This is a genomic window from Moritella sp. JT01 (assembly GCF_001574435.1).
Lineage (GTDB): Bacteria > Pseudomonadota > Gammaproteobacteria > Enterobacterales > Moritellaceae > Moritella.
This window is the reverse complement of the sequence record NZ_LOCN01000007.1, coordinates 225,186-340,528: the sequence shown is the minus strand read 5'-3', so window position 1 is coordinate 340,528 and position 115,343 is coordinate 225,186. Positions and strand designations below refer to the sequence as shown.

General features: G+C 40.0%; 107 protein-coding genes and 1 riboswitch (1 of these 108 only partly in view). Of the genes, 69 read left to right on the top strand and 38 right to left on the bottom strand.

Annotated features, from left to right (window positions below):
• On the bottom strand, window positions 1-388 hold the 5' portion of the coding sequence (locus tag AKG98_RS08170) for a response regulator transcription factor (RefSeq protein WP_067044014.1). Its footprint begins 317 nt before the window's first position; only the first 388 of its 705 coding nucleotides appear in the window; it begins with the start codon at window positions 386-388; the stop codon falls past the left edge of the window.
• A gap of 232 nt (window positions 389-620) precedes the next feature.
• Between AKG98_RS08170 and AKG98_RS08165 the strand changes: the two genes are divergently transcribed.
• The 3 genes from AKG98_RS08165 (at window position 621) to pntB (ending at window position 4,786) form a co-directional block, all read left to right on the top strand.
• On the top strand, window positions 621-1,076 hold the full coding sequence (locus AKG98_RS08165; RefSeq protein ID WP_067044011.1) for a hypothetical protein: 456 nt from the start codon (window positions 621-623) through the stop codon (window positions 1,074-1,076).
• Between the two features lie 630 nt (window positions 1,077-1,706).
• Window positions 1,707-3,248 carry a Re/Si-specific NAD(P)(+) transhydrogenase subunit alpha gene (locus AKG98_RS08160; RefSeq protein ID WP_067044008.1) on the top strand — a complete coding sequence of 514 codons (1,542 nt, stop codon included), beginning with the start codon at window positions 1,707-1,709 and terminating at the stop codon, window positions 3,246-3,248.
• An 11-nt stretch (window positions 3,249-3,259) separates the two neighbouring features.
• The gene (gene pntB / locus AKG98_RS08155) at window positions 3,260-4,786 is read left to right on the top strand and encodes a Re/Si-specific NAD(P)(+) transhydrogenase subunit beta (protein ID WP_067044005.1); all 1,527 of its coding nucleotides are present in this window, start codon (window positions 3,260-3,262) and stop codon (window positions 4,784-4,786) included.
• 76 nt (window positions 4,787-4,862) lie between these two features.
• Here the strand turns inward: pntB and AKG98_RS08150 are convergent, their stop codons facing one another.
• Window positions 4,863-5,888 carry a DUF4238 domain-containing protein gene (locus AKG98_RS08150; RefSeq protein WP_067044002.1) on the bottom strand — a complete coding sequence of 342 codons (1,026 nt, stop codon included), beginning with the start codon at window positions 5,886-5,888 and terminating at the stop codon, window positions 4,863-4,865.
• Window positions 5,889-6,055: 167 nt separating this feature from the next.
• Here AKG98_RS08150 and AKG98_RS08145 point away from each other — a divergent pair, with 167 nt between their 5' ends.
• The 3 genes from AKG98_RS08145 to AKG98_RS08135 all read left to right on the top strand — a co-directional run bounded on the left by AKG98_RS08145 (window position 6,056) and on the right by AKG98_RS08135 (window position 9,526).
• On the top strand, window positions 6,056-6,466 hold the full coding sequence (locus AKG98_RS08145) for a hypothetical protein (protein WP_067043999.1): 411 nt from the start codon (window positions 6,056-6,058) through the stop codon (window positions 6,464-6,466).
• A gap of 125 nt (window positions 6,467-6,591) precedes the next feature.
• On the top strand, window positions 6,592-7,740 hold the full coding sequence (locus AKG98_RS08140) for an SIR2 family protein (RefSeq protein WP_067043996.1): 1,149 nt from the start codon (window positions 6,592-6,594) through the stop codon (window positions 7,738-7,740).
• 13 nt (window positions 7,741-7,753) lie between these two features.
• Window positions 7,754-9,526, top strand: a complete 1,773-nt coding sequence (locus AKG98_RS08135; RefSeq protein ID WP_067043993.1) for an ATP-binding protein — start codon at window positions 7,754-7,756, stop codon at window positions 9,524-9,526.
• Between the two features lie 508 nt (window positions 9,527-10,034).
• Here the strand turns inward: AKG98_RS08135 and AKG98_RS08130 are convergent.
• Complete coding sequence (locus tag AKG98_RS08130) at window positions 10,035-10,952, bottom strand: AEC family transporter (protein WP_067043990.1); 918 nt, start codon at window positions 10,950-10,952, stop codon at window positions 10,035-10,037.
• A 438-nt stretch (window positions 10,953-11,390) separates the two neighbouring features.
• Here AKG98_RS08130 and AKG98_RS08125 point away from each other — a divergent pair, with 438 nt between their 5' ends.
• From AKG98_RS08125 to AKG98_RS08115, 3 genes are all read left to right on the top strand, one after another.
• Window positions 11,391-12,581: an amino acid aminotransferase gene (locus tag AKG98_RS08125; RefSeq protein ID WP_067043987.1), complete on the top strand. Its 1,191-nt coding sequence runs from the start codon at window positions 11,391-11,393 to the stop codon at window positions 12,579-12,581.
• A 353-nt stretch (window positions 12,582-12,934) separates the two neighbouring features.
• Window positions 12,935-14,161, top strand: a complete 1,227-nt coding sequence (locus AKG98_RS08120; protein ID WP_083543915.1) for an OFA family MFS transporter — start codon at window positions 12,935-12,937, stop codon at window positions 14,159-14,161.
• 209 nt (window positions 14,162-14,370) lie between these two features.
• On the top strand, window positions 14,371-15,594 hold the full coding sequence (locus AKG98_RS08115; RefSeq protein WP_067043984.1) for an OFA family MFS transporter: 1,224 nt from the start codon (window positions 14,371-14,373) through the stop codon (window positions 15,592-15,594).
• A 61-nt stretch (window positions 15,595-15,655) separates the two neighbouring features.
• On the opposite strand, the gene AKG98_RS08110 is transcribed toward AKG98_RS08115, so the two are convergent.
• Window positions 15,656-16,144, bottom strand: coding sequence for a hypothetical protein (locus AKG98_RS08110; RefSeq protein ID WP_067043981.1), 489 nt, complete (start codon window positions 16,142-16,144; stop codon window positions 15,656-15,658).
• Between the two features lie 438 nt (window positions 16,145-16,582).
• On the opposite strand from AKG98_RS08110, the gene mrcB reads away from it, so the two are divergent.
• From mrcB to AKG98_RS08090, 4 genes are read left to right on the top strand one after another with little or no spacing between them, the layout of a single operon-like run.
• Window positions 16,583-18,862 (top strand): penicillin-binding protein 1B, encoded by a 2,280-nt coding sequence (gene mrcB / locus AKG98_RS08105; protein WP_067043978.1) that lies wholly within the window; start codon window positions 16,583-16,585, stop codon window positions 18,860-18,862.
• 36 nt (window positions 18,863-18,898) lie between these two features.
• Complete coding sequence (locus AKG98_RS08100) at window positions 18,899-19,360, top strand: tetratricopeptide repeat protein (RefSeq protein ID WP_067043977.1); 462 nt, start codon at window positions 18,899-18,901, stop codon at window positions 19,358-19,360.
• Window positions 19,361-19,371: 11 nt separating this feature from the next.
• Entirely contained in the window at window positions 19,372-21,249 is a 1,878-nt protein-coding gene (locus tag AKG98_RS08095) for a DUF294 nucleotidyltransferase-like domain-containing protein (protein ID WP_067043974.1), read from the top strand.
• A 9-nt stretch (window positions 21,250-21,258) separates the two neighbouring features.
• Window positions 21,259-21,975, top strand: coding sequence for a 3'-5' exonuclease (locus AKG98_RS08090; RefSeq protein WP_067043971.1), 717 nt, complete (start codon window positions 21,259-21,261; stop codon window positions 21,973-21,975).
• Window positions 21,976-22,073: 98 nt separating this feature from the next.
• Here AKG98_RS08090 and tenA read toward each other — a convergent pair whose 3' ends face one another.
• The 6 genes from tenA to AKG98_RS08060 form a co-directional block, all read right to left on the bottom strand.
• Window positions 22,074-22,736, bottom strand: a complete 663-nt coding sequence (gene tenA, locus AKG98_RS08085; protein WP_067043968.1) for a thiaminase II — start codon at window positions 22,734-22,736, stop codon at window positions 22,074-22,076.
• 31 nt (window positions 22,737-22,767) lie between these two features.
• Window positions 22,768-23,715 (bottom strand): ABC transporter substrate-binding protein, encoded by a 948-nt coding sequence (locus tag AKG98_RS08080; protein ID WP_067043965.1) that lies wholly within the window; start codon window positions 23,713-23,715, stop codon window positions 22,768-22,770.
• A 79-nt stretch (window positions 23,716-23,794) separates the two neighbouring features.
• Window positions 23,795-24,601: an ABC transporter permease gene (locus AKG98_RS08075; protein WP_067043962.1), complete on the bottom strand. Its 807-nt coding sequence runs from the start codon at window positions 24,599-24,601 to the stop codon at window positions 23,795-23,797.
• Window positions 24,594-25,403 carry an ABC transporter ATP-binding protein gene (locus tag AKG98_RS08070; protein WP_067043959.1) on the bottom strand — a complete coding sequence of 270 codons (810 nt, stop codon included), beginning with the start codon at window positions 25,401-25,403 and terminating at the stop codon, window positions 24,594-24,596. The genes AKG98_RS08075 and AKG98_RS08070 overlap by 8 nt, the downstream gene beginning before the upstream one ends.
• A complete protein-coding gene (thiD, locus tag AKG98_RS08065; RefSeq protein WP_067043957.1) occupies window positions 25,396-26,229 on the bottom strand; it encodes a bifunctional hydroxymethylpyrimidine kinase/phosphomethylpyrimidine kinase in 834 nt (277 codons plus the stop codon). Before thiD ends, AKG98_RS08070 begins: the two co-directional genes overlap by 8 nt.
• A 73-nt stretch (window positions 26,230-26,302) precedes the next feature.
• Window positions 26,303-26,407, bottom strand: a riboswitch (TPP riboswitch).
• 172 nt (window positions 26,408-26,579) lie between these two features.
• Entirely contained in the window at window positions 26,580-28,157 is a 1,578-nt protein-coding gene (locus AKG98_RS08060) for a BCCT family transporter (protein WP_067043952.1), read from the bottom strand.
• Window positions 28,158-28,563: 406 nt separating this feature from the next.
• Between AKG98_RS08060 and AKG98_RS08055 the strand changes: the two genes are divergently transcribed.
• The 7 genes from AKG98_RS08055 (at window position 28,564) to AKG98_RS08025 (ending at window position 36,678) form a co-directional block, all read left to right on the top strand.
• Window positions 28,564-29,025 (top strand): isoprenylcysteine carboxylmethyltransferase family protein, encoded by a 462-nt coding sequence (locus AKG98_RS08055; RefSeq protein ID WP_067043949.1) that lies wholly within the window; start codon window positions 28,564-28,566, stop codon window positions 29,023-29,025.
• Between the two features lie 91 nt (window positions 29,026-29,116).
• Window positions 29,117-29,797 (top strand): GntR family transcriptional regulator, encoded by a 681-nt coding sequence (locus tag AKG98_RS08050; protein ID WP_067043946.1) that lies wholly within the window; start codon window positions 29,117-29,119, stop codon window positions 29,795-29,797.
• 37 nt (window positions 29,798-29,834) lie between these two features.
• Window positions 29,835-30,743 (top strand): methylisocitrate lyase, encoded by a 909-nt coding sequence (gene prpB, locus AKG98_RS08045; RefSeq protein ID WP_067043944.1) that lies wholly within the window; start codon window positions 29,835-29,837, stop codon window positions 30,741-30,743.
• 266 nt (window positions 30,744-31,009) lie between these two features.
• A complete protein-coding gene (gene prpC / locus AKG98_RS08040) occupies window positions 31,010-32,134 on the top strand; it encodes a 2-methylcitrate synthase (protein ID WP_067043941.1) in 1,125 nt (374 codons plus the stop codon).
• Between the two features lie 179 nt (window positions 32,135-32,313).
• Window positions 32,314-34,917, top strand: coding sequence for a Fe/S-dependent 2-methylisocitrate dehydratase AcnD (gene acnD, locus AKG98_RS08035; protein WP_067043938.1), 2,604 nt, complete (start codon window positions 32,314-32,316; stop codon window positions 34,915-34,917).
• A 21-nt stretch (window positions 34,918-34,938) separates the two neighbouring features.
• Window positions 34,939-36,129, top strand: a complete 1,191-nt coding sequence (prpF, locus tag AKG98_RS08030; protein WP_083543914.1) for a 2-methylaconitate cis-trans isomerase PrpF — start codon at window positions 34,939-34,941, stop codon at window positions 36,127-36,129.
• A gap of 126 nt (window positions 36,130-36,255) precedes the next feature.
• A complete protein-coding gene (locus tag AKG98_RS08025; protein WP_067043932.1) occupies window positions 36,256-36,678 on the top strand; it encodes a lysozyme inhibitor LprI family protein in 423 nt (140 codons plus the stop codon).
• Here the strand turns inward: AKG98_RS08025 and AKG98_RS08020 are convergent.
• Window positions 36,675-37,889: an NAD(P)/FAD-dependent oxidoreductase gene (locus tag AKG98_RS08020; RefSeq protein ID WP_067043930.1), complete on the bottom strand. Its 1,215-nt coding sequence runs from the start codon at window positions 37,887-37,889 to the stop codon at window positions 36,675-36,677. The genes AKG98_RS08025 and AKG98_RS08020 overlap by 4 nt on opposite strands.
• Window positions 37,890-38,140: 251 nt before the next feature.
• Between AKG98_RS08020 and AKG98_RS08015 the strand changes: the two genes are divergently transcribed.
• The 15 genes from AKG98_RS08015 (at window position 38,141) to AKG98_RS07945 (ending at window position 47,532) form a co-directional block, all read left to right on the top strand.
• Window positions 38,141-38,683, top strand: coding sequence for a YqhA family protein (locus AKG98_RS08015; protein WP_067043926.1), 543 nt, complete (start codon window positions 38,141-38,143; stop codon window positions 38,681-38,683).
• 13 nt (window positions 38,684-38,696) lie between these two features.
• Window positions 38,697-39,155 carry a GNAT family N-acetyltransferase gene (locus AKG98_RS08010; protein ID WP_067045125.1) on the top strand — a complete coding sequence of 153 codons (459 nt, stop codon included), beginning with the start codon at window positions 38,697-38,699 and terminating at the stop codon, window positions 39,153-39,155.
• A gap of 4 nt (window positions 39,156-39,159) precedes the next feature.
• Entirely contained in the window at window positions 39,160-39,663 is a 504-nt protein-coding gene (locus AKG98_RS08005) for a GNAT family N-acetyltransferase (protein ID WP_067043923.1), read from the top strand.
• A gap of 145 nt (window positions 39,664-39,808) precedes the next feature.
• Window positions 39,809-40,420, top strand: a complete 612-nt coding sequence (locus AKG98_RS08000; protein WP_067043920.1) for a LysE family translocator — start codon at window positions 39,809-39,811, stop codon at window positions 40,418-40,420.
• Window positions 40,420-40,902, top strand: a complete 483-nt coding sequence (locus tag AKG98_RS07995) for a tetratricopeptide repeat protein (RefSeq protein ID WP_067043917.1) — start codon at window positions 40,420-40,422, stop codon at window positions 40,900-40,902. Before AKG98_RS08000 ends, AKG98_RS07995 begins: the two co-directional genes overlap by 1 nt.
• A 112-nt stretch (window positions 40,903-41,014) precedes the next feature.
• On the top strand, window positions 41,015-41,425 hold the full coding sequence (locus tag AKG98_RS07990; RefSeq protein WP_067043914.1) for a cytidine deaminase: 411 nt from the start codon (window positions 41,015-41,017) through the stop codon (window positions 41,423-41,425).
• A gap of 12 nt (window positions 41,426-41,437) precedes the next feature.
• Window positions 41,438-41,929 (top strand): GNAT family N-acetyltransferase, encoded by a 492-nt coding sequence (locus AKG98_RS07985; RefSeq protein ID WP_067043911.1) that lies wholly within the window; start codon window positions 41,438-41,440, stop codon window positions 41,927-41,929.
• 65 nt (window positions 41,930-41,994) lie between these two features.
• Entirely contained in the window at window positions 41,995-42,795 is an 801-nt protein-coding gene (locus AKG98_RS07980; protein WP_067043909.1) for a class I SAM-dependent methyltransferase, read from the top strand.
• A gap of 509 nt (window positions 42,796-43,304) precedes the next feature.
• On the top strand, window positions 43,305-44,138 hold the full coding sequence (panB, locus tag AKG98_RS07975; RefSeq protein ID WP_067043901.1) for a 3-methyl-2-oxobutanoate hydroxymethyltransferase: 834 nt from the start codon (window positions 43,305-43,307) through the stop codon (window positions 44,136-44,138).
• 170 nt (window positions 44,139-44,308) lie between these two features.
• On the top strand, window positions 44,309-45,034 hold the full coding sequence (locus AKG98_RS07970; protein ID WP_067043898.1) for a bifunctional 2-polyprenyl-6-hydroxyphenol methylase/3-demethylubiquinol 3-O-methyltransferase UbiG: 726 nt from the start codon (window positions 44,309-44,311) through the stop codon (window positions 45,032-45,034).
• Between the two features lie 23 nt (window positions 45,035-45,057).
• A complete protein-coding gene (locus AKG98_RS07965) occupies window positions 45,058-45,444 on the top strand; it encodes a nuclear transport factor 2 family protein (RefSeq protein ID WP_067043896.1) in 387 nt (128 codons plus the stop codon).
• Window positions 45,445-45,770: 326 nt separating this feature from the next.
• Window positions 45,771-46,094: a thioredoxin gene (gene trxA, locus AKG98_RS07960; protein ID WP_228140249.1), complete on the top strand. Its 324-nt coding sequence runs from the start codon at window positions 45,771-45,773 to the stop codon at window positions 46,092-46,094.
• Between the two features lie 80 nt (window positions 46,095-46,174).
• Window positions 46,175-46,549: a cupin domain-containing protein gene (locus AKG98_RS07955; protein WP_067043890.1), complete on the top strand. Its 375-nt coding sequence runs from the start codon at window positions 46,175-46,177 to the stop codon at window positions 46,547-46,549.
• 62 nt (window positions 46,550-46,611) lie between these two features.
• A complete protein-coding gene (locus tag AKG98_RS07950; protein WP_067043887.1) occupies window positions 46,612-46,980 on the top strand; it encodes a hypothetical protein in 369 nt (122 codons plus the stop codon).
• 72 nt (window positions 46,981-47,052) lie between these two features.
• Complete coding sequence (locus AKG98_RS07945) at window positions 47,053-47,532, top strand: GNAT family N-acetyltransferase (protein ID WP_067043884.1); 480 nt, start codon at window positions 47,053-47,055, stop codon at window positions 47,530-47,532.
• A gap of 47 nt (window positions 47,533-47,579) precedes the next feature.
• Here AKG98_RS07945 and AKG98_RS07940 read toward each other — a convergent pair whose 3' ends face one another.
• The 4 genes from AKG98_RS07940 to AKG98_RS07930 form a co-directional block, all read right to left on the bottom strand.
• Window positions 47,580-48,671: a DSD1 family PLP-dependent enzyme gene (locus tag AKG98_RS07940; protein ID WP_067043881.1), complete on the bottom strand. Its 1,092-nt coding sequence runs from the start codon at window positions 48,669-48,671 to the stop codon at window positions 47,580-47,582.
• Between the two features lie 297 nt (window positions 48,672-48,968).
• Window positions 48,969-49,382 (bottom strand): YunC family protein, encoded by a 414-nt coding sequence (locus AKG98_RS22465; protein ID WP_198155460.1) that lies wholly within the window; start codon window positions 49,380-49,382, stop codon window positions 48,969-48,971.
• A gap of 554 nt (window positions 49,383-49,936) precedes the next feature.
• The gene (locus AKG98_RS22195; RefSeq protein ID WP_157534088.1) at window positions 49,937-50,080 is read right to left on the bottom strand and encodes a hypothetical protein; all 144 of its coding nucleotides are present in this window, start codon (window positions 50,078-50,080) and stop codon (window positions 49,937-49,939) included.
• A gap of 52 nt (window positions 50,081-50,132) precedes the next feature.
• Window positions 50,133-50,705: a TetR/AcrR family transcriptional regulator gene (locus tag AKG98_RS07930; protein WP_067043878.1), complete on the bottom strand. Its 573-nt coding sequence runs from the start codon at window positions 50,703-50,705 to the stop codon at window positions 50,133-50,135.
• A 95-nt stretch (window positions 50,706-50,800) separates the two neighbouring features.
• On the opposite strand from AKG98_RS07930, the gene AKG98_RS07925 reads away from it, so the two are divergent.
• The 5 genes from AKG98_RS07925 (at window position 50,801) to AKG98_RS07905 (ending at window position 54,242) form a co-directional block, all read left to right on the top strand.
• Window positions 50,801-51,259: an HPP family protein gene (locus AKG98_RS07925; RefSeq protein ID WP_067043875.1), complete on the top strand. Its 459-nt coding sequence runs from the start codon at window positions 50,801-50,803 to the stop codon at window positions 51,257-51,259.
• Between the two features lie 318 nt (window positions 51,260-51,577).
• The gene (locus tag AKG98_RS07920) at window positions 51,578-52,201 is read left to right on the top strand and encodes a glutathione S-transferase (RefSeq protein ID WP_067043872.1); all 624 of its coding nucleotides are present in this window, start codon (window positions 51,578-51,580) and stop codon (window positions 52,199-52,201) included.
• A gap of 141 nt (window positions 52,202-52,342) precedes the next feature.
• On the top strand, window positions 52,343-52,921 hold the full coding sequence (locus AKG98_RS07915) for an HD domain-containing protein (protein WP_067043869.1): 579 nt from the start codon (window positions 52,343-52,345) through the stop codon (window positions 52,919-52,921).
• Between the two features lie 130 nt (window positions 52,922-53,051).
• Window positions 53,052-53,624 carry an elongation factor P-like protein YeiP gene (gene yeiP / locus AKG98_RS07910; RefSeq protein WP_067043867.1) on the top strand — a complete coding sequence of 191 codons (573 nt, stop codon included), beginning with the start codon at window positions 53,052-53,054 and terminating at the stop codon, window positions 53,622-53,624.
• A 165-nt stretch (window positions 53,625-53,789) separates the two neighbouring features.
• Complete coding sequence (locus AKG98_RS07905; protein ID WP_067043864.1) at window positions 53,790-54,242, top strand: hypothetical protein; 453 nt, start codon at window positions 53,790-53,792, stop codon at window positions 54,240-54,242.
• A 62-nt stretch (window positions 54,243-54,304) separates the two neighbouring features.
• On the opposite strand, the gene AKG98_RS07900 is transcribed toward AKG98_RS07905, so the two are convergent.
• The gene (locus AKG98_RS07900) at window positions 54,305-55,054 is read right to left on the bottom strand and encodes a hypothetical protein (RefSeq protein ID WP_067043862.1); all 750 of its coding nucleotides are present in this window, start codon (window positions 55,052-55,054) and stop codon (window positions 54,305-54,307) included.
• A 368-nt stretch (window positions 55,055-55,422) separates the two neighbouring features.
• Between AKG98_RS07900 and AKG98_RS07895 the strand changes: the two genes are divergently transcribed.
• From AKG98_RS07895 to glpD, 6 genes are all read left to right on the top strand, one after another.
• On the top strand, window positions 55,423-56,811 hold the full coding sequence (locus AKG98_RS07895) for a DASS family sodium-coupled anion symporter (protein WP_067043859.1): 1,389 nt from the start codon (window positions 55,423-55,425) through the stop codon (window positions 56,809-56,811).
• A 281-nt stretch (window positions 56,812-57,092) separates the two neighbouring features.
• The gene (locus tag AKG98_RS07890) at window positions 57,093-58,568 is read left to right on the top strand and encodes a diguanylate cyclase domain-containing protein (protein ID WP_067043856.1); all 1,476 of its coding nucleotides are present in this window, start codon (window positions 57,093-57,095) and stop codon (window positions 58,566-58,568) included.
• Window positions 58,569-59,081: 513 nt separating this feature from the next.
• On the top strand, window positions 59,082-60,251 hold the full coding sequence (locus AKG98_RS07885; RefSeq protein ID WP_067043853.1) for an MFS transporter: 1,170 nt from the start codon (window positions 59,082-59,084) through the stop codon (window positions 60,249-60,251).
• Between the two features lie 449 nt (window positions 60,252-60,700).
• Window positions 60,701-61,558, top strand: coding sequence for an MIP/aquaporin family protein (locus AKG98_RS07880; protein ID WP_067043850.1), 858 nt, complete (start codon window positions 60,701-60,703; stop codon window positions 61,556-61,558).
• A 210-nt stretch (window positions 61,559-61,768) separates the two neighbouring features.
• Window positions 61,769-63,301: a glycerol kinase GlpK gene (gene glpK, locus AKG98_RS07875; RefSeq protein WP_067043847.1), complete on the top strand. Its 1,533-nt coding sequence runs from the start codon at window positions 61,769-61,771 to the stop codon at window positions 63,299-63,301.
• Between the two features lie 325 nt (window positions 63,302-63,626).
• Window positions 63,627-65,174: a glycerol-3-phosphate dehydrogenase gene (glpD, locus tag AKG98_RS07870; RefSeq protein WP_067043844.1), complete on the top strand. Its 1,548-nt coding sequence runs from the start codon at window positions 63,627-63,629 to the stop codon at window positions 65,172-65,174.
• Window positions 65,175-65,288: 114 nt separating this feature from the next.
• On the opposite strand, the gene AKG98_RS07865 is transcribed toward glpD, so the two are convergent.
• Window positions 65,289-66,926 (bottom strand): electron transfer flavoprotein-ubiquinone oxidoreductase, encoded by a 1,638-nt coding sequence (locus AKG98_RS07865; RefSeq protein WP_067043841.1) that lies wholly within the window; start codon window positions 66,924-66,926, stop codon window positions 65,289-65,291.
• Between the two features lie 205 nt (window positions 66,927-67,131).
• Between AKG98_RS07865 and AKG98_RS07860 the strand changes: the two genes are divergently transcribed.
• The gene (locus AKG98_RS07860; RefSeq protein ID WP_067043837.1) at window positions 67,132-68,130 is read left to right on the top strand and encodes an ABC transporter substrate-binding protein; all 999 of its coding nucleotides are present in this window, start codon (window positions 67,132-67,134) and stop codon (window positions 68,128-68,130) included.
• 377 nt (window positions 68,131-68,507) lie between these two features.
• The gene (trxA, locus tag AKG98_RS07855) at window positions 68,508-68,834 is read left to right on the top strand and encodes a thioredoxin (RefSeq protein ID WP_067043834.1); all 327 of its coding nucleotides are present in this window, start codon (window positions 68,508-68,510) and stop codon (window positions 68,832-68,834) included.
• 182 nt (window positions 68,835-69,016) lie between these two features.
• Here trxA (AKG98_RS07855) and pulA read toward each other — a convergent pair whose 3' ends face one another.
• Window positions 69,017-72,865 (bottom strand): pullulanase-type alpha-1,6-glucosidase, encoded by a 3,849-nt coding sequence (pulA, locus tag AKG98_RS07850; protein ID WP_198155458.1) that lies wholly within the window; start codon window positions 72,863-72,865, stop codon window positions 69,017-69,019.
• A 563-nt stretch (window positions 72,866-73,428) separates the two neighbouring features.
• Here pulA and AKG98_RS07845 point away from each other — a divergent pair.
• On the top strand, window positions 73,429-74,856 hold the full coding sequence (locus AKG98_RS07845; RefSeq protein ID WP_228140248.1) for an alpha-amylase family protein: 1,428 nt from the start codon (window positions 73,429-73,431) through the stop codon (window positions 74,854-74,856).
• A gap of 193 nt (window positions 74,857-75,049) precedes the next feature.
• Here AKG98_RS07845 and AKG98_RS07840 read toward each other — a convergent pair whose 3' ends face one another.
• Both AKG98_RS07840 and AKG98_RS07835 read right to left on the bottom strand, forming a co-directional pair.
• On the bottom strand, window positions 75,050-75,418 hold the full coding sequence (locus tag AKG98_RS07840; protein ID WP_067043828.1) for a hypothetical protein: 369 nt from the start codon (window positions 75,416-75,418) through the stop codon (window positions 75,050-75,052).
• 26 nt (window positions 75,419-75,444) lie between these two features.
• The gene (locus AKG98_RS07835) at window positions 75,445-75,804 is read right to left on the bottom strand and encodes a VOC family protein (protein ID WP_067043825.1); all 360 of its coding nucleotides are present in this window, start codon (window positions 75,802-75,804) and stop codon (window positions 75,445-75,447) included.
• A 469-nt stretch (window positions 75,805-76,273) separates the two neighbouring features.
• Between AKG98_RS07835 and AKG98_RS07830 the strand changes: the two genes are divergently transcribed.
• The 6 genes from AKG98_RS07830 (at window position 76,274) to AKG98_RS07805 (ending at window position 82,719) form a co-directional block, all read left to right on the top strand.
• Window positions 76,274-76,480 carry a cold-shock protein gene (locus tag AKG98_RS07830; RefSeq protein ID WP_067043822.1) on the top strand — a complete coding sequence of 69 codons (207 nt, stop codon included), beginning with the start codon at window positions 76,274-76,276 and terminating at the stop codon, window positions 76,478-76,480.
• Window positions 76,481-76,834: 354 nt separating this feature from the next.
• Complete coding sequence (locus tag AKG98_RS07825; RefSeq protein WP_067043819.1) at window positions 76,835-77,785, top strand: RDD family protein; 951 nt, start codon at window positions 76,835-76,837, stop codon at window positions 77,783-77,785.
• 156 nt (window positions 77,786-77,941) lie between these two features.
• Window positions 77,942-79,312, top strand: a complete 1,371-nt coding sequence (locus AKG98_RS07820; protein ID WP_067043816.1) for a glutamine synthetase family protein — start codon at window positions 77,942-77,944, stop codon at window positions 79,310-79,312.
• A 14-nt stretch (window positions 79,313-79,326) separates the two neighbouring features.
• Window positions 79,327-80,727 carry an aldehyde dehydrogenase family protein gene (locus AKG98_RS07815; RefSeq protein WP_067043813.1) on the top strand — a complete coding sequence of 467 codons (1,401 nt, stop codon included), beginning with the start codon at window positions 79,327-79,329 and terminating at the stop codon, window positions 80,725-80,727.
• Between the two features lie 56 nt (window positions 80,728-80,783).
• Entirely contained in the window at window positions 80,784-81,953 is a 1,170-nt protein-coding gene (locus tag AKG98_RS07810) for an iron-containing alcohol dehydrogenase (RefSeq protein ID WP_067043810.1), read from the top strand.
• Window positions 81,954-82,002: 49 nt separating this feature from the next.
• Window positions 82,003-82,719 carry a glutamine amidotransferase gene (locus AKG98_RS07805; protein WP_067043808.1) on the top strand — a complete coding sequence of 239 codons (717 nt, stop codon included), beginning with the start codon at window positions 82,003-82,005 and terminating at the stop codon, window positions 82,717-82,719.
• A gap of 22 nt (window positions 82,720-82,741) precedes the next feature.
• On the opposite strand, the gene AKG98_RS07800 is transcribed toward AKG98_RS07805, so the two are convergent.
• The 5 genes from AKG98_RS07800 to AKG98_RS07780 all read right to left on the bottom strand — a co-directional run bounded on the left by AKG98_RS07800 (window position 82,742) and on the right by AKG98_RS07780 (window position 85,325).
• Window positions 82,742-83,074: a YnfA family protein gene (locus AKG98_RS07800; protein WP_067043805.1), complete on the bottom strand. Its 333-nt coding sequence runs from the start codon at window positions 83,072-83,074 to the stop codon at window positions 82,742-82,744.
• 130 nt (window positions 83,075-83,204) lie between these two features.
• Window positions 83,205-83,780 (bottom strand): class I SAM-dependent methyltransferase, encoded by a 576-nt coding sequence (locus AKG98_RS07795; RefSeq protein ID WP_067043802.1) that lies wholly within the window; start codon window positions 83,778-83,780, stop codon window positions 83,205-83,207.
• A 133-nt stretch (window positions 83,781-83,913) separates the two neighbouring features.
• Window positions 83,914-84,423: a hypothetical protein gene (locus tag AKG98_RS07790; RefSeq protein WP_067043799.1), complete on the bottom strand. Its 510-nt coding sequence runs from the start codon at window positions 84,421-84,423 to the stop codon at window positions 83,914-83,916.
• Window positions 84,424-84,541: 118 nt separating this feature from the next.
• On the bottom strand, window positions 84,542-84,790 hold the full coding sequence (locus AKG98_RS07785; RefSeq protein WP_006033551.1) for a hypothetical protein: 249 nt from the start codon (window positions 84,788-84,790) through the stop codon (window positions 84,542-84,544).
• A gap of 166 nt (window positions 84,791-84,956) precedes the next feature.
• Window positions 84,957-85,325, bottom strand: coding sequence for a hypothetical protein (locus tag AKG98_RS07780; RefSeq protein WP_067043796.1), 369 nt, complete (start codon window positions 85,323-85,325; stop codon window positions 84,957-84,959).
• A 282-nt stretch (window positions 85,326-85,607) separates the two neighbouring features.
• Between AKG98_RS07780 and AKG98_RS07775 the strand changes: the two genes are divergently transcribed.
• Complete coding sequence (locus tag AKG98_RS07775; RefSeq protein WP_067043793.1) at window positions 85,608-86,210, top strand: uracil-DNA glycosylase family protein; 603 nt, start codon at window positions 85,608-85,610, stop codon at window positions 86,208-86,210.
• An 8-nt stretch (window positions 86,211-86,218) separates the two neighbouring features.
• Here AKG98_RS07775 and AKG98_RS07770 read toward each other — a convergent pair whose 3' ends face one another.
• Complete coding sequence (locus AKG98_RS07770; protein ID WP_067043791.1) at window positions 86,219-86,731, bottom strand: methylated-DNA--[protein]-cysteine S-methyltransferase; 513 nt, start codon at window positions 86,729-86,731, stop codon at window positions 86,219-86,221.
• A 219-nt stretch (window positions 86,732-86,950) separates the two neighbouring features.
• Between AKG98_RS07770 and AKG98_RS07765 the strand changes: the two genes are divergently transcribed.
• Window positions 86,951-88,639: an amidohydrolase gene (locus AKG98_RS07765; protein ID WP_067043788.1), complete on the top strand. Its 1,689-nt coding sequence runs from the start codon at window positions 86,951-86,953 to the stop codon at window positions 88,637-88,639.
• Between the two features lie 43 nt (window positions 88,640-88,682).
• Here AKG98_RS07765 and AKG98_RS07760 read toward each other — a convergent pair whose 3' ends face one another.
• Window positions 88,683-89,555, bottom strand: coding sequence for a LysR family transcriptional regulator (locus AKG98_RS07760; protein ID WP_067043785.1), 873 nt, complete (start codon window positions 89,553-89,555; stop codon window positions 88,683-88,685).
• Between the two features lie 355 nt (window positions 89,556-89,910).
• Here AKG98_RS07760 and AKG98_RS07755 point away from each other — a divergent pair, with 355 nt between their 5' ends.
• From AKG98_RS07755 to AKG98_RS07745, 3 genes are all read left to right on the top strand, one after another.
• Window positions 89,911-90,351, top strand: a complete 441-nt coding sequence (locus tag AKG98_RS07755; protein ID WP_067043782.1) for a pseudoazurin — start codon at window positions 89,911-89,913, stop codon at window positions 90,349-90,351.
• Between the two features lie 84 nt (window positions 90,352-90,435).
• Entirely contained in the window at window positions 90,436-90,936 is a 501-nt protein-coding gene (locus tag AKG98_RS07750) for a DUF2867 domain-containing protein (RefSeq protein WP_067043779.1), read from the top strand.
• 98 nt (window positions 90,937-91,034) lie between these two features.
• Entirely contained in the window at window positions 91,035-92,063 is a 1,029-nt protein-coding gene (locus tag AKG98_RS07745; RefSeq protein ID WP_067043776.1) for a S66 peptidase family protein, read from the top strand.
• Between the two features lie 10 nt (window positions 92,064-92,073).
• Here the strand turns inward: AKG98_RS07745 and AKG98_RS07740 are convergent, their stop codons facing one another.
• On the bottom strand, window positions 92,074-92,985 hold the full coding sequence (locus AKG98_RS07740) for a LysR substrate-binding domain-containing protein (protein WP_067043773.1): 912 nt from the start codon (window positions 92,983-92,985) through the stop codon (window positions 92,074-92,076).
• 133 nt (window positions 92,986-93,118) lie between these two features.
• On the opposite strand from AKG98_RS07740, the gene AKG98_RS07735 reads away from it, so the two are divergent.
• Window positions 93,119-94,156: a zinc-binding dehydrogenase gene (locus AKG98_RS07735; RefSeq protein ID WP_198155456.1), complete on the top strand. Its 1,038-nt coding sequence runs from the start codon at window positions 93,119-93,121 to the stop codon at window positions 94,154-94,156.
• Complete coding sequence (locus tag AKG98_RS07730; protein WP_067043767.1) at window positions 94,156-94,596, top strand: RidA family protein; 441 nt, start codon at window positions 94,156-94,158, stop codon at window positions 94,594-94,596. The genes AKG98_RS07735 and AKG98_RS07730 overlap by 1 nt, the downstream gene beginning before the upstream one ends.
• A gap of 165 nt (window positions 94,597-94,761) precedes the next feature.
• On the opposite strand, the gene AKG98_RS07725 is transcribed toward AKG98_RS07730, so the two are convergent.
• Window positions 94,762-95,736: a hypothetical protein gene (locus tag AKG98_RS07725; RefSeq protein ID WP_067043764.1), complete on the bottom strand. Its 975-nt coding sequence runs from the start codon at window positions 95,734-95,736 to the stop codon at window positions 94,762-94,764.
• Between the two features lie 683 nt (window positions 95,737-96,419).
• Window positions 96,420-96,668: a hypothetical protein gene (locus AKG98_RS07720; RefSeq protein WP_067043761.1), complete on the bottom strand. Its 249-nt coding sequence runs from the start codon at window positions 96,666-96,668 to the stop codon at window positions 96,420-96,422.
• Between the two features lie 336 nt (window positions 96,669-97,004).
• Between AKG98_RS07720 and AKG98_RS07715 the strand changes: the two genes are divergently transcribed.
• The 3 genes from AKG98_RS07715 (at window position 97,005) to AKG98_RS07705 (ending at window position 99,573) form a co-directional block, all read left to right on the top strand.
• Entirely contained in the window at window positions 97,005-97,622 is a 618-nt protein-coding gene (locus AKG98_RS07715) for a hypothetical protein (protein WP_067043758.1), read from the top strand.
• A 163-nt stretch (window positions 97,623-97,785) separates the two neighbouring features.
• Window positions 97,786-98,538: an electron transfer flavoprotein subunit beta/FixA family protein gene (locus tag AKG98_RS07710; protein ID WP_067043755.1), complete on the top strand. Its 753-nt coding sequence runs from the start codon at window positions 97,786-97,788 to the stop codon at window positions 98,536-98,538.
• Window positions 98,539-99,573: an electron transfer flavoprotein subunit alpha/FixB family protein gene (locus tag AKG98_RS07705; protein WP_067043752.1), complete on the top strand. Its 1,035-nt coding sequence runs from the start codon at window positions 98,539-98,541 to the stop codon at window positions 99,571-99,573.
• A gap of 109 nt (window positions 99,574-99,682) precedes the next feature.
• Here AKG98_RS07705 and glgC read toward each other — a convergent pair whose 3' ends face one another.
• Window positions 99,683-100,900, bottom strand: coding sequence for a glucose-1-phosphate adenylyltransferase (gene glgC, locus AKG98_RS07700; RefSeq protein ID WP_067043749.1), 1,218 nt, complete (start codon window positions 100,898-100,900; stop codon window positions 99,683-99,685).
• Window positions 100,901-101,197: 297 nt separating this feature from the next.
• Between glgC and AKG98_RS07695 the strand changes: the two genes are divergently transcribed.
• Together AKG98_RS07695 and AKG98_RS07690 are read left to right on the top strand one after the other, a co-directional pair.
• Window positions 101,198-101,908 (top strand): patatin family protein, encoded by a 711-nt coding sequence (locus AKG98_RS07695; protein ID WP_067043746.1) that lies wholly within the window; start codon window positions 101,198-101,200, stop codon window positions 101,906-101,908.
• A 60-nt stretch (window positions 101,909-101,968) separates the two neighbouring features.
• The gene (locus tag AKG98_RS07690) at window positions 101,969-103,420 is read left to right on the top strand and encodes a catalase (protein WP_067043743.1); all 1,452 of its coding nucleotides are present in this window, start codon (window positions 101,969-101,971) and stop codon (window positions 103,418-103,420) included.
• Window positions 103,421-103,478: 58 nt separating this feature from the next.
• Here the strand turns inward: AKG98_RS07690 and AKG98_RS07685 are convergent, their stop codons facing one another.
• From AKG98_RS07685 to AKG98_RS07660, 6 genes are all read right to left on the bottom strand, one after another.
• Window positions 103,479-105,575, bottom strand: coding sequence for an acetoacetate--CoA ligase (locus tag AKG98_RS07685; protein WP_067043740.1), 2,097 nt, complete (start codon window positions 105,573-105,575; stop codon window positions 103,479-103,481).
• Between the two features lie 7 nt (window positions 105,576-105,582).
• Window positions 105,583-106,551, bottom strand: coding sequence for a hydroxymethylglutaryl-CoA lyase (locus AKG98_RS07680; protein WP_067043737.1), 969 nt, complete (start codon window positions 106,549-106,551; stop codon window positions 105,583-105,585).
• Window positions 106,551-108,710, bottom strand: coding sequence for an acetyl/propionyl/methylcrotonyl-CoA carboxylase subunit alpha (locus AKG98_RS07675; protein WP_067043733.1), 2,160 nt, complete (start codon window positions 108,708-108,710; stop codon window positions 106,551-106,553). Before AKG98_RS07675 ends, AKG98_RS07680 begins: the two co-directional genes overlap by 1 nt.
• A 5-nt stretch (window positions 108,711-108,715) precedes the next feature.
• Window positions 108,716-109,531: an enoyl-CoA hydratase-related protein gene (locus AKG98_RS07670; protein WP_067043731.1), complete on the bottom strand. Its 816-nt coding sequence runs from the start codon at window positions 109,529-109,531 to the stop codon at window positions 108,716-108,718.
• A gap of 80 nt (window positions 109,532-109,611) precedes the next feature.
• Window positions 109,612-111,219: a carboxyl transferase domain-containing protein gene (locus tag AKG98_RS07665; protein ID WP_067043728.1), complete on the bottom strand. Its 1,608-nt coding sequence runs from the start codon at window positions 111,217-111,219 to the stop codon at window positions 109,612-109,614.
• Between the two features lie 5 nt (window positions 111,220-111,224).
• The gene (locus AKG98_RS07660) at window positions 111,225-112,397 is read right to left on the bottom strand and encodes an isovaleryl-CoA dehydrogenase (protein WP_067043725.1); all 1,173 of its coding nucleotides are present in this window, start codon (window positions 112,395-112,397) and stop codon (window positions 111,225-111,227) included.
• A gap of 605 nt (window positions 112,398-113,002) precedes the next feature.
• Here AKG98_RS07660 and AKG98_RS07655 point away from each other — a divergent pair.
• Entirely contained in the window at window positions 113,003-114,211 is a 1,209-nt protein-coding gene (locus tag AKG98_RS07655) for a NupC/NupG family nucleoside CNT transporter (RefSeq protein ID WP_067043722.1), read from the top strand.
• 120 nt (window positions 114,212-114,331) lie between these two features.
• Here AKG98_RS07655 and AKG98_RS07650 read toward each other — a convergent pair whose 3' ends face one another.
• Complete coding sequence (locus AKG98_RS07650; protein WP_304438674.1) at window positions 114,332-115,129, bottom strand: ATP-binding cassette domain-containing protein; 798 nt, start codon at window positions 115,127-115,129, stop codon at window positions 114,332-114,334.
• Between the two features lie 142 nt (window positions 115,130-115,271).
• Here AKG98_RS07650 and AKG98_RS22990 point away from each other — a divergent pair.
• A partial coding sequence (locus tag AKG98_RS22990) for a helix-turn-helix domain-containing protein (protein WP_157534102.1) occupies window positions 115,272-115,343 on the top strand: 72 nt, incomplete at its 3' end.

Below are 115,343 nucleotides of genomic sequence, written 5' to 3'. Positions count from 1 at the left end.
CAAGCTTATTTGCAGCTTGTACATTACTGCGGCGAAGTAAGGCTTTTACACGGGCTTGTAATTCTAATACGCTAAATGGTTTGGCAAGATAGTCATCTGCGCCAGCTTCTAACCCTTGAACCCGATCTAATTCTTCTGTGCGAGCGGTTAACATCATAATAGGAACAATCGCATCATTGGTTCTTATTTTTTTGCATATATCTAACCCATCCATATCAGGTAGGTTTAGATCTAATAATATAAGCTGGAACACATTGCCACGTAGCTGTTCAAATGCATCTTTAGCGTTATGGCAACAAGTCACTTTTTTGCCGATCATCTCTAAATTGATTCGAATTAAATTCGCGATATCTTGTTGGTCTTCTACCACCAATACGTGTGTATCCATTGTGTCCTTACCTCTTATATCGTCTTAATAATATGTTTATTTAGGGCCTAACTGCGCGTAGATACTAATCGCAACAATAAAAGTAGGGCATATTAAATCTTAGTTAGTGCGATCTATGTTTGATTTTTTTGTAAACGGCTGTATTGATATCATACATATGCACATTTATTTATGCATTTTTATTTATCTTGGCTACCGTTAAATTATACCCCATGTTTAAGAGTGTAACAGTATGCTTGGCCAGATAACCGAAACCGATAAATTAATCTTGTTATACAAGTATGAAACTCAGGGGACGTTAGAGACAGAATCGGTGCTTGATATATCTGACGAAGAAGCGCGTTTTATCCGTACTTCGGGTGAATATATTTTGTGGGAGTCGGGTAAGCGTGACTTTGATTATCCCGAAATAGCCAATTCACATTGGTTAGAAACCACCTATCGTGGTCAAGCGGCTAAGTTAGATTGTTTACGCACCAGAGATGCGGTCTTATGTCCCTTGTTTATAAGTGATCAATTCTATGGTGAGTGGCATATACATAATGGCTTCTTACGGATGAATATAGAATCAGCACATCATCATATTGAGTTATTCTCTGTGGCGAATCATGACAGTAATATCCATCCAATATTGTTGTTTAAGGACAAGGAGCTAGTAGGTTCGGCAAATATAACGTTAATGGTATAAAAATAGTGGGGAATTACAGATAAGTTTTCACTGTTTGATATGTAAAACCATTTAATTTGATAGTTATAGCTGATTAATCATCATCAAACGTACGTTTAAATTATGGATCCATTAGTTTTAGGTTATTATATTTTAACCTTTGGTGCTGTAAAATTAGGCATGAATCACTCATTATAAGTATAAAAATACACTTTATAATAAAAAGTAACAACATATGTCTATTTGTTTCATAGTGTCATTTTTAGATATTATACCATTTTGATATCTCTCTTCATTTCAAACGAAACCCTTCTTGGTTAGTCATGTAAATCATTGAAGATTAAACTAATTTAATCTTGTCAACTGTACTTCAAAGATGCTTTAATTCGAGCTGGATAATTATTTATTTTACGTTTAATCCACATTTTAGATTCTAATTTCCATTTAAAATGGGGTAAGTTAATATAAATTGTTGTTGCGTTAAGTCACATTTTTGTGAACAATCGTTAGTGACAAATGACTCTCTTCATTTTGAATATGAAGGGGTTAATCCGATATTTTGTACTGATGCTTCTCCGTACCTCATGCTATATGGGATACACATGGAACGTAGTATTTTATCTTTGATGTTGAAACAGACAGGAACAGATGATGCAAATAGGTATACCAAGAGAGAGCCTCAAAGGTGAAACTCGAGTTGCTGCAACACCAGCAACGGTTGAGCAGTTACAAAAATTAGGCTTTTCAGTATTGGTTGAAAGCAATGCTGGTCAATTATCTAATTTTAGTGACGCTACTTTTGAGGCGGCTGGAGCAACGATATCGGAAGATACCAAACAAGTTTGGGCTTCTGACATTGTACTAAAAGTTAATGCGCCAGCGAACGACAAAGAAATTAAGTTATTACAAAAAGGCACTTCATTAATCAGCTTTATTTGGCCAGCCCAAAATGAAGCGCTTTTAGAGAAACTTGCAAAACGTGAAATCAATGTTTTAGCAATGGACTCTGTGCCACGTATTTCACGTTCACAGTCACTTGATGCATTGAGCTCAATGGCTAATATCGCCGGTTACCGTGCGGTAATCGAAGCAGCAAATGAATTTGGCCGTTTCTTTACCGGTCAAATTACCGCTGCTGGTAAAGTACCACCTGCAAAAGTACTGATTATTGGTGCTGGTGTTGCTGGCCTTTCTGCTGTAGGCGCTGCGGGTAGCTTAGGTGCGATTGTTCGTGCCTACGATACGCGCCCTGAAGTTAAAGAACAGATCACCAGTTTGGGTGCTGAGTTCTTAGAGGTTGATTTTGACGAATCAGCTGGTTCTGGCGACGGTTATGCGAAAGTAATGAGTGAAGACTATAAAGTTCAAGAGCAGAAGATGCTTGCTGAACAAGTTGCTGATGCTGATATTATCATTACCACTGCATTAATTCCTGGTCGTCCAGCACCACGCCTAATTAGCCAAGAAATGGTTGATGCAATGAAAGCGGGTAGTGTGATTGTCGATTTAGCTGCAGTGAACGGCGGCAACGTTGAACCAAGCGTGGTTGATAAAGTTATTACGACTGACGGTGGCGTTAAAGTCATTGGTTATAACGAAATGGCTCGTCGTCTACCAGCACAAGCATCACAGCTTTACGGTACCAACTTAGTTAACTTACTCAAATTACTCACACCAGAAAAAGACGGTGAAATGACTATCAACTTTGATGATGTCGTTCAACGTGGTGTGACGGTAATTAAAGACGGTGAAATTACTTGGCCTGCACCACCGATTCAAGTTTCAGCTGCTCCTCAAGCTGCGAAACAAGAAGAAGTGAAAGAAGCGCCAGCTAAACCTGAAAAGAAAAAAACAGGTATCTATAAGGCATTATTAGCGGGTGGCGGTATCTGGGCATATTCAGCGCTAGCAAATTATGTACCTGCTGAATTTTTAAATCACTTAATGGTATTCGCACTGGCTTGTGTGATTGGTTATTACTTGATTTGGGATGTGGCAGCGTCATTACATACGCCGCTGATGAGTGTCACGAATGCGATTTCAGGTATTGTTATTCTTGGTGCTTTCTTCCAAATGGGCGCAGAAAGTGGTCTTGTAACCTTACTCGCATTCCTCGGCACATTTATTGCCACTATCAACATCGCCGGTGGTTTTGCCGTTACTGAGCGCATGCTGAAAATGTTCCGTAAATAAGGATTTTTATAATGTCTCAAGAATCAATTGAAGCTGCACAATATGCTATCAATGCTGCGCAAGCAGCGGTAGACGCAGCAACACAAGCCGCGCAATTGGCACAGATTGCAGTTGCAGAACAAGCACCAGTTGCTGTTGACGTGGTACAGGAAGTTGCAAGTGGTAAAAGTATTTTAGAAGCGGCATATATTGCTGCGGCGGTACTGTTTGTACTTGCTCTTGCTGCTTTGTCAAAGCAAGAAACGGCACAAAAAGGTATTTATGTCGGTATTCTGGGTATGATTGTAGCGGTTGTTGCAACATTATTTAGTAGTGACGTAACAAATATCGGTTATATCATTGCCGCTATGCTTGCTGGTGGTGCATTTGGTGTACGCTGGGCAAACAAAATCGGAATGACTGAAATGCCCGAAATGGTTGCGATCCTAAACAGCTTCGGTGGTTTAGCCGCGGTGTTTATCGGTTACAACAGTTATATCGAACACGGTATTACAGATCCAGTGATGCTAAGCATCCACTTAACACTGATCTTTTTAGGTGTGTTTATTGGTATCGTGACATTTGTTGGTTCATTAATCGCTTGGGGTAAACTAAACGGTCGTGTTAAATCGAGCGCGTTAATGTTACCACACCGCCATAAAATGAACTTAGTTGCATTACTTGCTACTATTTATCTGATGTTCTCGTTTGTTGGTGCTGGTTTTGAAGGCAACACAACAGCATTAGTATTAATGAGTCTTATCGCAATCGTATTTGGTGCGCATTTAGTGCTATCAATTGGTGGCGCGGATATGCCAGTTGTTGTATCTATGCTTAACTCTTATTCAGGTTGGGCTGGTGCAGCTACAGGTCTTATCTTAGGTAATGATCTGTTAATCGTAACTGGTGCGCTAGTTGGTTCTTCAGGTGCAATTTTAAGTTATGTAATGTGTAAAGCGATGAACCGTTCGTTTATCTCTGTTATTGCGGGTGGCTTCGGTAACGACGTTGTTGCGCCAACAGGAGATGAAGAGCAAGGTGTTCACGTTGAAACATCTGCAGCTGAAGTTGCTGAAATGCTAATGGGTTCTAAGCGTGTAATCATCACTCCGGGTTATGGTATGGCTGTAGCGCAAGCACAGTATCCTGTATTCGCAATCACGAAGAAACTGCGTGACGCGGGTATTGATGTGCGCTTTGGTATTCATCCTGTAGCGGGTCGTTTACCTGGTCACATGAACGTATTACTTGCTGAAGCAAAAGTACCTTACGATATCGTATTAGAGATGGATGAGATCAACGACGATTTCAACGATACTGATACCGTACTTGTAATCGGTGCGAATGATACGGTTAACCCAGCAGCGAAAGAAGAAAATTCGCCAATCTCTGGTATGCCTGTACTCGAAGTATGGAATGCAACGAACGTTGTTGTATTCAAACGTAGTATGGCAACGGGTTATGCGGGTGTTCAAAACCCATTATTCTTCAGAGAAAACACAACTATGCTGTTTGGCGATGCTAAAGAAAGCGTAGAAGAAATCTTCAAAGCAATGTAATTGCGATGTTAGTATCGGTTAAATGATACAAGATTTTTTGAAGATTGAAGGAGCCGAAAGGCTCCTTTTTTTGTTTTTAGGTTTTAAAGTCCTTGATTGCGTTCCAATTGGTGCCTACGTGCTTTTGATAACGTTTTAGTATTTCTTTGCTATTACCAAAAATATGAATGTTAGCTCGTTTAGCTATCTTGATGTTCATCTCTTCGACTAAATCAACAGACACTTGAACTCTGCCGCTCTCAAAACGATTTGACTTGTTTACCATGTAAGCAACAGTTGGTGAGATAGGGTAGTAAAAATCACACTCATGATCTTCTGGCGGTTTTATCTCATCACTTAACGCTTGATGAACATTTATCACAGGTTGGTCAGAAGTAATGAATGCTGTTTCAGTGTCGTTAATCAGCAAGCAATGATAGTCTTCTTCTCGAGTAGCAAACATATCTGCACCCATGTTCATGCCTAAAATATAACTAATGAACCACCAGCTTTCTTCAATAGTCTTAGCTAGCTCTTGATGAGCATGATTGTTGATGCTGTTATGAGCAGTTGAAATCGTATCTTTGAAGTTCTTCGTTCTTGCGATTTGTTGAGCAAAGAACTGCATGAACCAACACATGTTTTTGATGTCTTCTAAAACAGTTAGATCTTGATTTGCAAGTGCTTCAATAATCGGTAAAGCTTCTTTTTCATGAGCAGTATGCAGATTTTCAATTGAGTTGCATTTCCAAGCGTGAAGCATTTTTTCAGCTTTGATGTCTTTTATGCCACTTTGCTTGTACTTAAGCTCTAATGCTTGCATTAACAGGAATTTATCCAATAGAGTTTCATGCTGCTTACGTAGATAATCAGGGCTTTTTGAAGAAAGCATTTTGAGTATGATTACTTGTTCTTGGCTGAGAAACTTTACTTGATAAAAATTCTTTTCCATCGCAACGCCTCTAACACTGTCACAAACAATATTCTTTTTAGCAGTCATATAGCAAACATTTTTGTTATCTAATGACCATCGCTTCAAGTAATCTGCCCACACGTGATGATGTTTAATTTTTGCTTGTAATTGCTTCTCTATACTATCTGTGTTTTTGATATATTCTGTCATAATCACCTCTGACGGCTATTATATCATTGATGTCATATGCTTAATCCGTATTTTTATATTGTAGAGTGACCATTATTAAGTATATTAATTAAATTACGAAGTTGATCTGTACTCAATTTGGGTTAGAATAATCGCATTGAAAGACTAATTTAAACTAGGTATATATTATGGCTGATGTGAAATGGGAAGCGGCACCTTCGGGTCTTAAAAGTGGTAATTTAAACGGTTGGAAACGACAAATGGCGCTTGCTTGTCCTAGCCCTAAGTTGGGTGAAATGGTTGTTGTCGAAACGGATGATAGTGACGGGAAAATAATTCATATTGGTTACAAGTGCATACGTGCTGATGGTGAGAACAGTTCTTGGCGTCGTATGAAAGGCACTGAAATTGTTATTACACCTGAAACTATCATCATTAAAGGAGCTGTAACTGAAAGCGGACAGCAAGCAACATTAAGTGATGTGTTTTTAGGTAATGCTAGTACAAACTCAGGTATTCCGGTAACTATGTCAGATGACGGACCTGGGGTTTATCTAGGTGACGGGGTTTATGTATCTGCGGAAGATTGCTGGTTTTAAGTGTTTAGGAATATCTAAAGAAGATTTAGCAATGATTGACTTGTACAAATACAAGCATCTCAAATTAACAAAATTGTCACTAGTTATACCATCAGTATAATTCAGCACATTACCAGAGATTTTAAATGATTGATAAAATTAACATTGCCGATATTTACGATAAAGACATTAACTTCTTGATAGGTGCTGGAGCTTCTACGGGACTGTTCCCTAATTTATCAACTAATATGAAAATTGATGAGGATAATTGGGAGTCTATTGAGACGTTAGCCGAACATTTCGATCAGACTAACAAGACTGCTCTAAAGACACTTTTGTTTATGTATTACTACAAAGAATGCATTGAGCCAGTTATGATTTGTGACTATAAAAGTATACAAACCTCGTCAAACATAGACCCTGAAGATAAGAGACAAAGCGTAATTGATAACTATAAGTCATTGTTAACAACTATGTCATCAATTTTAGATAAACGTAAGGGATATGATAAGAAGCTAAGTGTTTTTACTACGAATTATGATTCTTGTTTTGTTGAAGCTTACGATCAAATAATCAAAGAAACTAAGCTAGATTTCAATATAAATGATGGTTCAAAAGGTTTTAAATCTAGATACGTTGAAGCTAGAAATTTCAATTCTATTCAAGTTCAGAGTGGTATTTTTGATAAAGTACATACTGCAATTTCTCAAATAGATATCGTGCACCTTCATGGTTCGGCATATTGGAGAAAAGAAGACGAACGGATCGAAGTCATCTACCACAATAACAACATGGATCGTAAAATTGATTCGATTGCCCAAGATAAACTTACTGCATTTAAGCAAGTCATCACTAATGAAGAATCTAATCGAAATAGTTTCCTCAATATAGAATTTACTCCAGCTGAGAAAGATGCATTTGATGCGACTTCAAGTGCATTTTGGGACGAATATAATAAGCTACCAATAGTTAATCCAACTAAATGGAAATTTCACGAAACCGTTTTTGAGGAACATTATTATCAGATGCTTAGGCATCTAAGTTATGAGTTAGAAAAGCCTAACTCAGTACTTATTGCTTTTGGCTTCTCATTTGCTGATGAACATATTAGAAACTTAGTTAAACGCTCGCTGAATAACAAGAAGCTAATAATGTACGTTAGTTGTTTTAGTGAAGGGCAATATAATAAAATGCATGAATATTTTGGAAATTTCAACAACGTAAAGTTAGTCAAAGTTGATGGTAGATTGGATTTCACTAAATTTAATACAGATGTCTTTACTCTTGCTGAATAAATCGGAGCTTTAAATGTCTATATTAGTAGGTGAAGTAATAGCTATTAGTGGTGTAAAAGTTACACTTAAAGTATTCGAACAATCTAACAAAGATACGCTCTTCTATGATGGGGAGAAATACAAAGGTATTTCAATCCGAGAATATGTAAGTATTCAACGTGGATTCCGAGATATCATTTGTATCGTTGAGGGAGAGCATTTAGATGAACATCGGTTTATTGAGGAAGATGAACGAGTTTATTATGTTAGAAAGGTAGAATTAAAACCAATTGGTTATTATGAAAATGATAAGTTTTTTGAAGGCATTAAGTTCCTACCTATGATTAAAGATAATGCTTATCTCCTAAAAGAAGACAAGTTGAAAGAGATTTATAGCCAAGGAAATAATGATCAAAGTTTTATTATCGGTGAGTTATTAAAAGAAGAAATCCCTATTTCACTTCCATGGCAAAAATTATTCAATACTCATATTGGTATTTTCGGTAATACAGGTAGTGGTAAATCAAATACACTTACTAAATTATTCACTACATTATTTGAAACAAAAATTGATAAAATTAATGGGAAAAGTCAATTTGTACTTTTAGATTTCAATGGTGAATACACTGGCGAGCAACTAGTTTCGCCTGAGTATAAAACGGTCTACAAGCTAAACACTAAAATGCAAGAAGATCGTTTCCCATTAGCTGAAAGCGAATTTTGGAATACTGAAACTCTAAGTATTCTATTTCAAGCAACTCAAAACACCCAAAAGCCTTTTATCAACAGAATTATTGCAGGTAGAGAACGTTTCGCTACTAATCCTGGTAGTTTTCTTTCTTACATTAAAACAACATACGAACTAATCTTTAGTGCAGCAGCTCCAAAGCCTGACACATTAGACTTAATAAGAGAGATTACAGATACTCTTGGAAATGATGCTCTTAAAGTCAAATTGAAAACAGTGTCGTGGAATACTAAGAACTCTAATTTTCAGTGTATCTACAATGGTAATATAACGTATTTAAATTCTAATGGTGTAGGATATCAAACGGTCTTCGAAACTGATGTAGAGGGTATTCGGTTACCAGTATTAACTGCATTTGATGAATTCCAGATTCGTTGCAACATACAACTTATTCGTGATCTTGTTAATGGCTACGTACAATTTGAGCATATTCAGCCGCTACTAAAACGTATTGATTCTTCTCTTTCAAGTGTAAAAAAAGTAATTACAGTAGATAATCAGCAACCAGAAGCTAAAACATTAACTGTTATTTCACTTCGAAAGTGTAATCAAGAAGTGAAAAAGGTTATACCGCTTTTGATAGCAAAACATTATTATCATCAGCACAAAGATACTGTAGAAAATCCACCCAGAAACACCGTACATTTGATTATAGATGAAGCTCATAACGTTCTTTCACAACAATCTACTCGTGAGAATGAAAGCTGGAAAGATTATAGATTAGAACTGTTTGAGGAAATTATCAAAGAAGGTCGTAAGTTTGGTATGTATTTAACATTATCAAGTCAACGCCCAGCTGACATCTCAGCCACTATTATGTCTCAAATCCACAATTTCTTTATTCATAGGTTAGTCAATGATCGAGATTTATTTTTATTAGATAATACAATTAGCACTTTGGACAGCATGTCGAGAAGCTTGATTCCAAATTTGTCAAAAGGGAGCTGTATTGTTACTGGGACATCTTTTGATTTGCCTATGCTTTTACAAGTTAATCTTCTTGAGCGTGAAAAACAACCTGATAGCGAAGATGTTAATTTGGTAGAACTTTGGAAATAATATTTTAGCCAGATCTTTCGGGTAACTACTGAGAATATTGCATCCTCTAAATGTTCTGGTGAAAAGTGTGAATATTTCATAGTATCAACAATTGATGCATGTCCAAGTATTCACTTTAACACCAGAATATTATCGCCGCATCGAAAGCAAGAAACCAAAGATAGTTGTTGCTTTTGGTGATAGCTCATAGTTATTAACTCGTTTATTTTGTCGTATTCTTCAAATGATTCTTTACTCACTTGCTTACCTTTGAATTTACCTTCTTCGGTCAATACCGATACGCTGTTTCTCTAACATCTCGGTGCGTTGCATTTCAGCGATGCTAAAGAAAGCGTAGAAGAAATCTTCAAAGCAATGTAATTGCGATGTTAGTATCGGTTAAATGATACAAGATTTTTTGAAGATTGAAGGAGCCGAAAGGCTCCTTTTTTTGTTTTGAATAAACTTCAATAGCCGTAACTAGTTATTCTAATTGTAAAATTAACAACGCAGTTAGTAGAAGTATTAACTAACCCTGTATGAGCATAATCATCAAAGGAAGTACTAATATTGAGACTGCTGTTTGCAATGAAATGATGGCTGCGATTAAAGGCGCGTTTCCTCCCATTTGTTGAGCTAACGGATAGCCTGCTGGTGATGTAGGTGAAATGGCAAAGATCATCGCTACGATAATAAAATTGAGAGGTAAACTGAGCATTGTTGCCGTAAAATATACGACGGCTGGAAATACGATCATTTTTGAAAACGATGATAATAAGCAGAATGTGAGTTGACCTTTAAAGCTTGAAAATTGTAAGCTAGCGCCAATACATAAGAGAACGACTGGAAGGGTTGCCCCTGCAAGAATTTTTGTTATCTCATATAATATCGGATCCTTTCCCCATCCAATATAGTTAATTAACAGGCCAAAAAAAATGGATATGATAATTGGGTTTGATAATAACTGATTCAGTATATTTATTTTTTTCCCTGTATTTTTATGCAACATGGAAGACATGACTGACACCATGAAAATATTCGAGAATGGAACCAATATAGCAATGGTGATCGTGCCAAGGATAATCCCTTTTTCACCGAGTAATTGAGCTGATACCGCTAAAGCTATAAAAGAATTATGCCTTCCCGCCCCTTGAATTATAGATGTTAAAGAAGGGGGATCAATATTTACAATTTTACCTATTAAGTAAGATATAAATACTGCAGAAAAAAAACCGATAATCAATACGACTGTATAATCTAACAATGCAATATTGCCAAAATCCATGGTCGATGTTTTGTTAAATGTAAAAGCTGGAAATAGAACAAAATAGGTGATTTTATTTATAGAAAACCAGGACTGTTCATCAGTCACTAGGGTCTTTTTTATCACTTTACCAAGAATGAGTAATAAGAAAATTGGGGCTAATAAAAATAAAATATTTAGCATAAAATAATACCGTCCATTATTGTTACAAGGCGTTATTTTTGATGACACTTAATAACATCTCAATTTTTATTCATGATTCATCAGTAAATCGGATATATTGTGTATTATTCTATATTTTCTGCGTTGCTTTCCACTTACCTCTGATAATGTTGAATAAATTAATTGATTTATTATCTTATGTCTATGATTTATTTGAAGTATTAAAACCTAAATACTAAGACGTAATTGAAATGTGACCACGCAAGCGAAATGGGACAAGTCGTTTGTTTTAGAGTGACGTAATGGAACATCGATCTAATGCAATTCATCTCTGACATTATTTGTTATATCTCAGCCATTTTTTTGCCACATCGCTATGAATTTAGAGGTTGTGATGGTATAAATAAGTGAAATGTTAGGTTTAATACGTAGTTTAATTACAAGCAGATAGGGAATACCATGTTTGAGAAAATCGTTACAGCAGCAGCAGATCCAATTTTAGGTTTAACTGAAGCATTTGCTAAAGATCCACGCGCCGAAAAAATCAATTTAGGTGTGGGTATTTATAAAGATGAAACCGGTCAAACGCCTATCTTAAAATCAGTTAAATTAGCAGAACAAAAATTAATTGATGAAGAAAAAAGTAAAAGTTATTTAAGTATTGAAGGCCATAAAGCGTATGCGTCTGCAGTACAAAAACTATTATTTGGTGCTGATAGTGAGGTTGTGACGAAGCAACGTGCAATTACAGCACAAGCACCGGGTGGTACTGGTGCACTACGTACAGCTGCCGATTTTATCAAAAGTCATTTAACAAGTGATCGCATTTGGGTAAGTAATCCAACATGGGCAAATCACGGTAATGTTTTTAACACTGCAGGTCTAGAAGTTAAGCAGTATGCTTATTATGACGCTGAAACGCGCGGTTTAGATTTCAACGCAATGCTCGCATCTCTAGCAGAAGCAGAAGCGGGTGATGTCATACTTTTCCACGGTTGCTGCCATAACCCAACGGGTATTGATCCAACGCTTGAACAGTGGACTACACTTGCGCAATTATGTGCGAACAAAAAACTATTACCCTTGTTTGATTTTGCATACCAAGGTTTTGCAACAGGTGTAGAAGAAGATGCTGCTGGTCTACGTGTATTTACAGAGCATTGTGAAGAGCTATTAGTTGCGAATTCTTTCTCTAAAAACTTTGGTTTGTACAACGAACGTGTTGGCGGTCTAACGCTAGTTGCGAAAGATCAAGATGTTGCGGCTGCAGCATTTAGTCAAATTAAATCTGGTATTCGTGCAAACTACTCAAACCCACCTGCACATGGTGCAGCGATTGTTGCGATTATTCTTGATGATGAAACATTACGTAATCAATGGATTGCAGAAGTAGCTGAAATGCGTGTTCGTATCCATGAAATGCGTGAGCTATTTGTAGCAACACTTGCTGAAATGGGTGTGACTGGAGACTATAGCTTTATTACTCGTCAGAACGGAATGTTCTCATTTTCAGGTCTTACTAAAGAACAAGTGGCTACATTGAAAGATGAGCACGCTGTTTACATTGTCGGTTCTGGCCGTATCAGTGTTGCTGGTATGACCAAAGATAATATGCAGCCTTTATGTAAAGCGATTGCTGCAGTACTTTAATCAGTAATAAATGATTAATGACTAAATGGGTGCTTCGGTGCCCATTTTTTATGCGTTTTTTAGTTTGTAAGAATACAATTTTGGCCTAGCGCTTTGGCTTTACTAAAGACTCATATGCTACTTTTAATGATGGTGAGAAGTCTATTTTTTGGTTTGTAGTGCTAAAAATATTACTGAAAGGCTTATAATTGCAATATTAATCTTTAATTCGTTGTTATTTATATATATTTAAATTGTCCTTCTCTTTTCTAGTAATGCTTTATATCAACAAAAACAATATATTTTGAATTAAAAGTTGAACCTAGATCACAAAACGTGTAAATTGCCGAAATCTTTGTAATTTTGAGGCAATAATGAGTAATAAACCACTGCAAATTCTATTAGCTGGTATCGGCATTAACTTAACTATCGGTATCTTATACGCATGGGGTGTTTTCACTGTACCTCTAGCTGAAGCGTTAAACGTTGATGCTACAGATGTAAAAGCACCGTATAAAATTGCTGTTTTCACATTTGCTACTTGTTTACTTATTGCTGGTATTTTACAAGACAAGATTGGCCCTCAAAAAGTGGCTATGTTTGGTGTGACTCTTGTTGGTCTTGGTCTTATTGCTTCAGGTTACACTACGACTTTAGTAGAACTCGAATTTACCTTTGGTGGTATTGTTGGTGCCGGTATCGGTTTCTCATACGCATGTATTAGCCCAAGTGCGATGAAATGGTGGCCAAAAGGTAAAAAAGGTTTAGTAAGTGGTTTAACTGCGGGTGGTTTCGGACTTGCTTCTGTATACCTAGCGCCATTATCTACAAGCCTTATCGAAAACTACGGTATCTACGATACATTCAAAATCTTAGGTGCGGGCCTATTAGTAATCGCTATCCCATTAGCGTCTCTGCTTGTTGCGCCACCTGCAGGTTATGTTGCTGACGCATCTGAAGCGAAAGCGGCGGCATCAAGCGATGATATTAATCTTAGCTGGCAACAAATGCTGAAAACGCCTCAATTTTACCAGTTATGGGTAATGTTTATGGTTTCAGCTGCTGCAGGTATCATGCTTATTGGTAGTATTGGTAACATTAGTAAATCAATTGGTCTGACATCAGAGCAAATTGCATTCAGTGTTGTTTTACTTGCTATCTTTAATACAGGTGGCCGTGTCGTTGGTGGTTTAATTTCTGATAAGATTGGCCGTGTAAATACACTTGCTTTAGTATTCATGCTTCAAGCGGGTAACATGGCATTCTTCACTACCATTACAACGCAAATGCCGCTGATGGTTGCGATTGCAATTGGTGCTATGTCATACGGTGCACTATTAAGTGTATTTCCAACAATTACTGCTGATAACTACGGTCTAAAAACTTACGGTACTAACTTCGGCATCCTTTATTCTTCATGGGGTGTATCTGGTTTCTTCGGTGGTTTCTTAGCAACTGTTGCCGGTTCAACTAACAATACTTATTTTGCTTTTGCGGCACTTTTAGTAGCTGCTACTGTCATCGCTTTCTTCACTAAACCAGTTGATAAAGAAGCTGTATTAGCGAAAGAAGAAAATAAATTAAAAGCGGCTAAAGCTTAATCATTAGCGTTTATTAATTTGTGTTAAAGGGATAGCTCAAGTAATTGGTTATCCCTTTTTTTTTGCCTTGCGAAGCTTGTAAATCTGACAGATTGAACGAAGTCTGTATCACCCTGCTTAAGGGGTATAAATCTGCATAGCAGGGCGTCACTCGCTAACTAGATCACAACACGTGTAAGTTTACACAATTGTGTGATCTTGAGGACAAAATGACTAATAAACCACTGCAAATATTATTAACGGGTATCGGCATTAACTTAACCATCGGTATCCTATACGTGTGGGGTGTTTTCACTGTACCTCTCGCAGAAGCATTAAATGTGGATGTAGCAGATGTCGTATCACCGTACAAAATTTCCGTTTTCACATTTGCTACTTGTTTACTTATCGCTGGTATCTTACAAGACAAGATAGGCCCTAGAAAAGTAGCCATGTTTGGCATCTCTCTCGTTGGTCTTGGGCTTATTGCTTCAGGTTATACAACGACCTTAGCAGAACTTAAATTCACCTTTGGTGGTATTGTTGGTGCCGGTATGGGTTTCGTATACGCATGTATTAGCCCAAGTACCATGAAATGGTGGCCAAAAGATAAAAAAGGTTTAGTAAGTGGTTTAACTGCGGGTGGTTTTGCACTGGCTGCTGTATACCTCGCTCCATTATCTACAAGCCTCATTGCAAGCTATGGTATCTACGATACATTCAAAATATTAGGTGCTGGCATATTATCGATTATCCCACTCGCGTCTATGCTTATTGATCCTCCTGCCGATTACAGTGCAGACCCATCAGAGGTGCAAGCGGCTACATCAAGTGATGATATCAATCTTAGCTGGCAACAAATGCTGAAAACGCCTCAATTTTACCAGTTATGGGTAATGTTTATGGTTTCATCTGCTGCAGGAATCATGCTTATTGGTTCTGTTGGTAGTATCAGCAAATCAATTGGTTTAACACCAGACCAAATAGCATTCGGTGTTGTTTTACTTGCTATCTTTAACACGGGTGGACGTGTAGTTGGTGGTTTAATCTCTGATAAGATTGGCCGAGTCAATACGCTTGCTTTAATATTCATGCTTCAAGCTGGTAACATGGCATTCTTCACTACAATTACAACGCAAATGCCATTGATGGTTGCGATTGCAATTGGTGCGATGTCATACGGTGCATTATTCGGTGTATTTCCAACAATTACTGCGGATAACTATGGTCTAAAAAATTACGGTACTAACTTCGGCATCCTATATTCCGCATGGGGTGTATCAGGTTTCTTCGGTGGTTTCTTAGCCATTGTTACAGGCTCAACTAACAATACTTATTTTGCTTTCTCGGCATTATTAGTTGCGGTTACTGTGATTGTATTCTTTACTGAGCCTGTTGATAAAGCTGCGGTATTAGCGAAAGAAGTAAACAAATTCAAAACTGTTAAAGCTTAATTATTAGTGCTTATTAATTTTGGGCAAAGGGATAGTTCAAGTAATTGACTATCCCTTGTGGTTAAAAATGAACATTACCGCCTAAACTAAAATATTTAAAATCTGCTTTAATTACGGTATAGCCCACTTCTACCGTGAATGCATCACCAAGTTCAATGCCAAATAATATACCGCCAGAAAAACCATCGTCTTTCCATTTTGTTGTGTCCGATTTCAGTGTTTCGTCTAAATAACCGGCCCTTAATTTTGCATAATATTTACCTGATGTACGATACGTACCGTAGATAGCGTATGATTTATATTCCAAATCAATATTGTTTTTATCCATATCGACAAAAGTACCTTCAAACTCTAAACCAAAGGCACTTTTTTGAATACCCACAAGAAAAGTAGCGGGTATTTTAGGATCGAGTTTGTCAAATGCGGTATATATATAACCGGTTTTAGCGCCGAGATAGAAGTCAATATTGCCAGATGTTTTATCTTCAGCGATGGCTGAGGTTGTTGCTATTGTAGTGAGTGATAAAATGAGGGGGATTAATTTTTTCATCGTTGATCCTTGTTTTATGTGAACTATGCCGTGTTTTTTTAATCATAGTTACAAGAACCAATTTCGCTATAATATAAGTTGTTTATCAGTATATTATCTAATAAATCAAACGATGTTAGTGATATTGATCTACTGCTTTCGATGTTATTAAAGTTGATTTAGTAAGGGGAAAAGGTTGTTTTCCAATATAATCACTTACTGTTTCATTTGAAGGTGGTGGATGTGGGGTTAATCGTCGTTTTCTAACAAATTTTGTAGTAATAGTGACGGGGTTAATACGGTGTATAAATGCTGATTTAAGTCCGATTTACAATTTAAAGTCGTGGCTATTACTTTAAATTCAATATCGATTAGAGTGTATTTACTATGTTATTATTTGAACATAGTAACAGATTTAATCAGTTGTCATTGACGATGAAGTGACAACCAGAGGTGCTTGTGAATAAGAATGTAAAAGGCAGTAAGAACACAAAACGCAGTGGTTTATGGTGGAAGTTATTACTGATTCCGGTGGTTATCGGGTTAGCCGTAATGATTTATTTAGATATTATTATTCGTTCAACATTTGATGAAAATAAGTGGGCTGTACCATCGACGGTTTACGCGAGACCGCTCGAATTATACGAAGGCGCGGCCTTAACGACGGCGGATTTAAAAACTGAACTTGGTTTATTAGGTTATAAATTTGTTGCTCGTCCGACTAAACCCGGACAAGCAAATATTCGAGGTAATCAAGTTCGTATTTATACGCCCGGATTCCAATTTAGTGATGGCTTAGAACCGCCACGCAATATTTCGTTGGTATTGAATGATGGCATGGTTGCTAAACTGGATGCTGACGATGGGGTCGGCCTTTTACGATTAGAGCCTGTTGTCATTGGTGGTATTTATCCTGCGCATAACGAAGATAGATTGCTCGTACAGTTATCTGAAGTCCCAGCGTCTTTACAGGCAATGTTAGTGGCGGTTGAAGATGATGGTTTCTATGAACATTTTGGTATTTCTGTTCGTGGTATCGGCCGTGCATTAGTGGCGAATATTAAACAAGGTGGTATTTCTCAAGGCGCGTCAACACTGACTCAGCAGCTGGTTAAAAATTATTATCTGAGTTCTGAACGTACCTTTAGCCGTAAAGCAAAAGAAGCATTGATGGCTATCTTACTTGAATTCCATTTTTCGAAGGATAAGATTTTAGAAGGATATATTAACGAAATTTATCTTGGTCAAGATGGCCCTCGTGCTATCCATGGCTTTGGCTTGGCGAGTCAGTATTACTTTAAAACATCACTTATGGATTTGTCACTTGATAAGCAAGCCTTATTGGTTGCATTAGTACGTGGCGCAAGCTATTACAATCCTTGGCGAAACCCTGAACGAGCACTTAAACGTCGTGATTTAGTGTTAGATATTGCTGTTCGTGAAGGTCGTTTAGACAGTGAGTTAGCCGCAGCAGCAAAAGCGCAACCGTTAGGCATGGGTGAGCAAACAGCGAGTAGCACCAAGCGATTTCCCGCTTATCTTGATTTAGTTCGCCGCCAATTACAGCGAGACTATAAAGTTGAAGATTTAAGTGAGAATGGTTTATCTATTTTTACGCATTTTGATCCACTTGTACAAAGTAGCGCTGAGTCAAGTCTCACCAAATTTATTGCTCGACATAAACGTAATGGCTTGAGCGCTAAACTTGAAGGTGCTGTGGTGATAACGCGACCAAATACAGGCGCTGTTATTGCTATCGTTGGTGGCGCGAATACGCGTTATGCCGGGTTTAATCGTGCTATTGATGCTAAGCGTCAAGTTGGCTCATTAATTAAACCTGCAGTGTATCTGACAGCATTAGAGCAACCAGAAAAGTATAATCTGTCAACCTTGATCAGTGATGATGAATATAACTTAAATTTACCTAATGGGGACATTTGGTCACCTAAAAACTACGATAAGAAAGATCATGGTGAAGTATTGTTATATAAAGCGCTTGCTAAGTCTTATAACCAAGCAACAGCACGCTTAGGCAATGAGATAGGGTTAGATAAGATCATTAATACGATCCATGGTCTTGGTGTCGAACAACGTATAGCGGCTTTACCATCGATCACGTTGGGTGCGGTCGATATGACACCATTAACCGTTGCTCAAATGTATCAAACATTATCTGCGGATGGTTTCTATACACCTTTATTAGCTATTAGTAGCGTTGTTGATCCAAAGGGTAATGTGTTGAAGCGTTATCCGTTAGCCGTTGACAAGCGCTTTGATGCTGGTTCTGTGTACATGCTGCGTCATGCGATGCAAGCTGTTACGCATGAAGGCTCGGGGAGAGCTCTCGAATGGTTGCTACCAAACTTTGAAGTCGCCGGTAAAACGGGCACAACGAATGATCTAAGAGACAGTTGGTTCGCTGGATTCTCTGGAGACATGATGGCCGTTGTATGGATGGGGCGTGATGATAATGTGACGACTGGCTTAACAGGTTCGAGTGGGGCTTTACGTGTTTGGGCAGATATTTTCCGTCAACGTTCAGCATTGCCGATTCAGAACTTGCCGCCACAGAATATTACAGTTGGTTGGGTTGATCGTGATACTGGTCAAGGTAGCCAAGGTAGTTGTCTTAACTCGATCCCGCTGCCTTTTATGAGTGGTTATGAACCTGAAATTGAACTACGTTGTAATCAAGGGGTTAAGCGAGTGATTGAGTGGTTCCGTGATCTTGTCGAATAATGCTATTTGTCATTAAACATTAATTTTGGAAGTAACATGAAAATAATAAAACGCGTGTGTCTGTTCGCACTGCCATTACTTTTAACTGCCTGCGGGACAATACCTACGTACAATTCCAATGGTACGCAAGTGCAAGAGACGAATAATACAGCTCCAGTTTCGGGTGAACAAAATAAACCTGAGCCAAAAGCTAAGCCCAAACCAGCACCGGTAGATGATACGGCTCAAGCACCAGCAGCGGTATTATCACTCATGAAACGAGCTAACAAACAGGTAAGCAGTGGTGATAATCGTGCTGCTATTGCATCATTAGAGCGGGCTATCCGAATCGCGCCACGTTATCCAGAAACTTATTTCCGTTTAGGGGAGCGTTATTTCTATCAAGGCAACTATAAGCAAGCCCGTTCACTGGCCGAAAAGTCGATAACATTGGGTGCAGACTGGCTGTTACGTCGACAAGCAGAATCTTTAATTGAACGTGCTTCGGCATATTTATAAGTAGAGTAAAAATGGAAATCGAACTACTAGAAATTAAAAACTTTATCAGCCAGTATCAACCTTTTGATCAACTTCCTGAAGAAGCGTTAGAGGAAGTGGTTAAAAGTATTGAGATATCATACTTTCGTGCAGATTCGATGATTATTGAATATGGCGACAAGATCCATGATCTGTACTTTATTCGCAGTGGCGTGGTGGAAATATACCGCCGCAAAGGTGAGTTATATAACCGTCTCGATCAAGGTGAGATATTTGGCCAGATGGGTTTATTAGCCAATAATAAGGTTCGACTTCCAGCTAAAGCGGTAAAAGATACGCTTGTTTATTGCATTCCAGAAGCGCTCTTCCATGATTTTTGCGAACGTTATGAAGCATTTTCTGATTTTTCTGAAGTGGAAGGCACTATTCGATTAAAACAAGCTGTTGAAGATAATAACGATGATGCGAACTCATTAACCACTTCAAAAGTTAAAACATTATTAAGTCGAGACTTAGTAATGTTAAAAAATACGACGTCAATTCAAGATGTTGCCAAGGTGATGGCGGAAGAAAATGTATCAGCGGTACTGATTAATGATCCGACTATTGTCCATGAAGATGGGAGTGATTTTGTCGGTATTATCACTCAGCATGATTTATGTGCAAAAGTGATTGCGACGGGTATGAGTGTTGATAATCCTGTTTCTGATGTTATGTCGACAGAATTGATGTCACTCGATCATAATGCCTATGTCTCAGAAGCAATGCTGATGATGCTACGCTATAACGTCCATCATTTACCTATCTTAAAAAACAAGCAACCTATTGGCCTTATTGAAGTGGCCGATATTATTCGTTATGAATCTCAAAATAGTTTGTTGTTGTCGGGTAGTATTTTCCAGCAACAAAATATTGAAGATCTTGTTTTACTTTCTAAGCAGCTTAAAGATTGTTTTGTACGTATGGTCAATGAAGATGCTAACTCACACATGATTGGTAGCGCAATGTCCGAGATTGGTCGCAGTTTTAAACAGCGATTACTCGAACTTGCCGAAGAAGAATTAGGTCAGCCTCCTGTTCCTTATTGTTTCCTAGCTTTGGGCTCAATGGCTCGTGATGAGCAATTGATTGTAACAGACCAAGACAACGGTATTATTTTAGATAATAGTTATGATAATGAGAAGCACAACGCATATTTTGAAAAATTATCTAAGTTTGTATGTGATGGATTAGCTGCATGTGGCTATACCTATTGTACGGGCGATATTATGGCGACTAATCCAGAGTTTCGTAAAACTCAAGCTGAATGGGAAGATTGCTTCGCTGACTGGATTGATAACCCGAATCCACAAGCGTTATTAAATTGCTCTATTTTCTTTGATTTAACGGGGGTGTATGGTCGTGTTAAATGGGCTGAACAGCTAAATGCCTTTATTCTACGTCGGGCGAAGAAAAACAACCGATTCTTAGCGTGTTTAGCACGTAATGCATTAAACCGTACGCCGCCACTGGGTTTCTTCAAAAACTTTGTGATGGAGAAAGATGGTCGTCATAACAATTCAATTAACTTAAAACGTCGTGGTACAGCACCGCTGGCAGATTTGATTCGGGTGCATGGATTAGCGATTGGTTCTCAATCGCAAAATTCATTTGAACGTTTGGAAGATATTATTGAAGCGGGGATCCTGCCGCCATCAAAAGGGCAGGATTTACAGCATGCGATGGAGCTTATTTCCTTAGTTCGCTTACGTCACCAAGCGTTAGATGTGGAGTCGGAAATTGAACCAGACAATAATATTGAACCCGAGAATATGTCGGAATTTGAGCGACGTAACCTTAAAGATGCTTTTTTGGTTTTAAGTAATGCGCAGAATTTTTTAAAATATCGTTATACCGCCAATAAAATGTAGGGGTTATTAATGCATAACTTTATCAATAAAGAGATTTTAAACTGGGGTGCGTTTTATCAAGTTAAGGTAGCCCAGAGTAAGGATGAACGTTTAAAGTCTTTTTACCGGACTGGCATGTATCATGATGAAACGAAATTAAGTGATATTGATTTTGTTGCGTTAGATTTTGAAACGACAGGGCTTGATTCACAACAGAATAGCATTATTAGCATTGGCTTGGTGCCGTTTAATTTGAAACGTATTTTTTGTCGGCAAGCGCAGCATTGGTATATTGATCCAGAGGATAAGTTACAAGAAAATTCCATTATTATTCACGGTATTACCCATACAGATCTAAAAGGTGCACCCGATTTGTTACGGATACTAGAGCCTGTATTAGAGGCATTGGCGGGAAAGGTTGTTGTGGTTCATTACCGCCGTATTGAACGTGATTTTTTTGATAGTAATTTACGTAGTTTAATTAATGAAGGTATTGTGTTTCCTGTTGTTGATACCATGCAGATAGAAGCGGATGTGCAAGATGCGCAAACCAAGGGCTTTTTCAGTTTATTCAAACGTAAACGTCAGGATTCTATTCGATTAGCTAATAGTCGTTCTCGTTATAATTTACCAGCATACCCGCCGCATGATGCACTTACCGATGCAGTTGCGACAGCTGAGCTATTACAAGCTCAGATCCATTATCATTTTTCACCTGATACGCCGATTAAAAGACTTTGGTTGTAGATAGTAGATAGTTGTTGTAACCAGTAAGCGTTTAAAAAATAGCGCGTTAATATTTCATTATATTCACGCGCTATTTTGTTCTAGGGGGGCACTATATGTTAAGCGGCATCAAGTCCTTGCTGCCAAAATGCAATTTCCATACGAGTGGCAGTTCTAAATACATGTATCAAATTACAACCTCGTTGACTGTTGACATCTATTTCAGCTAATAGCTCATCAATATGTGCGGTACCTTGTGCGACACCTTGTTGAAATTCATCACCACTATAGAGTTCAATCCAGCTTGCAAATGGATTATCGGTTAGCGTGGTATTTACATCAGCGGCTAGGTTACGACCAATTTCAGCGTAACCAATAGAGCAGGGGGCGAGTGCTGCATAGAGGTCGACGATATCACCTGCCATACCCGCATCGAGTACGTAACGAGTGTAGGCCACTGTGCCAAAGTCTTCTGGCTCTGCTTCTAAATCTGATTCAGTTAACCCCCAATTACCACAGTAAGTAACGTGGTGGCCAATTTCAGAGTCTAGCAATGCGTGCACACTTGGCAGTGCTTTACGCATATCTGCTAAGGTACGCGCTTTGTAAATAGCTAATGCGTAAGCACGGGCATATTGTTTAAGAAATAAGAAGTCTTGTTTAAGGTAATGCAAGTAACTCGGCTGTGCTAATGTTCCTTGCGCTAATTGTTGCACAAACGCATGCTGTGTATAGGCATTCCAATCTTCACGACAGGCATTAATTAGATCTTGATGGTTCATTGTTTATGTATCCTAGTTTCTCGGTTATCTTCTAGAGAGTCGGTACGTAATCTTGTGCTTTAGGGATTGTTTTGATGATCTTTTGCGAATACATGAATTCGGCATAATCGTCATAACGTTTTAAATCAACCGCAGAAGGGCGTAGCGCGAAACGGGTGAGGGTATCGTTCCAAGCACGTTTATTTAGTTCGTTATTTAACGTATCAGGTGCATACGCGACAAACTCTTTCCATGATGCTTGTGGGTGATTAACAATGTAGGTAGTTGCTTGCTCTAGTGCTTTATTAAAGGCCTGGATAGCCACTTTGTCGTAGGTATTGGCGTTGGCAACAAATACCAGTTCGTCATAGGCTGGTACGCCGTGCTCTTCAGGGAAGAATGCTTTTGTTTTAAAACCTTCAAGTTCAAGCTGATTGGTTTCAAAATTACGTAGGCCACCCCAAATTGCATCGACTTTACCTGATGCAAGCGATGATGATAGCGCCCAGCCTACGTTAATGATCTGTACGTCATCGTAGCTAACGCCGACTGTTTTGAGCATAGTTCCGACAGTTGCTTCTTCGTTACCGGCAATCGCGATACCAATCTTTTTACCTTTTAAATCAGACATGTCGTTAATTTTATTATTGTCGAGTACCATCAAGGTATTGAGTGGTGTTGCAATTAAGGTTGCAGAACGGATTAGGGGTAAACCAGCCGCGACATCAATGGTTAAATTGGGTTGATACGTGATCGCCAGATCAATTTTATTTGCGGCGACAAGTTTTGGTGGCATGCTTGGGTCTGCAGGCTCTTGGATCACCACATTCACCCCTTGCTCTGCAAAGTAACCACGCTCTTTGGCAATAATAATTGGTCCGTGATTCGGATTAACAAACCAATCTAACATCAGTGTTAGGGTCTTCGTTTCAGCATGTGCGTTTGCCGATAACATAGCTGCTGTAAATATTGCGGCCTTGAATAAGATGTTGTTTTTCATTAAATGTCCTTGTTATATTTTTAGTTTTTATCGTAAGTTGCTATATGGGGATTAAGTTATTGTGATTAGCATTGGCTAGTTAAAAGTCCCAAGGAATGAGCTTCTTCAATGCTTTGTCAGTGATAAAATAAAGTAAGACAGACAGGGCGGATAGGATCAGCAATGCGGCAAACATTTCATCAATCATCATGCGTGCATTCGCTTGGAGCATGAGATAACCCAAGCCTGCACTCGAACCGACCCATTCACCTGCTACAGCACCAATCGGCGCAATCACCACCGCTACACGGATACCCGATGCTAATGTTGGTAACGACGCTGGCAGTTGAATATGACGTAGCATTTGCCATTTGGTTGCGCCCATGGTTTTAGCCAGATCCAGATAGCCTGTTGGCGTATTACGCAAACCGTCATAACAACAGGTAGTCACGGGAAAGAAGATGATTAATGCTGCCATCACTATTTTGGAGGCCATACCGTAACCTAACCAAAGCATCAGTACCGGTGCAATGGCGAATACAGGGATGGCTTGGCTCGCAATCAAAATAGGCAATAGCCAATGCTTAATGGGTTTGAATAACAGCATTTGCAGCGCAAAAAACAGCCCCATGAATAAACCGAGTAACAAGCCAAATACAATTTCTTGCGCGGTCACTAATGTGTGCTTAAGCAATACCTCATGGCGCTCGATTAAGCGTTCAAAAACAGCTAGCGGTGCGGGAAGAATGAAAGAGGGCATTTCAAAAATGACCACAATGCTTTGCCATAATCCGATGATAACAAGCGCACTAATGATAATGCGCAGTATTGGGCTAATATAGACTGGTTGCCGCCTGTCTTTGTTAGTCTGTTGATGTGTAAGGTTCGAACTAACGATATCACGCATGTTCAGCTCCATATTCCTGTGCTAAACAAGTCATTATTTGTTGCTGTAGTTGCGCACATTCAGCATCGAATAGACGTGGTTTCGCCGATGTCGGTACTTGCAAGTATGCTGCTCTAGCGGGTTTGCCTTGCATAATATAGATATGATCAGCGAGGCGGATCGCTTCTTGGGGCTCGTGTGTGATTAAAACGACGGTCTTATTCTTTAACAATTCACAAGCGAGATCTTGTAATCGATAACGAGTCACGGCATCTAAGGCTGAAAATGGCTCGTCCATTAATACCACGGGTTTGTCTTGCATTAATGTTCTTGCCAGCGCCACGCGTTGACGCATGCCACCAGACAGTTGTTGCGGAAAACGATTGGCATTATCAGCAAGGCCGACCTTAGCCAGTAGATCGAGTGCTTTGTCAGTGTCTGGTGTGGATTTTTCTGTTCCGAATTTACTGCTTAACGTGACATTGTCGAGCACAGATAACCAAGGCAGCAATAAATCTTGTTGTGCCATGTAAGCAATTTGATTGGTTAAGGCTGGTTGAACTAAGTGACTCGCATTAATTGAGAGTTCTCCAGACCATACGACCTGCTGATCTGACAAGCCTGCAAGATAACGCAGTAGCGAGGTTTTACCACAGCCGCTACGACCTAAAATACAGGTCCACTGCCGAGCTAGAATCGCCATGTTTAGTTTGCTTAATACGGGTTCAATATTGTCGTTATAACGTAAATAACCGTTTTTAATCGATATATTGATCGCAAGGCTCTCTTTAAGTTTAAGCCTTGTCTGTGAGGCGTTAGACATCTGCGTGACCAGAAAAGAAGTGATTTACTGGGCCGTGGCCGCTGCCTATATTCAATTCATCTGCATGGGCAATGGCATTAGAGATGTATTGCTTACCTAACTTCACCGCTTGTAGTAAATCATGACCTTGTGCCAAATAGGATGCGATTGCAGAGGATAGCGTACAGCCAGTGCCGTGCGTATTTTGGGTATTAATGCGTTTTGCGGTTAACTGTTCAACATGGTCTTGGAAGATGAGTAGATCGTTACTATTTTCATCCTGCTCTAAGTGACCGCCTTTTAACAGTACAGCGTTGACATTAAGCTGACGTAATTGGTTAATCATGTTACCCATTGCATCTTGATTGGTCGGGACGTCTGAACCAATTAAAGCAGCACCTTCGGGTAGGTTAGGGGTGATCAAATCGGCTAATGGTAGCAGTGCCGATTTAAGCGTACTGATCGCAGATTCTTTTAGCAATAAATCGCCGCTGGTGGCAACCATGACAGGATCAACGACTAAAAAGGCGGGCTTATATTGTTGGATTTTAGCGGCGACGACGTTGATAATATCGGAATCAGCTAACATTCCGACTTTCACTGCCACGACATTTAAATCGCTAAAAACGGCATCGAGTTGTTTTTCGATATGTTCAAGCGGGATGGGAAAAATAGCGGATACACCGAGAGTATTCTGCGCAGTAATTGCGGTGATTACAGAACAAGCATAGCTACCTGTTGCTGAGATTGCTTTGATATCAGCTTGGATACCAGCACCACCACTGCTATCAGACCCTGCAATCGTTAATACGATTGGTGTTGATGTGTTTGTTATAACCTTTAGCATAAATATCCCTAGAGCTGACGCTCAGGAACTTTATCAAGCCAAAGATTGAGAGACGCAGAAGGTCAAATCATGAGAAGCAAGATCGATAGTTCCCTACGTCAGTGTTAACTGAATCAGGTTCAACGGGTCTCGCAATAAATATGCGATCTCAGCCTATTAGGCCCCCCGACTATATGTGTGGCAATAGTAACAAGTTTTGTTAAAAGCGCAATAGCCAGTTACTTACATTATATAATTGATTTATCACGGATAAAGAAAAGGCCACTCGTCAATGTAACGAGTGGCCTGTATTGTAGTGCAATGTCGTAAACTAAAAGTTCAATGTCATCAGTTTGTTATGTCAAGTCAGCTTAGCGCTTACGTTGCTCTGTTCTCAAACCCATAATTAAGCTCACACACATCACTAATAAGATAATAGTGAAGGGGAGGGCTGTTGAAATCGCACCAGCTTGTAGCGCTTCAATTGCTTGTGTACCACCAACCCAAAGGAGAGCTGCAGCAATTGCACCTTCAATTAATGCCCAGAACACACGCTGTGGAATCGGTGCATCAACTTTACCGCCCGCAGTAATGCTGTCGATAACCAAAGAGCCTGAATCAGAAGAAGTAATAAAGAAAACTAATACCAGTATGATCGCAAGTATTGATAAAAAATTACCCAAAGGTAAAGCATCAAACATTTGGAACATAGCTAAAGGTACTTCTGTTAACCCTTCACTGCCTAAAGTACCAATATTATTCACGATTTGATCAATGGCTACACCACCAAATACAGACATCCATAAGATAGTCACAGTGGTTGGAACAAGTAATACCGCAATAAGGAATTCACGAATAGTACGGCCACGTGAAATACGCGCAATGAACATACCAACGAATGGTGACCATGAAATCCACCATGCCCAATAGAATACTGTCCAGCCGTGCATCCATGCCTCATCAGCTCGGCCCATAGGGTTGCTTAGTGGAATGATATTCTCAACATAACCCATGATTGTCATTGGGATGGTGCCCATAGAAACAGCCAGAGTAACTAAAGCAACAAAAACAAGTAGCACAATGGCAAGTAGCATATTGATATTACTAATTACTTTTACGCCGCCATCAATACCACGTACCACAGAACCAACCGCAATCAGTGTGACAACAATGATAATGGTGATCTGTAAACCCAGGCTATCAGCAATACCGAACACGTGATGGAAACCACTCGCGGCTTGTTGTGCACCTAAACCAAGTGATGTAGCAAGACCAAACAAGGTCGCTATTACCGCAAGAATATCGACAATGTGACCAGCCCAGCCCCAAGTTCGATCCCCTAGTATTGGGTAAAACACAGAGCGCATTGAAAGTGGCAGGCCTTTATTGTAAGCAAAGAAAGCCAGTGCTAATGCGACGACACCGTAGATTGCCCATGGGTGCAAGCCCCAGTGGAACATCGTTGCGCCTAATGCAAGCTGAGCTGCTTCAGGTGTGTAAGCTGTCACATTGAGAGGCGTGTGATACGAGCCTGTATAATAAGAAACGGGCTCTGCAACCCCCCAAAACATAAGACCGATACCCATACCGGCAGCAAATAACATAGCTAACCATGACATCCGGGTATAATCAGGTTTGGCATCATCGCCACCTAAACGGATTTTACCGTATGGCGAGACAATTAATGCGAGGCAAAAAATGACGAAAATATTTGCTGACCACATGAATAAGCTATCAAAAGTGGCGATTATTTGCCATTTAATACCATCTAGGAATGATTTCGATGTTTCAGGTTCTACTAATAAGATAGCGACCAAGAATAGGCCAATTAACGATGCACTAATACCAAAGACAGGGTTATGTACGTCAAACCCCCATTTTTGGACGTTATCTTGTCCAACAGTATAATCAGTATTATCAATACTGTATTTATCCCTATTAATACTCATTAGTCCTCAGTTAGAACAGTCCTGTTCTATATTGGTGTATTTATTTGTTATGGGTTAGTTTAGCAAATTTAGCGTTAAATATCAGAAAAATAAAAAGTTATAAAGTATAAAACCGCCCAATAAGCGGTTTTATCTGTGATGAAAAAAGTGTGAAAAGCGCGTCGAGAGTTAGCTATTACAGGGTTCTGCTTATTTCTCGTTGACCACGTTTTAAGCCCAGAAACTGACATGGCTGCTGTCTCTACCTCACCTCTAAGGTCTATTGGTAGAAAAAAACGCTCTTCATTGTCTAGTATAGATCAGGTTGAATAACTGTCCAGTTCACAAAATTATGATATTGAGTTATTTTCAAGAAGACAAAATAACGTATTCTATAACAATCATTTAAGTTATTTGGAGTTATACGATGTCGATACTTGAAAACAAGATTCCACCACCTGTTATTACTTTATCATTTGCCGTACTTATGTGGGGAGTATCACTTATTGTTCCAAGTCTGACATTTAGTTTAACACTGCGGTTACCCTTATCCTTGCTAATCGTTGCATTGGGTAGTTTCTTTTGTGTCGCAGGTGTGGTGTCTTTTAAAAAGGCGGCTACGACAGTTAATCCATTAAAGCCAGAAACTGCATCATCATTAGTGAGTTCTGGAATTTACAGAATATCTAGAAATCCTATGTATGTTGGTTTTGCTTTATTTTTGCTTTCCTGGGGCGTTTACTTATCCTCACCTTGGACTGTTTTAGGCATAGTGGGCTTTGTTTTTTATATGAATAAGTACCAAATTATTCCAGAGGAGAGAGCGCTAACCACAATATTTGGCGCTGAATTTACGTTGTACCTATCACAGGTTCGCCGTTGGTTATAAACTTATAAATCGACCTCTTTGTTGCTGGTATGTTGACAATATGTAAAAAATCAATAGTATTGAATTAAATTCAAACATTGTCGACAATCTTATGCCTTTAGACGATCCAACAAAAATAGTCGCTGTGACCACAGCCGATAAAGTTTTTGAGCTAATGCAGCGTGCCATTGTAGATGGTGAAATACTTGCAGGTAGTAAGATCAGTGAACCCGAGCTCGCAAAGCGCTATCAAGTTAGTCGCTCTACCCTTCGTGAAGCATTAAACCGATTAGAAAAATGCCATTTAATTGAGCGTAAAGCGAATGTCGGTTCACGTGTAGTGCAGTGCACAACTCAAGGCCTACTCGATCTTTACTTTGTACGTGAAGCGTTAGAAGGCATGGCATGCAGACAAGCGGCAGAAAACATGACTGATGATGAAATTGTCGACATGAAAGCCATGCTTAATCAACATGCTTCGGTACAAGCGTTGAAAGATGGTGTCGCTTATTATCAAGAAGAAGGTGATTTAGACTTTCATTATAAAGTCATTTTGGGCAGTCATAATGCTCAACTCATTCATTTGATATGTGGTCAGCTCTATCATTTAGTTCGCATGTACCGCTGCCAGTTTGGTATGCACAGTCCCAGAGCCAGCCGCGCTTTTTCAGAACACGCCCAAATTATTGAAGCGATTAGCGATAGAGATGGTGAATTAGCTGAAATGTTAATGCGCCGTCATATCGCAGCTTCACGTAAAAACATTGAAAGTAAAATTGCACTGCAACTGTAAGAACAATAAACCGTACCCGTTCAAGGAGAGAAATAATATGTCTACAGAACCATCCTCGTCTCAACGTTTATCCCCTGGCGCTAAATTCCGTTTAGCACTGACCAATAATAAACCATTGCAAGTTGTTGGCACCATTAATGCTTATTGCGCGATGATGGCTGAGCAACTGGGTCATCAGGCCATTTATCTGTCTGGTGGTGGTGTGGCGAATGCGTCTTACGGCTTACCTGATTTAGGCATGACCTCATTAAATGATGTGATAGCCGATGTACAGCGCATTACTGCCGCATCGAGTTTACCTTTGTTGGTCGATATTGATACGGGCTGGGGCGGTGCATTTAACATTGCTAAAACTATTCGCGATATGGAAAAAGCTGGCGCGGCAGCTGTTCATATTGAAGATCAAGTAGCACAAAAACGTTGTGGTCATCGTCCCAATAAAGAAATTGTGTCGACAGAAGAGATGGTTGACCGTATTAAAGCGGCGGTTGATGCGCGTACTGATGCTGATTTTTTCATTATGGCGCGTACCGATTCATTCGCACAAGAAGGTTTGGAAGCCGCGATTGCCAGAGCGCAAGCATATGTTGAAGCGGGTGCTGATGGTATTTTTGCTGAAGCAGTGAAAACTGAAGCACATTACCGCGCATTCTCGGAAGCGTTAGATGTGCCTATTTTGGCTAATATCACTGAGTTTGGGCAAACCGAATTATGGAATAAAGAGCAACTAGGAGAGTGGGGCTGCGCCATGGTGCTGTATCCATTATCCGCATTCCGCGCGATGAATAAAGCGGCGGAACAGGTTTATAAAACCTTGCTGGCTGACGGTGACCAAAAAGCCGTCGTTGATAATATGCAAACGCGTATGGATTTATATGATTATCTCGGTTATCACGATTATGAACAAAAGCTAGATAATCTGTTCTCTGAAGGTAAGAATAAATAAAGAGCCGAAGGAAAGAATAAATAAAAATCGAAGGAATAAATAGTCCACGTGATAATCGACTAAAATTACTTACATTAGAGATAAAACGATATACATAAATATAGACATTACAGATATAGAAATTAAATCATCAAGCGAATAGTAGTAAACAGGATGTTGCAATGTGAGCCAACTGTAATCAAGGACAGTTGAGTATGTAGAGTTGCTATTAACCGTTTGAAATTAACTGTTTGAAATTAATTAAAATAATAATTAAAGGAATAATTATGACAGATAAAAAATTATCAGGCGCTGGCTTACGTGGTCAAAGTGCAGGTGAAACAAAATTATGTACGGTTGGTAAATCAGGTAGTGGCTTAACGTATTGCGGCTATGACATAGCAGATCTAGCCGAGCACGCTACATTTGAAGAGGTTGCTTACTTACTCTTTAACGGTGAATTACCGACACTTGATCAGTTGGATACATACAAAGCTGAATTGAATACCCTACGTGATTTACCCCAGTCGCTTAAAGAAGTATTACAGCACATTCCTGCAGACGCGCATCCAATGGACGTCATGCGAACGGGTTGTTCATTCTTAGGTAACATCGAACCTGAGACAGACTTTTCCGTACAAAACAAAGCGGCAAATCGTCTACTGGCTGCATTCCCAGCAATCATGTGTTACTGGTATCGTTATTCTCATGATGGTGTGGAAATTGACTGTACTACTGATGAAGCATCGTTGGCTGGTCACTTCCTTAAATTATTGCGTGGTGAAACACCGTCAGAACAGCATCGTCGAGTGATGGATGTATCGCTGATCCTTTATTCCGAGCATGAATTTAATGCATCAACCTTTACTGCGCGTGTGTGTGCATCAACATTATCGGATATGTTCTCGTGTGTAACGGGTGCGATTGGTACATTACGCGGGCCATTACATGGTGGTGCAAATGAAGCGGCAATGGACATGATCCAGACGTTTACTTCACCTGCAGACGCTAAAATTCAGATGGCAGGCATGCTTGCACGTAAAGAAAAAATTATGGGCTTTGGTCATGCGATTTACCGCACTTCCGATCCGCGTAATGTGATCATTAAAAAATGGTCAGAAAAATTGGCTCACGAACACGGTGATACTTCGTTATACGATATTTCGGTGGCATGTGAAGAGTTTATGTGGGATAGCAAAAAACTGTTCTGTAATGCCGATTTCTTTCATGCCTCTGCTTATCATTTCATGGGCATCCCGACTAAATTATTTACCCCAATCTTTGTCTGTTCGCGTTTAACGGGTTGGGCTGCACACGTGATGGAACAGCGTAGTAATAACCGTATTATTCGTCCAAGTGCAGATTATATTGGTGCAGAGCCAAGAGTCGTAACACCAATCGCAGACAGATAAATTACCGTTATTAAAGTATTCATAAAGAATGAGTAAATAATACTGTATTGAATGATCTACTTGTTTTCATTATTGATGAATAGGAGCAGATCACAATGTTAGTTTTGATTAAAAGAGGGTGGAGTAAAGCCTATTATTTGTGCTTTATCTCAAGCCCCATTTATTTAATGGATTAAGTTATGAACATTAACTATCGTAAACCGTTACCGGGCAGTGAGCTCGATTATTTTGATACCCGTTCTGCAGTTGATTCAATCCAACCCGGTGCGTATGCCACTTTGCCGTATACTTCACGCGTATTTGCAGAAAACTTAGTGCGTCGCTGTGACCCCGCAATATTAGAAGATTCGTTAAAGCAGTTAATTGAACGTAAACGCGACCTTGATTTTCCTTGGTTTCCTGCGCGTGTTGTTTGTCATGATATTTTAGGACAAACTGCATTAGTTGATTTAGCGGGTTTACGTGATGCGATCGCGGCGAAAGGCGGCGATCCATCCAAGGTTAACCCTGTAGTACCAACTCAACTGATTGTTGACCATTCATTGGCTGTTGAACATGCAGGTTTTGACCCTGATGCATTTGAAAAAAACCGTGCGATTGAAGACCGTCGTAACGATGACCGTTTCCACTTTATTAACTGGACGAAAACAGCCTTTAAGAATATCGATGTGATCCCGCCAGGTAACGGTATCTTGCATCAAATTAACTTGGAACGTATGTCTCCGGTGATCCAATCCCTTCATGGTGTGGCGTTTCCTGATACCTTAGTGGGTACAGACAGTCATACGCCGATGGTTGATGCCTTGGGTGTGATAGCAATTGGTGTGGGCGGGCTAGAAGCTGAAAGCGTGATGTTAGGCCGTGCGTCATACATGCGTCTACCAGAGATCATTGGTGTTGAATTAACGGGTAAGCCACCCGCGGGCATCACAGCGACAGATACGGTACTTGCGCTGACTGAATTTTTACGCGCACAGAAAGTCGTATCCAGTTATTTAGAATTTTATGGAGTGGGTGTCGCGCATCTTACCTTAGGTGATCGTGCCACCATTTCGAATATGACACCTGAATATGGTGCGACCGCTGCATTGTTCTCAATTGATGATCAGACCATTGATTACCTTAAATTAACGGGTCGTGAAGACGATCAAGTTAAGCTGGTGGAAACCTACGCCAAAGAAACGGGTCTATGGGCTGATGACTTAGCAAACGTTGAATATGAACGTGTACTTACATTCGATTTGTCGACTGTTTGCCGTAATATTGCCGGACCATCAAACCCACATAACCGTGTACCTACCTCTGAACTAGCCAAACGAGGTATCAGTGGCAAGGTTGAAAATGTACCGGGTAAAATGCCAGACGGTGCAGTGATCATTGCTGCTATCACCAGTTGTACCAATACCAGTAATCCGCGCAATATGATTGCCGCAGGTTTGATTGCTCGTAACGCCAATAAGCTTGGATTAACCCGTAAACCTTGGGTTAAAACCTCATTAGCGCCGGGTTCAAAAGCAGTGAAACTCTATCTACAAGAAGCCGATTTATTACCTGAGTTAGAGCAACTTGGTTTTGGTATTGTGGCATTTGCCTGTACATCTTGTAATGGTATGAGTGGGGCGCTTGATCCTGTGATTCAGCAAGAGATTTTAGATCGCGACTTGTATGCGACTGCCGTGTTATCAGGTAACCGTAACTTTGATGGTCGTATTCATCCACACGCCAATGAAGCCTTTATTGCCTCGCCACCGTTAGTGGTTGCGTATGCGATTGCAGGTACTATCCGTTTTGATATAGAACGTGACACACTTGGTTTAGATAAAGCCGGTAATGCAATCACACTAAAAGACATTTGGCCGAGCGATGAAGAGATTGATGCAGTACTTAAGGCAAGTGTGAAACCAGAACAATTTCGTCAAGTTTACAACCCGATGTTTAGCAAGGATATCGAGTGTAGTGTTGAGTACGGTGAGAAAATTGATCCGCTGTATGACTGGCGTGAAATGAGTACCTACATTCGCCGACCGCCTTATTGGGAAGGTGCTTTAGCAGGTGAGCGTAGCCTTAAAGGCATGCGTCCTCTAGCGGTATTGGGTGACAATATCACGACTGATCATTTATCACCTTCTAACGCCATCATGCTTGATAGTGCGGCAGGTGCCTATTTAGATAAGATGGGTTTACCGGAAGTTGACTTTAACTCATATGCTACCCATCGTGGTGATCACTTAACTGCACAACGTGCGACCTTTGCTAACCCGAAACTAAATAATGAAATGGTGTTAGAAAACGGCCAAGTTAAGCAGGGATCATTAGCGCGTGTTGAGCCAGAAGGGAACGTAATGCGCATGTGGGAAGCGATTGAAACCTACATGGATCGTAAGCAACCACTTATTATTGTCGCAGGTGCCGATTATGGCCAAGGTTCTTCACGCGATTGGGCGGCGAAAGGCGTTCGTTTAGCGGGTGTAGAAGCGATTGTTGCAGAAGGTTTTGAACGTATTCACCGTACTAATCTTGTTGGTATGGGCGTGTTGCCGCTGGAGTTTAAAACCGGTGAAAACCGTAAAACATATGCTATTGATGGCAGTGAAACCTTTGATGTTATCGGTGAACCTACACCAGGATCTGCCCTAACGCTAATCATTACCCGTAAAAATGGTGAAAGAATAGAAGTACCCGTGACTTGTCGTTTAGATACCGCGGAAGAAGTGTCTATCTATGCGGCTGGTGGTGTATTGCAGCGTTTTGCACAGGATTTTCTTGAATCGAGTGAGGCCTAGTTATCTATGGTGAAAAATAACATGGGATATTTACCACAGCTTAGGATCCCCGCTACTTATATGCGCGGCGGCACCAGTAAAGGGGTATTCTTTAACCTCCTCGATTTGCCTGACGCGGCGCAAATACCCGGGGCTGCGCGTGATGCGTTGTTGCTGCGGGTGATTGGTAGTCCCGATCCCTACGGTAAACAAACAGATGGTATGGGCGGAGCAACGTCGAGTACCAGTAAGACCGTGATCGTGTCTGCAACCGATAAAGCCGATCACGATGTTGATTACCTGTTTGGGCAGGTATCGATTGATAAACCGTTTGTGGATTGGAGTGGTAACTGTGGAAATCTATCCGCTGCAGTCGGCTCTTTTGCGATTAACTGTGGTTTGGTTGATGCCAGTCGTATTCCACAAAATGGTGTGGCGGTAGTGCGTATTTGGCAGGCTAATATTGCTAAAACGATTATCGCCTATGTGCCTATTCGCAATGGTCTAGTGCAGGAAACGGGTGATTTTGAACTTGATGGTGTTACCTTTCCTGCGGCAGAAATACCCGTTGAATTTATGGATCCTGCCGATGGGGAAGGATCTATGTTTCCTACCGGTAATCTGATTGATGATTTGATTGTACCCGAGTCTGTTGTGGCTGGTGGACAGTTAAAAGCGACAATGATTAATGCGGGAATTCCTACCATCTTTATCAATGCCGAAGATGTTGGTTACGCAGGCACAGAACTGCAAGATGCCATTAATAACGATGCTGAAGCGTTAACTATGTTTGAAACGATCCGAGCTTATGGCGCTGTGCAGATGGGATTGATATCAAACATCGCAGAAGCAGCGCAACGTCAACATACACCTAAGGTCGCGTTTGTCGCTAAATCGGCCGATTATGTGTCTTCAAGTAATAAGCAAGTCGTCGCGAGTGATATTGATCTATTGGTGCGCGCCTTGTCTATGGGTAAACTTCATCACGCGATGATGGGGACTGCGGCTGTTGCAATTGGTGCTGCTGCAGCTGTTCCGGGGACATTGGTTAATTTGGTTGCGGGCGGTGGTACGCGTGACTCGGTGAATTTCGGTCATCCATCGGGAACATTACGCGTTGGTGCACAAGCAACCGAAGTTAATGGTGAGTGGACCGTAACTAAAGCCAGTATGAGCCGCAGTGCTCGAATCTTAATGGAAGGTTGGGTTCGCATTCCTGCCGATAACGGTTAATCAGCATTTTGATGAATAACATTTAGTCTAGAACGCCAAACTAATCAAACCAGTTAATAGAATAATTGGATTAATGTTCAGATACCGTTATATTGTCAGCCTATTTACGTCGAGGTTGGTTTTATAATGGTAAAGGTAATTACATTCTTATTGATAAGTGTCTGCAGTTTTGCAACGATGGCAACGTCAGTGAACTGCGATAAAGCGTTTAATATGTTAGAAATTAATTACTGCGCTAAAGTAAAATTAGATAAAGCAGAAGCTGAAATGCAGCGATATCTCGAGAAAAGTATTGCGCAATATACCGCTGACACGAATGTTGTCGAGTCGATCAGTATCGCACAATCGGCGTGGCAGTCGTACAGTAAATCACAGTGTGATTCGGTATTTACTATGTTCAGAGATGGTTCGATGCGCGTAGTGATGACGTTAAGCTGTCGAACTAAACTTACTCAACAACGCACTCATGAACTTTGGTCACAGTACTTAACATATATGGACAGTTCAGAGCCGGTATTACCAGAACCAGCTGCATCCGATTTAAGTTAAAAGCTTTTATAATAGGGATTTAGTATAGCTTTGATACGTTTTAGTACCACGAGTGCTGTTACGCGTCCCCAGCTAAATAGCACGCGTTGGTGTAAACGAAATATCGTATCGTATAAATGTCGGATTAAACGTCCTTTCAATACGAGCCTATTATTCATTAAAGCGCCAACGGCATTGTCGTGTCCGACAGCGATAACCATACCACCATCGTTATAGATAAACGGCTGTAATGGTTTGTCTTTTAGCATTCGATTAAACTGTTTTGCTAAATGTGTCGCTGCTTGGTTAGCTGCTTGCGCACGCGGTGGCACAAAACTACCGTCAGGTTGCGTACACTGCGCATTATCACCTATCACAAAAATACCGTCATCAAGGCTAGACTGTAGGGTTGGATTAACGATTAATTGGTTTAAACGGTTTGTCTCTAATCCGTCGAGCTTGGTTAACCATTCAGCACATTTAATACCTGCTGCCCATATCTGTAGATCAGCTGGAATTACTTCGTTTTCCGATGTGATTAATTTGCCTGCTTCAGCACGTTGTACACGCGTTTCAGTGCGAATGGTGATGCCTTGTTGCTTAAGTGCTTCCTGCACCTTTTCTGACATACACTCTGGACTATTGGGTAACACACGGTCTGCTGCTTCGACTAAGGTAATTTCAAATTCTGATGCTTGTCTATAACGCTGTAATTTACTGCTTACCTTCGCAAGTTCGGCGGCGAGTTCTACGCCTGTTGCGCCAGCACCAACAATAGATATACGACGTGTACCTGTGGCTTTTAGTTGTTGTTTGATTTGTTGCCAAGCCAGTTCTGCTTGCCCTGATGAATCTAAAAACAAACAATGTTCACTCACACCCGGTGTTTTAAAATCATTACTGATCGCACCAACAGCCATGACTAAGTAATCGTATTGCAGTTTCGTTGGACCACTATTCATACCACGTAAACGGATGATTTTGCTGTCGCGGTCTAATCCTGTCATCGCATCTTGAATGTGGGTATAACCATTACATTCGGCATGTTGGAAATAACTCACTGCATCCAACTCTGCATCAAAGGTACCCGCCGCGATTTCATGTAGGCGAGGCTTCCAGAAGTGATGTGAAGACGGCTCAACGAGCATGACTTCGTGGCGTTTATTACGGCCTAACCGGGTCACTAATTCAAGGCCAGCTGCGCCACCACCTACAACAACAATTCTTAACATAATATGCTTTACCATTCTGTGTAACTAAATCTGATGGCAGCATTATATCTATGTCTTAGTTATTGATAATCCCTAAAAATAGTAAATTACTATTACTCAGCTGTAACAGTCTTCGAGACTAATATCATCTATACTTCACTGGGTTAATTAATCTTGTTCAAGAACGAAAAACGCTATATATTGCCCGCTATTAACGCGATAGTTCGCTGTTTAGACACATGAAATAGTAATAACCAAGAATCGGAGTAAAAATGAAAAACCACAGTGTTAAAAGAATGAAGGATATATTCTTTATCTTCAGATTTATAAGTTGGATAGCAATTATCTGCTCATTATTTGGTTCTTTGTTATTGTTTGTCGTGGGGGCAATCAAAACGTATTATGCCTTTACTGCCGTTGCGTTTGGCTATATTCCAGACGAAACATTAGCCCATCTTGATTCCGCGGATATTGCCACCGCTTACTTGATTAAAGGTTTAGATACCTTCTTGATTGCCTTGGTACTATTCATCTTTGCGCATGGTGTATTCACGTTATTCATCACGGATAAAAAACTAAACAATATTCCAACCGTATTAAGCTGGATCAAAACCCCAGACATTGGCCATTTAAAGAATATCTTGGGCGAAGTGATCGTGATTATTTTGTTTGTTAAGTTTTTAGAAATGATCTTAATTAACTTGAATGACTTAAGCTGGGAAATATTGATTTTACCTATTTCGATTTTGCTCTTAGCACTGGCATTAAAGTTCTTGGATTTGAATGACAAGAACAGTAGTCATAAAGATGAGTAGGGTGTAGTTGGTGGTGAAAATAAGACAAGTTTCTAGTGTGGATTGGGATCATATCTACCAACTGATAGAAGCAAACATGTTCTCAATGCAACAAGCATTGGGACTCGATTGGAATAGAGAGTCGATTATTAAGCATTACATGTCTAAGACGGTATTAGTTGCTGAATCTGGATGTCATGTTATAGGGTTTATTGCTTATGATGTGTCAACAAACAACCAAACTATTCACTCACTTCAAATATCTCGAGAATATCAAAATGGTTTGTGTGGATTTCGTTTGTTAAAAGCCGTACTTACAACAGAGCAGGATTATGTTGACCACGACTCCCAACTGTCATGTTGTGTCTTCGAAAATAACGTGGCGAAATATCAGTATTTTTCGCTGGGATTTAAGGAAGTAGACAGAAACAAAGGCGTACTAAGTTTAGAGATTAAGCGCCATCAGTTACTTGAACGTTTGAGGCTTGGATAGCGATATGATTGAAACAGAAAGGTTGATATTAAAACCCGTCACAATAGCAGATTTTGATCTCTATAAAGACATAATGACTTGCCCGCTTATGAGTCTATATCTTCCAAAAGGTGAACCCTACAATGATGAAGAAATTCTCCAGCATGTGGTGAAAAGAGTCGAGCATTGGAAGCAAGGTTTTGGTTCATTTGTTGTATACCTAAAGCATAATCCAAACGTTAAGCTTGGCTATGCGGGAATAGAGGTTTCTCCTAATTTTGAATACAGTGATATTAGATTTGGGTTTAAGCAAAATGCCCAAGGTAAAGGTTATGCGTATGAAGCCGCAAAATCTGTTTTAGAGTATACTTTTGCTTTAGGTCAACATATGAAAATATATGGCGTGGCTGTAAAAGAAAATATCCCATCGATTAAAATTCTAGAAAAACTAGGTATGAATGCTGATTATTCAGTTGTGATCTATAACGACGAAAGATTAGTGACTCTATCTGTGGGTAAATCGGCATAATAAACTAAGTTGTCAATAGCGTTGCTATCAGTGGTCGCTGACCGTTTACCTTGTTGAATTAAATTGGTAAGGTGTTGTTCATAAAGACAATTAAATTGTTGTCGCTGTGAACGATTCCTGTCGCATATTTCAATAAGGATAAGTTGTGGAAAATTATTTAATGTATGTTGTCGTGGCTACGCTTACTATTGCCAGCCCCGGTCCTGGTGTTATCTTAACTATAAATAACGCAATACAAAGGGGGGCTTCGAATACTCTTTCTGGCATATTTGGTATTGCCACTGGGGTGCTAACTGTTTCAGTTCTTTCTGCAACAAGTATCGGCGTTATTTTGGCAACCTCAGCCGCAGCATTTACCGCGGTGAAATTGATTGGGGCAGCCTATTTAATTTATCTGGGGATAAAGATGTGGGGAGCGCAAGTGCCCTTAAATTCCCGTGTCGAACTGAAAGCGAAATCGAATGCAAAATGTTATCTCGAAGGACTTTCTCTTACTCTCTCAAATCCCAAACCCATATTATTTTTTATGTCCTTATTTCCGCAATTTATTGACTCTCAAGGGAGTTATATAAGTCAATTTATGACTTTATCTTTAACATTTTGCTGTTTAGTTATCATCATCCATAGTGGCTATGCCTTTGTGGCAAGCTTTGCTAAAAATAAATTATTAGAACCAAAGGGCAGAAAAGCGCTTAATAAAGTGAGTGGCAGTGTTTTCATGTGCTTTGGCGTAGGCTTGGCTGCATCGAGTAAATAATGGAATTAATCATAGAAAAAGCGATTGAGTTGCGTGAAGCAGGTAAGTACGAAGAATCTAGAATTTTACTTGCTACATTATTATCCGACGATACTTATGCAGCAAAAGCTAATTTACAAATGGCTTGGTCTTACGATAACGAAGGTAAAGAGAAAAGTGCTATTACTCACTACAAATCGGCGTTGTTAGGCTCTCTATCTGATATTGAGCGATTCGATACCTTGTTTGGTCTAGCTAGCACTTATAGAAGTATGGGGCACTATAAAGAATCGCTACAGTACTTTGAGCAAACTCTTGCTGAATATCCAGACAAACTTGAAATCCAACCTTTTTATGCGATGTGTTTGTATAATTTAGGTCGCCATAAAGACGCTACAGCATTGTTGCTTGAACTATTAGTTTCAACAACAAGCAGTGAGTCAATTAAAGAATACCAGCGCGCTATTCTGTTATACGCGAACGATTTAGATAGCACCTGGTAACCCGACACTTGTATTGATACTCAACAAGAAACTGCTTTTAGGTATGCTATCGAAGAAGATAGCCTAATAACGTTATGAGTACTGGTTATTGCACAAAAGGAATTAAAGGAACATGGATGATATTGGTAAGGGGTTGTATAAGGCGGCTGTTGACCTTATTAAAAGTCGATACCCTACAGGCTGGGGCGGTGCTGCTGCAGTGCGTACTGAATCAGGTCATATTTTAACGAGTGTTGCACCGGATGTTAAAAACGACGGTTTGTCTCTTTGCATGGAAGTAGGCGCTTATTTAGAAGCACACAAATTAAATGAAGCCGTGACTCACTCGTTATGTATATGTCGTGAAGACGAATCTAGTGAGTTCCTTATTTTGTCCCCTTGTGGTATTTGCCAAGAGCGTTTGGTGCATTGGGGGGGGGATGTTCAGGCTGCAATTAGCACATCAGACAACGCGCTAATCTTTAAGTCACTTCGTGAATTAATGCCACACCATTGGTCAGTGGTAAATGGTGCAATGCTATAGCAACGAGGATATATGGAAATAACATTACTCGCGGATCATCCGCATGAAGCAAAGAAAATAGCTCAATGGTATTACAGTGAGTGGGCTCACGTGTTTCCAAATATGACCGTAAATATGGTGTTAGAAAAAGTGGTTGAAAAATCGGTTAATCGCACAGCCATTCCGTTAGCAATCGTGGCTCATGAGAATAGCGAACTTGTTGGTATTGTTGAACTAAAGTACCGTGAAAATGCCAACTATCCAGAATATGAGTACTGGTTAGGCGGTGTCTTTGTTGACCCTTTAAGTCGAGGGCGTGGCATTGGAGGTTTATTAATCTCAGGGGCTAAAAGCAAAGCCGTGAGTTTAGGGATTCAGCAATTATATTTGCAGTGTGAGACTCATAATATAGCGCTTTATAAAAAGCATGGTTTTAAAGCGTTACATCAGGCTAACCACTATGAAATATTAACAACGGTAATGAGGTGGACCGCTGTCCATATAATCGAGCCTGCAAAAGGTTAATAAGTGATATCTAGCTGACGTTTGGTTGTTGGATTATGTCAACGAATCTTGTAAAAGGAAGTATCATGCAAGAATTAATAGAGCAATATACAGATACCAATGAAGATAGTCGCCTTACTCGGCAATTCATTACTCAAATGGAATTTGATACAACAATGGATACACTGCAAGCGTATCTTGTTCCAAACGTAAAAGTTATCGAACTAGGTGCTGCGACCGGCCGATATTCTCTCAATTTTTCGAAAATGGGTTGTAATACAACGGCTGTCGAACTGGTACCTGATCAAGTCAACATTCTGAAGCGCAAAGCCGAAGAGCAAGGTTTAACACTTTCAATTTATGAAGGTAATGCTTGTTCAGTTCCGTTTATTGAAAGCAATTCACATGACCTTTGCGTTATTCTTGGGCCTCTCTATCATTTGCAGACTCAAGAACAGCGTGACCAAGCGATCTCAGAAGCGTATCGAATTCTAAAGCCGAATGGTGTGTTAGCGGTTGCCTACATTTCGCGTTATTTCGTTGCCGGTATGTTTGCTCAGCAATATCCAGAGCTGGTTACACCAGAGATTCTCTCCACGCTTTTTGAATCGGGTTTGGTTCCAAGTCAGCTTGCTGATAGTTTTTTCAACGTGGGTTACTTTGCTACTCCAGTTGAAGTGGAAGAATTAGTAAGCGCACATGGTTTTACTACATTACGTCATGTAGCGACAGACGGCTTTGGGCGATATATATCGTCAGGGGTTAACAACTTTACCCCTGCGCAATATCAAACATGGTTGAGCTATCATCTGAAAACATGTGATGAACCGTCTCTGCTAGGGTCAAGTAACCATGGTTTAGTCATCGCGAGAAAAATAAGTGAGTAAAGCTATCGAACAAAGAATCAGAAATGTAGCGTTAGTTGTTGAAAACTACGATGACGCTATTGGGTTTTATACCAAGTAACTAATTTTATTGGTGTTATCTTCACGTTTTTATATGTCTATTTTCCTTTCGACATAGAATCCAATTTTCATTCTTACTTCATTCGCATTACCGGTAATCGTGCTGGTATCAAGGATGAACTTGCCTTTAAATAGCGGATGTTTTTATTATTTATGGCTTATTTACTACGGAAATTAAGATTAATCGACTTTTAACTACTTATTATCAATAATATTATTCTGTTATAAGCGGTGTCGACAATGTATAATTGACATTGCATTGTCGTTAACTCATTGTAATATAAGTGTATGTGGTGTTTTTCGTTCTTTAAATTGCTGGCGAAGTATCACAAGTTATACGGGAAATGATACGCCTAATGGAAGTCGAGCAAGGTAGTTCGACGCTTATGTCCTGAAATAATTCAAAATAATCATACGTGAAAGGAATTTTTATGAGTACCCATACTTCAAATAGTAAAATAACAACAACCAAGATCCAGAGTATGAAAGGCAAGGGAAGTATCGTATCTCTTACCGCATATACAAAGCCGATGGCTCAAATGATGGATCAATTTGTTGACTTAATTATCGTTGGTGATTCTTTAGGTATGGTGGCATACGGTTTCGATTCAACTTTACCTGTTACTTTGGATATGATGATTGCTCATGGGGCAGCGGTCGTAAGAGGTGCTGAGCGAGCATGCGTGGTGATAGATATGCCTTTTGCCACTTATCAGGAGTCTAAAGAAATAGCTTATAGAAATGCATCAAGAGTTTTAATTGAGACTGGAGCACAGGCTATAAAAATTGAAGGTGGTTTAGAAATGGTTGAAACGGTTCAGTTTCTTGTAAACCGTGGTATTCCTGTCATGCCTCATATTGGGTTACGACCACAGCATGCAAATACTCAGGGGGGGTTTAGAGCTCAGGGCCGAGATGATGCAACTGCAGACCTGCTTGTGCAGGAAGCAAAAGCGTTTGAAAGTGCAGGCGCTTTTTCATTAATTGTAGAAGGTGTGTTTGAAAATGCAGCGAAGCGAGTCACCAATGCAATTAAAATCCCAACGATAGGAATTGGTGCTTCACCTGAATGCGATGGCCAAGTGCTAGTTACAGAGGATATTCTTGGCTTGTTTTCTGATTTCACTCCAAAATTTGCAAAAAAATACATTGATTTAAGTAGCACAATCAAAGAAGTTTTTGCTGAATACGAAAGAGACGTTCGAGGTGGCGATTTCCCAACCGCAGAGCATTGTTTCGGGGTTAAAGTTGAACATAATAAATGAATGATGGTGAAGTATTAGGCGTAAAATAAGCGCCCCTCATTGTATTTTTCATATCAAATTATTCATCTACGAAGGGCTTAAGTCAGGCTTAACGGCATCTTTAGGTTAGGTCTTAAACTTACCTCGCTGCTAGTTAGTAGCGAGGTAAAAACACCACAGGAGTAGTATTAATGGTTACTGTTGAAGAGCATTACGAAAGCTTATTATCTGATGTATATACATGGTTAATGGGTGGGTTTGATGAAGCTAAAAGCAATAATGTAGAGTTCTTTAAAAGTAGAAATATTACTCCCTCATCCTCTGGCATCGCTGTTGATTTAGGGGCTGGTTCTGGCTTTCAATCGATCCCTTTGGCTGAGCTCGGTTTTAATGTAACAGCAATAGATCTTAGCCAAAAATTATTGAATGAGCTGAAGTCTAATTCTAATAACCAACCGATCATTACCATTAATGATGATATTTTGAATTTCAAAGATCATGTCAGTGCTAGCTGTGAATTGATAGTTTGCATGACGGATACGATTACGCACCTAAAATCAAAAGATGATGCCTTAAAAATATTTCAAGATTCATTCAGTTCACTTGAGGATGGTGGGAAGTTGATTTTAACTTTTCGTGACTTATCGGCTGAACTCAAAGATACGGATAGATTTATCCCTGTGAGAAGTGATGAAAATATCATCTTTACTTGTTTTTTAGAATATGAACCTGCAACGGTTAAGATACATGACATTGTTTACATAAAAACGAATGGTACATGGAAACTGAATAAAAGCTGTTATCGCAAGATTAGGCTGTCTGTAGAGTGGGTTGAAAACCAGCTTTTAAGTATTGGGTTTAAACTCGAAGAATCAAGTAACAGCAACGGATTTCAAACAATCGTAGCGGTAAAGTAAAACAATATTACACGGAGAGAACAATGATTAATCAAGCATGGATAATTGAAATATTTTCGCATTTGGAAAACGGTAATCCTCAAGGTTTTTTTGAACATGTGAGTGATGATGTTGTTTGGGAAGTAACGGGTACTCATCCGCTTGCAGGCATTTATACATCAAAACAAGACTTCATTACTGGCACCATCTCAAAATTAAATGAAGTATTAGAGTCACCTCTATCGTTAAAGTTACTTTCTTGTATAACCGATGGGCGCTCTGCGTCTGTTGAATTGGTCGCAAATTCAATAACCAAAAAAGGGGCTGAATTTCATAATCGTTATTGTTGGGTTTGTGAATTTGAGAGTAATAAAATAGTACGGGTTCGAGCATATTTAGATTCAGCGTTAGTTGCTAACACATTAGCTTGATGACATAAGTATTATTAATAGTTGGTATGTTCACAACAAGCCAATGATATGGAAAGGGGAAAATATAGTTCGCTATGCTGGCACACATCGGCTAATGCTTTTGCCTTAATCTCGATTTATTTTAAGATTTATTCAGTTTTTAGTTTGCTGATTAAAGAGGTGTAGTGTGATGATGAAAAGCATTATTTTTCGACGTTGAAGTATGTGAAACTAAAATGATATAACTTTTGTCATCATAAACTGAAGTTTTCCTTTTTAATTTATATTTATGAACAACAGCTTAGATTAATGCCCGTTGAATAAATATGAATTATGGAGAACTTTTGATGAACAAAATAGTGGAATTGAGGGATGACAACTTTGAAGCGGAGTTAATGACTGGCAGCCAACCGGTATTAGTTGAATATTGGGCGTCTTGGTGTGCTCCTTGTGTAAGTGTAGGCCCAGTGTTGGAAGAAATAGCTTTTGCGTATAGCTGTAAAGTGAAGGTTGGAAAACTTAATATTGATACTAGTCCCCAAATCGCGGCCAAATATGGTATTCGTGCTCTTCCTGCAATGATGTTGTTTAAAGATGGCGAAATTTTATCGTCAACAGTGGGAGTATTGAGTAAAACTCAGCTAACGACTCTGCTAAGTCAGCATATTTAAAGTCACTACGAATTACTCATCTTAATATAATCTATAAAGCTGTATAGATAATTGAAGCGTTAAATAGAACAAGGATAGTTATGAGTAAAAGTACAATAGAGTATTGGAATGTTTTAGCATCTGCGAATAAAAGTAAGTGGGATGTGATCGCAGATACAAACGAACAGCTTGAACAGCTAACGTTATCTATGGATGACGTTACTGGGGATTACACGCGCTTAACTCGCTTTAAAGCGGGGGCTGATACCTCTATGTTCGGTGGGAAATCTCATGATTATCCTGAGGAGATATACATAGTATCAGGTCGTCTTTTTGACGTGGCTTTCGATGTTTGGCTTGAAGCTGGAGATTATGCCAGCCGCCCACCTGGAGAGGTTCATGGTCCGTTTATATGTGAGCAAGAATGTTTGGTTTTGGAAATATCATATCCAAGCCAAGCTATTAGCGACATTTAGCAAGAACAAGTCAGTTGGTGTTGTAGCATTACAGGCCGAACAAAATCAATCATGGAGAGTATATGTTAGTTACAGGCAGTTTTTTGGCAATATTTATCGGACTCGTGCATTCCTACCTAGGTGAGCGCTTTATTTTGACTCGGTTGTTTAAAAGAGAGCTTCCAACGCTTCTTGGTAGTGATTGGTTTACAAAACGAATTCTAAGGTTTGCCTGGCATTTAACGACAGTGGCTTGGTGGGGATTTGCAGCAATTCTTTTCATCCTTTCAAGTCCCACTGCAGACATTCAAAAGCAAATTCTAATGGTGATCAGCGTTGTATTTTTAGCGAGCGGCTTGTTCTCTGCAGGGTTCACAAAAGGTAAGCACATATCTTGGATATTCTTTTGGTTAATTGCTGGTATGAGTTTCTATGTTGCACAGAGCAGTTAATAAGGTAATGTGTTTAAAACTTTTTTGGTATAGCGATTCAAGTATGAGTATATTCAAATATGGGCATCATTTATGCAAATTATAAAAGTAGATAGCAGTAATAAGCATGTATACATGAATTTAGCGCAAGCCTATGAGGCTGAGTTTTCGAAGATCATGCAGAAGAAACCAGATGAAGATGGTTTGTTTCCATTAGATACACAAATCGATGGTAATGTGTCGGGTTATTTATTATATGTGGATGGCGTCCCTGCTGGACATACCGCGATTGCTAATGAGACTCCTGACCGTCATGAAGTATGTGATTTTTATGTAGTGCCTTATTTCCGTAAAAACAAAGTCGGTAAACGTTTTATCTCTCAGGTCTTTAACAACCTCGGTGGCAGTTGGGAAATCAAGCAGGTTGCAGGAGCTGAACATGCCGTTAAATTTTGGCGTGATGTACTTTCTGATTATACGTCGGACAATGACATAGCTGGTGGTTATGTCGAAGATAGCTACGACGATGAGCAATGGGGTGTAGTAACAAGACAGCGCTTCAGCCATGATTAGCGTATAAAAATAGGTGTCGTTTAACCGACACCTTATTAGGAAAAAGACTAAGCTAATTTACCACGTAGCGCGATATCCCAGATGTCGATAACAATGTCATTCTCGACCACATAGAATTTGTCATGTAGGTTAATGGTTGGATCGCAGTGCGGTACGATCATTTCAATCACCTCACCGACAGCAGGTAAGTGCTCACCAGAGACTTTACCGTGCTCGTCACCAAAGTAATGCCATTCATAGTTAAGGCTGGCATGACTGATGATTTGTGGGTGGGTCGCTTCTTTGTAAATAGCTTTGGTGCCTGCATCAACGGTTACATGCGTTGTATGATTAGCACTGATAACGCTGGTCAGGAGTGTCATTGCAGGTTGGAAGTGACCTGCGCTATATTCAATATCGAAATATTCCTTATCCATTACAGTGTATGAACCCGGTTGTATTTCGGTGACAGACGCAATGTCACTGTCTATTTCATAAGTACCTGTGCCTGAGCCTGATTGGATCAGATTCACTAAGCCTGTCGCGTTTTCAATGTCTTGCTTTAGCTTACCGGCTTTATTTAATAATGCGGCAGACGCTTGTTTTCTTTCTTCGTTATCAAGAATGTGTTGGAAATGCCCGGCATAACACTGAATACCTTTAAGGGTAGTGCTGGCATGCTCGTGTACTGATAATGCTAAAGCAAACGCAGTTTCAAATGATGCGCCAGTTCTACCTATGCCTGCATCAATATCAACAAGCAGGTTAATATGTAGGTTAAGCTCGCGGCCTAATTGATTTAACTGAGTGAGATTAGCCTCAGAATCCACGACGATCATGGTTTCTGGTGCAAGCTTGATAATTTTAGCCAATGTAGCCAATTTTTGTTTAGTGACAATAGGGGAGGTGATTAGCAGGTGGCGAATATGGGCCTTGGCAAGTTCATAGGCTTCCGACGGCTTGGTTATTGATATACCTATGCTACCCGCATCAAGTTGTAGTTGACATATTTCTACACATTTGTGGGTTTTTGCATGAGGTCGAACATGCTTCGATTTTGCGGATGCGAACTTTTGCATCGTGTTGATGTTATTAATCAGTTTATTTTTGTCGATAACCAAGCATGGCGTATCTAATTCTAATTTGTGTTTTCCAATCACTGTTTATCCCTTTTAATCACTGTTTTAGCTTTGCAAACATTCTACTATGAAAGTGATTGAGATTAATCATTATTTCATTGATTTTTTCCCCAACTCATAATCATCTCAGACGTGATTATGTTGTTTTCAATGAGATATTCGTTATTGCTATTGTCGTTATATATTCAAAATAAAATAAGCCTTCTAATAGAACATAGCTAATAATAAAAAGTGAACTAATTGTAGCTGCTTTATTATTCGTGATTACCGATAAAGAAAATACAGCTACAATAATTATAATATCAATTAAACCGATGGCTACTTAAATCTATTTATAGCGCTCATGCCTGTATCGCCAACATTAACCCCTAAATTTAACGCTTTATTTGATACCGCAATTATTTTTGCAGACATCATATCTTCATAGCTGCTAACACCTGATACAATGGCACATGCTTCATTAGTTTTATTACATGTTTCTACATTAATATAAGCACAGGCTAGCATACCTTGTTTTTCTTTAATAATTAAAAGAGGTTTTTCTAATTCATATCGTATCATTTTAGCTTTCATGTATTCACTTCCTTCCTTAGGGTTAAAATCAAATGACGCAAGTGGCTCTCCAATTAATTCTGTTTCTTGTTTATTATGATTTATGAATTTGTAGCTAACAAATGTAACAATGAGGATACTTAATATTGTGTAGATAACTTTATCTTGTATAGATTTCATAATTGGCTTCTTTTCTATGTCTCATTTATAAGAATTTATGTCTATTCTTTAAATATAGTTAAGACTTTGTTTTAACTGTATTTGTTAACGAATTTCGTTAACAAAATGCTATCAGTTGGTTAGCGGTTAGTCAATATTAACCGCAGGTCTATGGATTTTCGGAATAGAGTTGTGCGAATATTTAATTGCTGGTTTAACATTGCTTTATATCGTCACATTTTAATACTAAGGTTTAATTCTTTTAATAAAGAGGATTTAACCTTGTTTATATTAATCGGCAGATTTAAAAGTTACATGTAAGTTCTATTAAATAATTTTTTTAGAAAGTGAAATCTAAAGATAGCAAAAATTTTATGTTTGATATTTAAGGTTTATTTTAATAATCCAGATTTGATCTGGATTATTAATGACTATTAACATCTAGAACTTACTATAAGAACAGATTTAGTTACTCTCTTATACTGGATTTTTCTAGTGTTTTTTTTAAATTTAAGTCGTAAATTCAGAAGGGGTTATGGAGCTTATTCACTTTAATAATAAATGATGATCAGATATCAATAGCTTTTTGGGCCATTGATGTTGAGAGAAGTAATAAAATGATTGAATTTTTGTTTGGTATAATTATCGGGATTGGTATCGGCATCGGTATCGGCATTATTTTTAGTTGGAGGGTGCTGAACGACCGTTAGTAAAAACATAATCTTTAGCCTTGTAAATTTGGGCTGTAATAATGGCAATACAATCATTTTTCTATTTTAGATTCAGGAATCGAGTCACAGCGGGTATACATGCCTTTCCTGCATTTTTGTTCCCTTCGACTAAAGCTGAAACAATCGCCCCTTCTTTAAGCATAAAAACCATGTCCGTAAGCGTGTTAACTTCTTTGGGATCGTCTATAAATAAACTAATTTTATTTTTTATTAATACTCTGATTTCTTGTTTATGCGAACGACAGTACTGACGTATCGGAGAGTCGGTTACGCTGTATTCGGCAGCTGTATTGATAAAAAAACAACCTCTAAATGGGCTCAGTTCTGGCACCCTGTTATTAAACCAATCGTCTAAACCGTAAAAAAGCGCAAGTATGGATTTTTCGCCTGATTTTTCACTTTCAATAACTTCATTAAACCATTGATTAAAAATACCATCTCGATATTGAAGGGTCGCTAATACAAGATCATCCTTACCAGAAAAATGACTATATAGCGTTTTCTTCGCGATGCCTGACAGCTTCAATATTTCATTAATACCGACAGAATTAATGCCTTTGCTATAAAAAAGGTGTAAGGCTGTTTGAATTAATACTAATTTTTTTTCATTCATGGATAACTCCTTGTTATGAAATATGTTGACACATGTAGACCACTCTGTCTACTATCACCAGGTAGACAGAGTGGTCTACATTGGAAGGAGGTTATATGAAAAAATTTGTTTTTACGATTATCGCGGGTACTTTTGCAACGCTAACTATTGGTGTTTTGGCTTATTTGGGTAGTGTTACAAATTCTGTACTGTGGTTAATGGCCCCTTTTGGCGCTACCGTTGTGTTGGTATTTGGTGTACCTAAGAGTCCACTTGCTCAGCCTAAGAATGTTATTGTTGGGCACTTATTAACAGCGTTTATCGGTGTGTTATTTGTTGAATATATTGGCGTTGCACCTTGGTCGCTGGCTATTGCAACGGGATTAGCGGTTACTATTATGCTACTTACAAAAACAACGCATCCGCCAGCTGGCGCAAACCCCATGGTTATTATGTTATCAGGTCAAAGTTGGGCATTCTTATTTAATCCTGTGTTGATTGGATCATGTGTGATTGTTTGTTTAGGGTTAGTATTAAATAAATTGAGAACATCGTATTTTGAAAGTAATGAATGAAGGAATATCATAAAAAAATGTCTACTCTTTGATTGTGACGGTACTTTGGTTGATAGTGAAAGGCTATGCAACCAAACGTGCGCTTTTCCGCCAGTGGTAAGTTTTAATGCTATGGATGAGCTACCAAGGCTGATCAATGCTAGCCCGTGATCACGGTTGTAATGAGGATGATTCTACCGTTAGCGAAGATAGTTATCTCAGCAGCGGCTATTATTTATATATATATACCCAAGTGACTTCAAGATGTTATTTCTGACTGCCTCCCGCAGGGAAAACCTTGAAGTAGCTTGGGTATCCAACAATAATTGGGGATATCTCATGTCAGCAATCAAACTATACCGTCATCCACTGTCTGGGCATGCCCACAGAGTCGAATTACTGTTATCGTTACTTGGATTAGAAACCGAACTTATTGATGTCGACTTGTTGAAAGGTGAGCATAAACAGCCTGCATTTTTGAAAAAAAATAGCGCAGGGCAAGTGCCCGTTATTGAAGACGGTGATGTGACCTTGTCAGACTCTAATGCTATTTTGATTTACCTCGCCAGTAAATACGACAATGCGCATACTTGGTTGCCAATAGATCCTGTACTCGCTGCTCAAGTACAAGGTTTTCTTACCATTGCTGCGAGTAGCGTTGCTTATGGACCCGCGACTGCGCGTTTAATTAACATCTTTCACGCGAAACTTGATCACCAAGAAGCCTTAGATATCGCACATGCGATTTTAAAACAATTAGACACACATTTAGAACACAACCCTTGGTTAGTTGGGCACAAACCTACCATTGCAGATATTGCCAACTATACCTATATCGCGCATGCGCCAGAAGGGGGCGTATCGTTACAAGACTATCCGCATGTTAGACGCTGGTTATCTCGCGTTGAGGAGCTTAGAGGCTTTGTGCCCATGCAAGCGACTGCGGTTGGACTCGCTGTCTAACGTAAAGTGAGTGGCAGTGTACTCACTCACCGCTAAGGGAACTTCAATTACTACGGGATGGGCTGGTGGATAAGCTTTAGTGATGTTAAATTATAAAGTGTACTCATTAATAGCTAAACGTATTATGACCAAGGAGTTGGTGTGGAAAACATTGAAAGAGTATTAAATTTTATAGTCGAAATTGAAAAACTGAAAGGTGTGTTACGTAAGACAAAACCTGTCGGATTAGATCGTTATGAGAACTCCGCAGAACACAGTTGGCACGTGTGTATATCTGCATTGATGCTAAAAGACTATGCGGATGATGAGATTAATATTGACCGTGTAATTAAAATGCTGTTGCTGCATGATCTTGGTGAAATAGATGCAGGAGACACGATTGTTTATGCTGCTGAAACGGCAGAGAACAAGGCGAAGGAAGCATCGGGTATTAACCGACTATTGAATATATTACCGCCCGAACAAGCAAAAGAATATATCGAACTTTGGCATGAATTTGAACTTGGGATAACAGCAGATTCTGTTTACGCTAAAGCCATTGATCGTGTGCCCCCGTTATTGCATAACATTCATGGTGAAGGACATAGCTGGAAAACACATAATATCTCGAAAGAACAAGTGTTTTCGGTTAACAGTAGAATTGGTAAAGGTAGCAAGCAGCTGTGGACGTCGTTAGAGCAGAAGCTTGAAAGGGCGGTGAACCAGGGCCTGCTTAAATAGATATTTGTTTAGTAATACAATAAAGTCGTTAAAAATGGTGAATAAGTCGGCGCTTCCTTGTTGCAGTGCTTGGTCTGATTTACCCTTTATGTTATTTTCTATACACAATTTATTATTGGGAATACCTAAAATGCCAAAGGCAAGTGACGTTAAAAAGAATACCGCTGTTGAATATAATAACGGCGTATACATCATCCGTGATATCGAACGCTCTGTACCACAAGGCCGTGCTGGTGGTAGCATCTACCGCATGCGTATGTATGATGTGGTTACGGGGTCAAAAATTGACGAAGTCTTCAAAGACAGTGACAACCTTAATCTAGCGGATCTTGCACGTAGCCAAGTTATATTCTCATACTCTGATGGTGAAGAATATGTATTCATGGATACAGAAGACTACACACCTTACAGCCTAGATAAAGCAACCATTGCTGATGAGTTATTATTCATCACAGAAGACACACAAGGTCTTCAAGTTCTTATTGTTGATGGCAAGCCTGTATCTATTGAGCTACCTTCTGCTGTTGAAATGGTTATTGTAGAAACTGACCCATCAATTAAAGGTGCGTCGGCAAGTGCTCGTACTAAACCTGCGATCCTTTCTACTGGCCTTACGGTACAAGTACCTGAATACATCGCAAGCGGCGAAAAAATCAAGATCAATACGACTGATCACAAGTTCATGAGTCGTGCAGATAAATAATAGCGTTGTCTATTAGACAAAGGCTCGTTATCTTAAGCAGATAACGAGCCTTTTTTGTCTTTAGCACTCTGGTATGATAATTGCCGAATTATCATTTGCTGCTACGCTCATAGGACTTAAGATAAACTTAAGCATCTCATGTAATCACGATTAGGAGTGAATGTTATGATGCGTAACCTTGCAATTATTTTATTACCTTTGGGTTTACTCATTGCTTGTGATAGTAGTGAAAAAGCCACTGAGCAAGAAGAACCGGATAAGAGTGCTATAGTGCAGAGCTATGATGATGCAAAGAGTACAGCTGAGGATATGTTAGATACAACTAAAGCCGCTGCTGTAAGCGCTGTGGATGAGGCGAAAGAAATGGCTGATGATGTTAAGAGTACGTCTGTAGATGCTTGGGAAAGTACAAAAGAAAGTACAGCTAATGCAATAGATACAGCGTCAGAAGCGACCAGTGATGTTTATAATAAAACGAAAGACAAAGCTAAGACTGCACTTGAGTCTGTGTCTGAAACAGCATCTGACACGAAAGAGTCAGCTACAGAAGCAATGGATGATGTAAAAAAACAGACAGACGATAAAATCCAAGATTCAGCTGATAGCTTACTTAATTAATTATTTCTAAACATGATTTAGAAGGGGTGACCGAGTAATCGAGTCCACTCTTCTTTCATTATTTATCGGGGCTGTTGTTGGTCAAATAAAGTATCAAGTGTTGAAGTCTCTTCTGGCTGTTGATCTAATTCACTTTGAGCTTCGATTTCAGCTAATTGATAGGTCGATTTATTTAATAGTTTAATCATGTTGTCTCGTTTATCTATTAAAAAATCATCTTTGAGATCGACAGCTTCGATTAATGTAATATTTTCATTTAACATTTTTACCGCAGTGCTATATTTTTCATGCTCAAAAAATGTAGTCGCTTTGATTAAGCAATTACTCAAACGCAGTTTTAAGCGAATCTTTTCCAACTTAGATTCTTCAGTGACACAATCTTCTAATGGGATGTTTCTCTTGTGTAGCTCGTGACGCAAAATTACTTTGAGACGTGAAATACTTCGTGCTAAGTCAATTGCGGTTCGCTCATCAACAGGTTCAACAAATAGACCTGATGGTGATACTATTTTGGCTGTCGCAATATGCATTTTCTGTTGAGTAATATGGTGTTTAATTTTATCGCTAAGCGGTTCGACGGTTAAAATGTTTTTGAGCGCGGCGATAATACGTTGGTGTAATAAGATCGTAAGTTTTGTGCTAAAGGCAAGCGAGGTTGCGTACTTTAAAACAATTTCGGTTTCTTCTATGCTCCGACGTTGTGCCGCTAAAACTTGGCGCTTTTTGGTTAATATTACTTTTCTTGCTTGTACAAAAATTGCAACTGCAATCATTGAAAATACAAAGAGTAGGATACCCATTTCCATGAACATTAAATTCAAACTTTCTATCCCTTATTAAATGCAGCGACTCGTCTATTATGTATGGTATTCTTCATGATACCTAAGTGGAGCATAATACACGGGTTTATTCGTGTATTCACGCTTATTCTACGTTTGAATACATTATATAAACGGGACAACACAGAAATAAATGTCAAACCCTTGTTTTGTCACTGATGCTTTTTGGTTAAAAAATAGCAACAACCATGTAAAACGTGAGTGAACTCGCTTTATTTCATATTACTTTGGTTTAATTCGCCATAATTATCTCTATATTGACGTGTCGATTTCTATTATATGTGAGAATAACCCTATTGGAGTACTTGAGAATATATATTCATTAGGAGAATAGAGCTCACATGAACAAAAATGAAAGCCTACCGCTGCCCACTAATACGATGGAGTGGCTAACCAATAAAAACAGTGTCATTATTATTTTAGATGTTGTTTTATTTGCCTTATTATACAATTTTTTACCCTTTGAAAAAGATGTCGTACTGGGGCTTAGTATTCTTAGTTTTATTGCCATTTTATGGTTGACAGAAGCACTGCATGTCAGTATTACTGCTCTATTAGTGCCTATTCTTGCTGTGGTATTTGAAGTTTTTAATACTCAAACAGCGCTTAATAATTTTTCTAACCCTATTATATTTTTGTTCCTTGGTGGTTTTGCACTTGCTGCCGCGTTACATCGACAAGAGCTCGATAAAGCCATTGCGGATAAGGTACTCGTGCTGGCCAAAGGTAGAATGGATATTGCAGTATTTATGTTATTTGGTGTCACTGCGGGTTTATCTATGTGGATCAGTAACACCGCGACAACCGCAATGATGCTACCTTTGGTATTAGGCGTACTGAATAAAGTAAATACTAAAACAGGCCATAATACTTATGTCTTTGTACTACTTGGTATTGCTTATTGTGCCAGTATTGGTGGAATGGCAACAATCGTTGGCAGTCCACCCAATGCGATAGCGGCGGCACAACTAAATTTAAGTTTTACGGAATGGATGTCATATGGTGTGCCAATTACCTTGATATTACTGCCTGTGACAGTCGGTGTGCTATATATGCTGCTTAAACCAAATCTGAATGAAGTCTTTGAGCTAGACCATCAACCTATTGAGTGGGATAAAGGTAAAATTGTTACACTTGCTATCTTTTCGCTAACGGTATTTTTATGGATATTTAGTAAACCAATTAATGCAATGCTTGGTGGCTTTTCTAAGTTTGATACATTAGTGGCATTGATGGCGATTGTACTTGTCGGTGTAGCACGAGTGGTCAATTGGAAAGACATTGAAAAAACGACTGACTGGGGTGTTCTCCTATTATTCGGTGGTGGTATTTGTTTAAGCAACATCTTAAAAGCAACGGGTACTAGTGTATTTTTGGCGGAGAGCTTAAGTGGGATTCTTGCCCAGGCCGGTATGGTTATTATCATTCTAACCATTGTGACGTTTGTTGTTATGCTGACTGAGTTTGCCAGTAATACCGCCAGTGCTGCATTGTTAATCCCTGTTTTTGCAGGTGTAGCGGAAGCGCTTGGTATGTCACCTGTTATTTTATCTGTACTTATCGCAATTGCGGCATCGTGCGCATTTATGTTACCTGTCGCAACCCCACCCAATGCGATTGTGTTTAGTACCGGACACATTAAACAATCAGAAATGATGCGTGTTGGTATCTACCTGAACTTGATTTGTATCTTTATTTTATCGATCGTAGCGTGGTTATTCTGGTTATAGCGATAGGGTATTAAATTTAATGACAGTACGGATGTAAGGCCTCTATTTATAGAGGCCTTACTATGTATATGGTTTATTCCGCCGGTATATAAAGCGTTTTATCCCAAAATTATATATTTCACGATTATTATTAATATATTACGCTTCCAATATGCATATTTCAGTAACATAATGTTTCTATTGCACGTCCTTACATTGTCAACCATAGTAATCAGTAATGATTCGGTATATCATTCCCAGCCAATTATCAGGCATAAAAAGATGCGGTAAACAGGTGTATTGTGAAAGCTAGAATTGCTATTTATTTAGTTATTATTATTGGTATTATTATCACTTATCAGGTTAATCGTTCTGAGATTAAGCAGTTAGATAAATTCCAACATTCTTTTCATATCGTTGAAGGGCGCTTAGGCGAACTGTTTTATCAGTTACAAGCGATTCAATATGGTATGTCGCAATTAAGCGTTTCTAACACCGCATTAATGGATGATAAAAAATTAAGTTTTACATTGACTCGCGATGATATTTGCCAGGTATCTAAACTCCCAAGCAGTGATCAGATGTACGAGTTTGAAACAAACTTCTTACTTGTCAGTGATAAAGCGGGTTGTGAGAAAAACACGATACTGAATAATAAGATTAAAGAGACGATAAAAATTGTACCTATGATGACGTTTCTTGCAGGCCGTGCAGATGATGTGATTAGTTTGTATTTCGTTTCTATGGATAAGTTCGTAATTTCCTCGCCAAAATATAATGCACTGGTACTAAAACCGGATGAATTTGAAAGTAAGCTGTTTACGCGTCCATATATGAAAAAAACATTGAGTGTGGATGTTAAAAAGCTGGGCAATCAGGTCTTTGTTACTGGACCGTATGCAGATCTAAGTCTTAATAAAGATGTGATTACCTTTTCGATTGCAATTTTCATGGATAAGAGATTTTATGGTGTGCTGAACATGGATATTTTGTGGAGTGATTTAGTCTCAGATATTGACTCTGATTTTTATATAAGCAATACCGCAGCACTTCCACCGTTAGGCAACTTAGCCAGTGAAACTTTAAGTTTTGATGGTCAGATGACTGATTTACGCTTAGTGATGCCTAACGCTATGGTTGATAAGTTAAAATATTTAATTAAAAATAGTTTTGTTGATATTACGTTTTATTTTGTCGCTATTGTCCTTGCTGGTTGGGTGTTGTATACGCTTAAATTACGTCTTGTATCGCAAACGCTAGCGAAAGAGTCTCATCACGATCCATTGACTGGCTTACTTAACCGCCGTGGTTTTATGGCTGAGTTAGCAGGTATTGGAAGGCATCAGTTTTATTCGTTTATGATCATAGATCTTGATAACTTCAAACACGTTAACGATACTTATGGTCACCCTGTCGGCGATGAAGTTCTTATTAGGGTGACCACTGCAATTCGGCATATGGTCCGTGAAAAAGATATGTTTTTCCGTCTCGGTGGTGAAGAGTTTGGTTTGTTGATTGCTTATAACAAAGACAATAAACAAATTGATATTTTTGAACGTATCTGTGAAGCAGTCGCTAATTTACCGCATTATAGCGAAGATATTGAATTTCACGTCACCATGTCTGGTGGCGCTATCACTACGTCTTCGGTTGATCAAATTAAATCAATCAAAAGCATTATAAAGCAGGCGGATGAGCTCTTGTATACAGCTAAGGTTGCAGGTAAAAACCGTGTGATATATGGAGATTTTAATAGCCGTAATCCAATTGAACGCTAGTTCAGTGCTATATAATTTCGTGAAGCGGACAGAATCCATCGTGTATTGATGACGCTACTTGACTGCTATTCTCGTACGAACCAAAAGGTTGTTAGTGTGTAAAATAATGAGTGTACTAGATAACTAATTATGAAATGAAATTGTTACCGATTTCATTTTTAATGATGATTAACCAAACAGCTATAAGCAGGTGTTAATGATGTTTTTAAATCACATTTTATAGCATTTTTGTTACTTAAATAGAGCTTTAGTTTTTTTCTGTGTTTGATTTGTGTTTATTTACAGTTAATTATGGAAAGATGACGTTGTAAAATATTAACATGTCAGTAACCTCATGAAATAGGTGAATAAGTAAGGTTTATATAGTTTGTAAATTATTTTAAATTGTATGGAAATGATCTTTACTTCCGAATGATTTAGGATTAAAGTCTCGCCGAAATATGCAGTAACCAGCAACTGGTACACATATAGTCGCATAACCTATATTTAAATAACTTAACTTGAGGATACAAGGTGGGAACATTCGCCTGCACAAACCCACGAAACAGTACTTTCGTACCTGTTGTTGGTTTGTCATTTTTTGCTATTGCATCTGGCTTTTTAATGAGCCTAATTCCGCTATCACTACCATCATTTGGTCTCAATTTGACACTAACACCTTGGTTGGTCAGTATCTTTTATCTGGGACTATTAATTGGTTCATTACAGATAGAAAGAGTAGTCGCCAGAATAGGTCATCGTCTTGCGTTTATTTTATTTTTAAGTGTGTTGTTATTATCAGTATTTTTGATGATCGCAGTGCCAACGGCTGCAACGTGGTTAGCGTCTCGTTTTATTGCGGGTATTGCTGTTGCTGGCGTATTTGTTGTTGTTGAATCTTGGCTATTAATAGCCGATACAGCAAAACAACGTGCAAAGCGTCTTGGCTTATATATGACGTCTTTATACGGTGGTAACTCACTTGGTCAGTTAGGACTTGTACCAATCGGCGTAGAGGGTGTTTTTCCTTATAGCGTGGTGATTGCTGTATTGTTGATTGCGATACTACCACCACTATTAATCAAAGTAGGGCAACCTGATTGTATTGGTCATCAAAAGATCAAGTTAGCAGAACTAAAAACACTCAGCCGACCTGCAATTTTGGGTTGTTTAGTGTCGGGTATGTTAATGGCACCTGTTTATGGTTTGATGCCTTTGTATATTAAAGCGCAAACAGGTAGTGCTGAGCAGACGGGGATGTTAATGGCGATCATTATCTTGGGCGGCATGTTAGTGCAACCATTAGTCAGCTATTTATCACCAAAAATGAGTAAGACATTGCTAATGTCCTTATTCTGCTTGGTTGGTGTGTTAGGGATTATCGGGATATTAACGACCCGTGATTCGGTGTTATTAAGTTCCAGCTATATGCTATTGGGTGCGAGTGTGTTCTCGATATATCCGGTTGCGATCTCGCTAGCGTGCGATAATTTAAGCATTAGCAAAATTGTTTCGGCAACGGAGATCATGTTATTAAGTTATAGCGTGGGTTCCGTTGTTGGCCCTGTTGCTGCACAAGGCTTTAAGCATTATAACAATGGCTTAGTTACATACCTTGGTGTTTGCATGTTAACGATGTGCATTTACATGCTTATTAAAAGTGCGACATCAAAGCCAAGCGATCATTCTGCTATCTCGCAGTAGGGTCACACTCGTCTAGTTAATACAGTGTTGATACGGTTAAGCCTGTTGATGGTTTAACCGTATTTTGTTCGTTTTAATCATATTGTCGTTACAGTGTTCGTTTATTTACATTTAATCTTTTTTAGCCCTTTCTGATTAGACTATATGAAGTATTTATGCGATTTAAACACATTTTATTACCAATAAAGTGTTAATTTTTGTTGCGGTCATGCAATGTAATTCCATCCGTATATGATTTTATTCTGGTCAAACCAGCTCGATACTGCGTATTTTGTAAGTTAATATAACTCAATGTGTCTTATTTGAGCGTATTTATGTGTTCGAACGCTCACTTTTATTCTTTGTTTGTTTTAATTATGTATTAAAAGTGTAAATTTACTGACACACGAAGATCGTGTATACCCTACATAAAAATATAAAAATATAAAAATATAACAAAGGAATGAATCATGGCTAACAATAAACAGCATACTCTGATGGGCGAATGCCTGGCTGAGTTTATTGGCACCGGACTGCTAATTTTTTTTGGTGTCGGCTGTGTAGCAGCATTAGTATTAACAGGCGCTAGTTTTGGTCAATGGGAAATCAGTATTATTTGGGGTATGGGGGTAGCGATTGCTATTTACTGTACAGCCGGTGTATCTGGTGCTCACATTAACCCTGCTGTGACTATTGCCTTAGCAGCTTTTCACGGATTTGATAAAAGCAAAGTACTACCTTATATTTTCGCTCAGCTATCAGGAGCTTTCTGTTCAGCTGCTTTAGTATACGGCTTATATAGCAACTTATTTACTGACTACGAAATCGCGAACGGTTTCCTACGTAACAGTGAAGCGGCATTATCAACAGCGGGTATCTTCTCAACTTACCCACACCCATCATTAACGTTTATTGGCGCATTTGCGGTTGAGTTCGTAATCACTGCGGTATTAATGTTCGCTATCTTAGCGTTAGGTGATGAAAGCAACGGCGAACCACGCGGTGCAATGAATCCAGTGCTTATCGGTGTGCTAATCGCGGTCATTGGTGGTTCTTTAGGTCCACTAACTGGTTTTGCAATGAATCCTGCACGTGACTTTGGTCCTAAACTATTCGCTTATTTCGCGGGTTGGGATTACGCACTAACAGGCGCTAAAGATATTCCTTACTTCATCGTACCAATTTTAGCACCAATTGTAGGTGCATGTTTTGGTGGTTGGTTGTATCCAAAAGTGATTGGTCAATACCTACCATCAGCAGGCCACGGTTGTACTATCCCAAATCAGTGTGATGACGAATCAGCTGAAGGTGTAGCTGCTAAAGTATAAGCATGCAACGATGAATAAATTTTGAATAACACCCAAGCGATTTAGAATACGATATTATTTATAATGAATAAGTAAAATCAACACGTAACATCAGAGAATCGCTTGGGTATATAATTAAATAAACAGCTAAATATATAGTTAAATAAGACCTATTACTTTAAACACTAAGTATAAAGTACTCATACCAAATGAAATATAAAGGACTTCATAATGACTGAGAAAAAATACATTATTGCTTTAGACCAAGGAACAACTAGTTCTCGTGCCGTTATTCTTGACCACGATGCAAATATTGTCAGCGTTTCTCAACGTGAATTTACACAAATCTATCCGCAAGCCGGCTGGGTTGAACATGATCCACTTGAAATTTATGCAACTCAAAGTTCAGTATTAGTTGAAACGTTAGCGAAAACAGGTATCAGCAGTGATGAAATCGCAGCTATCGGTATTACTAACCAACGTGAAACAACCATTGTTTGGAATAAAGAAACAGGCAAACCAGTTTATAACGCAATTGTATGGCAGTGTCGTCGTACTGCAGATATGTGCGAGAAACTAAAAGAACAAAACGAAGGTTTTGAAGAGTATGTTCGTGAAAACACCGGTCTGGTTGTTGACCCTTATTTTTCAGGTACAAAAATTAAATGGATCCTTGATAATGTAGAGGGTGCACGTGAAGATGCTGAAGCAGGTAAACTACTGTTCGGTACCGTTGATACTTGGTTAGTTTGGAAAATGTCACAAGGGCGCGTTCATGTAACAGACCACACGAATGCATCACGTACAATGTTGTTTAACATCAATACACTACAGTGGGATGAGAAACTACTTAAGATTCTTGATATTCCACTATCAATGATGGCAGAAGTGAAATCTTCTTCAGAAGTGTATGGTCAAGTGAACATCGGTGGTAAGGGCGGTACGCGTATCCCTCTTGCTGGTATTGCGGGCGATCAGCAAGCTGCACTTTATGGTCAAATGTGTGTAGAGCAAGGTCAAGCGAAAAATACTTATGGTACTGGTTGTTTCTTATTAATGAACACAGGTAAAGAAAAAGTAACATCTAAGAATGGTCTATTAACGACGTTAGCATGTGGTCCACGCGGTGAAGTTGCATACGCACTTGAAGGCGCGGTATTCATGGGTGGCGCTTCTATTCAATGGCTACGTGACGAAATGAAGTTACTTTCAGATGCAAAAGATTCTGAATACTTCGCAACTAAAGTTGAGACTTCAAATGGTGTTTATGTTGTTCCTGCATTTACAGGTTTAGGCGCACCGTACTGGGATGCATATGCTCGTGGTACGATCGTTGGTCTAACACGTGGCGTGGGTGCAAACCACATTATTCGTGCAACACTAGAAAGTATCGCGTATCAAACCCGCGACGTACTTGATGCAATGCAAGCGGATTCAGGCATTAAACTGGCTGAACTACGTGTAGATGGTGGTGCAGTAGCAAATAACTTCCTAATGCAATTCCAAGCTGATGTACTAAATACAACGGTATTACGTCCAGCGGTAACGGAAGTAACAGCATTAGGTGCTGCATACCTTGCAGGTCTTGCTGTTGGTTTCTGGGGTAGTCTTGATGAGCTTTCAGACAAAGCTGTTATCGAAAAATCATTTGAAGCACATGATGACGAAGTAAAACGTCAACGTCGCTACCGTGGTTGGAAACGTGCTGTTAAAGCGGCACAATCATGGTCTGAAGGTCATGACGAAGAAGACGATTTACTATAATCGTGTTTAAGTTTGATTGCCAATAGGTCGTCGCCTTAGCTTAAATTGAAAGAGTGCCATTAAGTTTTATATAGTGGCGCTCTTTTTTTATGTGTTTTATTGCAATTTGGTCTATTTTTGTCATCAAGTTGCCATGTCTTAATGTTTAATAGCCATTCGAACATTCAATTAGGCATAAATTCAAACTTAAATGTTCGAAATGTAAAAATAAATGCGCGAATTCGAAAGTAAATGATGATTTTAATATGAAAGTGTTCTATATTAACTGCAGATGTTCGATAGCGGTCGTTCGCTCAGACAAGAATGTATTTAAAGTGAGTTAAGTATGAATAATGGAAATCAGAAAGTAATGACCAATGAAGTGTTAGACCTGATCGTTGTTGGCGGTGGCATTAATGGTGCTGGTATTGCTGCAGACGCTGCTGGCCGAGGCTTAACTGTTGGCTTATATGAAGCAGCTGATTTTGCTTCTGCAACATCATCAGCAAGCTCTAAATTAGTTCATGGCGGTTTGCGTTACCTTGAGCATTACGAGTTCCGTTTAGTATCTGAAGCATTAGCAGAACGTGAAGTATTACTTAAGAAAGCGCCACACATTGTTAAACCAATGCGTTTCCGTTTACCACATCGTCCTTTCTTACGTCCTGCAATACTGATTCGTGCAGGCTTGTTCTTGTATGATAATTTGGGTAAACGTACAACGTTACCAGGCAGCAAACAAGTAAATTTAGCGAAATCTGGTTTGCTTAAAAAAGAAATTACCAAAGGTTTTGAATATTCAGATTGCTGGGTTGATGATGCGCGTTTAGTGATCCTAAATGCAATGGCAGCACAACGTAATGGCGCTGAAGTTGAAAACTATTGCCGTGTAGAAAAAGCCGTTCGTAAAGATGGTCTATGGCAAGTCACTATTCTAAATGAGCAAACAAATGTTCGTTTCGAGCGTACAGCGCGTGCATTAGTGAATGCAGCTGGCCCTTGGGTTAAGCAATTCTTCGATGAAAGCATGGAAGAAAAATCACCACGTAACATTCGTTTGGTGAAAGGTTCACACATTGTGGTTCCACGCATTCATGATGAAGAACAAGCTTACATTCTACAAAATAAAGATAACCGTATTGTATTTGTTATTCCTTATATGGAAGACTTCTCAATTATCGGTACGACAGACGTTGAATACGTTGGCGACCCACGTAAAGTAGCGATCTCTGACGAAGAGGTTGATTACCTGATTGATGTTGTAAATGAACATTTTGTTAAACAACTTGCACCGAGTGACGTTGTTTGGACTTACAGTGGTGTACGTCCACTCTGTGATGACGAATCGTCATCACCACAAGCAATTACACGTGATTACACACTGGAAATTGAGCAAGAAGGCACACAAGCGCCATTGCTATCTATCTTCGGTGGCAAGTTAACAACTTACCGTAAACTGGCTGAGTCTGCGATGAATCTAATTTCACCGTACTTTGACAAGTTAGGTGATTCATGGACTGCTGATACTGCGCTACCAGGTGGTGATTTTAACTATCCTCGTACACAGCTAGTTGCCAATATCTGTTCACAGCATTTATGGCTAAACCCTGAAACCGCTAAGCGTTATGTTAATCAGTTTGGTACAGATTCTTGGAACTTATTTAAAGATTGTCAATCTGAAGCTGATTTTGGTATTCATTTTGGCCAAGGCGTTTATAGCCGCGAAATTGATTACTTTATTGAAACTGAATTTGCTAAGAAAGCGGAAGACGTATTATGGCGTCGTACTAAGCTTGGTTTGTACTTAAGTAAAGCGCAACAAGCTGCTGTTACTGACTACATTAATGCACAAGTAGTAAAGCTTAATCCGGTAAAGCTAGATAAAGTTGGTTAGTTGCGTAACTCACTACGCTGATTGAACAACTTACATTAAAGCGCCGCTAATCATTGATTAGTGGCGCTTTTTTATATCTGTCATTTAAGATAATGATGATGGGTATTCTTTGTATTACATACTGGAATAATTGGGTCCGCTACCGCCTTCCGGTGGTGTCCATACTATGTTTTGTGAGGGATCTTTAATATCACAAGCCTTACAGTGAATGCAATTTTCAGCATTAATCTGGAATTTTTCTTCTTCGTCGATGGTTACTATTTCGTAAACGGCCGCTGGGCAATAGCGTTGAGCGGGTTCTGCAAAGCGGGGCAGGTTAGAGCACATCGGAATACTGGGGTCGGTGAGTTTAAGGTGGCAAGGTTGGTCTGCATCATGTTGTATATTGGCTAAAAATATCGAGCCTAACCGATCAAACGTTAATTCGTTGTCTGGTTTAGGATAAATGATTTCTGTGGCAGATTTTACTTTTTGTAATTGGCTGTGATCTGGTTTTGAATCGTGCAGCGTAAAAGGCAAGCTTTTATGCAGTATGTTCTGTTCAAACCAGGTGACACCTAACATGGCATTACATCTGTGGGTGATAGGTGCAAAATTGCGGGATTGATATAGCTCTTGGTATACCCAAGACGTTTCGTATAATAAGGTGAAACTATCAAGATTCTCCTTATTTAACGCGATTGCTGAAAATACGGCTTCGGCACCAACCATACCTGTTTTCATTGCTGTGTGCGTGCCTTTTAATTTCGCCACATTCAGTGTGCCTGCATCACAACCAAGTAATAACCCGCCGGGGAACACCATTTTAGGCAGTGAGTTATACCCACCTTTGGTGATAGTTCTGGCTCCGTAAGCAAGGCGCTTTCCTCCTTTAAGGTAACGACTAAATGCGGGGTGTAATTTGAGTCGTTGAAATTCGTCGAAAGGACTGAGGTTAGGGTTTTGGTAATTTAAGTCGGTGATCAAACCAACATAAGCCTGATCTTTACCTAGGTGATATAAGAATGCCCCGCCAGTGGCGCCGTGTTCTGCTAATGGCCAGCCGATACTGTGCATCACGAACCCCGGGTGATGCAGGGCGGGATCGATTTGCCATAGTTCTTTAATACCCAGTCCGTAATGTTGTGGGTCGACGTTTTTATCTAGCTTGTATTTTTCGATCAATTGTTTACCTAGGTGACCACGTGAACCTTCTGTGATTAAGGTGTATTTGCTAATCAATGCCATACCCGGCATGAAGTTATCTTTTTCTTTCCCGTGTTTATCGCGACCCATATCGCCAGTGATAACGCCTTTAACACTGCCGTCCTGATTAAATGCTAAATCGTTGGCGGCAAAGCCAGTGAAGATCTCAACACCGAGATCTTGTGCTTGTTGTGCTAACCAAATACATAAATCGCCAAGGCTGATGATATAGTTATGTTTGTTGTCTAAGCTTGATGGGACTAACATACTGGGGACGCGACGGGCTGTGGTCGCATTTCTAAGTAGCCAAGTTTCATCTCGTTTTACGGCGTCGGTCACCGGGGTGTTTAAGTTTTGCCAGTCGGGAAACAGTTCGTCTAATGCGCGGGGTTCAAAGACTGTACCAGCAAGGGTATGTCCACCAATATCAGCGGCTTTTTCGAGTACACAAACGCTCAGTGCTGTGCCAGATTCTAGCGCCAGTTGACGCAAGCGACAGGCCGCTGATAATCCAGCTGGACCAGCTCCGACAATGATAACATCAAACTCCATTGATTCATGTTCCACGCTTGGCATCCTTATTCAATGACTTACATTAAGTATTGTGTATGTTTGAATAAGCGCCAATCATATTGAAATTAGCAACTAACTAATTGAATTTGACTGGTAAGTTCAATTATTTTAGTGAAAATTAATGTGCAATTGAAAATAGTGGTTACAATAACGTTAATGACTTTCAATCAATATACTCAGTTTAATTTGAGGTTTTATTATGTTTAAAAAATGCCCTTTAGCAATACTGTTAACGATGGCGTCTTTCAATACCTTTGCAGCAGAATGTGGCTCAGTGACAATAGCTGACATGAATTTGGGGAGTGCAACCTTAGTCGCCAATATCGATGCGTTCATTTTAGCAAATGGTTATGGCTGCGATGTTGAAATAGTGCCAGGTAACGCGACGATAACAGCGACGTCGATGATTGAAAAAAACACCCCCGATATCGCGCCCGAATTTTGGACTAATCAGATAAGAGCAACACTGGAAAGAGGTGGTGAAGAAGGCCGTATTGTTGTTGCGGGAGATCTACTTTCTGATGGTGCTATTTCTGGTTTTTGGGTGCCTGCGTATATGGTAAAAAAAGATCCGTCTTTAGCTACGTTAGCTGGAATTAAGGCCAATGCTAAATTATTTAAACACCCAGAAGATCCTAGTCGTTCTGCTTTTATGGCGTGTCCTGCGGGCTGGACTTGCCAGATATCAACCACCAACTTATTTAACGCGATGGACCTTTCTGACTACGGTTTTGACTTAGTTGATCCTGGTTCCGGTGCTGGATTAGCGGGTTCAATGGTAAAAGCGTACGAAAATAAAGAAGCATGGTTTGGCTATTATTGGTCGCCAACCGCGCTTATGGATAAATATGAGATGGTTCGTGTTGATTTCGGTACTGGCTTTAACCGTGATGAATTTGAAAACTGTACCATCATCGAAGACTGTGAAAACCCGAAAGTGACGGACTATCCTGCCGCACCTGTACAAAGTATTGTCACCGCTAGCTTTTCTAAAAGAGAACCTGCGGTTATGCTGTACCTTTCCAAACGTTCATTTACTAATAGCGAAATGAATCAACAGCTTGCTTGGGTAGAAGAAGAGCAAGCGGATGGTGACTACGCCGCAGAACACTTCTTATTGAATAATAAAGCAATGTGGAGTCAATGGGTAACAAGTGATGCAGTTAAAAAAATTAATGCAGCGTTAGCTGATCTATAGCCAATCAAATAGCGTGCTAAATACATAATTGAAGGAAGCTGAAATGCTTCCTTTTTCGTATTCAGTTAATGACATTTAGTTTTGGGTTATCCAAGGTTAGGTAAGGTGTTGCAAGCATAAATCTGGCGAAAAATTTAGAGGGGTAATATAGAAAGTTAAATCAATTTCTTACCGGTAATCGGCAAGATGTGACGAACGATTTTTTATATTGCTTTTAGTTTAACCTGTGCTGCAGTATTGACTCAATAATGGTCACCTTCCTTAAATTGAAATAGAGTCGTGAGAGAATGATGTTTAACCATCATTTGGCTGCTCGTTTGGCTCCCAAAATAACAGCTGAATACCTGTTTTTAACACTTTAAGGTAGAGGAACGCTCGTGAATAAGGATATTTTTAACGTAACTGATGCAAGTTTTGCACAGGACGTATTAGAATCGGATGTGCCAGTCGTTGTCGAATTTTGGGCTGAATGGTGTGAACCTTGTAAATTAACGGGCCTCAATCTTGTTGAAGCTGCCGGAGAGTACGCAGGTAAGATTAAAGTAGCAAAATTGGATATCGGTGATAACGTGAGTACGCAGAATAAATTTGATGTTCGAGGTGTTCCGACATTGATGCTTTTTAAGAAAGGCAAAGTTGAAGCAACAAGTGTTGGCGCAATGTCTAAAATGAAAATATTTTCATTTATCGATTCAGCTATCTAGGTGGAAGGATTTATTAATTGAATAACAAGTTATAAGCCATTGCAAAAACTTTATTTTCGGTGTTGAAATCAGTACCGGATTCTAGCTACTAACGATAGCTGAAGAACTAGGGTTGGGTTAACATGAAGCAAAATTGCGGCTAATATTAACTCGCAATTTTGCTTAATTGTCACCACTTAAATTTATTGTACATCGGCCTTCAGTGTAATAGGAAGACCTACACCGCGTTCACCATCACGAGCTTGGACGAATACTGCACTAGACCATGGCGGAACTTCAAATTGACCATGAGTAAAGTTAGCGTTACTGGCAATAGAGTTAGTTTGGTTGTGCGTGGTACTCAGTTCAAATCCTATAAGGTCGATAGCGTTATTACTGTTATCGAGGAAACTACCCATTGTTTGTTTCTGAGGCGTCGCATTAATTATAATAACAATAGCGTCAAGTTGACTGTCTAAATCCGTTGTTTGTGCTAAGCCATTATCAATGCTCATTACAATGACTCCTGGAGTTTGACCTTCTCCTACGTTACGGAAATCAACTCGGCTCATAACCTCATCTGCATTCGGCAGCGTCATCAGTGGTGATGCTTTACGAAGTCGAAGCAGCTCTTTGTAGAATTCAAACATCTGCTCTAGGTTTGTGGCACTTGGTTGTGCGTTTGCTGTTTGTATCTTTTCGATTAAATCATAGTTGGCGGCGTCTTTGTCTTTTGCTGGAAGGCCTTTATCCCAGTTGTTGTCATTAAGGGTAAAATCAACACGATTATACCAGTCTCCATAATCGTAGGAGTCACGCTGCATAGATTTAGAACGCAGCAGTTCACCACCCATATGGTTAAATGGCATAGCCTGACCAAGTAACACGGTAGAAATGCCGATCGCCTGCATGCGAACGCGATCGTCTAGCGAGACATCATGTGATATTTTGTACATATTAATATCCCAAAGCGTCTGGTTATCATGCTTAGAGACATAGTTTTGAGTTTCCCATGGTTGTTCTGCATAGCCAGCTGCTTGGCCATTATAGTCTAATGTTGAACCTTTCTGAGTGTTGCCTTTATAGTCAACAAACTCGAAATTTTTGAGGTTACCGGCCATACCTAAACGAATGAGATCAATTTGATGCAGCGTACGTGCTAATTCATTTGATACCCCATCATTATTAACATTGGCTGCAATGTCGACTAGCTCATTCGGCATCACATAGGCGCCCGTAGCAAAGCCTTGTGTTTTACGTATACTTTCCCCGGTATCAAAGGGGCTACCTCCACGTACGGCATCACGCAGTCGATCAGAGAAAGAACCAATACCCGTACCACCTAAGTGTTTTTGGGTAGCCTGAACAAAACGTTTGTCGTCTTGGACTTCACCAAAGTTCCAGCCTTCACCATAGAAGTATACGTCTGGATTAACTTGACGGGCGGCCTTAAGTGTTCCCTGCATTTGAGAAAGTGGGTGGTGGCCCATTAAATCCCAACGGAATGCATCAATCTTGTATGCTTTGACCCAGGTTTGAATTGAATCATCGATAAGTTTGGCAAACATTGCATTTTCTGGTGCTGTGTTATCGCAACATGTTGATGTTTCTATCGCGCCGGTATCAGGAACTAAGCGCTGGTAATAAATGGGAACAACTTTGTCTAATACCGACTTGTCATTCAGGCCTGATGCATTAGTGTGGTTATAAACAACATCCACAATCACATTCATACCTATATCTTCTTTGATTGATTTAACCATTTCGCGGAATTCTAGGATCCGCTTGGAACCCTCGGATTCTGTTGCATACGAACCTTCTGGTACAGTGTAGTGAAGCGGATCATAGCCCCAGTTGTAGCTATCGACGCTACGCACGTATTCATTGAGCTCTTGAACTTTTGCGTTGTCTTTGCTGTCGACGTCTGTAAGTTCTGCGAAGGCATCTGCAATAGAGCCACCATTTGTGCAATAGTTTGAAAAATTAGACTGTTTTATCGTAGGATTTAGCTCACAAAGCTTACTAAACGGTTGATCGATATTTGCGACTTTTTCAGGATCTTCGTTGATAGTAGCAATATCGAATACTGGCATTAAGTGTAAGTGGGTCATGCCTGCTTTACTTAGCTGCTTAAGGTGATCGACTGGTACGGATTCTTGCTCGGTAAAGGCAAGGTACTTGCCTTTATTTTGCGTACTTTCATCGCGAGCTGAGAAATCACGGACGTGTGATTCATAGATCACCATGTCAGAAAGATCGCTTTCTTTTTGGGAATGAGGCGCTTCTAAGCTATCCCAGCCGTTTGGTTTTAATTGGTCGGAATCTAAGTTAATTACCTGACTGTAGATGGAGTTAGTTGAAAGACTGACTGAATACGGGTCCGTAACTTCATAGCCGTAGCCTTTTTGTTCACGAGGTTGGAATATCTTCATAGCATAACGATAGAACTTCCCATCTACCGCATTACTTTCAAGATCGACGCTCCAGCTACCCGATGTTTTGTCTTCAACCATTGCAATACGTTGAGCTTCTGATTTATTACTATTGTAGATAACCAGCTCGATGCTGCTGGCGGTTGGGGCCCAAAGCCGGAAAGTTACGTCGTTATTATTATAGATTGGACCATATTGTAGCTCTGTGGCTTCTTGTGCGAATAATGCATCCAATGCGCCAGCGTACTGGATACCTGTGGTGGACCGAAATTTACCATTGTTGGTTGAAGCAATCGCGACCATACTGCCTTTCACTAATGAAGAAAGTGCTATATCTGCTGGCAGAGTGGGTAAAGCAAATGCAGGGTAGTCAGCAAGATGAGGGTATTTAGTTTTCTGCTCAACAGTTAGCTCGGTAGAATTCAATATAATTGAAGCACCAGAAACTACCTTCTTAGATTTTCCATCTTCAATGATCTCTTTAACTTTATATTTACCATCATGGTTGAACATAATTTGGACCATATCGGCATTTGCACCACCTTTCCATACTAGAGTTTTGTCGTCTAGCATGATTGCGCCTAAGGTATCGATTGAGAATTCAGATGATGGTCCGGCTAATTCAAAAGCTTGTACGCGAGTATCGTATTGAACAGTACTACCTGGAATAAAAGTGACTGAACGATTATCACCCATAGTTGCAATATCTATTTTAATATTTGAGTTAATAAGCTTATCTTTATTTCCATTACGGAAGATAACATTGAAGCAACCAGATTCCGTATTTGTGACAGGAAGATACCAGATAGGACCAAAGTCATCACTATTATCTGGGATCACAGATACATCGTCCCACCCTTTATTTTTAGCTGAATCAGTTAACCCTTCACAACCCCCATCTGGTTTTTTATCTGTTCCCCAGAGGTGAAGGTTCATGCTTTCGTAGGGGGTATAATCACCCATGGCATCGTAAATCTGTAATGCAACCATGCCTTCTTGAGGTGTATCAAACTCCCCTGGGTTGATGGTATCAGGCATGGTGACATCAGTACCAGCCTGCGGAAGCCCTTTAGCTGTGAGTAGTCCATCTTGACGGGACCCTTCAACTTTTTTAGTGCTATTGTCTGCAATAAAAAATTCTTTTCCTAAGTCAGCTTCACTAATCGCCACTGTAACTTGCGTTACTTGGTTTCCATCTTTTACTTCTAGCGTGCTGCATGAATTGAGTACATTTTTATTAAGCAGCCAAACAGGACCAAACTCATCAGCGCTAATTGTAGCTACGGGGTTAATATTCTTGCAGTTTAGCGTCCAGTGAGTGTATTGAGGCGCACTTGACTGCAAGGCTTCGATGGGATTAACGCTGACCATATAGCTGATAATAAACTGTTCTTTAGATGGCGAAGGTGCGTCATCCGGTAGGGCGACTGTAGGTCGAAGTTCAACTGGAACAGGTTGTGAAATACTCGGTTCTATTAATTCATCTGGGATAGTGGGAGTGACAGGTTTTGAAGGTGTAGATGAATTGTTATTACACCCTACGATAATAGCTGTAGAGCATAGCGGTATCATTATTTTCGCAAGTGCTGAATATTTAAATTGTGTAGTATTTTTTTTCACTGTCTCAATCCCTTGGTTATTTATAAATTTGGCTAAGAGTTCAGAAATAATTAATTGTTTCTGTGATGATAAATAAATGGATGACAATAACATCAACCTTTTTAATAAGGTTTGGGGTGGAGGCAAAGGGGGGAGATAATATTAAATTTGAAATAAATCACACTAATTAGGCTTAGCCTTGTGATTAAGGAACAAAAAGCATGTACGGAGGTTTAAGCAAGTCACTTTTTGTAGGCAAGTATGGCAATAAAATGTAATTTATTAATTATTCACTCTTTTGCAGGGCGCTAAGACAAAAACTCGAATTTGTGATTACCATTCAGTTCTCCATGATAAAACACTTAAATTTAAATTTTTACCGTTTAGTTAGAGGTCAAATTACTTATACCACTACAAATAAACGCGTGTTAAGAATCAAAATTAAGCTTGGTCTATAAGTTAATTCTAAATAGACAATGAGGCCCATACAAAATGAGGCGAAGATCCAATATGTAGAGGAAAGGATTTTTTTATAAAAAGAGTTAGATTTATACTGTTCAAACCTATAACAACACTAGTAAATAATGATGAAACGAAACTTAAGATTTGTATCAAACCCAATAATAAAAATTTTGTTAGGCGCTACTTTTCTACTTGGAACGCAAGGCAATGTTTACGCCGACACCATTCTTCATGCTTTTAATTGGAAATATAGTGATATCACTAGTCAGGCCCAAAATATTGCAAAAGCAGGTTATAAGAAAGTTTTAGTATCTCCACCATTAAAATCTTCTGGGAAAGAGTGGTGGGCACGTTATCAGCCTCAAGATATTCGTTTAATTGACTCACCTTTAGGCAATAAAGAAGATTTACAGACGTTGATTTCAGCACTTAAAAAGGAAGGTGTCGACGTATACGCAGATATAGTTTTAAATCACATGGCTAATGAGAGTTGGAAAAGAAGTGATCTAAACTATCCAGGTAGTGAGCTGTTAAATCAGTATAGTGAAAACAGTGAATATATAAATAGACAAAAGCTTTTTGGAGATCTTAACAAAGGGATATTTTCTAGTTTTGACTTTCATCCTGCAGGGTGTATATCTGATTATGGGGACCCAGGAAATGTACAATATTGGAGATTGTGTGGTAACGATAAAGATACAGGGTTACCAGATCTTGATCCAAGTGATTATGTCGTTAAGCAACAGCGTCAATATCTTCAATCTTTAAAAAGTATGGGAATAAAAGGCTTTAGGATTGATGCTGTTAAGCATATGAGTGATTATCAAATTAACCAAATATTTACGTCTGATATTACTTCGGGTATGCATGTTTTTGGTGAAGTTATTACAACAGGTGGTAAGGGGGATTCTCAGTATCATACATTTCTTGAACCATATTTGAATAACACCAATCATGGTGCATATGATTTTCCTTTATTTGCTTCTATAAGGTCTGCATTTTCTTATAATGGAAGTATGTCTTTACTTCATGACCCACAAGAATATGGTCAAGCATTGCCTAGTGATAGGGCTGTCACCTTTACTATTACTCATGATATTCCGACGAATGATGGTTTTCGTTATCAAATAATGACTCCTATTAATGAAAAATTAGCTTATGCCTATATTTTAGGTAAGGATGGTGGATCTCCTTTAATTTATAGTGACGACCTTCCAGATAGTGAAGATAAAGATAATCGTCGATGGGAGGATGTTTGGAATCGTGACTATATGGTTAAAATGATTTCCTTTCATAATGATATGAAAGGAAAACAGATGGAAACTTTATATAGTGATAAGTGCATGCTCATTTTTAAGCGCGAGAAAAGTGGATTAGTCGCTATAAATAAATGCTCTGAAGAGCGTTTTTATACTATTGATACATATAAGACGGAGCTTAATTGGTATGTGCCATATAAGGACAGGTTAAGTAGTCATAGCGAAACTATTAAATCTCGTTATCATAAATTATCTGTGCCAGGGCAGACGGCTAGAATGCTTGCGCTTTAATTTGAGAACTTCAGTGTTTTGTAAAAGGGTTCCAAAAGGGTGGCGTGAATTTTTATATGTGCTTTTGGGAGCATTAAGGTGCAGTACAGGACGTATTGGAATCGAACGAAGCTGCTATCTAGCTTAAAGCTGAGGGGTTAGATTAATACTAACCCCTCTTACTTATTTGAACTTAATATATTGAGCCAACATCTTAACTGGTTACGTTTTCAACCAGACCTTGTAGGCTATCTCCTTCAACACGATGAATATTTGTGGTGTAGTAATCCAGACTATATTCAATGTTTAACGAAAAATATAAGCTTTGTTTGAGATGAACTTTTATCGCCTTTTCTATTTCGCCACTTAACTTTTCCGTAAACGCTTTATCTCGATGAGGTTTAGTTAATAACGATACAGTAACGAGTATATGAGAGTATTTATACTGAGAACAAGGATAAGCTCTTGATTTGCATACGCCAGCACTCATGTCATTATCATTAATTATTTTTTCGACAGAATCAAAGATTTTATTCGTGTCTATATCTAAATTATCAGAATATTTAATTTCTACGTGAGGCATATTAATATAGTCCTTTTGAATGATTTTTATGCACTATTTTTGCACCAAACGGCTAATTCATTACCACTTGGTTCTGTAAAGTGAAAGCGACGACCACCAGGAAATGAAAATATAGCTTGTGTTATTTTTCCGCCCGCTAATTCAACATCTTCTTGTGTTTTTTTAAGGTTAGAACTAAGTAAAACTAGTAGAGCTGAACCGTTACTGATTGTTGATACTAAATCAGATTTGTAAAAACCGCCATCAATACCTTGATCTGTAAATGCAATATAATCTGGTCCAAAATCTTCAAATGACCAACCAAAAGCTTTTTGAAAGAATAGTTTTGTAGCAGGGATATCTTTAGCTGGAAATTCTACATAGTTTAATTTTTCATGCTGAGTCATCAATAACATTCTCCTTGGTGCCGTCGTTTGCTAGCTAACAGTTTGTTATACTGAATATCGAATAACGTTAATTTCATTTAAATTATCATAAACAGTACCAAATTTATTATTAATTACAAATAGATAATGAAAAATGGTTATCTTAAATCGACAATCGTTCGGAAAACGTTAAATTCTATTATATTGGTATATAAAACTAGATTGTCGCTTTAGGCTAGCTAAAAATGTCGTAGAATATGCAGAGGTGCAAGTAAATGTTTACAGGTAGCGCATTATTTATTTTATAAATACCTTTGACTTTTTTTAAATATTCTATAAAGTGCTGCCTCAGCAAGAAAGCCTTTTGTTTACATTCTCCATTTCGTTGTTTTATTCATAATACCTCGCTCTGCAGTTTTTAAGTTCCAGATTTTTGTACGCTATTCAAGCCTATTAAGGCAATTTAACATTAAGATTACAGGATATTATTATGTCTAAAGTTCAAGGTACAGTTAAGTGGTTTAACGAAGCTAAAGGTTTTGGTTTTATCGAGCAAGAGAATGGTCCTGATCTATTCGCTCACTTTAGCGCAATCGCTAGCGAAGGTTTCAAAACTTTAGCTGAAGGCCAAAAAGTTGAATTCACTATCGGCGAAGGTCAAAAAGGCCCTAACGCTGAAAACATCGTAGCTATCTAGTTTGCGATGTACTCAGTTCTAATATTGAACTGAACAAATATTAAAGAATGGCGAACCTTCATTGGTTCGCCATTTTTTTTGCCTATTACATTCTCTCGTGCTCTATATTGATAACGCCTACCTCTCTGTTCTAATTATACTTTGTGTTTTTACGCACTATCATCCGATTGTTATCGTATTGGTCACAGTTTGTCTGTAAATAATCTTCTTGTTATTTTTATTTAGTGAAAATACGAATAAAATCAAACCTATATTTTAGCTTGTTAGTAAATGACAGCAATGAACACTTTCTCACAGTCGTTGTAATATAAAATAGCGATAAATAGCGATAAATAGCTTAATAAGGACTAAATTTTGGACGAAGTACAAGACAAATGGATTTGCGGATTTTGGACACGGATAGGAGCTTTGCTCGTTGATTCCCTCATACTTGGAGTCATTGGTGTTGCTTTAGGCTTCTTTTTCGAAAGCACTTTTGTTCAAATAGGTGGTTGGGGTAAATTAATCGGTTTTAGTATCGCCATGATTTATTTTGGAATGATGAATAGCGCCATGTTTAATGGGCAAACTTTTGGTAAGAAAGCATTTAAAATAAAAGTTGTTGATGCTTCTAATCAAGTCATTAGTGTGCCTAAATCAATGCTTAGATATAGCATTCTTGCAGTGCCATTCTTTGTAAATGGAGCGCAAATCCATAACGATGATTTACTTACCTACTTAATATATCCTTTCTCCATTTTGTTATTTGGTGGTTTGTTCGCAATTATCTATCTTTATGTTTTTAACCGCGTAACTCGACAGTCTTTGCATGACTTAGTGGTTGGCACATATGTTGTTAATGTTGCTGCATCGCCAAAAAACATGGATAAGGTTTGGAAGCTTCACTTAATATTTGTATCCGGCGTTTTCATTATGACGGGACTTGCACCTGCATTTGTTTCTAACGTAGATCAATCAGAGCAATTTAAAAGTCTATTATATACTCAAGAAGCACTAAACAATATCCTACAGGTTAAATATGTCGGTATTACTGACAGTACGAAAAAAACGATGTCTACGAATGCTAAAACGCGTATTACAACGTATGTAAAGGCCAGTGTTTACCTCAATGACAATGTTGTAGATGACAGAGCATTAGCCGAAAAATTAGCGCAGGTAATTGCTAACACTTATCCTGATTCGACGGATAGAAACGTAATTCAAGTGACGCTGATATATGGTTACGACATTGGCATTTGGTCTCTATGGTATAGGCATAATCATTTATTTAATCCGATAGAGGTTTTGTTTTTAGAGGACGACTAAGCGCTAAAACGGTTTTTTAAATTGTTAAATAGCTAGTTTTTGTTAAATATGATGAGTTCTATTCATCACAACCCACTTACACTTCCTATACTAAGAATAATGCAGTCACAGATTATTAAGCATAGCCGGAATAGGCTTGTAATATAAGGATGTATTATGCTCAATCCAAGAGAAGTAAAGACCGTTGCCGATGCAAAACATATTATCGAACAACGTGGTTTAAGCCATGTCAAAGTGGGTTTGTTTGATGCCGACGGAATCATGCGCGGTAAATATATGAGCAAAGAGAAATTCTTCTCTTCTCTCGAACATGGTTTTTCTTTTTGTGATGTGATTTTAGGCTGGGACTCCAAAGATCAGCTTTACGATAATGTTGAATTTACGGGCTGGCATACTGGTTATCCTGATGCTCCTGTGCGTATTTTACCCGAGACTTGTCGTAACCTACCTGCCGAAGGCGATATGTTGCTATTCATTGCCGAGTTCAGCGAACATGCCGAAGCGGTTTGTCCCCGAGGCACGCTACGTCGAGTATTAGATCGTGCCGACCGTATGGGCTTCGATGTCACTGCTGCATTCGAATATGAATTCTTCATGTTTAAAGAGACACCTGAATCAGTACGAGAAAAAGGCTATAAAAATCTAACGCCACTTACCCCAGGCTGCTTTGGCTATTCCATGATCCGTAATTCGGTACATGCCGATTTACATCATCAAATCATGGCGCTAGGTGAAGAGATGGATTTCCCATTAGAGAGTCTGCATACCGAAACAGGTCCGGGGGTATTAGAGGCGGCTATTGCTTATGATGGCGCGCAAAATGCGGCAGATAAAGCGGCATTATTCAAAACCTTTATTAAGGTCTGGGCTCAACGTAATAATCTGATGGCTACCTTTATGGCGAAATGGTCAAGTGATTGGCCGGGACAAAGTGGTCACATCCATATTTCGTTAAAAGACAAAAATGGTAAGGCGGTGTTCCACGCCCCCAATAATGCGTACAACATGAGTGATACTCAACGTCAGTTCCTTGCTGGGCAGCAAAAATACATGCCTGAGTTCTTGTCGATGATCGCACCTACGGTAAACAGTTATAGCCGTATGGTCCCGGGGTTATGGGCGCCGCTTGATGCCACTTGGGGCGTCGAAAATCGTACCACAGCACTGCGGGTGATTCCGGGAACGGCAAAATCTCAGCGTATTGAGTATCGTCTAGGCTCTGCGGATGCCAACCCTTATCTTGCGCTCGCTGCCGCATTAGCGTCTGGTCTCATGGGCATAGAACAGAAACTAGAACCTTATGCACAAGTAAAAGGGAATGCGTACGAGCAAGACCATCCTGAAGCGCTATCGCTACCACGAACACTGTTTGATGCTGCGCGTAAGTTAAAACGTTCTGAAGCCGCCAAAGAGCTATTTGGTCAAGCGTTTGTACAGCATTATGCCGCTACCCGCGAGTGGGAAGAGCGTGAATTTAGAAAGCAGGTGACTGATTGGGAATTAGAACGTTATTTTGAGATCATCTAGGGAGCACATCGATAATGACGAGCAAAAGGCAGCTACAGCAAACCTATTCACCCATCGATAACTCTGTTTACGTTGAGCGTGCTCTCGCCAGTAGTGAAGAAGTTAATGATATTTTGCAAAAGGCGGTTGTGGCTCAAGCTAATTGGCACCATGTTGCCCTGCAAGAACGCGCTGCGATCTGCCATAAAATGGTCGATGCTTTCGTTGCTAATGAAGATGAAATTGCCAATCAATTATGCTGGATGATGGGGCGTCCGATTCAATATGCACGAGGTGAAGTCGCGGGTTTAGCAGAGCGCGCTCGTTACATGATTGACGCCGCAGATGACGCTTTAGCGACTATCCCACTGCCAGAAAAAACAGAACTCCGGCGTTATATTAAACGCGAAGCATTAGGGGCTGTCTTTGTTGTCGCACCGTGGAATTATCCTTACCTCACGTCGATTAATGTCATTATGCCTGCCATCATGGCAGGGAATAGTGTGGTATTAAAGCATTCCGCGCAGACGCCATTATGTGCTGAACAATTATTCAATGCCTTTCAAAAAGCCGGTTTACCGGATGGCGTATTCCAATATTTACATCTTAGTCATGCGGATACCGAAGCGGTGATCAAGGATAGTCGAATTGATTATGTGGCTTTCACTGGCTCGGTAGCTGGTGGAACCATGGTTGAAAGCGCCAGTTGCGGGCGTTTTATTGGTGTTGGTTTAGAGCTCGGAGGGAAAGATCCGGCTTATGTCCGTGCAGATGCCGATATCGAACATGCGGTCGCAACTTGTATCGATGGTGCTTTCTTCAATTCCGGACAGTCTTGCTGTGGTATCGAGCGCATCTATGTAGATAGCCGCGTGTTTGACGAATTTGTCCGCAAGTCTGTCGATCTAGTTAAAGGTTATCAGCTTGGGCGACCTGATGATGCTAACACCACATTAGGGCCTGTGGTAAAAGCGTCAGCGGCTGATTTTGTGCGTTCACAAGTACAAGATGCCATTTCTAAAGGAGCTGTTGCGCATATAAATACAGGTGACTTTCCGCTGGATGAAGTCGGTACGCCTTACCTAGCTCCGCAACTATTAACCAATGTGAATCACCAAATGCGGGTGATGACCGAAGAAAGCTTTGGTCCTGTCGTTGGCATTATGAAAGTAGACAGTGATGAAGAAGCGATATGGTTAATGAATGATTCTGAGTTCGGTCTCACCGCATCGGTATTTACTCAAGATATCGACACTGCTATCGCGATTGGCGAGCAACTCGAAACGGGCACTTTCTTTGTTAATCGTTGTGACTACCTCGATCCTGCATTGGCGTGGACGGGGGTGAAGAACTCGGGACGGGGCTGTACTTTATCAACATTAGGTTATGAGTCGTTAACGCGTCCGAAATCATTCCATATTAAAATTTTACAATAGTTTTCACACCCGTTTTCAAAACAGGGTTTGGCAAGGTTTCGCTGTAAGGAGAAGTCATGGAACTTAATCAATTTACTGCTAATTGGCATTATCCCACTGCTATTCGCGCAGGTATTGGTCGCATTAAAGAACTTCCGGCCACTTGCCAAGAATTGGGTATGAAGTCGCCGTTATTAATTACCGATCCGGGTCTCGCTGACTTACCTATGGTGCAAGCCGCGTTAGCCAATTGCCAACAAGCAGGCTTAAAGTGTGGTCTTTTTTCACAGATTAAGGGTAATCCAACAGGTGAGAACGTCACCGATGGGGTGAGTGCATACTGGCGTGGCGAGCATGATGGTGTCATCGCATTTGGTGGCGGATCTGCACTTGATGCTGCTAAAGCTGTGGCCTTGATGGTAGGCCAAGATCGTCCTCTCTGGGACTTTGAAGATGTGGAGGATAACTGGTTAAATATTTGCACTGAAGGGATGGCTCCTGTTGTCGCAGTACCAACCACATCAGGCACAGGTTCAGAAGTAGGGCGCGCCTCGGTTATCACGGATAGTGAACATCATATTAAACGCATTATTTTCCATCCGAATATGTTGCCCGCTATTGTGATTTTAGACCCTGAATTGAGCGCTGGCTTACCTGCTACGTTAACCGCCGCAACGGGTATGGACGCATTGTCCCATGCCTTAGAAGCGTATTGTACTAATGGCTATCATCCAATGGCTGAAGGCATTGCACTAGAGGCTATTCGTCTGATTAAAGACTATCTACCGCGTGCCGTCGAGGATGGCAACGACCTGGAAGCAAGAGCGCAAATGATGACGGCTTCAACAATGGGCTCAACTGCTTTCCAGCGTGGCCTTGGTGGCATGCATGCGCTCGCTCATCCTATCGGTGCGCTTTACGATAGTCATCATGGTTTATTGAACGCTATCTTAATGCCGTATGTTTTAAAGGCCAATCGCAGTGCCATTGAGGCTAAGTTAACGCGTTTAAGCCGTTACCTTGCATTGGAAGATACGGACTTTGATAGTTTTTTAGATTGGGTATTAACGCTGCGTAAACAACTTGATATTCCTCATTCTCTGGGGGAGATTGGTATTGATGCTGAACGTGTCACTGAAATCGGCATAATGGCTGAGCAAGACCCATCGGCAGGCGGCAATCCTATTAAATTTGATGCGCAGCAATACGCCGATATTACCTTGTCAGCGATACATGGCGACTTGTAAGTGACGGCAGCATTAACCGTACTATTAACCGAAGTGTGGAGGCAAGGTGATGAAACTCGGTATCTTACAATGTGACGATGTACGCAGTAGTTTGCAGCCTGATTTTGGTCATTATGCGTCTATGTTTGAAACGCTATTTCAGCAAACTGATGAAGTATTAGAACTTCGTTTTTATCTGGTGATAAATGGTCAGTTTCCACAACACATTGATGAATGCGATGTGTATGTTTGCAGTGGTAGTAAATGGGGGGTTAATGATGATGACCTTTGGATCCGGCAGCTGGAAGATTTTATTCGTGCGCTTTATGCTGGGAGTAAAGGCTTAGTCGGTATTTGTTTTGGTCATCAACTCATTGCTAAAGCATTGGGCGGGGAAGTTGAAAAAAGCCCACTAGGATGGGGAGTCGGTATTGCTCATGCTAATGTGTTAGCAGAGCCCAGTTGGATGCAGCCGAAGCAAGATAATATCGCGCTTATCGTTTGCCATCAAGACCAAGTCTGCAAGTTACCCCGTAATGCAACCGTATTGATGAGCAATGATTTCTGCCCTTATAGCATGTTCCAAGTGGACTCTCACTTTCTTGGTTTGCAAGGACATCCAGAGTTTACAGCGCTATATTCCGAAGCGCTGATGGATCAGCGTCGCGATATTATCCCTGCTGATACAATCGAGTTGGCGGTGAAGTCACTCAGCTATCAAGCCGATGATAAGCTGATCACCAAGTGGATTTTAGCATTTTTAAGGCAAACTATAGCTACTCGTTAGTGGCTATGTCCGTACCTACTGGTTATGCTCCTCTAGGTGCAAACATAATAATAGCCATGCCAACAAGCGCGATTGAAGCGCCAATCATATCCCACATGGTTGGTTTAATACCATCAACTCCCCAGAGCCAGAGTATGGCGACGAAAATGTATACACCACCATACGCGGCATACACACGACCTGCCGCTTCAGGGTGTAGAGATAGCAACCAAGCAAACAGTGCAAGACTTGCTGCCGCAGGGATTAGCAGTAATATACTCTTATCTTGTTTAAGCCAAAGATAAGGTAAATAACAGCCAATGATTTCAGCAATAGCTGTAATGAAGAAAAGTGCGATCGTTTTTAATTCAAACATGGTATCCGTTTATTTCTATTTAAAGCGAACTACCTCAGTGGGAGGCAACAATGGTGAGCTAAAATAAGCAGGAACGAGTAAAAGTCAAAAGCAATTAAGACTGTCAAACTTAAGCTTTACCTATTCTTATTTATATTATTTTTCTAGCGATTACATGACAAGCCTTACTATTATGACCAGTCATGGTTTGGTTACTAATAACGATAGATTTTTCTAATTCGAATCCATTTACTATGTTTTCAATTTCAGTCTGAGTTCCGTGCCACATCGGAATACCGACTCCTGAAGTAAAAATTAGGTTTTCATCAGAGCAAAATTCAGCCAAATAAATGACCCCATTTGGCTTTAAAACTCTTGATAGTTCAGAAACAACATTTGACCTAATTTGTTCATCTGGAATACAAGTAAAAACTGCACACGTAATAATGGCATCAAATGAAGCATCAGAAAAAGGAAGACGAGATTCCTTTGAGTGACTCAAATCAAGATAAGGAAATTCATTTTTCCCGCGACTAATCATTTCGAATGAGGAGTCAACACCAATGATATTTTCATAACCTAAGTTATAGAGTTCATTAGTGATCCTTCCATACCCACAACCAAAATCGAGAACTTGGCTAGAATAAGGAACAGTATTAATAAGTAGCTCACTGATTAATTGAAGATTAAACTCAATTTTAGCAGCGACATCATCCCAATTACTCAATGGTTTCTCCTTAAATCATATAGACATACCAACGTCCTACTAATCGGTGGAGCAAATGGGCGCTTCTTTTTGCTCCGTAAAAAATGTGACCGTGTGCAGAATCCGCATTTAGTGGCTTGTTAGGGCTTTCCCCTTATTGATAAGTATTAAAAGCTTTTATTAAATGAGTTGAAAGTAGGTATTTTTCATTCATTATATAATCTACAGCAGGCTTATTACCTTCCAATCGCATTTTGCTTTGTAGATTTTCTAATTTAACAAATTTCTCTACAACCTTATTGCTTACAAGCGGATATATTTGTGCAGGAAGCCTATCGTTTACTATTAACGAAGCTACCGAGTCATCAGGTAGGAGGTGAATTTCAACAACGCCATGTTCTGATGGTGTAACACATTTAAGCGATCCATTTCGAAGTTTCACTACTGCGTGGGCCGTTAGCTTTAAAACTATATTACCAAGCTGCGAGAAAGCCCAACCGAGTTGAATTTCACCTTCATTAGATTGTAGGTATTTCTGCACATTGTCATAGCACTTAAATTTTTCACTACCATTAACTACATCCAATTTCACTCGCTCAACAGATACAATATTGATCGATTTAAGAAAGTCATACGGTAACTCTTTTGGTATAAGGTAATCCACAGTATCCCCCTGAGCCGTAACGCCCTGTTAACAGGAAAAATAGTTGATTAAAATTAGCGACGAAGGAGCAAAACCAACTGTTTTTTTGTCCTTGTTTAACAGCTTGTTAGCTTAATATTTAATAATCTAGATCACCACGGTATCTTTCAATTATTTTATGACCACAGTTTGTACATATTAAATGCAAATCTCTTAGCTCCATAAACCCAGCAGTGCCTCCAGCACCCCAGCCAGCAACAAGTGCAGATATAAACTCTTTGACCTTTGCCTTTCTACCCATATTGGAATTATTCTGAGGCTTTACTATAACCCCAATATGATCGACCTCTTCATTACATTCTTTGCAAAAACGTTTTTCAGGTTCCATGTTATTCTGCTCCAGAATCAATTTTACGGATTTAAGCTAACGCCTAATTAACAGGCAAAAAATTGTTGGCTAAAATAAGTGAACGGAGTGAACAAAAAGCCAACTGTTTTTTGTCCTTGTTTAATTTCTTGTTATGTTTCGTTTACTCTAAACCCTAAACCCTAAACTATTCTTTTAGCCAATGGCTCGGAACACGATAATATAATGCAATATTAATAAACTCTGACTTATTAAACCAACCAGACTTGTAACTAACAAAGCCAAATACTACAAAAGATAAAGCATATATTAAGAGCATTAAGATTAAGAGAGTAGTGAATAAAGCAATTGCAAATAAATCACCATTTTCTTGCTGCTTTAATCCTTCTGATAAAGAAACACCCAAAAATTGAGCTGTAGGATCAGAAAGTAAATATGTTAGCCATAACGCAATAGCTATAGCGGCATAAGTAATACCTTGATACAGCACCGCGTATTTAGCTTTTAGGTGAAAGCTTTCTTTAATCGTTATAGATAACTCTGAAAAATACGACATAGTTCCCTAGAAACATAACAGCTTATTATACGGAATTATTTATAACGTGAATTCCGATTTAACTTAAATAGTATCAACTTTGTCATAATTAACATATAGATAAAATGCAATTAACCCCTCTAAATCAAAAAACGAGAGACAAAAACAAGAATTCTATTTATACAGACCCATATAAACAATCGAACAATCAATATACTCGTTATACTTCAGATGACTATGAATTTGATTATGGGAAAATAAAGCCTATTTTTCCGTATAAACAGACCCTTCTGGAATGACTGTATGAACAAACATGATCTAGATGTCATTGTTTCTGATGTTAAAAAATGTACCTTGTGCGAACCAGACCTTCCACTGGGAGCAAGACCTGTATTGCAAGTCGATGATAAAGCCAAAATACTGATAGCAGGGCAGGCGCCTGGTATTCGCGTGCATGAATCGGGTATCCCATTTACAGATCCAAGTGGTGATCGTTTACGTCAATGGATGGGCATTGATAAAGACACATTTTATGATGCGACTAAAATAGCTATTTTACCGATGGGCTTTTGTTATCCGGGAAAAGGTAAGTCAGGCGACCTGCCACCAAGACCCGAATGTGCTCGAACATGGAGAGCTGAAATACTAGCTGCAATGCCGAACATTGAGTTGATATTGGTTATCGGTATATATGCGCAGAAATGGCATATGGGTGACGTAAAGCAGAAAAACCTCACCGAAACAGTGAAAAACTGGCGAGACTATTGGCAAAAAAATTGGCCAGAACGATTACCGCTGCCGCATCCTAGCCCACGTAACAATATTTGGTTGAAGAAAAATCCTTGGTTCGAACTAGATGTACTCCCGCATTTACAAGCACGAGTGGCACAGTTGATTCGCGAATAATTAAAGTATTAGATAAATAGATTTTGCTCTAACTCTAATAGACGTTTCTTTAATGACAAGCCACCACCGTAACCGACTAGCTCACCTTGGCTACCAATAATGCGATGACAAGGAATGATTATTGCCAATCCATTAGCACCATTGGCATTGCCAACCGCTCTGACTGATTTTTCATTGCCAATGGATAATGCCAAATCTAAATATGTCGCCGTTTCACCGTACTTTATCCCTTCTAGTGCATGCCATATCGATTTTTGAAAATCTGTGCCGACCAATAGCAGCGGAATATCAAACACGCTGCGTTCACCAAGGAAATACTCCTCTAGCTGGGCTTTTGTTTGTTCTAAAACGTCGTCATTTTGTTCAACAAAGGTAGCATTAAGGCCTCGCTGAATACGGTTATCAACCGACTCTCTCATTTTCCGATAACGAAAATCACACAAACACAGTTTGCCTTCATACGAGCCAAGTACAAATTCGGCATAAGGGTGTTTAAAGTATTGAATGTTGATATTCGTCATCACATGTCCTTGTTTAGAGTCGGAAGATAAGTTTAAGCTGCAAAGAGCAAAGAGCAAAGAGCAAAGAGCAAAGACTTACCTCAGCATATCTCAATATCCTTATACTCACTATTTTTCTTTTAATTTCTCGCTGCAGTAGACTTTATTCAACACAACGTACCACGCCCTATATTAACTTTCTATACTAAGACAAACGGTAGGGCATGAAAGGAAACAATGATGAATAAAATTTACCCCCTAGCAATAATAGCGAGTCTAATTATGAGTCCTTACACATTGGCGGCAGAACTAAACCAGAACAAGCAAGCCGATATGATCTTTACTAACGCTAAAATTTACGGTCACGATAATGCCAATGCAATCGCAGTGCGTGATGGCAATATTATATTTGTCGGTAAAGCTGCCGATGTGAATGCCTACCGCGCTAAAAATACCGAAGTAATCGATCTTGAACAAGCGATTGTCATGCCTGGTTTTATTGATAACCACAATCATGTATTCGAGGCTGCATCAGAAGCGGGTGGTAACTGCGAACTGGATATGGATGCGTCCCTTGAGGAACAGATCCCTTATTTAAAAGCATGTAGTAAAAATGCCAAGTCTGATGGCTGGTTAATGGGTTATGGCTTTTCGTTAGATGCCGTACTCGCGGACGATAACCGCTACACGCCACTGGAAGTCATTGACCGTATATTTCCAACGCAACCCGTCGTGCTAATGGAGCAGACGTCACATTCAATGTGGGTTAACTCTGCTGCGTTAAAACTGGCTGGTATCACCAAAAACTCGCCTGAACCGCAAGGTGGTAAGATCCTAAAGGATGAAGAGAGTGGTGAACTTAATGGCATTCTGTTTGATAACGCTGGTGACATTATTATGGAGATGGCATGGAACAGCTTAGAAAACCAATTTAACCAAAGCTATGATGGGTTAATGAATGGGCTTGAAGAAGCCGCTGCACATGGCATTACCACTATTGGTGATGGTCGACTTTATTGGAAGCGTGGTTGGTATGACGTATGGCAGCAAGCAGAAAAAGACGGTGATTTAACCGCACGCGTATCACTGCGTCCGTGGATCTATCCGGCTGACTCAATGGCGCCACAATTGGCATTTTTAAAAACTATTCAATCAAGTGATAAGTCACGCTTGTTGCTGGTGGATCAAGTGAAAATGTACAGTGACGGTATTTTCATTAATGGTACGGCAAAAATACTGGCACCGTACGATGATACTTACATTCCAGACGAACCGTTCGGCATTAATTACATTGAACCAAAGCAGATGCAAGGTTGGTTAGCGGCGTTGGATAAGCTGGGTTATAGCGCCCATATTCATGCGATTGGCGATGGCGCGGTTCGCGAATCGTTAAATGCCATTGAATATGCCCGTAATCAAGGCTCCAAAAAACCGTATACCTTAACGCATGTCGAATTGGTTAATCCAAAAGATGTGCCTCGTTTTGAAAAGCTGGATGTAACTGCTGACTTCCAAGTTGGATCTGATTATGTCGCAGAACATGACCATCAGTGGGCAGAAGCCTTTTTAGGGAAAGCGCGTACACATTCGATGATGAACCTTAAACCTATCTTTGATACAGGGGCGAATGTTACCTTAAGCAGTGATTGGAATGTGCATGATATCAATCCATTAGTCGGTATCGCCAATAGCATTAAAATGGGTGAAACAGGTTTACCAAATGTCTATGCTGCCATTGATGCTTACACGATAAATGCCGCTGATAGCCTGGGTATCAGTGATATTACCGGCTCGATTACGGTGGGGAAGTCGGCTGACTTTGCTATTTTAGAACAAGATATTACTCGTTTGTCTCACGATGCCATTGCGAGAACTCAAATCCTGATGACAGTGTTACAAGGGAATATCGTTTTCGACACGGAAGAGTAGCCGCGTCTGCAAGCGTGTTTTAATAGCCTGTGTAATAAGGTATTCAGACTGATAGTTGATGTGTCTTTTTAAAGGCGGCGATCACCTGACTGCCTTGTTCAGATAAAGTTAAGCCATTACGCCAGCATAATTCAACTCTGCGGATAATACCTGCAGGTTCAAAGTCACAATTTAGTTTAACGAGTTGGCTGCTTTCGATGTCACTCTTTACATATTCTGCGGGTAAAAATGCAAAACCTTTATGGTGTTTTAGCATAGCGATAAGTGGCTGAATGTCAGAGAACATGGCGTAACGAGGACTAAACCCGTCGCTGTGTTCATTCACTTCGCCCAATATCAGCTCACGGTATTGGCTCAAGTCACTAGTTGTCACTATCGATAATGCGGCAAGTGGGTGAGCAGGGCTAGATGCCAACACGTCTTTGTAATGCCCTAATCGACAATATTCAAATTGCTGGTGGTGCAGGGTATCCGATTCATGGGTGATGATGATATCTACATTACCGTCACGTAAGTCTTGCGTTAGTTGCTCAATTTCATCGCGATACACTTCGACATTTAAATGGGGTAAATCCAGTGTTAGTGCCAACGGTTGTGTAAAGGTCTGTTCAGGAATATAGTTTTCAATACCAATGGTCAGCACCGTTGGTTCACCTTGCGCGATCATGTCAGCACTTTTCAGCAGCATATCCAGCTGACTTAAAGTATGTGTCAGGCTAGGTAGCAAGCGTTCACCCGCTGTACTTAACGTCGTTTTATTACCTGAACGGTCAAAAAAGGTCACGCCTAGATCGATTTCTAGATCGGAGATCCATTGACTCACTTGCGGTTGTTTCTTGCCAAGCTTACGGGCAGCAGCAGAAATAGAACCTGTTTCAATGGCTAATAAAAGTGCTTTTAGATGTAGTGAGTTCATAGGCCTAGCTGTTTGATATCGATATTAAAGAAGGGGATAACAGAGTCTAAACTATCCGTTCCAACCCCGTTGCGATCTGTACGGTACGGTACATATGCTCAAGTTCTGCTAAATTATCAATGAACTAACCCTTACGGTCAATAACTCGAAAAGCATAAGTATTCCCCTTTGTATATATTATGTATAACGTTAGAGTAATTGGAAAGCCATATTCGTGAATACAGTATTTTACTTTTGAGTTGATAATGATTATCATTCGTAATGAATTGGTCGTATTAGCCTTAACTATGTTTAAGCGCTTTTATATCTATATTTTTAATCTTTCATCACATTTAATTACGGGAGTTTCTTTAATATGATTAACCGAAAAATTCTTGCTGTAGTAGCATTAATGGCATGTAGTACCGCATTGCAAGCCGCTGAGCATACGGTGAAATTGCTAACTTCATCAGCTAATGGCATGATGGTCATGGAACCTGGCTATCTTAAAATCGCTTCAGGCGACAGCGTTAAATTTGTGCCTTCGGATGTGAGCCATAATGCGAGTTCTTATTCAATTCCAACTGGAGCTGCAAAATTTAATACGGTAATGGGTAAAACAGAAACCGTTAATTTTAAAAATGAAGGTGTCTATATTTACAATTGTACTCCTCATTTGGCTCTTGGGATGGTTGGGGTTATTCAGGTTGGTTCGGCTGTTAATATCGAACAAACTAATACTGCAGCAGCTCAGATATCGACAAAAATCATGATGAATAAAGAGCGCTTAGCTGGCTATATTGCACAGATTAAATAACCAAGGTATTTAATGAGGCGTTAACGGGGGAGAGGTAAAGTTACTTCGACCTCGCTGACATTATACCTTACAGAGGACATTAACATGAATGGAATCCCTACTAAATCAAGCGTGTATCAGTATGTGCATGATGCTTCTTTTGCTGATGGTTTTTCATCACTTACAGGTTATGAAAATCAGTCTGCACTAGATATGTATCTATCGCTTATACAGGAAACACCAGTTTGGATTAATATGTTAATGTCACTGCGTAACAAAGTTGTATCTAAGTTTGGTCTTAAAGATCTAGGGCACTTAGCCGAAATTGAGCCAAGTAAATTAAGCTCAGATTATAAAATTGGTGATAGGGTCGGAATATTTATTCTATCTGCTAATGAGCATAACGAGATTATCCTCGAAGATAGTGACAAGCACCTAAATGTCAAAATATCGTTTTACATTGAGCCGAACGGTAAAACTGCAACGGTATATCTAAATACTGTGGTTCACGTGAAAAATACGTTGGGTAAGGTGTACATGTTCTTTGTAGGGCCTGTGCATAAAATTATTGTTCCATCGATTCTAAAGAAACTACCACGACCATAACAATCAGTTCCATGCTTCGAATGTTTTTGTGATAAGGCATTGTATTCTAGACTGTTAATGCTTATTGTTGTTACAGGCTAGATTTACGGAGAGTGCTAATGAAATATCCCAAACCACTGCAACAAGGTAGCACTATCGCTATTACTGCGTTTTCATCAGGAATTGAAAAAAAACATGACGCCAGATTTAGAGTCGTGCTAGATAATCTTGAATCTAGAGGCTTTAATGTAGTTGTAGGTAAGTGTCTATACGGGCAACAAAAACACGTAAGCGCACCTGCACAGCAACGTGCGGATGAGCTTATGTCATTTCTTATGGATGACGAGATTGACGCTATCTATCCTCCTTGGGGCGGACACTTAGCGATTGAACTCCTGCCGCTTATAGACTTTGCCAAACTTCAAACCGTAAGGCCAAAGTGGATCTTAGGATTTTCCGACGTGAGTACGATAGCTGCCGTGTTCGCGAGTAAACTGAAGTGGGCAACCGCACACTGTTCAAATTTGATGGATTTAACCAGCGAAGCTAATGATCCATTAACAGCTAATACACTGACGCATTTAAGTACTTCTACAGGTGGTTTTTTTTCGCAAACCGAATCGAAATTATATGCGAGTCGCTGGCCAGATATTGTCACTGAGCCAACCTCTGGAATAATGCCTGATACACCAACTAACTGGAAGTGGTTGGTAAAACCTGAATCTGGTTCATCAATAGAGGGGAGGTTAATTGGAGGGTGTTGGGATACGCTATCTCATCTATTTGAAACTGAGTATTTAGATCTAAAAGGACTATCTCAGCGTTACTCTGAGGGCGTCATCTTATATCTAGAAAATGCTGAAATGCCACCTACTGAGCTAGCCAGAACAATTTTAAGCATGAAGTTCCGGGGCGTATTCTCATGTATCAGCGGGTTACTGCTCGGTCGAAGTGCAGCTGCTGAACCAAAAAGTGATCAGAGCCTTAGCTATTATGAGGTCTTGGAAAAATACCTGATGGATATAGGGGTTCCAGTCATGATAGATCTGGATATAGGTCATGTTCCACCAAACTTAACGTTAATCAATGGCGCAATCGTAAAGGTTGAACTAAATGAGATTGGGATCTTGCATCAATACTTAAAGTAATACTTCCTTTTTACCCATCACATTCAAGTTCATAAATAGATTTCAACCATTTGATAAAAGCGACTAGTTTTGGGGTGGGGTTGTTTGCATGAACAACAAAATATGACCGGCCTGTATTCAAGTACAGTTCGGGATAGAGATTAATTAACGTTCCAGCTGCAATCTGTTTTTTTACCATTTCTTCACGACCAAGCGCCACGCCATGATTTAATAACACAGCATCTATGGCTGATGTTGAAGTATTAAATGATATAGATGAGATCTCTTTATAATCGATATTAAATGTTTCAATCCATTGTTGCCAATTAGGAAAGTCCGAGCCTGCAATTGTGAGATCATGAATTAAGGTTGTATTTATTAACCCCGTAGGATGAGATAAATAGGGATGATTCTTAAAATATTCAGGAGTACAGACCGGAAATACCTTTTCGTTACTAAATAAAATGTCACTTTCATTTTTCCATCCTGATTTAGCATATCGCACAGCGATTTCAGACTGATTATTAAATATATCAATAATATCATCTGAAATATCCAGTTTTAGGTTTATATCTGGATACATTTCTCTAAATAAGTACATGTTAGGTATCAATACATGGCTTGCAAAAGAAGGAGGAACAGATACTGTTAACGTCCCTTTTTCTGTAATATTTTTAAGTGATTGTGCACTTTTAGAAAGCATTTCAAAAGCATCGCGAACATCTAAGATGATGTCAGAAAAATCTTGGTTAATCGTCAGTCTTTTTACTCCTGATACTTTTCTGCGAAATAATTTATAACCTAAATAGGCTTCATAGCTACGAACTAATTGCCCAATCGCTTCCGGGGTGACGCCAATTTCTTTTGCTGCACTTGCATAGCTGCCAAGCCTTGCTGTGGCTTCGACTGCTCTAAGTGAATTTAAATGAGTTACTGTTTTCATCCAAAGATTTCCTTCGTATATCGATGATAAAGTCTAGTTTGTTTATTACCGACTAGCAACGGATAATTAGTTTATGACTTTGGTTATGGCTGCGATGTCATTATCAACGAATGTTCTTTTTTGGAGAAAAATTATGTCTAAAACAATGAAAGCGATCGTGATGTCAGCATTTGGTACACCTGAAGTTTTATCTGTTGCTGCTATTGCTATGCCTAGCCCTAAAAACAATGAAGTATTAATCAAAGTTGAAGCGGCTGGTATTAATCGCCTAGATCACTATATTCGCGAAGGTGGTGTAAACCCAAATATAAATTTTCCTTTTATTTTGGGCTCTGATGCCGTTGGCCATGTTGCTGAACTCGGTAGTCAAGTGACTCAATTTACCCTTGGAGAACGCGTTATTCCGATGCCCGGTTACCCTGTAGATCCGAACGATCATGGTGCTGAAGTATTAGCGACATCAGAGTCGTACGCCATCCGTGGATTAATTGAACACGGTGCTTATGCGCAATACATGGTTGTTCCTGAAAATTGGCTATTAAAAGAAACCACGGGACTACCTGCTGAATTATTAGCAGCGTTACCTATGCCATTAGTTACTGGGGTTAGAGCAGTAAAAGAAGTCGGGGAAGTTAAAGCAGGTCAATATGTACTTGTTCATGCAGGCGCATCAAGCACTGGTTCAATGATGATCCAAATTGCTAAAACGCTGGGTGCAAAAGTTGCGACGACTACGCGCTCCGATGCTAAAGTTGAATTTCTAAAATCCATTGGTGCCGATTTAGTGATTAGCGGTAATCCTGATAATAGTGTTGAGTTAATTAATGAATGGACTAATAGCGCTGGTTTAGATGTTGTTATTGATCAATTAGGTGGAGATAGCCTTAGGCAATCAGTTGAATGGGTTAAACCTTTAGGTATTGTTGTTTTAATGGGTAATGTTCTTGGATTAGAATCAACGATCCCTGTAAGAAGTCTGTTTTTCCCACAAAAACAAATAAGAGGCACGCTGATGGGCAATGTAAGCGATCTAGAATGGGGGCTTGAGCAAGTCAAAAACGGTAATATAAAACCCCAAATAGACACCGTATTTACGCCAGAACAGGCAGCAGAAGCACACCAATACTTAGCCGATGGTAAAGCGCTAGGTTTAACGGTATTTAAATTTTGATGGCGAATTTTCCGCTTCCAGATGCGCCTAAACCAATCGGTTCTTACGAACCCTACATTATACGTAATGGGATAGGGGCTATTTCAGGCCAGTTTCCAATTAGGGACAATAAGTTAATTTATACAGGAAAAGTGGGAGCGGAGTTGTCGCTGACCGACGCAAAAATAGCAATTGAAATTGCGACATTAAATGTATTGTCGCAACTAAAAAATGCCACGGATGATTTTGCTACGCTTGATGGTATTTTAAGAATGGATGCTTATATCGCGAGCGTGGATGGTTTTTACCAGCAAGCCGAAATTATAAACACAGCCTCTAATTTACTTATACACGTATTAGGTGAGAAAGGAAAACATGCTAGAAGTGCGATAGCTGTATCGCAGTTGCCACTTAATTCAAGTGTTGAACTTGTTGTAACTTTCGCAGCCGGTTCAAAGTAACCTTAATCTTACCATCTCATCAAAGGTGGAGCTTAGTTTTTGCGATTCGCTCCACCTTTAGCCTGTAAATAGATCATTGTAGCGAAAGGGTATGTTCTATTTAGCCATACTTACTCATGTCTAATAGACCATATCGATGATCTTATTTAAAGAGTAAAATACCGATTATATTTCTTTGATTAAATTTTTTGTTAGCACTTCCTTTTTACTATTAAACCAAACTAGCGTACCTTCGTTTACTGTTGTAGTGATATTCTGTAATGTAGGTATTGTTTTAAAAGGCTTTGAAATAAAGCCAACTACGATTGCAGGGTTCCAGTGTCTATCTGTAAGTGGAAATTCAGCATAATCATGTGTAGTTGAATCTGATAAACGGGATTCATTCATGCTACCAATGAGCTTAGAAGCATAGCCCTTGGTCATATCTGGGGCTATTATTCGATTATTATTACTAATAATATAAGATGCTCTACTTTTCTTCATAGAGCCAATTGCACCACCAATAGTCACTCTACCATTTAGTTGCGTAGTCACGCCTATTTCATTGTTGTTTAGTGTGGCATTAACTAAGGATATATCATCTATTGACCCTATCAGACCACCAATATACTTGGTCTGATCTGTCGTTAAGATCTGAGAGTTATTGATACTAATATCCGTAAACTCACTTTTTGTTGTCGCGTACCCTACCAGTAAACCTAGGCCTCTACTGACATACTCGTGCGCCTGTATAGAGCTGTTATGGATATTCACGTTATAAAATGAGGAGCCATTTATAGCATTGCCCGCAATTAATCCAATGGCCGTGTTACCGCTATTAAAAGGTATAGTCACGTTGTTAAGGTTTAAGTTACTGATCCTAGCATTGATTACTCGTGAAAAAAGCCCAACATAGTTGTTGTCATAATTGATTTTAAGACCTGTAATGCTATGATTTTGTCCATCGAGGATCCCTTTGAAATTAACGGCTTTATCCTGGGTATACCCGTTGCAATCGATATCTTGAGTCAGTACGTAATTTTCTGTTGTTAGATGTGGAATACTGAGTAGTTGATCGCAACTCGTAATACTTTGTGTCGCCATCACTGAGCATGATACGCATGTCGAAATTGACAATGCGATATAAGATTTAATGTTCATAATTCTTCCTTGAGCCTTATTTATCCGATTGTAAACAACCTCCTATTGTAAACTATTTCAATTACTTATCTATAATTAAGACGTAGTCTAACAGTGTTTTTTAATTATAAATTGCAATTATTGTGAAGTTAGACTCTACGGACAAGGCAATAATTTAGTTTTAAATTCAGGCTGAACGTAATTAATTAAAATATAAATTTAATTTTGATGGTTCTATTTAAACGGGTCGTACAAATCGAGTTACTGTTTACGTTTCGACTTTATTTGATAGAGTTCTAATGTTTTTCTATATCTATTTGTAATACAAGATAAATTTGATATTGTTGATGCAGCGTGGGATCTGAACCGCTATTACCGCAATTCTTAATATTGGTCGTCACTCTTATGATGTGCTCGTTTTTATGTTTGCTTTCGTATTCTCTTTTGAGTCAAAAATTAAAAGTAGGTACTAAGCAATATGTATCAGGTAGTGCTCTGGGAAAAGTTTTTGGTACTATGTTTATTGGCGCTGGAGGTGTTTTAGCAATATCCACCCAGAGGTAAACAAGCGCTAACACAGACGCGACACTGTTGGCTGCGCTGTTTGATACAGGTATGAGAGGAAGAATAACGGGGTTTAAACTATCAGTTCAAACCCCGCTACGATCTGTGCGGTAAATAGCTATGCTTTGAATGGCAAGATCTTAGTGTTTCGTTTGCACGCCGTTACGTACCATTTCTTTGCCGTTTTCATAAACGTCTTCTGTCACATAGCGAGCTAAAAGTAGATTTTGGTTATCATCAAATACAGCAACAAAATGGCGGCCATCTTTGGTGTTTGTTGCCATGCCTATGCCAGCAACACCTTGTAGACCCAAACCACCGTTTTCAATGTTTAGTAGAAAACGTTCTAGTTCTTCTAAATTATCAATGACATCATGTTCGTTATTCATCTGTTAGTACTCTTTATTTCTACCTGCTCACAGGGAGCTAAGTCACTCGTTATAATATGCTGTGTACTTTACAGATTATAAACGATGATTTAAACCCTTGCTGTGTTTTAACTTTTGATGCTTAAAGTGTAATCAATGCATAGCGTTAGACCTAATGAATAAGATGATAAATTATTTAACATCTTTAGGGCTGTATATTTACTGATATGAATATAAAATATTTATAATTCATAGGGTTGTTTGAAAAGTAAGCTGTTCACATTAAAATAACATTACTAAAAAGTTAACATGTAATATACTACTTTATGATTATAAATGTAAATTCAAGGATAGAAAATGTTAAATAAAAAGGTTTTTATTGGAGTATCAGCGTTACTTCTTTCGGGTTGTACAACAGTGCTAACAGCAAATGAAACTGCGCCAGAAATAAACATCGCATCAAAGCCAACGGAGATATCAATTGCGGTATTGGACAAACGAGCCTATGTTGTAGACAGCGATAAAGAACCTGCATTTGAAGGTATTATTCGTAGTGGTTTTGGTATCCCTTATTCATATTACACTACGACTAAAGAGCCTATGTCTGTGTATTTAACTAACCGTTTATCGGCTGGTTTTGATAAAAATGGGATTAAAGCGAACGTTGTTAAAACAGATCCTACAATGTCTGTTGAAAATATAGTTGATTCACTTTCCAAAGATGATCTTAAGTCCGTTTTATTTGTATTACATGAATGGAAATATGACTTTCATACATTCACTGATAATTCGTGGTACGACATGGATGTAATTATTGTTGATAAATTTGGTAATAAAAAAATTGTCAAAAATTTTAAAGGTGAAAATGATATACCTGATGGAAGTTTGATCTCAAATGAAATGCAGCTAATCTACAAGCAGCGTTTTGAAAAGGTGTTTGCTGATCCAGAAGTTCGCCTCGCATTCAGTCAATAAGATTACTTAAGTTAATAATAGGTGTCGTTACGCGATATCTATTATTACTCGTTCCCCTCAATTTGCCATACCCCATAACACCACTATTCTTAATGCATAATTGTTTGATTTATTAAACACAAACAGGTTGATTCAATAAACATAAGTACGTCGTGGGGAAGTTATGAAGATATTGGTCGCGGTGAAGCGGGTTGTCGATCATAAAGTCAACGTCAGAGTGAAAGCGGATGAAACGGGTATTGAAACCGCAAATGTAAAAATGGCGATAAATCCATTCTGTGAAATCGCGATTGAACAAGCGGTACGTTTTAAAGAGCAGGGCTCGGCTGACGAAGTTGTCTTGGTGTGTATTGGACCCAAAGAGGCGGATGTGCAATTACGGGCTGGATTAGCCTTGGGTGCAGATCGCGCAATTCTGATTAGGACCGATGAAGAAGTACAATCCCTTGATGTGGCTAAAATACTACACAAAATTGTGCAAGAAGAGTTGCCTGATTTAGTACTATTGGGTAAACAAGCGATTGATACAGACAATAATCAAACAGGGCAAATGTTAGCTGCACTCACCAATATGCCACAAGGCACCTTTGCTTCTGATATCGCCTTTACCGTCCCGAATACAGTCAAAGTAACCCGCGAAGTTGATGGTGGTTTAGTCACATTAGCCTTGAGTTTACCTGCCGTAATTACTGTCGATTTACGTTTAAACATCCCCCGATATATCTCGTTACCTAATATCATGAAAGCGAAACGGAAAGTTATCACGATGACATCCCCTGACTCTTTGGGGGTTAGTTTATCCCCGCGGCTGACCACGCTTAAAGTTGAATCGCCCCCAGTACGTCAAGCTGGGGTTAAAGTGGCTGATGTCGCTGAACTGGTGGATAAATTGCAACAGCAAGCGAAGGTGATTTAAATGGCGATATTGATAGTAGCAGAACATGACAACCATACACTGCAAGCCGCGACGCTCAGTGTATTGACTGCTGCATCTGAGATAGCAACGCATATCAGTGATACGGAATTGCACTTGCTTATTATCGGCGATGAATGTCAGCCTGTTGTTGCTATGGCACAAGGCATAACAGGTTTGAGTAAAATATTGGTAGCCGATCATCAGATTCATCAATATCCCTTAGCTGAGAATATCGCGCCGTTAATTGTTTCGTTAGTGCAAGAGCAAGGTCACTGCAACGACGAACATCAAGAGTTTGATAAGACGCAATATAGTCACATCATTACGTCTGCTGGAACCACAGGTAAAGATTATCAGCCCAGAGTGGCTGCCTTGTTAGATGTTGCGCAGATCTCCGATATTATCAGTGTTGAATCCGCAGATACCTTTAACCGACCTATCTATGCGGGTAAAGCCATTGCGACGGTGCAATCGAGCGATGCCATCAAGGTTTTAACTGTGCGTAGTAGTGCGTTTACAGCTGCGTCATTTACTGCAGGGTCGTTAACTACAGAGCTGTTAGCAATAGAGAGTCAAGTACCTGTTGTTGCATTAGCAGCACAAGCAGATAGCGGAAAATCAGCGTTTATTAAAGCGGAATTAACGCAGTCATCTCGACCAGAATTAACCACGGCAAAGGTTGTTATTTCGGGTGGGCGAGGGATGAAAAATGCCGATAACTTTGAACTGCTTTACACACTCGCAGAGCAACTTAATGCGGCGGTAGGCGCTAGTCGTGCGGCGGTCGATGCTGGGTTTGTGGCGAATGATTTACAGATAGGGCAAACAGGTAAAATAGTTGCACCCGATCTGTATATTGCCGTGGGTATATCTGGTGCGATCCAACATGTAGCGGGTATCACAGGCAGCAAGGTAATCGTCGCCATCAATAACGATCCAGACGCCCCGATCTTTGATGTGGCAGACTATTGCTTAGTTGCTGACTTGTTCGAGGTATTGCCTGAGTTAACCGCTGTGTTGAAGGCGAAAAATTAGCTATCATTTTTATAAACGATAGCTAAGATTTTGATGAACAATAATGCTGGCTAAATATGAACAAGTGTTGTGGTCAATAGTAATAACCTTTGTTACTTATGTAATACGATCACTCGAATTTATAAGATTCAGGTACGACAACAATACCGCGTTCTGAAATGGTGAATCGCGCGGCGTCTTCTGCTTTGTTGACCCCTATTTTGGTTCTTGGTGGGATTTTTACATGTTTGTCGATAATGCAATTCTGCAGCTGGCTGTATTCGCCGACTTCAACATCATCAAACAAGATACTTGCTGAAACAGTCGCCCCGTCGTTGATTTGTACATTCGATGATAAAACCGAATTTTGTACTGAACCACCAGTGATAAGCACACCGTTAGAAATAAGGGAATTGATAAATATCCCTTCATTGCCAGTGTCCGATGATGTCGTTCTTGCTGGTGGTAATTGTGGTTCGTAGGTTCTAATACCCCAGTCGCGTTGGTACAAATTTATGGGTGAAACGGGTTGTAGCAAGTCCATATTGGCTTGATATAACGAATCGATGGTGCCCACATCACGCCAGTAAGCATCCTCGGTAACACGTCCTGTCGAACCGCCAAATTGGTGCGCGTAGACTTTTTCTCTATCAATCAATCCCGGGATAATATCGTTACCAAAATCATGGTTAGAATTGGGATTGTCTGCGTCTTTTTCTAAGGCATCAATTAACGCATCAGTAGTGAAAATATAGATGCCCATTGACGCCAAGCTCTTTTCAGGGTCATCGGGTAGTGACGCTGGATGCTCAGGCTTTTCTGAAAACTCGATAACTTTTCGATTTTCGTCGATCGCCATCACACCGAATTTTGTCGCTTCGGCAACGGGTACTTCCATACAAGCGATGCTTAAATCTGCGCCTATTTCCTTATGGCGTTGCAACATGGGTGCATAATCCATTCGGTAGATATGATCGCCAGATAGAACAACGACATACTTAGCTTCGCTACGTGATAACAACCATAAGTTTTGATAAATAGCATCTGCTGTGCCGCTATACCACTTGTCGCCTTTACGCATTTGCGGCGGGACGACCGTAATGTATTCACCCAGCTCTGGGTTGAAGATAGACCAACCATCACGTAAATGTTTCTGTAATGAATGGGACTTATATTGGGTCAATACCAGAATTCGTCTTAGACCAGAGTGAAGGCAATTGGTTAAAGTAAAGTCGATGATTCGATATTTACCACCGAAAGGCACAGCGGGTTTTGCTCTGTTATCGGTGAGCGGAGCAAGGCGAGCCCCCATTCCACCTGCGAGGACTACCGTTAATGTATCTTGCATTTAAATCATTCCCTAATTGTTTTTATTCAAGTCGTTACGGGTCTGTATATCTTATTTATATCAAAAAACGAGCCAAAAGTTAAACATTTGATTTGTAAAAGTATTTATACATTGGTATATTTCATTTCACTATCATACAGCAATGCTTCATATCTGCTGCACCAAATTAATGCGAATTTAATAAAATTAATATTAATATTAATAGTTTTAACCTATCGAAATGTTAGATTTAATCGTTTTTTGTTTATCTTAAAATGATTATATTCTTAATGTATTGATTTAAGCAGGAGTGAGCCAATGCAAAAAAGAGCATTAATTGTAGAAGGTGGAGGTATGCGCGGTATTTTTGCTAGTGGTGTATTAGACGCTTTTATGGATAAGGCCTTTTTTAACCCTATTCGATTTGCGAAAGGCGGTAACCTTATTGATGTTAAATGGTTATGGGAAGTATCGATCGAGCGTTATCCGATTGATCGGGAAAAGTTATTTACCAATATTCCGATGTATGCCGCAGTAACGAATATTGATACTGGTCATGCTGATTACCATCGCATTAAGCCAGACACATTATCTAATGTGCTTGAAGCAACCACGGCGTTACCGATTGCTTATCGTGAAACACCTTGCTTTTCAGGCGGCTGCTATACTGATGGAGGCGTTGCCGATTCGATCCCTGTACGCAAAGCATATCGGCTGGGTGCGCGTGATATTACCGTGGTGCTTTCACATCCGCTTAGTTATAAAAAACAAACAATTAAGTATCCATGGTTTGTTAAAACATTATTCTCTCAACACCCTAATATCGCAAAATCCATGATGGTAAGAGCGAACAATTATAACGAATCTCTCGAGTTTATAAAAAATCCACCGAATGACTTGAAAATTCGAGTCATTGCGCCACCTGAACAGTTTGCCGTTAAACGGTTAACAATGAATAAAAACACCCTAAATAAAGGTTACTTGATGGGTAAGCAAGCCGGGCAGGAACACATCGAAAATAGTGTTTAATGAAAGCGTTACAAGCAATAAAAATAATAAATAATAAATAACATATAGAAGGAATTAGTGATGAGTAAGAAATTAACGACTGCTGCAGGTTGCCCTGTTGCGCATAATCAGAACGTCCAAACCGCGGGTAAAAGAGGCCCTCAACTGCTACAAGATGTGTGGTTTCTGGAAAAACTCGCACACTTTGATCGAGAAGTGATCCCTGAACGTCGTATGCATGCCAAAGGCTCTGGTGCTTATGGTACGTTTACCGTTACGCATGATATTACTCGATTTACCAAAGCGAAGATTTTCTCGGCAATTGGTAAAAAAACAGAGATGTTTACCCGGTTTACTACGGTTGCAGGTGAGCGTGGAGCCGCCGATGCCGAGCGTGATATTCGTGGTTTTGCAATGAAGTTCTATACAGAAGAAGGTAACTGGGATCTTGTTGGTAACAATACGCCAGTATTCTTCTTGCGTGATCCGCTTAAATTTCCAGATCTGAATCATGCGGTAAAACGCGACCCTAGAACGAATATGCGCAGTGCAAAAAACAACTGGGATTTCTGGACATCATTGCCTGAAGCGTTGCATCAAATCACAATAGTAATGAGTGATCGTGGTATTCCGGCAACGTATCGACATATGCACGGATTTGGTAGTCACACCTATAGCTTTATAAACAGTGATAATGAACGTTTCTGGGTTAAATTCCATTTCAAATCACAGCAGGGTATTAAAAACTTATCGGATGCAGAATCAGAAATATTGATCGGTAAAGACCGAGAAAGTCATCACCGTGATTTGTTAGAAAGCATTGATAATCGCGACTTCCCTAAGTGGACGCTGCAAGTGCAAATCATGCCAGAAGACGACGCATCTAAAGTGCCTTATAACCCGTTTGATCTGACTAAAATCTGGCCACATAGTGACTATCCACTGATTGAAGTGGGTGAGTTCGAGCTAAACCGTAATCCTGAAAACTTTTTTGCTGAAGTAGAGCAATCCGCTTTTAATCCAGCAAGCGTAGTACCGGGTATCAGTTTTTCACCAGATAAAATGTTGCAAGGCCGTCTGTTCTCGTATGGTGATGCACAACGTTATCGTTTAGGGGTTAATCACCATAGTATTCCGGTTAATGCGCCGCGCTGCCCTGTGCACAGTTATCACCGAGATGGTGCTATGCGTGTTGATGGTAACTATGGCGGTACGCTGGGTTATGAGCCAAACGATCAAGGGGAATGGGCCGAACAACCTGACTTCTCTGAGCCACCGTTAAGCTTAGATGGTGCCGCAGCGCACTGGGATCATCGCGAAGATGATGATTACTTCAGTCAACCTGGTGATTTGTTCCGACTTATGACGCCAGAGAAACAAGCTATTTTGTTTGATAATACGGCGCGTAACTTAGGGGGGGTACCAGAAGAGATTCAAATCAGACATTTAAGACATTGTTTTAAAGCCGACCCTGATTATGGCCATGGCATTGCTAAATTACTCGGCATTGATGTGAGTAAATATCAAAACTAGGCCCAGCATTAATTGATAGGGAATCGTATGTAGTATATAGGGTACATTAGTTTGTACCCTATTCGTGTTGTAATTCGGGCAAATCAGCAAACAAGCTTAATGCTTCAGGATTGGCGAGGGCATCTTTATTCGTCACTGCAATACCGTGTATGACATTACGCACGGCCAGTTCGACAATCTTACCACTGATGGTTTTGGGAATATCTGCTACCGCGATAATTTTAGCTGGGACATGTCTTGGAGTGGTATTGGTTCGAATGATATTTTTTATTTGCATGGTTAATCGCGTATCTAACTCGATATTTTCTGATAACCGCACAAACAAGATCACGCGCACGTCATCATGCCATTGTTGACCAATTGCAATTGACTCTTGTATCGCCGCTAGCTTTTCTACTTGTCGATATATTTCGGCGGTGCCAATACGCACACCTCCAGGATTTAATACCGCATCGGATCGCCCATGGATGATCACACCGACTTGGTTAATATGTATATCTTGCGGTATGTCATTTTCGGTATGCAAAGTACCGATGTGATGTTTCACCAATTCGCCATAATCACCCTGTGCCCAGATGTTATCAAAGCGGGTAAAGTAAGCGTTATGATATTTAAGATCATAAGGGTCTTGCCAAAAACCCGTAGGCATTGAAGGGAAGGGCTGGCGACAAACCAGTTCCCCTTTGCCTTCAATACTGTGTTTTGACCCTTCATTATGCATAAAGGTCACGTCCATGCCTAACCCTAAGCACTGCAGTTCACCGCGATACACAGGCAAGGTTGGCATGCCCAGTGTGAAGCAAGAAATAATATCGGTGCCACCACTGATACTTGAAACACAAATATCCTGTTTAATATATTGATAAATATAATCAAAACTTTCGTGTGACAAGGGGGAACCAGTTGATAACAAGGTTTTTAAATGACTGAGGTTATAGTCTTGCGCTGGCCGTAATAAGGCTTTATCACAGGCTGAATAATACTTGGCGCTGGCACCAAAAATAGATACTTTTTCTGTGTCAGCCAGTTCAAAAAGTATTTGCTGATGTGGGTAAAATGGTGAGCCGTCAAATAACACCAAGGTTGCGCCCTGAGATAAACTGCTCACCAACCAATTCCACATCATCCAGCCACATGTTGTGTAATAAAAAATGCGGTCATCTACCTTAACATCGGTATGTAAGGCGAGTTCTTTTACATGCTGCAGCAATGTGCCGCCGACACTGTGTACAATACATTTTGGCATGCCTGTCGTGCCTGAAGAATATAAAATATACAGCGGGTCTGAAAAACTAACCGGTTCGAATGTTAAAGAACGTGGAATTACGGCACTAAAATACCGCCAGTCACATTGTGCGGACTTATCACGGATAGGTGCATCAAGTTTGTTTGAATACGCGTTTTGTGTTGGTGCCGGTGTTGTTTTTAAATAAGATACGATGACGAGTTCATTTAACTCGGGCAAGGCGTTGGCAATGGCTGACACTTTATCCATGATATTAATTTGCTTTCCGGCATAACAATAACCGTTACACGCGAATAATAATTTGGGCTGGATCTGATTAAATCGGTCCATTACGCCTTGGAAACCAAAATCAGGCGAGCAAGATGACCAGATCGCGCCAATACTGGTTGTGGCTAACATTGCAATAATCGCTTCGCTGCTGTTGGGTAATAAACCAGCAACACGATCGCCTTTTACAATCCCTAATTCACGCATAGCGGCGGCGATACGAGTGACTTCATTTCGTAGTTGTTTATAGCTAAGTTGGGTGCGTCGACCATCTTCACCGTGGCTGATTATGGCTAACTTGTCTTCGTTATATTTTTCGTTTTTACAGGCTGAAATATTATTTGGGAATAGCAGGTTCTCTGCAAAGTTTAATGTTGAATCTGGAAACCATTGGCAGCGGTAAAAGCAGTCATCGTAAACAAAGATACGATCAAGGTTAAAGTTACCTTTGAATTTAAAAAAAGTAACTAATGAGCCCCAAAATATAGCCGTATTATTAATGCTCCACTGATGTAATTGCTGATAGTGTGCAAAAGTAAGGCTGTATTCATCACGCAAAAATTGCAAATAATGGTTAATGTTACTACCATCAATGCGCGCTTGGCTCGGTGTCCAGATTGGTACTGCGGACTCTACTGTCATTACAACCTCATATTAATGATTGAAATCGCGCTTGCGCGGTTGGGTAGGCTAAGGCGACTTTAGAGCCATTGGGACGATTTAAACGTTGGCAAATAAAGTTACCCGCAGTAATTAATTCATTGAGATCTACACCCGATTCAATCCCTAAGCCATTGAGCATATAAACCACATCTTCGGTGGCGACATTACCTGACGCGCCTCGCGCATAAGGGCAACCACCTAAACCTGCCACTGCACTGTCGATAACACGAATGCCTAACTGTAATGCGGCATAAATATTGGCTAACGCTTGGCCGTAAGTATCATGGAAATGTACAGCTAATTTACTGATGGGGACGTGCTGTTCGACGGCGTTGATCATCGTTTTTACCGCTTCGGGTGTGCCAACACCAACAGTATCCCCAAGGCTAATTTGATAACAACCCATGTCGTGTAACTGTTGAGCGATTTTTGCGACTTTGTTAACGCTTATGTAGCCTTCATAGGGGCAGCCAAGTGTGCAAGATATGTAACCACGTACGGGTAAGCCTGTCGCTAGCGCTTGTTTTACGACTGGCTCAAATTGACGCAGCGATTCGTTAATAGAGCAGTTAATATTCTTGCGGCTAAAGCTTTCAGACGCAGAACCAAATATTGCCACTTCATCGACATTCGCAGCGATAGCAGCATTTAAACCAATCAAATTGGGCGTTAACGCAGAATAAGTAACACCCTTAGTGCGCTTTATACGTTTAAATAGCTCGCCACTATTTGCCATCTGAGGCACCCATTTTGGAGAGACGAAGCTACCTGATTCGATCATGGTCAAACCGGTATGGCTAAGAATATTCACCAGCGATATCTTATCATTTAGGCTTATTTCTATTTCATTTTGTAGCCCGTCCCGCGGACCTACTTCGACAATTTTAACTGCTTCGGGCAGTAGATACGCTTGGTTAGAGCGCTGATTCAGGTTATCAGTGAGTCGCGACGTCATTACGCGTGTTCCTTGTTATCAAGTGTCAGGGATGGAGTTAATTGTATTAATTGAGCACCATCTTTGACCATGTCGCCATCTTGATAAAACACGGTTGTTACTGTGCCAGCTACGGGTGCATTGATATTGCACTCCATCTTCATCGCTTCCATCACGACTAAAGGTTCACCCGCCTCGACGATTTGGTCGGGTTGGCAAAGTACACTGACAATAACGCCATTCATTGGTGCGGTTATCTTTGTTTCGAGTTCATCTTCAATACTAGATCGTAAGGCCTTGTTTTGCACTGTGGATTGGATTAGAGATTGGCGTAATAGCACAGTGTTACTACCCGCATAAAAAACAGTGATGTGTAATGGCGATATAACAATCGTTGCTTTAATTTGATGACCATTGATACACGCGGTGAGTTCATTGCGATTAAGCTGACCACTCACAAGGCTATCTGAGCACACTTGATTTTTTTTCTGGTTTTCGTTTTGAGTGTGTTGATCACGGCTATTCACTGTGACTTGAAAACCCTGCGTTAATGTTGTCAGTGTGAGTGTGTAATGATGGTTGTCGTTATTGGTCGTTGTCAGTGCAAACTTTTTGATTGCGGGTTGATTTAAACGCCAGTTCGTTGTTTGAGACCAAGGGGAGTGTATATCATTGTTTATATTATGTATTACGGTATTACTGGTTATAGCATCCGCGGTAACGTGTTGTGATTCTGGATTTAACTGTAACGCGAGTCCCGCCAAGATTAAGACATAATTAAGATTAATTGTTTTAGGTTTTAAGACCTTAGCATGGGTGACAATAAAGTCAGTATTGAGGTTTGCTGCTTGCAGTGCCGGTACTTGTATTAACTGAGTTAAAAAACCGATGTTGGTTTTAATGCCTGCAATTTTATAATCAGCCAATGCGGCTTGTAGTCGCTGCAGGGCAAGGTCACGGTTATGATCCCAGACAATTAATTTGGCGATCATGGGGTCATAATACGGGCTGATCTCATCGCCTTGGACAACACCAGTATCAATACGCACGTGCTTGGATGCTACTGGTTGACTCAAAAATTCAATCTTCCCACTGGCGGGCATAAAATCCTTATCAGGATCTTCCGCGTAAATACGTACTTCAATCGCATGGCCATTAATGTGTACTTGGTTTTGGTGTAAGGGCAATGGTGCACCGTTGGCAATATGCAACTGCCATTCGACTAAATCTAGTCCTGTTATCATTTCGGTAATGGGATGTTCAACTTGTAAACGGGTATTCATCTCCATGAAATAGAACCGATCTTGTTCATCATATAAGAATTCCACCGTACCCGCCCCATGATAATTAATGGCTTTTGCGGCCGCAACTGCAGCTTCCCCCATGGCAATTTGAGTGGCGAGTGGTAATGCGGGGGCAGGGGCTTCTTCTAATATTTTTTGATGACGGCGTTGAATCGAGCAATCACGTTGAGAGAGATAAATGCAGTTGCCATGATGATCACTGAAAATCTGGATTTCGACATGGCGAGTCTTAGTTAAATAGCGCTCTATTAGCATGTCGTCATTGCCAAAACTGGCCATTGATTCTCGTTTAGTTGCGGCGAGAGCATGCGTAAACTCACTGGCGTGGTGGATGATACGCATGCCTTTACCACCCCCACCATAGACAGCTTTGAGTAGTTGTGGATAGCCAATTTTTTGTGCGTTATTTCGTAATGTTAGTTCATCTTGGCAATGCCCATGATACCCCGGGATCAGAGGTACGTGGGCGCTTGCCATAATGGTTTTAGCCGCGCTTTTACTGCCCATTGTGGTTATCGCATCCACACTTGGCCCAATGAAGATTAACCCTTGTAGCGAACATGCTTGGGCAAAGTCTGCGTTTTCGGATAAGAAACCATAACCAGGGTGAATGGCTTGAACATCGGACTCTGCTGCAATTTCTAAAATACGCGCGCGATTAAGGTAAGATTCTGTCGCTGGTGCAGGCCCTAAATAAAATGCTTCATCAGCCATGCTAACGTGGCGTGCATTGGTGTCCGCAGCGGAATAAATGGCGACACACTGAATACCAAGTCGCTGCGCTGTTTTTATGATTCGGCAGGCTATTTCACCGCGATTAGCGATGAGGATCTTGGTAAATGGCTTTGGCTTATTCGCGAACGAATGATGCGACATAGACGTTATTCCTTGCTCCAGTCGGGCTTACGCTTATTCATAAATGCATCGAGTCCTTCCTGAGCTTCGTTTGATACCCGAATTGCGGCAATACGCTGGCTTGTATCGGCAATTAATGTGTCGTTGATAACATGGTTGGTAATGTCATTAATGAGTGCTTTAGCTGCTTGCATTGCTGCGGGACTATTGCTGAGTAAAGCGTTGATAAAGGGCGTGGACAGTGTGTCTAAATCATCATCCACTTGATGGATTAGACCATACTCTAGTCCTTGTTCTGCGCTAAATACTTCACCTGTTAAACAATATCGTCGTGCTTGCCGAGGTCCAATCGCGGTAACAACATAGGGGCTGATTACCGCTGGGATAAGACCAATTTTAACTTCACTGAAGCAAAATTTGGCGGTGGTTGTCGCGAGGGCTATGTCACAACAGGCGACAAGTCCGATTGCGCCACCAAAGCAAGCGCCTTGTACTAGCGCTATGGTTGGTTTAGGGAATTGATTCAGCTTGTCCATTAACTTGGCTAATTGTACCGCATCGGATAGATTGTCTTGATAGCCGAGTTTGGCAATATCTTTCATCCACTTTATATCTGCCCCAGCAGAAAAGTGTTCGCCTTGGGCGCGTAATATCAATATTTTCACAGCTGGATCATGTTTTAACACCGCGAGGGTGGTAAGCAGGTGATTGATTGTGTCGGCACTAAATGCGTTGCGTACCTTGGTACGAGTGAGGGTGATAGTTGCAACACCCTGATTATCAATCGCCGTATGTAAGTGCTCTGCATTGATGATATTGAGTTGGTCTGAATTCTTTGTCATTCAATGATCCTAACTGTGATATTTGATTTGTGATTATGCATATTGAAGTAGTTTGGGCATATAAATTGAGATAGACAAAACTACATTCTAAAAATGCCAAACTGGGTATCTTTAATCGGTGCATTTAGTGCGGCGGATATCGCTAATCCGAGTACTTGCCTTGTTTGTAAAGGGTCTATAATGCCGTCATCCCACAGTCGTGCGCTGGCATAATAAGGGTCACCCTGGGTTTCATATTGTTCAATAATAGGGGCTTTAAATTTAGCTTCCTCGTCATCTGTCATGCTTTTATTATTACGTGCTAACCCGTCTTTTTTGATTTGACTGAGTACGCTTGCAGCTTGCTCACCGCCCATCACTGAAATTCTGGCATTCGGCCATATCCATAACAAGGTGGGGTCGTAAGCACGGCCACACATGCCATAATTACCGGCACCATAACTGCCGCCAATAATGACGGTAAATTTCGGCACTTGTGCGCAAGCTACAGCGGCAACCATTTTTGCGCCGTGCTTTGCTATGCCTTCTGCTTCGTACTTTTTTCCGACCATAAACCCAGTGATATTTTGCAGGAACACTAATGGGATCTTACGTTTGCAGCAAAGTTGAATAAAATGCGCGCCTTTTTGGGCAGATTCAGAAAATAAGATACCGTTGTTGGCGATGATGCCGACAGGGTAGCCCTGAATACGGGAAAAACCACACACCAGAGTTGTGCCATAGCATGCTTTAAACTCATCGAGTTCGGAGTTATCAACAATACGGGCAATGACCTCTTTAACATCGAATTGTTTTTTTAAATCGGTGCCAACAATACCGTACAGTTCGTGGCTATCGTATAGCGGTGGGGCACTGGGGTAAATGGTTAAATTAGGGCGCTTTACATGGTTGATATTGGCGATAGCTTGGCGTACCAGCTGTAATGCGTGGGCATCGTCTTGGGCATAATGGTCGGCAACCCCCGATATTTTACAATGCACATCGGCACCCCCTAATTCTTCAGCTGTGACTTCTTCGCCCGTTGCCGCTTTGACTAATGGAGGGCCAGCAAGGAAAATTGTACCTTGCTGTTTTACAATGATAGATTCATCTGCCATTGCGGGAACGTAAGCGCCACCTGCGGTACATAACCCCATGACCGATGCGATTTGTGGAATGCCTTTGGCGGACATATTCGCTTGGTTAAAGAAGATACGGCCAAAGTGGTCGCGGTCGGGGAAAACTTCATCTTGCTGGGGTAAAAATGCACCACCAGAGTCGACTAAATAGATGCAAGGTAGGCAGCAACGTTCTGCTATTTCTTGGGCGCGCAGGTGCTTTTTAACGGTTAATGGATAATAAGTGCCGCCTTTGACGGTGGCATCGTTGGCAATGATCATACATTCGATACCATTAACGCGCCCAATACCAGCCACCACCCCCGCAGCGGGAACCGCTTCGTGATAATACTGCCAAGCGGCAAATTGACCCAGCTCTAATAAGGGCGAACCGGGATCTAATAAAGCATCAATACGCTCTCGGGCAAGCATTTTACCTCGGGCTAAATGGCGCTGTTGTGCTATCTCACCACCGCCTTTTTTGACTTGTTCTAGGTTAATTTCTAGTTGTTTTACAAGATCGAGCATGGCTTGTTGTTTCGCCACAAAAATAGGGTGTTTGATATTGAGTGTTGTGCCTATTTTAGCCATGTATTCTAGACTCCTGACTCATTAAACAGTTCTCGGCCAATCAATATACGACGCATTTCTGATGTACCAGCGCCAATTTCATAGAGCTTTGCATCACGGAGTAAACGGCCTGCGGGGTATTCGTTGCTGTAACCATTTCCGCCTAACAATTGAATCGTATCGAGTGCCATTTTTGTGGCCAGTTCGGCGCAATATAAGATCACGCCAGCGCAGTCTTTACGGCTGGCTTCGCCGTTGTCACAAGCGCGGGCAACGGTATAGGTATAACATTTAGCTGCGTTCATTTGGCTATACATATCGGCTATTTTGGCTTGCACAAGTTGGAATTCACCAATGGCTTTACCGAACTGTTTACGCTGGTGGATATAAGGGACGACTAGATCCATGCAAGCATCCATGATCCCGAGTGGTCCGCCAGTTAGCACAAGGCGTTCGTAATCAAGGCCACTCATTAATACGTGTACGCCTTGATTGAGTTCGCCCAGGATATTGTCTTTGGGTACACGGCAATGTTGAAACACAAGTTCACAGGTATTGGAACCACGCATGCCTAATTTGTCCAGCTTTTGCGCTTGGCTAAACCCATCAAAACTGCGCTCAACAATAAAAGCAGTAATACCATGGCTGTTTAATTCGGGTGCTGTTTTTGCGTAAACGATATAAGTACTGGCTTCGGGTCCGTTGGTGATCCACATTTTGTTGCCGTTTAGTATGTAGTTGTCACCTTCCAATACCGCACTTAATTTCATTGAAACAACATCAGAACCCGCATTGGGTTCGGTCATGGCTAATGCGCCTACGTGTTCTCCGCTAATGAGTTTGGGCAGGTACTTCTGTTTTTGCTGGACATTGCCATGCCGAAATATCTGATTAACACAAAGATTAGAATGTGCGCCATAGCTTAATCCTACTGATGCAGATGCACGGCTAATTTCCTGCATCGCGATGACATGAGCAAGGTAGCTCATATCTACACCACCATATTCTTCGCTGATGGTGATACCCAATAATCCCATATCACCAAACTTTTGCCACATATCTGCTGGAAACAGATTATCTTGATCTATTTGTGCTGCGCGTGGGGCGATTTCATCATTTGCAAACGCTGTCACGCTGTCACGCAGCAGTTCGATGGTTTCGCCAAGGGCAAAGTTGAGTGATGTGTAGGAGTTGGCCATTTGTGCCCCTATTTAGATGATTAAGTGAAGGATTATGTCCACTCACGGTCATTAAGGTTCTCGGTAATTAATCTTGTCTTTCATTAATTTGAGTATGGTAGTTAACGAGTGGGGTTGCCAATTTGTATACTGATCGGTGGATGTCATTAAAGTTTAATATCTACGTGTTTAGTTTAAATTTTAAGCACTAATTTGTGTTTTGTAATTAATGTTAAATAAGGTTGTTAATGTGACTTAGATCTCTATATAATTCCGTTCCGGCCAGAACCAACGAGTTTAGCCACCTTAGTTACAAGCCGTCATCAAGGAAATGTGAGCGACCCAAGGAATTTGGACCAGCGTGACTGTAGCTTGCGATCAAGGTGACTCGTATGTTGTTATTGGGCGGACTGACTAGATTATTTTTCTTCTAAAATACTGTTTTTCCTCACCTCATATACCAATGCACGTAATACCCATTGCAATAAAATACTGATCATTAATCAGGTCTAAGTTAATCCCACTGGGTGTTAATTTTTCCTGCGTTTACTGCCATCTAAATTTTATTACAATCGGTATAACACCTTCATTTTTTATACATCTATTTTTATGAGCAGAATGAAATTATGCAGTTGTTAATTAGCTTAGTCGGTATAGTAGTACTTATTTTATGTGCATGTGCACTTTCTGAAAATCGCAAAGCGATCAAATGGCGTACCGTGGGTGGTGCATTGTTTCTACAAGCTAGTTTTGCTGCACTTGTACTTTACTCTTCTATTGGTCAGTCAATGCTTGGCGCAATGAGCAGTGGTGTGGCGAGTGTCCTTGGTTTTGCTGATGTAGGTATCCAATTCCTATTTGGTGATTTAGCGACGGAAGGTTTTATCTTTGCGATCCGTGTATTACCTTTAGTTATTTTTATTAGTTCGCTTATTTCATTGCTTTATTACATTGGTGTAATGCAGTGGGTAATTAAAGTGATTGGCGGTGGTATCCAGAAATTTCTTGGTACAAGTCGTGTTGAATCATTAGCAGCAACAGGTAATATTTTCCTTTCTCAAGGTGAGTCGCCATTACTGGTAAAACCGTTTTTACCAACAATGACACGTTCAGAATTATTCGCTGTAATGACGGGTGGTATGGCATCGGTTGCGGGTAGTGTACTGGGTGGTTATGCAGGTTTAGGTGTTGAACTTAAATACCTGATCGCAGCAAGCTTCATGGCGGCACCGGGCAGTTTATTGATGGCTAAATTATTAGTGCCAGAGCAAGAAACTGTAACGGAAGACGCTGATGTTGTAATGGAAAAAAGCGAACACAGTAACGCGATTGATGCATTAGCTGCGGGTGCGATGAATGGTATGAAGGTTGCTGTGGCAATCGGTACTATGTTAATTGCATTTGTGAGTGTAATTGCAATGGCCAATGCTGGTTTAGAAATGGTGGGTAACTGGGTAAGCATTGAAAACTTAACATTACAAAGTGTACTGGGTTATATCTTTGCTCCACTCGCCTTTATGATTGGTGTACCTGAACATGAAATGCTTATTGCTGGTTCATTCATTGGTCAAAAAGTGATTCTAAATGAATTTGTTGCTTTCATGGACTTCGCTGCCGTTAAAGAGACTATTTCTGAGCACAGCCAAGTTATTATTACGTTTGCATTGTGTGGTTTTGCTAACATTGGTTCTATCGCAATTCAAATCGGTTCTATCGGTGTGATGGCGCCAGAGCGTCGTTCAGATGTTGCAAACTTAGGTTTTAAAGCGGTACTAGCAGCAACACTCGCTAACTTAATGAGTGCTGCATTAGCGGGTATATTTATTAGCTTGTAAGGCTGAGATTACTGGATATTGTAATAATTCAGTAAGTAAAAACATTAAAATAGAAAGGCACACTTTAACGTTTGGTTGAAGTGTGCCTTTTTTGTTATTACAGGTTTAATTAACGAGCATTCAACTTGCTTTCGCTAATGTGCCTGTATTTTCATCCGCCGATAATAATCGTTTCCCGTCTTTGCTAAAGAGGTGTAAGTGCTGTTTTGCAACATTCAGGGTTAATATTTCTTTGCTTGAGAAGTGTTGCTCGGGCGTTAAAGCCGTAAATATTTTATCATTGACTAAGCCATGTACGAGTTGATTCGGTCCTAATGGTTCAACCGCTTGGACTGTAAGTGAAAAATTTAACCCCGTGTTTGAAGGCGCTAACAAAGCATGTTCGGGTCTAATGCCTAACTGGATTGTTTGCGCTGGCAAATGAGCGTATTCGGATAAGAATATACTTTGATGTTCAAATTTTACGACGCTATCGATAATTTCAGCCTGATGAAAATTCATCGCGGGACTGCCAATAAAACTCGCGACAAAGGTACTTGCTGGCTGGTGGTAGACTTCGGCAGGCGTACCAACTTGTTCAATCACACCTTGATTCAATACTATGATGCGGTCTGCTAGCGTCATTGCTTCAACTTGGTCATGTGTGACATAAACACTGGTTACGGCTAATTCTCGTTGTAGCTTCTTAATTTCTAAACGCATGTGCGCACGTAATGATGCATCTAAGTTAGATAAAGGCTCATCAAATAAGAACAATTGGGGATCGCGTACAATTGCGCGACCCATAGCAACACGTTGGCGTTGACCACCTGATAACTTAGCTGGCTTACGATCTAGATAGTCCGCTATTTTTAATGTTGCAGCTACTTTCTCGATTTTTAGTGCAATTGTTTTTTTATCACCTTTGACGAAAAACACTGTCCTTTAGGGCGGTGATGTAAGTCATTATTACGTAGCAATAAGCACTCTGTGTTGTTATTAATATTGACATATTTGCACATAGAGTCTACGTTTAGAACTTGGTACTGTATATGGATACAGTTATATAAGGTGCTGAAAATTGAAACTTATTACGTATAAATACAGGTTCTACCCAAACAATGAGCAGGTAACAATACTTGCTCAGACATTT

Bases quoted from the DNA above. Each gene is read 5' to 3' on its own strand.
- AKG98_RS07680 (WP_067043737.1), bottom strand. From the start codon at position 106,551: ATGACGTCGCGACTCACTGATAACCTGAATCAGCGCTCTAACCAAGCG.
- pntB (WP_067044005.1), top strand. From the start codon at position 3,260: ATGTCTCAAGAATCAATTGAAGCTGCACAATATGCTATCAATGCTGCG.
- AKG98_RS08120 (WP_083543915.1), top strand. From the start codon at position 12,935: ATGAGTAATAAACCACTGCAAATTCTATTAGCTGGTATCGGCATTAAC.
- AKG98_RS07805 (WP_067043808.1), top strand. From the start codon at position 82,003: ATGAAACTCGGTATCTTACAATGTGACGATGTACGCAGTAGTTTGCAG.
- AKG98_RS07815 (WP_067043813.1), top strand. From the start codon at position 79,327: ATGACGAGCAAAAGGCAGCTACAGCAAACCTATTCACCCATCGATAAC.
- AKG98_RS07900 (WP_067043862.1), bottom strand. From the start codon at position 55,054: ATGTTCATGGAAATGGGTATCCTACTCTTTGTATTTTCAATGATTGCA.
- AKG98_RS07985 (WP_067043911.1), top strand. From the start codon at position 41,438: ATGGAAATAACATTACTCGCGGATCATCCGCATGAAGCAAAGAAAATA.
- AKG98_RS07675 (WP_067043733.1), bottom strand. From the start codon at position 108,710: ATGTCGCATCATTCGTTCGCGAATAAGCCAAAGCCATTTACCAAGATC.
- AKG98_RS07730 (WP_067043767.1), top strand. From the start codon at position 94,156: ATGGCGAATTTTCCGCTTCCAGATGCGCCTAAACCAATCGGTTCTTAC.
- AKG98_RS07810 (WP_067043810.1), top strand. From the start codon at position 80,784: ATGGAACTTAATCAATTTACTGCTAATTGGCATTATCCCACTGCTATT.
- AKG98_RS08090 (WP_067043971.1), top strand. From the start codon at position 21,259: ATGCATAACTTTATCAATAAAGAGATTTTAAACTGGGGTGCGTTTTAT.
- AKG98_RS07715 (WP_067043758.1), top strand. From the start codon at position 97,005: ATGTTAAATAAAAAGGTTTTTATTGGAGTATCAGCGTTACTTCTTTCG.
- AKG98_RS07665 (WP_067043728.1), bottom strand. From the start codon at position 111,219: ATGGCTAAAATAGGCACAACACTCAATATCAAACACCCTATTTTTGTG.
- AKG98_RS07905 (WP_067043864.1), top strand. From the start codon at position 53,790: ATGATGCGTAACCTTGCAATTATTTTATTACCTTTGGGTTTACTCATT.
- trxA (WP_228140249.1), top strand. From the start codon at position 45,771: ATGAACAAAATAGTGGAATTGAGGGATGACAACTTTGAAGCGGAGTTA.
- AKG98_RS07745 (WP_067043776.1), top strand. From the start codon at position 91,035: ATGAAATATCCCAAACCACTGCAACAAGGTAGCACTATCGCTATTACT.
- AKG98_RS07740 (WP_067043773.1), bottom strand. From the start codon at position 92,985: ATGAAAACAGTAACTCATTTAAATTCACTTAGAGCAGTCGAAGCCACA.
- AKG98_RS07835 (WP_067043825.1), bottom strand. From the start codon at position 75,804: ATGACTCAGCATGAAAAATTAAACTATGTAGAATTTCCAGCTAAAGAT.
- AKG98_RS07785 (WP_006033551.1), bottom strand. From the start codon at position 84,790: ATGGAACCTGAAAAACGTTTTTGCAAAGAATGTAATGAAGAGGTCGAT.
- glpK (WP_067043847.1), top strand. From the start codon at position 61,769: ATGACTGAGAAAAAATACATTATTGCTTTAGACCAAGGAACAACTAGT.
- AKG98_RS07755 (WP_067043782.1), top strand. From the start codon at position 89,911: ATGATTAACCGAAAAATTCTTGCTGTAGTAGCATTAATGGCATGTAGT.
- AKG98_RS07925 (WP_067043875.1), top strand. From the start codon at position 50,801: ATGAAAAAATTTGTTTTTACGATTATCGCGGGTACTTTTGCAACGCTA.
- AKG98_RS07800 (WP_067043805.1), bottom strand. From the start codon at position 83,074: ATGTTTGAATTAAAAACGATCGCACTTTTCTTCATTACAGCTATTGCT.
- AKG98_RS07750 (WP_067043779.1), top strand. From the start codon at position 90,436: ATGAATGGAATCCCTACTAAATCAAGCGTGTATCAGTATGTGCATGAT.
- AKG98_RS08020 (WP_067043930.1), bottom strand. From the start codon at position 37,889: ATGTTAAGAATTGTTGTTGTAGGTGGTGGCGCAGCTGGCCTTGAATTA.
- glpD (WP_067043844.1), top strand. From the start codon at position 63,627: ATGAATAATGGAAATCAGAAAGTAATGACCAATGAAGTGTTAGACCTG.
- AKG98_RS08050 (WP_067043946.1), top strand. From the start codon at position 29,117: ATGCCTTTAGACGATCCAACAAAAATAGTCGCTGTGACCACAGCCGAT.
- AKG98_RS08130 (WP_067043990.1), bottom strand. From the start codon at position 10,952: ATGCTAAATATTTTATTTTTATTAGCCCCAATTTTCTTATTACTCATT.
- AKG98_RS08005 (WP_067043923.1), top strand. From the start codon at position 39,160: ATGATTGAAACAGAAAGGTTGATATTAAAACCCGTCACAATAGCAGAT.
- AKG98_RS07780 (WP_067043796.1), bottom strand. From the start codon at position 85,325: ATGTCGTATTTTTCAGAGTTATCTATAACGATTAAAGAAAGCTTTCAC.
- AKG98_RS08145 (WP_067043999.1), top strand. From the start codon at position 6,056: ATGGCTGATGTGAAATGGGAAGCGGCACCTTCGGGTCTTAAAAGTGGT.
- AKG98_RS08135 (WP_067043993.1), top strand. From the start codon at position 7,754: ATGTCTATATTAGTAGGTGAAGTAATAGCTATTAGTGGTGTAAAAGTT.
- AKG98_RS22465 (WP_198155460.1), bottom strand. From the start codon at position 49,382: ATGAAATCTATACAAGATAAAGTTATCTACACAATATTAAGTATCCTC.
- AKG98_RS07965 (WP_067043896.1), top strand. From the start codon at position 45,058: ATGATTAATCAAGCATGGATAATTGAAATATTTTCGCATTTGGAAAAC.
- AKG98_RS07930 (WP_067043878.1), bottom strand. From the start codon at position 50,705: ATGAATGAAAAAAAATTAGTATTAATTCAAACAGCCTTACACCTTTTT.
- AKG98_RS08140 (WP_067043996.1), top strand. From the start codon at position 6,592: ATGATTGATAAAATTAACATTGCCGATATTTACGATAAAGACATTAAC.
- prpF (WP_083543914.1), top strand. From the start codon at position 34,939: ATGGGATATTTACCACAGCTTAGGATCCCCGCTACTTATATGCGCGGC.
- AKG98_RS07945 (WP_067043884.1), top strand. From the start codon at position 47,053: ATGCAAATTATAAAAGTAGATAGCAGTAATAAGCATGTATACATGAAT.
- AKG98_RS07895 (WP_067043859.1), top strand. From the start codon at position 55,423: ATGAACAAAAATGAAAGCCTACCGCTGCCCACTAATACGATGGAGTGG.
- AKG98_RS08025 (WP_067043932.1), top strand. From the start codon at position 36,256: ATGGTAAAGGTAATTACATTCTTATTGATAAGTGTCTGCAGTTTTGCA.
- AKG98_RS08115 (WP_067043984.1), top strand. From the start codon at position 14,371: ATGACTAATAAACCACTGCAAATATTATTAACGGGTATCGGCATTAAC.
- AKG98_RS07880 (WP_067043850.1), top strand. From the start codon at position 60,701: ATGGCTAACAATAAACAGCATACTCTGATGGGCGAATGCCTGGCTGAG.
- AKG98_RS22195 (WP_157534088.1), bottom strand. From the start codon at position 50,080: ATGTTTTTACTAACGGTCGTTCAGCACCCTCCAACTAAAAATAATGCC.
- AKG98_RS07720 (WP_067043761.1), bottom strand. From the start codon at position 96,668: ATGAATAACGAACATGATGTCATTGATAATTTAGAAGAACTAGAACGT.
- AKG98_RS07990 (WP_067043914.1), top strand. From the start codon at position 41,015: ATGGATGATATTGGTAAGGGGTTGTATAAGGCGGCTGTTGACCTTATT.
- AKG98_RS07970 (WP_067043898.1), top strand. From the start codon at position 44,309: ATGGTTACTGTTGAAGAGCATTACGAAAGCTTATTATCTGATGTATAT.
- AKG98_RS07690 (WP_067043743.1), top strand. From the start codon at position 101,969: ATGAGTAAGAAATTAACGACTGCTGCAGGTTGCCCTGTTGCGCATAAT.
- AKG98_RS07705 (WP_067043752.1), top strand. From the start codon at position 98,539: ATGGCGATATTGATAGTAGCAGAACATGACAACCATACACTGCAAGCC.
- glgC (WP_067043749.1), bottom strand. From the start codon at position 100,900: ATGCAAGATACATTAACGGTAGTCCTCGCAGGTGGAATGGGGGCTCGC.
- AKG98_RS07995 (WP_067043917.1), top strand. From the start codon at position 40,420: ATGGAATTAATCATAGAAAAAGCGATTGAGTTGCGTGAAGCAGGTAAG.
- AKG98_RS07775 (WP_067043793.1), top strand. From the start codon at position 85,608: ATGAACAAACATGATCTAGATGTCATTGTTTCTGATGTTAAAAAATGT.
- AKG98_RS07955 (WP_067043890.1), top strand. From the start codon at position 46,175: ATGAGTAAAAGTACAATAGAGTATTGGAATGTTTTAGCATCTGCGAAT.
- panB (WP_067043901.1), top strand. From the start codon at position 43,305: ATGAGTACCCATACTTCAAATAGTAAAATAACAACAACCAAGATCCAG.
- AKG98_RS07770 (WP_067043791.1), bottom strand. From the start codon at position 86,731: ATGACGAATATCAACATTCAATACTTTAAACACCCTTATGCCGAATTT.
- AKG98_RS07860 (WP_067043837.1), top strand. From the start codon at position 67,132: ATGTTTAAAAAATGCCCTTTAGCAATACTGTTAACGATGGCGTCTTTC.
- tenA (WP_067043968.1), bottom strand. From the start codon at position 22,736: ATGAACCATCAAGATCTAATTAATGCCTGTCGTGAAGATTGGAATGCC.
- AKG98_RS08165 (WP_067044011.1), top strand. From the start codon at position 621: ATGCTTGGCCAGATAACCGAAACCGATAAATTAATCTTGTTATACAAG.
- AKG98_RS07685 (WP_067043740.1), bottom strand. From the start codon at position 105,575: ATGACAGTAGAGTCCGCAGTACCAATCTGGACACCGAGCCAAGCGCGC.
- AKG98_RS07735 (WP_198155456.1), top strand. From the start codon at position 93,119: ATGTCTAAAACAATGAAAGCGATCGTGATGTCAGCATTTGGTACACCT.
- AKG98_RS08160 (WP_067044008.1), top strand. From the start codon at position 1,707: ATGCAAATAGGTATACCAAGAGAGAGCCTCAAAGGTGAAACTCGAGTT.
- AKG98_RS08015 (WP_067043926.1), top strand. From the start codon at position 38,141: ATGAAAAACCACAGTGTTAAAAGAATGAAGGATATATTCTTTATCTTC.
- AKG98_RS07830 (WP_067043822.1), top strand. From the start codon at position 76,274: ATGTCTAAAGTTCAAGGTACAGTTAAGTGGTTTAACGAAGCTAAAGGT.
- AKG98_RS07710 (WP_067043755.1), top strand. From the start codon at position 97,786: ATGAAGATATTGGTCGCGGTGAAGCGGGTTGTCGATCATAAAGTCAAC.
- AKG98_RS07695 (WP_067043746.1), top strand. From the start codon at position 101,198: ATGCAAAAAAGAGCATTAATTGTAGAAGGTGGAGGTATGCGCGGTATT.
- AKG98_RS07765 (WP_067043788.1), top strand. From the start codon at position 86,951: ATGAATAAAATTTACCCCCTAGCAATAATAGCGAGTCTAATTATGAGT.
- AKG98_RS08080 (WP_067043965.1), bottom strand. From the start codon at position 23,715: ATGAAAAACAACATCTTATTCAAGGCCGCAATATTTACAGCAGCTATG.
- AKG98_RS08060 (WP_067043952.1), bottom strand. From the start codon at position 28,157: ATGAGTATTAATAGGGATAAATACAGTATTGATAATACTGATTATACT.
- thiD (WP_067043957.1), bottom strand. From the start codon at position 26,229: ATGCTAAAGGTTATAACAAACACATCAACACCAATCGTATTAACGATT.
- AKG98_RS07840 (WP_067043828.1), bottom strand. From the start codon at position 75,418: ATGCCTCACGTAGAAATTAAATATTCTGATAATTTAGATATAGACACG.
- AKG98_RS07920 (WP_067043872.1), top strand. From the start codon at position 51,578: ATGTCAGCAATCAAACTATACCGTCATCCACTGTCTGGGCATGCCCAC.
- AKG98_RS08150 (WP_067044002.1), bottom strand. From the start codon at position 5,888: ATGACAGAATATATCAAAAACACAGATAGTATAGAGAAGCAATTACAA.
- yeiP (WP_067043867.1), top strand. From the start codon at position 53,052: ATGCCAAAGGCAAGTGACGTTAAAAAGAATACCGCTGTTGAATATAAT.
- AKG98_RS07655 (WP_067043722.1), top strand. From the start codon at position 113,003: ATGCAGTTGTTAATTAGCTTAGTCGGTATAGTAGTACTTATTTTATGT.
- AKG98_RS08125 (WP_067043987.1), top strand. From the start codon at position 11,391: ATGTTTGAGAAAATCGTTACAGCAGCAGCAGATCCAATTTTAGGTTTA.
- AKG98_RS07760 (WP_067043785.1), bottom strand. From the start codon at position 89,555: ATGAACTCACTACATCTAAAAGCACTTTTATTAGCCATTGAAACAGGT.
- AKG98_RS07845 (WP_228140248.1), top strand. From the start codon at position 73,429: ATGATGAAACGAAACTTAAGATTTGTATCAAACCCAATAATAAAAATT.
- AKG98_RS07820 (WP_067043816.1), top strand. From the start codon at position 77,942: ATGCTCAATCCAAGAGAAGTAAAGACCGTTGCCGATGCAAAACATATT.
- AKG98_RS08100 (WP_067043977.1), top strand. From the start codon at position 18,899: ATGAAAATAATAAAACGCGTGTGTCTGTTCGCACTGCCATTACTTTTA.
- AKG98_RS07950 (WP_067043887.1), top strand. From the start codon at position 46,612: ATGTTAGTTACAGGCAGTTTTTTGGCAATATTTATCGGACTCGTGCAT.
- AKG98_RS07725 (WP_067043764.1), bottom strand. From the start codon at position 95,736: ATGAACATTAAATCTTATATCGCATTGTCAATTTCGACATGCGTATCA.
- AKG98_RS08055 (WP_067043949.1), top strand. From the start codon at position 28,564: ATGTCGATACTTGAAAACAAGATTCCACCACCTGTTATTACTTTATCA.
- AKG98_RS08095 (WP_067043974.1), top strand. From the start codon at position 19,372: ATGGAAATCGAACTACTAGAAATTAAAAACTTTATCAGCCAGTATCAA.
- AKG98_RS07660 (WP_067043725.1), bottom strand. From the start codon at position 112,397: ATGGCCAACTCCTACACATCACTCAACTTTGCCCTTGGCGAAACCATC.
- prpC (WP_067043941.1), top strand. From the start codon at position 31,010: ATGACAGATAAAAAATTATCAGGCGCTGGCTTACGTGGTCAAAGTGCA.
- AKG98_RS08070 (WP_067043959.1), bottom strand. From the start codon at position 25,403: ATGTCTAACGCCTCACAGACAAGGCTTAAACTTAAAGAGAGCCTTGCG.
- AKG98_RS07980 (WP_067043909.1), top strand. From the start codon at position 41,995: ATGCAAGAATTAATAGAGCAATATACAGATACCAATGAAGATAGTCGC.
- AKG98_RS08110 (WP_067043981.1), bottom strand. From the start codon at position 16,144: ATGAAAAAATTAATCCCCCTCATTTTATCACTCACTACAATAGCAACA.
- prpB (WP_067043944.1), top strand. From the start codon at position 29,835: ATGTCTACAGAACCATCCTCGTCTCAACGTTTATCCCCTGGCGCTAAA.
- AKG98_RS08075 (WP_067043962.1), bottom strand. From the start codon at position 24,601: ATGCGTGATATCGTTAGTTCGAACCTTACACATCAACAGACTAACAAA.
- acnD (WP_067043938.1), top strand. From the start codon at position 32,314: ATGAACATTAACTATCGTAAACCGTTACCGGGCAGTGAGCTCGATTAT.
- AKG98_RS07670 (WP_067043731.1), bottom strand. From the start codon at position 109,531: ATGACAAAGAATTCAGACCAACTCAATATCATCAATGCAGAGCACTTA.